This window comes from Pseudomonas oligotrophica, from assembly GCF_021726475.1.
Classification (GTDB): Bacteria; Pseudomonadota; Gammaproteobacteria; order Pseudomonadales; family Pseudomonadaceae; genus Stutzerimonas; species Stutzerimonas oligotrophica.
This window is the reverse complement of record NZ_JAKJRU010000006.1, coordinates 165885-272816: the sequence shown is the minus strand read 5'-3', so window position 1 is coordinate 272816 and position 106932 is coordinate 165885. Positions and strand designations below refer to the sequence as shown.

The following is a 106932-nucleotide window of genomic DNA, read 5'->3' as shown; positions in this document are numbered from 1 at the left end:
CGGCTGGGTCAGGCGGCGTGACCACTGGCCGTCGTTGGTCAGCAGCACCAGACCGGTGGTGTTGAAGTCGAGGCGGCCGGCGATGTGCAGGTCGTCCTTGTCCGGTTCGTCGATCAGGTCGAGCACCGTGCGATGCGCGGCGTCACGGGTGGCGCTGACGCAGCCGGCCGGCTTGTGCAGCATCAGGTAGCGGGCGGCCTTGCCTGCTTGCAGGACCTGCCCATCGAGTTCCACGCAGTCGAACAGGCGCACCTCCCGGTCCATGGTCCGGGTGACTTCGCCGTTCACCCGCGCGCGACCGTCGACGAGCAGGCGGCGGACATCCTGGCGGCTGAGTTGCGCACGGCTAGCGAGATAACGATCGAGGCGCATCAGCTTTTGGCTGCGGGCTCGCTGCGGGCGCAGCGGGAGCAGATGCAGGCCTGGTTCCTGAGGGCGGCGGGGATGCCGTCGAGTGCGTCCCGGGGAAGGGTGGCGGTAAAGCACCAGCATGGCTGGTCCGCAGCCGGATCGCACTCGGCGCATTGGTTGGGCTGGCCGCAGAGCGGGCAGCGGGACGGATCTACAGTCTCGCTCATGGCATTTACCGTTGAGACGTCGAGCTTCGCGTGCCGGTCGAGGAGCCGGCACGCGAAGCCGGCTCACATGACGCGCTGGCCGGGCTTGGCACCGTTATCCGGGCTGAGCAGGTAGATCTCGCTGCCGCCGGGGCCTGCGGCCAGCACCATGCCCTCGGACATGCCGAACTTCATCTTGCGCGGCGCCAGGTTGGCGACGTACAGGGTCAGCCGGCCTTCCAGCTTGCTCGGCTCCGGGTAGGCGCTCTTGATGCCGGAGAATACGTTGCGCTTGGCGTCGCCGATGTCCAGGGTCAGACGCAGCAGCTTGTCGGCGCCCTCGACGAACTCGGCCTTCTCGATCAGCGCGATGCGCAGGTCCACCGCGGCGAAGGCGTCGAAGTTGATCTCGGCGGCCAGCGGTTCCTTGACCAGTTCGCCGTTACCGGCAGGCGCGGGCTGGCTGGACTGTGCGGCCAGGTCTTCCTTGGAGGCCTCGATCATCGCCTCGATCTTCGCCGGCTCGATACGCGTCAGCAGCGGGGTGAAGGCGTTGAGCGGGTGGTTGGTTAGCAGCGTGGTGTGGTCGTCCCAGCTCAGCGGCGCGACGTTGAGGAACTGCTCGGCGGCGGCGGCGAGATTCGGCAGCACCGGCTTGAGGAAGATCACCAGCTGGCGGAACAGGTTGATGCCCAGTGCGCAGATCTCCTGTACCTCGGCCTGCTTGCCCTCGACCTTGTTCAGTGCCCAGGGCGCCTTGTCGGCGATCCAGGCGTTGGCGCGGTCGGCCAGGTGCATGATCTCGCGCATGGCGCGGGCGAAGTCGCGCGCCTCGTAGGCGTCGACGATGCCCGGCGCGGCGGCCTGGAAGGCGGCCCAGAGTTCCGGCTCGGGGTTGGCCTCGACCAGCACGCCGTCGTTGCCCTTGTGGATAAAGCCGGCGCAGCGGCTGGCGATGTTGACCACCTTGCCGACCAGGTCGGAATTGACCTTCTGCACGAAGTCCTCGAGGTTCAGATCGAGGTCATCGACGCCGCGGCCGAGCTTGGACGCATAGTAGTAGCGCAGGTACTCGGGGTTGAGGTGCTCGAGGTAGGTGCGCGCCTTGATGAAGGTGCCGCGCGACTTGGACATCTTCTGCCCGTTCACCGTCAGGTAGCCATGCACGTTCACCGCGGTCGGCTTGCGGTAGCCGGCGCCTTCGAGCATCGCGGGCCAGAACAGGGTGTGGAAGTTGATGATGTCCTTGCCGATGAAGTGATACAGCTCGGCGCTCGACTCCTTGCTCCAGAAAGCGTCGAAGGAGAGTTCGGGGCGGCGCTTGCAGAGGTTCTGGAAGCTCGCCATGTATCCGATCGGCGCGTCCAGCCAGACATAGAAGTACTTGCCCGGCTCGCCGGGGATCTCGAAGCCGAAGTAGGGCGCATCGCGGGAGATGTCCCATTCCTGCAGGCCGCCGTCGAGCCATTCGGCGATCTTGTTCGCTACCGATTCCTGCAGGCTGCCGCTGCGCGTCCATTCCTTGAGCATCGCCTCGAAGTCGGGCAACTTGAAGAAGAAATGCTTGGAATCCTTGAGCACCGGGGTGGCGCCGGAAATCGCCGAGCGCGGGTCCTTCAGTTCGGTGGGCTCGTAGGTAGCGCCGCACTTCTCGCAGTTGTCGCCGTACTGGTCCTCGGCGCCGCACTTCGGGCAGGTGCCCTTGATGAAGCGGTCGGCTAGGAACATGCCCTTCTCGGGGTCGAAGTACTGGGTCACCGAGCGGGTGGCGATGTGCCCGGCGTCGCGCAGGCGGGTGTAGATCAGCTCGGCCAGCTCGCGGTTTTCCTCGGCATGGGTCGAGTGAAAGTTGTCGAAATCGACCAGGAAGTCGGCGAAGTCGGCGCTGTGCTCGGCCTGCACGTTGGCAATCAGCTGCTCGGGAGTGATGCCTTCCTTCTCGGCGCGCAGCATGATCGCCGAGCCATGGGCGTCGTCGGCGCAGACATAGATGCACTGGTTGCCGCGCAGTTTCTGGAAGCGCACCCACATGTCGGTCTGGATGTACTCGAGCATGTGGCCGAGGTGGATCGAACCGTTGGCGTAGGGCAGGGCGCTGGTGACGAGGATCTTGCGGGCTTCGGACATGGGCTTCTGCAGTCGGAATTGCGGGGAAAGCTCGGCACTATAAAGCTGCGGCGGCTTTTTTTCATCCGCACGCCTTGCCTGGCGGGAAGTCGAAGCAGGAGCATCTCCCCGGTGGGCCGATCCCGGCCCAGGGAGTAAGATGCCTGTCTGTTTTGCTCGGTCTTTCCTGGAGAAACCATGCCTGTCACCCGCGAAGCTGTGGAATCCGTACTGCGCCAGTACACCGACCCCCATCTGAATCAGGACCCTGTGAGCGCCGGTTGCGTGCGCTCCATCGAGATTCAGGGCGATCGCGTCAGCGTCCAGCTCGAGCTGGGCTACGCGGCCGGACTGTTCCGCGGTGGCTGGGCGCAGATGCTGGCCATGGCCATCGAAGGGCTGGGCGGTGTCAGCCGTGCCGATGTGCAGGTCGACTGCGTGATCAAGCCACACAAGGCGCTGGACCAGGTGCCGGCGCTGGCCAGCGTGAAGAACATCATCGCGGTGGCCTCCGGCAAGGGCGGGGTCGGCAAGTCCACCACGGCGGCCAACCTGGCCCTGGCGCTGGCCCGCGAGGGCGCGCGGGTCGGGGTGCTGGATGCCGATATCTACGGGCCCAGCGTGGGCATCATGTTCGGGATTGCCGAGGGCACGCGCCCTCAGGTGCGCGACGAGAAGTTCTTCGTGCCGCTCGAGGCCCATGGCGTGCAGCTGATGTCCATGGCCTTCCTCTCCGACGACCGTACACCGGTGGTCTGGCGCGGGCCGATGGTCTCCGGTGCGCTGCTGCAGCTGATCACCCAGACCGCCTGGAGCGACTTGGACTACCTGGTGATCGACATGCCGCCGGGAACCGGTGATATCCAGCTGACCCTCGCGCAGAAGGTGCCGGTGACCGGGGCGGTGATCGTCACCACGCCGCAGGACCTGGCGCTGCTGGACGCGAAGAAGGGCGTGGAGATGTTCCGCAAGGTGAACATCCCGGTGCTCGGCGTGGTGGAAAACATGGCCATCCACATCTGCTCGAACTGCGGGCATGCCGAGCACCTGTTCGGCGAGGGCGGCGGTGAGAAGCTGGCGGCGCAGTACAACGTCGACCTGCTGGCCTCGCTGCCGCTGTCGATGGCCATCCGCAGCCAGGCGGACGCCGGCCGCCCGACGGTGATCGCCGATCCGGAAAGCCAGATCGCCATGCTCTACCAGGAGGTCGCACGCACGGTCGGCGCGCGTATCAGCCAGGGCAACCAGATCGTCGCGCAGTCGATGCCCAACATTGTGGTCACCGACGATTGAGCCTGCCCGCGACCGCCGGGCATCTGCTCGGCGGTCCGCTGGAAACAGCAGCGGCAGAAACGAAAAAGCCCCGCATCAGCGGGGCTTTCTACTAGCCGAAGCGCAGGTTAGATAACCTGGACTTCCTCGGCCTGCATGCCTTTCTGGCCGCGGGTAGCAACGAAGGAAACCTGCTGGCCTTCCTTCAGGCTCTTGAAGCCGTCACCCTGGATAGCGCGGAAGTGAACGAACAGGTCGTCACCGCTCTGGGGGGTGATGAAGCCGTAGCCTTTCTCATCGTTGAACCACTTGACGGTACCGGTTTGGCGATTGGACATCTGATGTCTCCTTGGACAAGGTTGTGGGGAGAAGCACGGGCGAAGCCCGGACAACACTGTGTGCAAGGAGATGGAAGTCGTTCGAGCGATTCACGGTGACACATTGCAGCAACAGCGGGCTAACAATACCCGTTTTCTCCAGCAATGCGAGCTTTATTTTCCGAAATCCCGCGGGCGCCCGGGCGAGGCTGGAAAAGCTGGCCCGACGCCACGATTGGCGGGCTTGGAGAGCCTTGGCGGCGCCGGTAAGATGCGCCTTTGCTTTTTTTCCAATCCAGCCAGATCAGGACGCGCGATGAGCATCAAATCGGACAAGTGGATTCGCCGCATGGCCCAGGAACACGGCATGATCGAGCCGTTCGTCGAGCGGCAGGTGCGCACCGAGGGCAGCGAGCGGCTGATCTCCTACGGCGTTTCCAGCTATGGCTACGACGTGCGCTGCGCGGACGAATTCAAGGTCTTCACCAATATCCATTCGGCCACGGTCGACCCGAAGAACTTCGACGAGAAGAGCTTCGTCGACGTCAAGGGCCCGGTCTGCATCATCCCGCCGAACTCCTTTGCCCTGGCGCGCACGGTGGAATACTTCCGCATTCCGCGGGACGTGCTGACTATCTGCCTGGGCAAGAGTACCTATGCCCGTTGCGGCATCATCGTCAACGTCACGCCGCTGGAGCCCGAATGGGAAGGCCATGTGACGCTGGAGTTCTCCAACACCACCACGCTGCCGGCAAAGATCTACGCCAACGAGGGCGTGGCGCAGATGCTCTTCCTGCAGTCCGACGAGGCCTGCGAAGTGTCCTATCGCGATCGCGGCGGCAAATACCAGGGGCAGACCGGCGTCACCCTGCCAAAGGCCTGACGGCGCGCCGGTTCGCGTTTCAGCCGAGAGCCGATGCAACGAACCGCAGGCCGGGACGCGAAATCCCGGCCTGCGGCCGTTATGCCCCCAGGTAGGCTTCGCGCACCTTCGGGTCGATCAGCAGGTCGTGGCCGCTGCCCCGCATGACGATGCGCCCGTTCTCCAGCACATAGCCACGGTCAGCCAGCTTGAGGGCCTGGTTGGCGTTCTGCTCGACCAGGAACACCGTGACGCCGTCCTCGCGCAACTGCTCGATGATCTCGAAGATCTGCTGGATGACCAGCGGCGCCAGGCCCAGCGAAGGCTCGTCCAGTAGCAGCAGCTTGGGCTTGCTCATCAACGCGCGCCCGATGGCGAGCATCTGCTGCTCGCCGCCGGACATGGTGCCGCCGCGCTGGTTGTAGCGCTCCTTCAGCCGTGGAAACAGCTGCAGCACCTTGTCCAGCTGCTCCTGGTAGGCGTTCTTCTCGGTGAAGAAGCCGCCCATCGCCAGGTTTTCCTCCACCGTCAGCCGGGCGAAGATGCGCCGACCCTCGGGCACCACGGCGATGGCCTTGCGCATGATGTCGCAGCTCTGCTGCCCCACCAGTTCCTCGCCCTCGAAGCGGATGCTGCCGCTGGCTGCCTGCGGCGAGCCGCACAGCGTCATCAGCAGGGTCGACTTGCCGGCGCCGTTGGCGCCGATCAGGGTGACGATCTCGCCGCGCTCGACGTGCACGTTCACCCCGTGCAGGGCCTGGATCTTGCCGTAGAAGGTTGAGACGTTCTCGAATGTCAGCATCGCTTACGCCTCCCCCAGATAGGCCTTGATCACATCCGGATTGCTGCGGATCTGCTCCGGCGTGCCATCGGCCAGGGGCGTGCCCTGGTTGATCACGTAGATATGGTCGGAAATGCTCATCACCAGCTTCATGTCGTGCTCGATCAGCAGCACCGTGACGCCATGGTCCTGGCGCAGCATGCCGATCAGGGCCTTGAGGTCTTCGGTCTCGCGCGGGTTGAGGCCCGCCGCCGGCTCGTCGAGCATGAGGATGCGCGGGCGCGTCATCATGCAGCGGGCGATTTCCAGGCGGCGCTGCTGGCCATAGGCGAGCGTGCCGGCCGGCCGGTTGGCCACCTCGATCAGGTCCACCTGCTCGAGCCAGTGGCGGGCGAACTCCATGGCCTGGCGCTCGCTCTGGCGGAACGCCGGGGTCTTGAACAGGCCGGCGAGAAAGTTGGTGTTCAGGTGGCGGTGCTGGGCGACCAGCAGGTTCTCCACCGCGGTCATGTCCTTGAACAGCCGCACGTTCTGGAACGTGCGCACCACGCCCTTGCGGGCGATCTGGTGGCCGGGCAGGCCGTGGATGGCCTCGCCCTCGATGAGGATTTCCCCGCCGGTCGGCTGGTAGAAGCCGGTCAGGCAGTTGAACACGGTGGTCTTGCCGGCGCCGTTGGGGCCGATCATCGAGACCACCTGCTTTTCCTGCACGTTCAGGGCTACGTTGTTGACGGCCAGCAGGCCGCCGAAGCGCATGGTCAGGCCACGTACTTCCAGGATCGGGCGACTCATTGCTTCAGCTCCAGGTGCGGGCGTTGCATGGGCAGCAGGCCCTGCGGACGCCAGATCATCATCAGTACCATCAGGGCGCCGAACATCAGCATGCGGTACTCGCTGAATTCGCGCATCAGCTCGGGCAGCAGGATCATCACCACTGCGGCGAGGATCACGCCGAGCTGCGAGCCCATGCCGCCGAGCACCACGATGGCGAGGATGATCGCCGATTCGATGAAGGTGAAGGATTCCGGCGAGACCAGGCCCTGGCGCGCGGCGAAGAAGCTGCCGGCGAAACCGGCGAAGGTGGCGCCGAGGGTGAAGGCCGAGAGCTTGATCACCGTGGGGTTCATGCCCAGCGCACGGCAGGCGATCTCGTCCTCGCGCAGCGCTTCCCAGGCACGGCCGATCGGCATGCGCAGCAGGCGGTTGATCACGAACAGCGTCAGCAGCACCAGCAGCAGGGCGATCAGGTAGAGGAAGATCACCTTGTTCACCGAGTTGTAGGCTACCCCGAAGTACTCGTGGAAGGTCTGCATGCCCTCGGCCGCGCGGCGATCGAAGGACAGGCCGAACAGCGTCGGCTTGTCGATTCCGCTGATGCCGTTGGGGCCGCCGGTGAGTTCGGTCATGTTGCGCAGCAGGATGCGGATGATCTCGCCGAAGCCCAGGGTCACGATCGCCAGGTAGTCGCCGCGCAGGCGCAGCACCGGGAAGCCGAGCAGGAAGCCGAACAGCGCGGCCATCGCCCCGGCGATCGGCAGGGCGGTCCAGAAGCCGACGTCGTAGTAGTGCGAGAGCAGCGCGTAGGTATAGGCGCCGACGGCATAGAAGCCGACGTAGCCCAGGTCCAGCAGCCCGGCGAGGCCGACGACGATGTTCAGGCCGAGGCCGAGCATCACGTAGATCAGGATCAGCGTGGCGATGTCCACCGCGCCGCGCGAACCGTAGAACGGCCAGGCCAGGGCGACCACCACCAGGCCGAGGATGATCCAGCGCTGGGTCGAGGGCAGGGTGAGGAAGCTGCCGGCGCCGGCGGGGATGGTCGGCAGGCTCGGGCTGGCCGCCCAGCCGGCCGCCAGGCGCGTGCGCACCAGCTGCCAGGCGAACATGGCCACCGCGCAGGCGGCGATGATCCAGAAGGTGCCGGCTTCGGCGCCATGTACCTCGACGCGGATGCCGACGGTGGTGAGCTTCAGGCCGAACACCGGCACCGCCACGGCGAGTACCAGCAGGGCGCTGAAGAAGGCAGTACGCAGGTTGCGGGTCATACCTTTTCAACCTCCGGACGGCCGAGGATGCCGGTGGGGCGGAACAGCAGCACCAGCACCAGCAGGCTGAAGGCCACCACGTCCTTGTACTGGTCGCCGAAGATGTCGGCGCCGAAGGCCTCGGCCACGCCCAGTACCAGGCCGCCGAGCATGGCGCCGGGGATGCTGCCGATGCCGCCAAGCACCGCGGCGGTGAACGCCTTGATACCGGCGAGGAAGCCGATATGCGGGTTGATCACGCCGTACTGCATGCTGATCAGCACCGCGGCGATCGCCGCCAGCGCGGCGCCGATGACGAAGGTCAGGGCGATGATGCCGTTGGTGTTGATGCCCAGCAGGTTGGCCATCTTGATGTCCTCGGCGCAGGCGCGGCAGGCCCGGCCCAGGCGCGAGCGCGAGATGAACAGGGTCAGGCCGTACATGGCGACGAAGGTGACGATGAAGATCAGCACCTGCATATAGGAAACGGTCACGCCGTTCATGGTGCTCTCGCCGAACACCAGGTTGCCCGGGAACAGGTTGGGGATCGCCTTGTCCTTGGAGTCCTGGGTCAGCAGCACGACGTTCTGCAGGAAGATCGACATGCCGATCGCCGAGATCAGCGGAATCAGGCGATTGCTGCCGCGCAGCGGCCGGTAGGCCACCCGCTCGATGCTGTAGCCGTAGGCGCTGGTGACGATCATGCTGGCGGCGAAGGCGCCGATCATCAGGATCGGCAGGCTATCCAGGCCCATGGCGGTCAGGCCGATCAGGGCGATGAAGGCGATATAGGAACCGATCATGTACACCTCGCCGTGGGCGAAGTTGATCATCCCGATGATGCCGTAAACCATCGTGTAGCCGATGGCGATCAAGGCATAGGTGCTGCCGACGGTCAGGCCGTTGATCAGCTGTTGTAGGTAGTGGTAAAGCTCAGGCATCACTGCTCTCCGGAGTACCTGGGTACCCTCGCGGCGGCCGCGCTGCCCGCATCGAACACGCAGCGCCGGGCGCCGCGTCACTGCTGTACGATGCCCCGCGGATCACGCACGGCACCGGTTCGAGGCGGGCCCGGGTCAGGGCCGCTCGCATGGGTCGTAGGTCTGGCAGGGCGTTCCGGTGCTTTTGGCTGGCCCGCCCGTAAAACAAAGCCCATACCTGGGCATGGGCTTTGTCGACTGGTGAAGGTCCCTTACTTGGCTTCGGTCTTGGTGCCGTCCTGGTGCCATTCGTAAACGACGAAGTTGAAGTTCTTCAGGTCGCCCTTCTCGTCGAACTCCAGCGTGCCGGTCGGGGTGTCGAAGCTGTTGCTGCGCAGCGCCTCGGCGACCTTGTCGGTGTCGGTGCTGCCGGCTTTCTCGATGCCTTCGGCAATGACCTGGACGGCGGCATAGGCGGGGAACACGAACGGGCCGCTCGGATCCTGCTTCTTGGCCTTGAAGGCCTCGACCAGCTGCTGGTTCTTCGGATCCTGGTCGAAGGACTTGGGCAGGGTGACGTACATGCCTTCGGAAGCCGGGCCGGCGATGGCGGAAATTTCCGAGTTGCCGACGCCTTCCGGGCCCATGAAGCGTACGTTCAGGCCCTTCTCCTTGGACTGGCGCAGCAGCAGGCCCAGTTCGGGGTGGTAGCCGCCGTAGTAGATGAAATCCACGCCCTCGCGCTTGAGGCGCGCGATCAACGAGGAGAAGTCCTTGTCGCCGGCGTTGATGCCTTCGAACATCGAGACCTTGACGCCCTTGCCCTCGAGGGTCTGCTTGACCGCGGTGGCGATGCCCTCGCCGTACTGCTGCTTGTCGTGGATGACGGCGACATTCTTCGGCTTGACGTGGTCGGCGATGAAGTTGCCGGCGGTCGGGCCCTGCAGGCTGTCCAGGCCGATGGTGCGGAAGATCAGTTCGTAGCCGCGCGAGGTGATGTCCGGGCTGGTGGACGCCGCGGTGATCATCAGGATGCCTTCGTCCTCGTAGATGTCGGACGCCGGCTGGGTGGAGCTGGAGCAGAGATGGCCGACCACGAAGCTGACGCCGTCGTTGACGATCTTGTTGGCTACCGCCACGGCCTGCTTCGGATCGCAGGCGTCGTCATAGCGCACGCCCTGCAGTTGCGCGCCGTTCACCCCGCCGGCCTTGTTGATCTGCTCGATGGCCATCTCGGCGCCGATGAACTGCATGTCGCCGTACTGGGCGACGGCACCGGTCACCGGGCCGGCCAGGGCGATCTTGATGGGGTCTGCGGCGAGCGAGTAGCTGGCGGCACTGCTCAGGGCCATCGCCAGGAATAGCTTGGACAGACGCTGCTTGTTCTTCATATGCGCTCCACTTGCATCGTTTTAATTGTTTGATCCTGCGTGTCGCAGAGTCGTTAAGGGGCGAACGTCCCGAAACGGTGCGGCAACTGTACCGGTACAGTGTAGGAATGTCTTCTGCGTTTGCACAGCCGGTTTGCCCCCGCTTGCCGAGCCCTCGGGTGGCGCTATCATTGCCCACTTTTCGCGACGGGTAGGCCCCCATGAACGACGAAGCAAGCACTCTCTATGCCAAGCTTTTGGGCGAAACGGCAGCGATCACCTGGACCGAGCTCGAGCCCTTCTTCGCCCGCGGCGCGCTGTTGCGCGTGGCCGGTGATGTCGACCTGGTGGCCGTGGCAGCCGCCGTGGCACTGGACGATCGCAGCAAGGTCGAGGCCTGGCTGGTAGCCGGCGAGCTGGCGAACATGCCGGCCGAGCAGGCGCAGGACTGGGTCGAGCGCAAGCCCGACCTCTGGGCCGTGGTGGTCGCGCCCTGGGTGCTGGTGCAGGAGCGCGCCGCCCCCGCAGCGCTGCACTGAAAGAAGGCAAGGGCGCGCCGCACTGGCCGAAACGGCGCCAAATGTGTCGCGAGCGCCGTGCGGGTCGTGCCCTTGTGGCCTAGGCGCGGACCCAGCGCAGGCGCATCCAGCCGCTCAGGGCATCGACCGCCAGCACCATCAGCAACATGGCGAGGATGACGCTGGCCGCCTGGGCCTCCTGGAACAGGCTCAGGCTCAGGTAGAGCATCTGTCCCAGCCCGCCGGCGCCGACGAAGCCCAGCACGCTGGCCATGCGGATGTTGTTCTCCCAGCGATAGAGCGTGTAGGCCACCAGCTGCGGCCAGAGCACCGGCAGCGTGCCGTAGCAGAACGCGGCGAGGCGCCCGCTGCCGGCCAGGCGCAGGGCGTCGGCCGGCTCCGGCGGGGTATTCTCCAGCGCCTCGGCGAACAGCCGGCCGAGCACGCCGGCGGTGTGCAGCGCCAGGGCCAGGGTGCCGGCGTTGGGGCCGAGGCCCGCGGCGAGCACCATCAAGGCCGCCCAGACCAGCTCGGGGATCGCCCGCAGGGCATTGAGCAGCAGCCGCGCCGCGCCCTGGGCGAGCAGGCCGAAGCGCCCGGCGCCCGGCAGCGCCAGGCCCAGGCCCAGCAACGCGGCGAGCAGCGTGCCGATGGCCGACATCGCCAGGGTTTCCAGCGTGGCGAAGGCGATGGCACGCAAGTGCGGCGCGGAGAGATCCGGCTGCAGGAAGCGCGCGGCGTACCCGGCCATCGCCGCCAGCCCGTCGCGGCTGAGCAGCGCGGCGGCGTCCAGTTGCAGGAAGGCGAAGGCGGCGATGACCGCGGCGAGCAGGCCGAGCGGCAGCAGCAGGCGCGACAGGCCCTTCATGCGTAGCGCCCACGCAACAGGCGGCTGAGCAGGTCGGCCAGCAGTACCAAAGCCAGGAAGGTCAGCAGCATGCTCGCCACCTCGCCACCGGCGAACATGCGCATCGACAGGTCCATCTGCTGCCCCAGCCCGCCGGCGCCGACGAAGCCCATCACCACCGAGGCGCGGATCGCACACTCCCAGCGGTACACCGTGTAGGAGAGCATCTCGCCCGCCGCCTGCGGCAGCACCCCGTAGGCGAACGCCTGCAGCCGCGTGGCCCCGGCGCCGAGCAGGGCACGGGCGGGGCCGGGGTCGACCGACTCGAAGATTTCCGCGTAGACCTTGCCGAGCATGCCGGCATAGGTGATGGCGATGGCCAGCACCCCGGCGGTCGGGCCGAGCCCGGCGGCGCGGACGAAGAGCAGCGCCCAGACGATCTCCGGCACGCTGCGCAGCACGATCAGCAAGGCCCGCACCGGCCAGCGCACGGCATTGGCGAGCCAGTGCGGGCGGCCGCCGCGGCTGACCGCCGAGAGCGACAGCGCGCGGCTGGCCAGCAGCGCCGCCGGCAGCGCGACCAGCAAGGCCAGGCTGAGGCCCGCCGTGGCGATGGCCAGGGTTTCCAGCGTTGCCTGCAGCAGCAGGGCGAGGAAGTCCTCGGCGTGCGCCGGTGGCCAGAAGGCCGAGAGGAAGCTGCCCATGGGTTCGGCATTGCGCCCATCGAACAGCACGCCGAGGTCCAGCTCGCTCAGCGAGACTCCGGGCCAGAGCAGGGCGACCGCGACCATCGTCAGCAACAGGCGTGGCAGCGCGGCCGGGTCGCGCAGGGGCGCGGCGGGCGTCAGCATCGCGGGCTGTGCACGACCCGCATGGCGGGTGTGCTCGCCGGCGGCCGGGTGCCGAGCTGCTCGTTGGCGTACAGCGCCTGCAATTCGGCGGGACGCACCTGCCCGGCGGCCTTGTCGAACAACACGCGGCCGTCGCGCACGCCGACGATGCGCGGGAAATGCGCCAGCGCCAGCTCCACGGCGTGCAGGCTGGCCAGCAGCGTGGCGCCGCGGCGCCGGGCCTCGTCGGCCAGCACCTCGAGCGAATGCGCCGCCAGCACCGGGTCCATCGCCGAGACCGGCTCGTCGGCGAGGATCAGCTCCGGCGCCTGGTACAGCACCCGGGCGATGCCGACGCGCTGCAGCTGGCCGCCGGAAAGCTGGTCGCAGCGCTGGTAGAGCTTGTCCTGCAGGTCCAGCCGGGCCAGGACCTGCCGTGCGCCTGCGGCGTCCAGCGGGTAGACCAGGCTGAGCAGGCTGCGCGGCAGCGACCACTGGCCGAGGCGCCCGGCCAGCACCGCGGTGACCACCCGTTGGCGTGCTGGCAGCGGCGGCGCCTGGTGCACCAGGCCGACGCGTCCGCGCAGCTTCTGGCGCGCGGCGGCCGGCAGGCGCCAGGGCGCTTCGCCGAGTAGTTCGAGGTGCCCGTCGGCGGGGCGCAGGTGGCTGGCGAGCAGGCGCAGCAGGGTGGTCTTGCCGGCGCCGGACGGCCCGATGATGGCCACCCGCTCGCCCCGTGCGACCTGCAGGTCGATGTCGTGCAGCGCAGCCTGGCCGCCGGCGTGGCGATAGCTCACGCCGCGGAGCCGCAGGGTCACTTGAGCAGGCCGGCCGCGCGTGCGGCCTGCTCGATGCCTTCGTAGTTTTCCGGCCGGGTCTCGATGAAGCGCGAGGCGGCCTGCAGGTCGAGAATCGCCTTGTGCTCCGGGTTGGCCGGGTCGAGCGCGAGGAAGGCCGCCTTGATCTTTTCGGCCAGCGCCGGGTCGAGGCTGCCGCGCACCGTCCAGTTGTAGTCGTAGTAGGTCGGGGTGGTACCGATCACGCGGACCTTGCTGGTATCGACCTTGCCGGCGGCGACCAGCTTGTCCCACACCGAGGCGTTGAGCACGCCGCCGTCGGCCTTGCCGGCCTCGACCCAGGCGGCGGTGGCGTCGTGCGCGCCGGAATAGGCGATGCGCTTGAAGAATTTCTCCGGCTCGATGCCGTCCTCGAGCATGAAGTAGCGCGGCATCAGGCTGCCGGAGGTGGAGGAGACCGAGCCGAAGGCAAAGGTCTTGCCCTCCAGATCCTGGAGCGACTTCACCGCGGGGTCGGCGCTGATGAAGGTGCTGGTGAACTGCTGGTCCTGCTCGCGTTGTACCAGCGGGATGGCGTTGCCGGTCTTCAGGCGTGCCTGCACGAAGGTGAAGCCGCCGAGCCAGGCCATGTCCAGCCGGTCGGAAGCCAGCGCTTCGACGACCGCGGCATAGTCGGAGACCGGGGTGAACTGCACCGGCATGCCCAGTTGGTGTTCGAGGTATTCGCCCAGTGGCTTGAACTTGCGGATCAGTTCGGTCGGGGCTTCATCGGGAATCGCGGAAACCCGCAGGGTTTCGGCAGCCTGGATGGCGGTGACGGACAGGGACAGGGCAAGGCCGGCGACGGCTGCCAGGGAGCGCTTCAGCATTGGGTTCTCCGGTTCAATAGCGGAAAAAGCGGCGCGATTATAGGCCGCGCCATCGGCGCTGCCCAGCGGCGCTAGACTCGGGTTGTAGCGCTTCAAGGAGTCGGCCATGAAAGGATTGCCCTTCGCCCGGCGATTGGGCTTTGCCCTCCACGGCCTGCGGCATGCGCTGCGCCACGAGCGCAGCCTGCGCAGCCACCTGCTGGCCACGGCCGCGGTGCTGATGTTGCTGCTGGCGACGCGGCCGGCGGCGATCTGGTGGGCGCTGCTGTTGCTCGCCGTCGGCCTGGTGCTGGTCGCCGAGCTGCTCAACAGCGCGCTGGAGGGCCTGCTCGACCACCTGCACCCGGCGCGTCATCCGGCGGTCGGTGCGGTGAAGGATGTCGCCGCCGGTGCGGTGCTGGTCGCCAGCTTCGTCGCGCTGGCGGTCGGGCTGGCCTTTCTCTGCTCGCTCTGGTGAGCGCTCGCGCCCGGGCCCCGGGAGCCCATAGAATCGGCGATCCGTCGAATCTGAGGAGTCTGAGCATGTCCGAGCTGCCATCCCTGGGCTTTGCCGGCATCGGCCTGATGGGCCTGCCGATGTGTCGTCGCCTGCTGGCCGCGGGTTATCGGCTGAAGGTGTGGAACCGCACGCCGGACAAGTGCGCACCACTGGTCGAGCTGGGTGCCGAGCGGGTCGATACGCCGGCCGAACTCTGCGCCGGCAGCGACATCCTGCTGCTGTGCCTGGCCGACACCCGGGTGGTGCGCGAGGTGGTATTCGGCCCGCGGGGCATCGCCGAGGGCGCGCGCCAGGGCCAGCTGCTGGTCGACCATTCCAGCCTGGAGCCGGCCGCCACGCGCGAGATGGCCGCCGAACTGGCGTTTCGCTGCGGCACCCACTGGGTCGATGCGCCGGTGTCCGGCGGCACCGCCGGGGCCGAGGCCGGCAGCCTGGCGATCATGGCCGGCGGGCGCGCCGAGGACATCGAGCGCGTGCGCCCGGTGCTGATGCACCTGGGCCAGCGCCTGACGCACATGGGCGGCGTCGGCGCCGGGCAGGTGAGCAAGGTGTGCAACCAGATGATCGTCGCCTGCAACGCGCTGGTGATCGCCGAGGTGGTGGCGCTGGCCGAGCGCGCCGGGGTCGATGCCGGCCTGCTGGCGCCGGCGCTGGCCGGCGGCTTCGCCGATTCGAAGCCGCTGCAGATCCTCGCCCCGCAGATGGCGGCGAGCGCGTTCGAGCCGGTGAAGTGGCACGTGCGCACGCTGCTCAAGGACCTGGACACCGCCGTCAAGCTGTCGCGCGAGCAGGGCTCGTCGACGCCGATGAGCGGGCTGGCCGCGCAATTGATGCGCCTGCACGGCAGCCAGGGCAATCTTGAGCGCGACCCGGCTACGCTGGTCGAACTGTTCCGGGAGACTGATGCATGAAGATCGCAGCCAACCTGTCGCTGCTGTTCACCGAACTGCCGCTGGCCGAGCGCGTGCTGGCTGCGCGGGTCGCCGGCTTCGACGGCGTGGAGATCCAGTTCCCCTACGAGCTGCCGGCGGTGCTGCTCAAGGGCCTGCTCGACCGCGCCGACCTGCCGCTGATCCTGATCAACCTGCCGGCCGGCGACCTGATGAGCGGCGGCCCCGGCCTGGCCGCGGTGCCGGAGCGCCAGGAGTCGTTCGACCAGGCGCTGCAGGTGGCCGCCACCTATGCGGCGATGGTCCGCCCGGCATTCGTCAACGTGCTGCCGGGGCGGCTGGCCGAAGGGGTCGAGCGCGAGGCGGCGCTGGCGACGCTCGAGCGCAACCTGTGGAAGACCGCCGAGACCTTCGACATCCTCGGCATCGGCGTGCTCTGCGAAGCGATCAACCCGCTGGACATGCCGGGCTTCCTGATCAGCACCGCCGACGAGCTGGCCGAGCTGCTCGAGCGGGTCGATCACCCCAACTGCCAGGCCCAGCTCGACTTCTATCACATGGCGCGCCAGGGGCTCGATGTCTCGGCCTGCATCGCGCGCCTGGCCGGGCGCATCGGCCATGTGCAGTTCGCCGATTGCCCCGGGCGCGGCGCGCCGGGCAGCGGCACGCTGGACTTCGTCGCCGCGCGCGAAGCGCTGGTGAGCAGCGGCTACCAGGGCTGGCTGGGCGCCGAGTACCGGCCGGGCGAGGCGGGCACCGAGGCGAGCCTCGACTGGCTCGAACGCTGGCGCAGCCGCTGAGGCATTGCCGGGCATAAGCCCGGCTGATGGTGACAGACAACCCGAGGAGCAGACTCTAGAGTCAGGTCGAGTCCCGGCTGGCGTGTGGCCGGCACCTATAACAACAACGAGACCGACGACATGCAGCCTCCGACCCAAGCCGCGAACGCCTGGCGCGTCCTGTTCCTGCTGTTTCTCGCCAACCTGTTCAACTTCTTCGATCGCACCATCCCGGCGATCATCACCGAGCCGATCCGCCTGGAGTGGAACCTCAACGACCTCCAGCTCGGGCTGATCGGCACCGCGTTCACCATCGTCTACGCCATCGCCGGCGTGCCCCTGGGGCGCATGGCCGACAGCGGTTCGCGGCGCAGGATCATGGGCTGGGGCCTTACGGTGTGGAGCGGGCTGACGGCGGTCAACGGGCTGGCCTGGAATTTCTGGAGCTTTCTTCTAGTCCGCATGGGCATCGGCGTCGGCGAGGCCAGCTACGCGCCGGCGGCCAACTCGCTGATCGGCGACCTGTTCCCGGCGCACAAGCGCGCCCGCGCCATGGGCATCTTCATGCTCGGGCTGCCGCTGGGGCTGCTGCTGGCCTTCTTCACCATCGGCTCGATGGTCGAGGCGTTCGGCAGCTGGCGCGCGCCGTTCTTTATCGCCGCCGTGCCCGGGCTGGTACTGGCGCTGTTCCTGTTCTTCATCCGCGAGCCCGAGCGCGGCGCGGCGGAAAGCGTCAAGGTAGCGCAGACGCCGGTGGAGAACCCGCTGCGCAAGGTGCTGGCGATCCGCACCTTCTGGTGGCTGGTGCTCGCCGGGCTGGCGTTCAACTTCGCGACCTACGCCTGCAACGCCTTCATGGTGCCGCTTTTGATGCGCTACTTCGGCGCGCCGCTGGTGCAGGCCTCGGTGGCCACCGGGGTGATCGTCGGGCTCACCGGGCTGGTCGGGCTGACCTTCGGCGGCTGGATTGCCGATCGCATCCATAGCCGTTTCGCCCGCGGCGGCCGGTTGCTGTTCGCCGCGGCGAGCATGGTGGTCGCGACCCTGGCCACCGGCTATGCGCTGATGGCCGGGCGTGTCGAGCTCGGCGTCTTCGTCGCGGTGTTCAGCGTCGGTTGGCTGTTCTCCTACAACTTCTATACCTGCGTCTACACGGCGATCCAGGACGTGGTCGAGCCGCGCCTGCGGGCCACCGCCATGGCGCTGTTCTTCGCCGGGCTGTACCTGCTCGGCGGCGGCATGGGCACGGTGGTGGTGGGGCTGCTGTCCGATCACTTCGCCGAGGCGGCGATGCTGGCGGCCGGTGCTGGCCAGATGAGCGAGGCGTTCCGCGCCATCGGCCTGCACGATGCGATGTACCTGATCCCGGCCACGCTGCTGCTGACCATGGTCTTCCTGTTCATGGCTTCGCGCAGCTTCAGCCGCGATGCCGCCCGGATGACCGCCGGCATGGCGGAGCGAAACGCCGAAGCCACCGGCCAGGCCGTGCCCGCCTGAGAGGCGGGGCGGGCGGCCACCGCTGCCGTCCGCCGGGTGGGCATGCTTCGGCCTGCAACGGCGGCGGGCCTCGCGTACACTGCGCGGCCCTTTCGATCCGGACCCGTTCATGCAGCCAGCAGTACCCGCCCGCGCCTGCGGCATCGACTTCGGCACCTCCAATTCCACCGTCGGCTGGTGGCGCCCCGGCCAGGACCCGCTGATCGCCCTCGAAGGCGACGAACCGACCCTGCCTTCGGTGGTGTTCTTCAACCTCGAGGAACGCCGCCCGGTCTATGGCCGCCAGGCGCTGGCCGAATACCTCGAAGGCTACGAAGGCCGGCTGATGCGCTCGCTCAAGAGCCTGCTGGGCTCCAGGCTGCTCAAGAGCGAGACCACCGTGCTGGGCAGCGCCATGCCGTTCCGCGACATCCTCGGGCTGTTCCTCGGCACGCTGAAGACGCGCGCCGAGGCCGCCGCCGGGCGCTCGTTCGAGCAGGTGGTGCTGGGCCGCCCGGTGTTCTTCGTCGACGACGACCCGCAGGCCGACCGCGAGGCGACCGAGATGCTCGAGGCTGCCGCCCGCAAGCTCGGCTTTCGCGACATCTCCTTCCAGTACGAGCCCATCGCCGCGGCCTTCGACTACGAGTCGCGCATCGAGCGCGAGGAACGCGTGCTGATCGTCGACATCGGCGGCGGTACCTCCGACTTCTCGCTGGTGCGCCTGTCGCCCGCGCGCCGCGCGCTGGCCGAGCGCCAGGCCGACATCCTCGCCACCGGCGGCGTGCACATCGGCGGCACCGACTTCGACAAGCAGCTCAGCCTGGCCGGGGTGATGCCGCTGTTCGGCTACGGCAGCCGGATGAAGAGCGACGCGCCGATGCCCACCAGCACGCACCTCAACCTCGCCACCTGGCACACCATCAACGCGGTCTATGCCCCGGCTTCGCAGCGTGCGCTGCAGAGCATGCGCTACGACATCCTCGACCCCACCGGCATCGACCGGCTGTTCAGCCTGATCGAGCAGCGCGCCGGCCACTGGCTGGCGATGCAGGTCGAGCAGGGCAAGATCGCGCTGACCGAGGCCGAGCGGCATGTCATCGACTTTGCCCGCATCGAGCCGCAGCTCCAGGCCGAGCTCAGCCGCGGGGGCTTCGATACGGCGATCGAACCCTTGCTCGAGCGCATCGGTCGCAGTATCGACGAGTTGCTGCTGGCCGCCGGCCTTGGGCGGGACGAGGTCGACACGGTGTTTTTCACCGGCGGCTCGAGTGCGGTGCCGGCGCTGCGGCGTTGCGTCGCGAAACGCTTGCCCGAGGCCCGCCATGTCGAAGGCAACCGCTTCGGCAGCATCGGCGCGGGTTTGGCCATCGAGGCGCACAAGCGCTACGGTTAAGCGGCCGGGTCGCCCGGCTGTCTGATTCACCTTCACTCGGGAGGAGTTCAACGCCATGGCCTACCGCATCAACCCCAGACGCAAGGCGTCGCGCCAGGTCCGCAAGGCGGCGCTCGATCGCATCAGCGGTGCCCTGCAGGCGCTGGCGCTGCCGGCCGAGCGACGCGCCGAGGGCGTGCACCAGGCACGCAAGCGCTTCAAGGAGCTGCGTGCACTGCTGCGCCTGGTGCGCGAGCCGCTGGGCCGGCAGTTCGCCCGCGACAACATCGGCATCCGCGACCTGGCGCGGACCCTGGCCGAGTCACGCGACGCGGCGGCGATGCTGGAAAGCTGGGATGCGCTGGCCGAGGGCCACCGCGCAGTCTTCATCACCGAGCCGTTCCGCCAGGTGCGCCGCCGGCTCGAGGCCCGCGCGCAGCCTGCGCCGGGGCAGGCGGACGCCTGGGAGCAGCACCTGGAGCAGGTGCGCACGCAGCTGCAGGCGCTGGCCGGCGAGGTCGAGCGCTGGCCGCTGGAGGGCAAGGGCTTCGCCTTGCTCCAGGCCGGCCTTGAGCGCACCTATCGCGACGGCCGCCGCGACCTGGCGCTGGCGCGGCGCGAGCCGAGCGACGAGCGCCTGCACGAGTGGCGCAAGCGGGTGAAGGACCAGTGGTATCACAGCCAGCTGCTGACGCCCCTGTGGCCAGACGCCTTCGAATTTCGCAGCGATCAGCTCAAGCGCCTGTCCGATGCGCTGGGCGACGACCATGACCTGGCGATGATGTTGGCGCTGTTGCAGGCCGAGCCCGAGCTGTTCGGCTCGGCGGCGACCCGCGAGCGCCTGCAGCGGCTGATCGACAAGCGCCGCGCCACGCTGCAGGCCGAAGCCTTCGCCCTCGGTGCGCGGCTCTATGCGGAAAAGCCTGGCGCGCTGGTCGCGCGCTGGCGGTGCTACTGGCGGATCGCGCGGGCCGGGTAGGTCGGACTCAGCCGGCGACCAGCACGCGAATGGCCTCCAGGCGCAGGGCGGCCTTCTCCAGCATCGCCATGCCGTCCTCGCGCTGGCGGCGCAGGGCCTCGATCTCGCTGTCGCGCACGCTCGGGTTGACCGCCTGCAGGGCGACCAGGCGCGCCAGCTCCTCGTCCAGCTCGGCGGCCAGGCGCTGCTGGGCCTCGGCAACGCGGGCGGCGTGGCGCGGCGCAACCTTGGCCTCGGCGGCGGTGATCTGCGCCGCCAGCTGGTCGCGCTGGGCCTGGACGAACTTGTTGGCGCTCGAGCGCGGCACGCTTTCCAGCTGGTCATTGAGCGTGTCGAAGGCGACCTTGGCCGCCAGGTCGTTGCCGTTGGCATCGAGCAGGCAGCGCAGCGCCATCGGCGGCAGGAAGCGCGACAGCTGCAGCACGCGCGGCGCCACCACCTCGCTGACGTAGAGCAGTTCGAGCAGCACGGTGCCGGGCTTGAGCGCCTTGTTCTTGATCAGCGCCACGGCGGTATTGCCCATCGAGCCGGCCAGCACCAGGTCCATGCCGCCGCGCACCATCGGGTGCTCCCAGGTGAGGAACTGCATGTCCTCGCGCGCCAGCGCCTGCTGGCGGTCGTAGGTGATGGTCACCGCCTCGTCGTCGCCCAGCGGGAAGCTGGCGTCGAGCATCTTCTCGCTCGGGCGCAGCACCAGGGCGTTCTCGGAATGGTCCTCGCTGTCGATGCCAAAGGCGTCGAAGAGCTTTTCCATATAGATGGGCAGGGCGAACTGGTCGTCCTGCTCGGCGATGGCCTCGACCAGCGCGGCACCCTTGTCGCCACCGGCCGAGTTCAGCTCCAGCAGGCGGTCGCGGCCCTTGTGCAGCTCGCCCTCGAGGCGCTCGCGCTCGCGGCATGCGGCCTCGACCAGGGCGTCGAAGGCCTCGTCGTCGTTGGCTTCCAGCTGGTCGAGCAGCTGCGTGCCGAACTGGTGCTGCAGGGCGTTGCCGGTCGGGCAGGTGGCGAGGAAGGCGTTGAGCGCCTGGTGGTACCAGCGGAACAGGCGTTCCTGCGGGCTGGTTTCCAGGTAAGGCACGTGCAGCTGGATGGTGTGCTTCTGGCCGATCCGGTCGAGGCGGCCGATGCGCTGTTCGAGCAGGTCCGGGTGGGCCGGCAGGTCGAACAGCACCAGGTGATGGGCGAACTGGAAGTTGCGGCCCTCCGAGCCGATCTCCGAGCAGATCAGCACCTGCGCGCCGAACTCCTCGTCGGCGAAGTAGGCCGCCGCGCGATCGCGCTCGAGGATGCTCATGCCCTCGTGGAATACCGTCGCCGGGATGCCGGAGCGCACGCGCAGGGCGTCCTCCAGGTCCAGCGCGGTCTCGGCGTGGGCGCAGATCACCAGCACCTTGTACTTCTTCAGCATCTTCAGGGTGTCGATCAGCCATTCCACGCGCGGGTCGAACTGCCACCAGCGGCCCTGCTCGTCGGCCGGCTCCTGCTGGCTCTGGAAGGCGACCTCCGGGTACAGCTCGGCGTGCTCGCCGACCGGCAGCTCGAGGTATTCGACCGGACAGGGCAGCGGGTAGGGATGCAGCTGGCGCTCGGGGAAGCCCTTGACCGCGGCGCGGGTGTTGCGGAACAGCAGGCGGCCGGTGCCGTGGCGGTCGAGCAGCTCGCGCACCAGCCGGTTGCTGGCCTCGATGTCGCCGTCGGTGACCGCGGCGAGCAGCGCTTCGCCTTCGCTGCCGAGGAATTCGTGGATGGTCTGGTGCGAGGTCATCGACAGCCGGCCCTCGTCGAGCAGCTCCTGCACCGCCTCGGCCACCGGCTGGTACTTGCCGCTCTCGGCGCGGAATGCCTCCAGGTCGTGGAAGCGGTTGGGGTCGAGCAGGCGCAGGCGCGCGAAGTGGCTGTCCAGGCCCAGCTGTTCGGGAGTCGCGGTGAGCAGCAGCACACCGGGGATCACCTCGGCCAGCTGCTCGACCAGGCGGTACTCGGCGCTCGCGCCTTCCGGATGCCAGACCAGGTGATGCGCCTCGTCGACCACCAGCAGGTCCCAGCCGGCGGCGAAGGCGGCATCCTGGGCGCGCTCGTCGTCCTTCAGCCATTCCAGCGAGACCAGCGCCAGCTGGGCGTCCTCGAAGGGGTTGCTGGCATCGCTCTCGATGAAACGCTCGGCGTCGAACAGCGCGACGTCGAGGTTGAAACGTCGGCGCATCTCCACCAGCCACTGGTGCTGGAGGTTTTCCGGCACCAGGATCAGCACCCGGCTGGCGCGGCCGGAGAGCAGCTGGCGATGGATGATCAGGCCGGCCTCGATGGTCTTGCCCAGGCCCACTTCGTCGGCCAGCAGCACCCGCGGGGCGATGCGGTCGGCGACTTCGCGGGCGATGTGCAGCTGGTGGGCGATGGGTTGCGCGCGGGCGCCGCCCAGGCCCCACAGCGAGGACTGCAGCTGGGCGCTCTGGTGCTGCAGGGTGTGGTAGCGCAGGGAGAACCAGGCCAGCGGGTCGATCTGGCCGGCGAACAGGCGGTCGCTGGCCAGGCGGAACTGGATGAAGTTCGACAGCTGGGTTTCCGGCAGGGTGCGGGCTTCGTTGTGCGCGGTCAGGCCGTGGTAGACCAGCAGGCCGTCGACGTCGTCGACCTCGCGTACGGTCATCTTCCAGCCTTCGAAGTGGGTGATCTCGTCGCCGGGGGCGAAGCGCACGCGCGTCAGCGGGGCGCTGCGCACGGCGTACTGGCGGGTTTCGCCGGTGGCCGGGTAGAGCACGGTGAGCATGCGTCCATCCTGCGTGAGGATGGTGCCGAGACCCAGTTCCGCTTCGCTGTCGCTGATCCAGCGTTGTCCCGGTAGATACTGCTGCGCCATGCTGCCTCCCGCTGTCGAAAAAAGCCGGCTATGGTAGCGGAACACCGCGGCGAGAGCGACGCCGATGCCGCCGTTAGCGCTCAGTGTAGCGGGGCCTCAGGCGTCGCTGCGCCAGCGGCGACAGATACGAGGGATACCGACGATGCTGCCACCCATTCCGACCGGTGTGATTCCGGTGACCGCCCAGCAGGACGCGGTCAAGCCGCGCCCGGACGTGGCACCGGTGACGCCGGTGCAGGCTTCGGCGCAGGAAAGTGCGGTGAGCCTGGAGCGCCGCCATCCGCAGGATGCCCAGCTGCGCCTGCGCGAGGAGCAGCGCCAGCGCCAGCGCGACGGCAGGCCGCAGGCCGGGGCGGAGGATGCCGATGCCGCCGAGCCCGCGGCAGACGCCGACGAGCTGCCGCGCCAGGGCCGCTGGATCGACGTCGAAGTCTGATGCCGGCCGAACGGATCGAACTGGCCGACGCCGAGCTGCTCTACCTGCGCCACTGGTGCAGTGCCGAGCTTGCCGATCGCTGGCTGCGCGAGCTGATCGACACGCTGCCCTGGACGCAGCCGCAGATCCGCCTGTTCGGCCGCGCCGTCAGCGTGCCGCGGCAGGTCGCCTGGTTCGGCGATCCCGAGGCGCACTACCGCTATTCCGGGCTGGACAACCGGCCGCTGCCCTGGACGCCGTTGCTGGGCGCGATCCGCCAGCGCCTCGAGGCCGAGTTCGGCCGGCGGTTCAACGGCGTGCTGGTCAACCACTATCGCGACGGCCAGGATGCCATGGGCTGGCACAGCGACGACGAGCCCGAGCTGGGCGCCGATCCGCTGGTGGCCTCGCTGAGCCTCGGCGCGACGCGGCGCTTCGACCTGCGCCGCAAGGGGCAGACGCGCATGGCGCACTCGCTGGCGCTGGAGCACGGTTCGCTGCTGGTCATGGGCGGGCTGACCCAGCATCATTGGCAGCACCGGATCGCGCGGACCAGCCGGGTGCACGAGCCGCGGGTCAACCTGACCTTTCGCCAGATCATCACGAGCCGTACAGATGAATAAAGACGACGACAACCTGATCGACTTCGGTGCCGAGCGCAGCCGGCGCATTCACGATCTCAACGATCGCCGCCTGGACGATATGCGCAAGGCGTTCGAGCAGGCCCTGCCGCTGGGCAACGGCCGCAAGAAGGCGAAGAAAAAGCCGAAGAAGCGCTGAACCGCCATCGCCCGCCCCCCGGCGACCCTCGCCGCGCCTCGAACACCCCGCTTTTCTTGATCCAGATCAGCCGCCCGAGCAGCTTTCCGTCGGCCTTCCGCTGCCATTGACCGGGGTCAATTTTGCCCGGGCGTTGCAGGTTTAACTTGAGCCCATCGGACATCGCAACGGATTCGGAGGACGGTCTCATGTTCGTCGATAGCGTAGTACTCGCAGGGGTGGTAACGGTCGGCCTGATGGTCGCTTTCCTGGGCGGTGTCGCTTTGTTCATCTGGCGGGATTCGAAAAAGAAGCGCAGCTGATCCCGCTGTACCGAGCACGCAAGGCATTTGGGCGACCTCAGGTCGCCTTTTTTTTTGCCCGTCTTTTCTTGTCTTCGCCGGTTGGGCGCGGTGCCGGGGCTTCGCCGCGGACATTCCCGCGACGAGCGCGCCCCAGGTCGGCCTGTCAGCCGAAGCTGATCGGCGGCAGTTCCTTGAGCTCCACCGTCTCCTGCTTGCGCGGGGCCAGCACCTCGGCTTCGCCGTCCACCACGATCTCCTCGTTCTGGTTGTAGACCTGGGTGGCGACGCGCACGCGGTTCTTCGGCAGCTTCTCGAGAATCTCCAGGCGCACCACCAGGGTGTCGCCGAGCTTCACCGGGCGGGTGAACTTCATGGTCTGGCCCAGGTAGATGGTGCCCGGGCCGGGCAGGGTGCAGGCGACCGCCGCGCTGATCAGCGCACCGCTGAACATGCCGTGGGCGATGCGCTCGCGAAACAGCGTGCCGGCAGCGTAGTCGGCATCCAGGTGCACCGGGTTGCGATCGCCGGACATCGCGGCGAACAGCTGGATGTCGCGTTCGTCCACGGTCTTCTCGTAGCTGGCCTTCTGGCCGACTTCCAGCGCGGAATAGGGAGTGTTGCTGATGCTGGTCATGGGAGCTCCATGCAGGTGGGGTGAGCGGCGCTGCGTCAGCGTCGGGCGTTTCGCGGCCGTGCGGGGCGAAGCGCGCATTCTAGTGCCGAGCGGCCGAGTTGTCCTGACCGGGTGGTCACGCCTGGGTGACCGGGGATTCACGGGAGTGATGCGGGCCCGTCCCGGTTGCGCCGGCAAGCCGAACTGCTAAGTTCGAGCGATCCCCACGCGGGTCGGACCCACTCAGGTAAAGAGGCCAATAACAATGCAACCTGATTTCTGGAACGACAAACGCCCGGCGGGCGTGCCCAACGAGATCGACATGGGCGGCTACCGCTCGGTGGTCGAGGTGTTCGAGCGTGCCTGCCGGGCCCATGCCGATCGCCCGGCATTCAGCAACCTGGGGGTGACCCTCAGCTATGCCGACCTGGAGCGCCACTCGGCGGCCTTCGCGGCCTGGTTGCAGAGCCATACCGACCTGCGCCCCGGCGACCGCATCGCAGTGCAGATGCCCAACCTGCTGCAGTACCCGATCGCGGTGTTCGGCGCGCTGCGTGCGGGGCTGATCGTGGTCAACACCAATCCGCTGTACACCGCGCGGGAGATGCGTCACCAGTTCCGCGACGCCGGCGCCCGTGCGTTGGTGTACCTGAACACCTTCGGCAAGCAGGTGCAGGAGGTGCTCGCCGATACCGAGATCGAATACCTGATCGAGGCGCGCATCGGCGACCTGCTGCCCGCGCTCAAGGGGCTGCTGGCCGACACTGCGGTCAAGCACCTGAAGAAGATGGTGCCGGACTACCACCTGCCGCAGGCCGTCCCGTTCAAGCGCCTGCTGCGCGAGGGCAGCGGCGCCAGCCTGCGCCCGGTGCCGCTCGGGCTGGAGGACATCGCGGTGCTGCAGTACACCGGCGGCACCACCGGCGTGGCCAAGGGCGCGATGCTCAGCCATGGCAACCTCGTAGCCAACATGCAGCAGGTCAGGGCCAACATGCAGCAGCTCGACGAGCAGGGCCATCCGGTGATCCGCGAGGGCCAGGAGGTGATGATCGCGCCGCTGCCGCTGTACCACATCTATGCGTTCACGGTGAATTGCATGTGCATGATGGTCACCGGCAACCACAACGTGCTGATCACCAACCCGCGCGACATCGACGCCTTCGTCAAGGAACTGCAGCGCTGGCAGTTCTCCGGCTTCCTCGGGCTGAATACCCTGTTCGTCGCGCTGATGGGCCACCCCGAGTTCGACCGGATCGACTTCTCCCGACTCAAGGGCACCAATTCCGGCGGCACCGCCCTGATGTCGGCGGTGGCCGAGCGCTGGAAGAGCCTGACCGGCTGCACCGTGATGGAGGGCTACGGGCTGACCGAAACCTCGCCCGTGGTCTGCGCCAACCCGCACGGTGACAAGTCGCGGCTGGGCACGGTCGGCCTGCCGGTGCCGGGTACCCGGCTGAAGGTCGTCGACGAGGCCGGCAACGCGCTGCCACCGGGCGAGCGTGGCGAGCTCTGCGTCAAGGGCCCGCAGGTGATGGTCGGCTACTGGCAGCGCCCCGAGGCCACCGCCGAGGTGCTCGACGAAGAGGGCTGGCTGCGCACCGGCGACATCGCGGTGATCGACGAAGACGGCTTCGTGCGCATCGTCGATCGCAAGAAGGACCTGATCATCGTCTCCGGCTTCAACGTCTACCCCAACGAGATCGAGGACGTGGTCATGGCGCACCCGAAGATCGCCGCCTGCGCCGCGGTGGGCGTGCCCGACGAGAAGTCCGGCGAGGCGGTCAAGCTGTTCGTGGTGCCGCGCCAGCCCGACCTCAGCCAGGCCGAGCTGGAGGCCTACTGCCGCGAGAACTTCACCGGCTACAAGGTGCCGCGTCACTACGTGTTCCGCGACTCCCTGCCGATGACGCCGGTGGGCAAGATCCTGCGCCGCGAGCTGCGCGATCTCGCCTGACTTCCCGGAGCGTGGCAGGATCATGACCGTGAGCATGATAACGGTCATTTTATGCCTGCATGGGCTTTGAATGCTCTATTCGGGCTGTTTCAAAGCTGCTAACCTCGGGCGGCTTTGTGCTGCTATCTGCGGCACAAAAGTTTACAAATCACAACAAAACAGCTGCCATTGAGTGCAGTGACAAAGCTGTCGCTTAGGAGTGGGGTTCATGACCGATAACTTCTGGAAGGATAAGTACCCTGTCGGGGTCGCAAGCGAAATCGATCCTGACGCGTACCCGAACATCCAGGCGGTGCTCAAGCAGTCGTGCGAACGATTCGCCGACAAGCCGGCCTTCAGCAACCTCGGCAGGACCCTCACCTACGGCGAGCTGTACCGGCTCTCCGGCGAGTTCGCCGCCTACCTGCAGCAGCTCCCCGGCCTCGAGCCGGGCGATCGCATCGCCGTGCAGCTGCCCAATGTGCTGCAGTACCCGGTGGTGGTGTTCGCCGCCATGCGCGCCGGGCTCATCGTGGTCAACACCAACCCGCTGTACACCGCGCGGGAGATGGAACACCAGTTCAACGATTCGGGCGCCAAGGCGCTGGTGTGCCTGGCCAACATGGCGCACCTGGCCGAGGAGGTGCTGCCGCGCACCGGCATCCGCCACGTGATCGTCACCGAGGTCGGCGACATGCTGCCGCCGCTCAAGCGCCTGCTGGTCAACACCGTGGTCAGGCACGTCAAGAAGATGGTCCCGGCCTACAACCTGCCCAAGGCGATCAAGTTCACCGATGCCCTGGCCAGCGGCCGCGGCAAGGCGCTGCGCGAAGCCAATCCGCAGGGCAACGATGTCGCCGTGCTGCAGTACACCGGCGGTACCACCGGCGTGGCCAAGGGCGCCATGCTCACTCACCGCAACATCGTTGCCAACATGTTGCAGAACCGCGCGCTGATGGGTGACGAGCTGCAGGAAGGCTGCGAGGTGATGGTCGCGCCGCTGCCGCTCTACCACATCTATGCCTTCACCTTTCACTGCATGGCGATGATGCTGATCGGCGCGCACAACGTGCTGATCACCAACCCGCGCGACCTGCCGGCGATGATCAAGGACCTCGGCAAGTACCGCTTCAGCGGCTTCGTCGGCCTCAACACCCTGTTCGTCGCGCTGTGCAACAACGATGCGTTCCGCGCGCTGGACTTCTCCGCGCTGAAGTTCACGGTTTCCGGCGGCATGGCGCTGCAGCTGGCCACCGCCGAGCGCTGGAAGGCGGTGACCGGCTGCGACATCGCCGAGGGTTTCGGCATGACCGAGACCAGCCCGGTGGTGTCGGTCAACCCGATCAAGCACATCAAGCTCGGCACCATCGGCATCCCGCTGCCGTCCACCGAATGCAAGGTGATCGACGACGAGGGCAACGACCTGCCCATGGGCTCGATCGGCGAGCTCTGCGTGCGCGGCCCGCAGGTGATGAAGGGCTACTGGCAGCGCCCCGACGCCACCGCCGAGATCCTCAGCGCCGATGGCTGGCTGAAGACCGGCGACATCGGCGTGATCCAGGAAGACGGCTACATGCGCATCGTCGACCGCAAGAAGGACATGATCCTGGTCTCGGGCTTCAACGTGTACCCGAACGAACTCGAGGACGTGCTGGCGACCTTGCCGGGCGTGCTGCAGTGCGCCGCCATCGGCGTGCCGGACGAGAAATCCGGCGAGGCGATCAAGCTGTTCGTGGTGGTCAAGCCGGGCGATAGCCTGACCAGGGAGCAGGTCATGCAGCACATGCACGACAACCTGACCGGCTACAAGCGCCCGCGCTACGTCGAGTTCCGCGACAGCCTGCCGACCACCAACGTCGGCAAGATCCTGCGCCGCGAACTGCGCGACGAAGAGCTGAAGAAGCTCGGCGCGAAGTAAACCGCCCCCGGCAGCCAGAGCCCCGTCCCGTGCGGGGCTCTTTGCATCCGGCGTGGGGCATTCGGCTGGCCTCGGCTGTGGTGCAGCGGATTTTTCTGATCACGGTTAAGAAAACCGTGCCGTTGGTCGACAACTTCTAGCGACATTCCACGCCACGCCCGCTCCGGGCGGGCTGGCTGCCATGTGCCTCTAGGGATCGACGACATGCTCATGAAAATGCCCCTTCGCGTGAAACTCCTGCTGCTGGCCCTCGGGCCGATCCTCCTGCTCACCGTGCTGCTCAGCGGCATCGCGGTGCTGCGCCTGCAGCACCTGGCCGAAGAGCAGGAAGTGCAGACTCGCGACAGCCTGATCCGCGACCGCCAGGCCGAGCTCAAGCACTACGTGGACATCGGCTACAACGCGGTCAAGGCGCTCTACGAGGCGTCCGCCGCGCTGGACATGGACGCCCGCGCCGAGGCCGTCGCCGTGCTGCAGGAGTTGAACTACGGCAAGGAGGGCTACTTCTGGGGCTATGACAGCAAGGCGGTGCGGGTCTTCCAGGGCAACACCGGCGATCGCATCGGCCAGAGCTTCTACGACTACCAGGACCCCCAGGGCCGCTACGCGATCCGCGAGCTGGTCAAGGCCGGGATCGACGGCAGCCACTACGTGCACTACAGCTTCGTGCTCGGCGCCGACAAGGTGGTGGTGCCCAAGGTCGGCTACTCGCTGCACCTGCCCAAGTGGGACATGGTGATGGGCACGGCGCTCAATCTCGACGGCGTCGAGCGCGACGTGCAGGCCGCCCGTGCCGAATTCCAGGCGCGCATCGACGCGCTGGTGGCGATCATGCTCGGCTCGGCGGTCGCCCTCCTGGTGGTGATCGGCCTGCTGGCGCTGCTGATGAGCAACGCGCTGCTGCGTCCGCTGCTGCTGATCAAGCGCAACCTCGACGACATGGCCCAGGGCGATGGCGACCTGACCCAGCGCCTGCCGATCACCAGCGAGGACGAGCTCGGCGAACTGGCGCGCTCGTTCAACCGCTTCGTCGAGAAGATCCACCTGCTGGTGCAGCAGGTGGCCGGCACCAGTGCCCAGATCGGCGGGCTGGTCGGCGCGGTGGCCAGCCAGGCGCAGCGCTCGGAGCAGGCCATGTCCGGCCAGCGCAGCGAGACCGACCAGGTGGCGACGGCGATCAACGAGATGTCCGCCGCCGCCCAGGAAGTGGCGCAAAGTGCCCAGCGCGCCGCCGAGGCGGCCCGCGAGACCGATCACCAGGGCCAGGCGGCCAAGCAGGTGGTCGACCAGAGCATCCGCCAGATCCACGAGCTGGTCGGCGAGCTGCGCGGCAGCGGCGAGTCGCTCGAAGGGCTGCAGCAGGACGTCAAGGGCATTGTCGGCGTGCTCGACGTGATCCGCGCGATCGCCGAGCAAACCAACCTGCTGGCGCTCAATGCCGCCATCGAGGCGGCGCGTGCCGGCGAGGCCGGACGCGGTTTCGCCGTGGTCGCCGACGAGGTGCGGGCGCTGGCCAGCCGCACCCAGCAGAGCACCGGCGAGATTCAGGGCATGATCGACCGCCTGCAGAACGCCACCGCCAACACCGTGGCGACCATGCTGCGTGCCGGCGAGAAGGGCGAGAGCACCCAGCAGCAGGCCAACCAGGCCGGCGAATCGCTGGATGCCATCGCCGCGCTGATCGGTACCATCAACTCGATGAACGCGCAGATCGCCAGCGCCGCCGAGGAGCAGACCGCGGTGGCCGAGGAGATCAACCGCAGCGTGCACCACATCGCCGATGCGGTCGACGGCGTGGCCAGCGACGCGGCCCAGGGTGCACAGACCGCACGCGACCTGAACGGCCTCACCGAGCGCCTGCAGGGGCTGGTCGGCCAGTTCCGCGTGTGACGCGACGCGGCGGGCGCAAGGCCCGCCGCATTGCCTGGCCATCCGGTCAGGAAAAGCCAGGTTCCCCCGATCCGACCAACGGTAATACCGGCCGGCGCCTCGCCAGAACGCAACGGCGGGCGCCCCGGTCTAGCTCTCCATGGCCGCTCCCTGGCTGTCCGCGGGGAATGGTGGTGTATGCCTGTGCGGCCTACCCATCAACTTGTCTAGGACAGTTACCGATGCACAACAAAAACAATGTCGTTCGGATAGTTGTTTCCCTCGCCCTGGCGGTTTCGGCCGCCACCGCAATGGCCGCGCCGCCGGTGCAGGCCGAGCGCTTCCAGGATTACTGGAGCCCCGGCAAGCTGGACCGTGCGCTGTGCCGCTCGCCGGTGCTGGTCGGCACGCCGGTCGGCCTGCCGCGCTGCATGGAGGCCGATAACGTGCTCTCGCGCCTGGAGGCGCTGCAGAACATCGCCACGCTCAACGGCGGCAACCGTGCCTCCGGCCAGCCGGGCTACCAGGCTTCGGTGGACTACGTGCGCGCCGAACTGGAACGCGCCGGCTACCAGGTGCAGATCCAGCCGTTCCCCTTCCTCGCCTTCTACCCGTCCGGCCCCGGCACCCTGGCCCAGGTCGCGCCGCAGCAGGCGCAGTACGTCTGGGAGGAAGACTTCACCTACCTCGAGCAGACCGACGCCGGCAGCGTGAGCGCACCGGTGGTCGCGGTGGACGTCGCCCTCGGTGCAGGCAACACCTCCACCAGCGGCTGCGAGGCGGAGGACTTCACCGGCTTTCCCGCCGGCGCCATCGCACTCATCCAGCGCGGAACCTGTACCTTCGGCCAGAAGGCGACCAACGCCGCCAACGCCGGCGCCGCGGGGGTGATCATCTTCAACCAGGGCGACAGCGAGGATCGCACCGGGCTGATGAACGCCACCCTCGGCGAGGACTACGCCGGTGGCATCCCGGTGCTGTTCGCCACCTACGAGCTCGGCGCGACCTGGGCGCAGACCGCGGGGCTGGAGATGAGCATGAGCACCGACGTGGTGCGCGAGCGCACCGAGACCTACAACGTCATCGCCGAGACCGCGCGCGGTAACCCGGACAACGTGGTGATGGTCGGCGCGCACCTGGACTCGGTGTTCGAAGGCCCGGGCATCAACGACAACGGCTCGGGCAGCGCCGCGCTGCTGGAGATGGCCGTGCTGATGGGCAAGGCGCATCCGCAGAACAAGGTGCGCTTCGCCTGGTGGGGGGCGGAGGAGTCCGGCCTGGTCGGCTCGACCTACTACGTCGACCAGCTGTCCGACGACGAGCGCGGGCGGATCAAGGCCTATCTCAACGCCGACATGGTGGGCTCGCCGAACTACGTGAACTTCGTCTATGACGGCGACGGCTCGGAGTTCGGCCTGCAGGGCCCGCCCGGCTCGGCGGCCATCGAGCGCCTGCTGCGGGCCTACTTCGACCTGCGCAACCAGCCCTCGGAAGGTACCGAGATCGACTTCCGCTCGGACTACGCGCAGTTCTTCGAGGTCGGCATTCCGTTCGGCGGCCTGTTCACCGGCGCCGAGGACATCAAGACGCCGGAGCAGGCGCAGCTGTACGGCGGCGCGGCCGGGCAGCCGTATGACGCCTGCTACCACAGCGAATGCGATGACCTCGGCAACATCTCCCGCGAGGCGCTGGAGTTGCACGGCGATGCCCTGGCCTTCGCCACCAGCTGGCTGTCGCTGTCGACCAAGGCGATCGACGACGAGATCGCCGCGGCGGCCGAGCAGAGCATCGGCACGATGCGCATCCAGCAGGTGCAGGAGAAGTCGCGCTGGGGTCACTGGATCCGCTAGCGCATGACGCCGCGCCGGTTCGCCGGCGCGGCTTCGCCCATCCGCGAAACCTGCGGTCAGCCAGGCAATCTGCGACAATCGCGCCCTTCACAGATTGCCCATGGCTGTCCATGACCGACGCAACGCCCGCCTTCGACACCCTGCACAAGAACCTCGACCAGGCCTTCAGCGCCGACCGCCACCGCCTGCGCCGGCAACTGCACGAGCTGAGGAAAAGGCCGGACGAGGGCAAGCTCGCCGACTGGCTCGAGCGCTTCCAAGCCTCCGCCGCCAAGGTCGAGACGCGCCGGCAGAGCGTGCCGCGCATTCGCTACGACGACAGCCTGCCGATCGCGGCCAAGCGCGACGAGATCAAGGCCGCGCTGCAGAAGCACCAGGTGCTCGTGATCGCTGGCGAGACCGGCTCGGGCAAGACCACCCAGCTGCCGAAGATCTGTCTGGAGATCGGCCGGGGCGTACACGGGCTGATCGGCCATACCCAGCCGCGGCGCCTGGCCGCGCGCAGCGTCGCCAGCCGCGTCGCCGAGGAGCTCGGCGCGCCGCTGGGCGAGCTGGTGGGCTATCAGGTGCGCTTCGAGGACCAGAGTACCGAGCGCACGCTGATCAAGCTGATGACCGACGGCATCCTGCTGGCCGAAACCCAGCACGATCGCTTTCTGGAGAAGTACGACACGATCATCGTCGACGAGGCCCATGAGCGTTCGCTGAACATCGACTTCCTGCTCGGCTTTCTCAAGACGCTGTTGCCCCGCCGGCCCGAGCTGAAGCTGATCATCACCTCGGCGACCATCGATCTGGAGCGCTTTTCGAAGCACTTCAATGATGCACCGATCATCGAAGTGTCCGGGCGCACCTACCCGGTGGAAACCTGGTATCGCCCGTTGGCGGCCGAGACCGACGAGGACGGCAACCGCATCGAGGACGACCTCACCGTCGACCAGGGCATCCTCGCCGCGCTGGACGAGATTGCCGCCCACGAGCGCAGCGTTGGGCAGCGTCCCGGCGACGTGCTGGTGTTTCTCCCTGGCGAGCGGGAAATCCGCGACGCCGCCGAGGTGTTGCGCAAGGCCAATCTGAAGTTCACCGAGGTGCTGCCGCTGTATGCGCGGCTGACGCCGGCCGAGCAGCAGAAAATCTTCCAGCCGCGCCCGGGGCGCAAGATCGTGCTGGCCACCAACGTCGCCGAGACCTCGCTGACCGTGCCGGGCATCCGCTACGTGATCGATTCCGGCACCGCCCGCATCAGCCGCTACAGCTACCGCGCCAAGGTCCAGCGCCTGCCGATCGAGGCGGTGTCCCAGGCCAGCGCCAACCAGCGCAAGGGCCGCTGCGGGCGGGTCGAGCCGGGCATCTGCATCCGTCTGTACAGCGAGGAGGATTTCCTCGGTCGGCCGGCATTCACCGATCCGGAGATCCTGCGCACCAACCTCGCCGCGGTGATCCTGCAGATGCTGCATCTGCGCCTGGGCGACATCCAGGATTTCCCCTTTATCGAGCCGCCGGATGGCAAGGCCATCAGCGACGGTTTCAACCTCCTGCAGGAGCTTTCGGCGGTCAACCGCGAGAACCAGCTGACGCCGTTGGGCCGCCAGCTGGCGCGCCTGCCGATCGACCCGCGCCTGGGCCGCATGCTGCTCGAGGCCGCGCAACAGGGCAGCCTGGCCGAGGTGCTGATCGTGGCCAGCGCGCTGTCGGTGCAGGACGTGCGCGAGCGCCCGGCCGACCGCCAGCAGGCCGCCGACCAGGCCCATGCGCAATGGAAGGACCCGGACTCGGACTTCGCCGCGCTGATCAACCTCTGGCGCGGTTTCGAGGAACAACGCCAGGCGCTGGGCTCCAACGCGCTGCGCAGTTGGTGCCGGAAGAACTTCCTCAACTACCTGCGCCTGCGCGAGTGGCGCGACGCGCATCGCCAGCTGACGCTGATCGTGCGCGAACTCAAGCTCGGCGTCGCCGCGGACCCTCGCGGTCAAGACCGCTCCCACAAGGGCGGCGATAGCCGTGGGAGCGGTCTTGACCGCGAAAGGAACGCCACTCGTAGGGTGGAAGACGGCGCAGCCTCTTCCACGCGTTCGGCCGAGGCCGCCTCCCAACCCGCACCGACCAAGGACAACAAGGTCAACGCCATCCTCCGCCAGCAGGTCGAAGCCAGCGAGGCCGCGCAGAAGGCCAAGAGCTATGCCGCGGTGCACAAGGCCATCCTCGCCGGCCTGCTCAGCCAGATCGGCAACAAGACCGAGGAGGGCGACTTCCTCGGTGCCCGCCAGCGGCGCTTCTGGGTGCACCCGTCGAGCGTGATCGGGCGCAAGAAGCCCAACTGGCTGATGGCCGCGGAACTCGTGGAAACCACCAAGCTGTTCGCGCGCATGGTCGCCAAGATCGAACCGGACTGGATCGAGCCGCTGGCCGGCCACCTGGTCAAGAAGAACCACTTCGAGCCGCACTGGGAGAAGAAGCGCGGCCAGGTGGTGGCCTACGAGCAGGTGACGCTCTATGGCCTGATCGTGGTTGGACGCCGCCCGGTGCACTACGGGCCCATCGACCCGCCGGCGGCGCGCGAGCTGCTCATCCGCGAAGGGCTGGTGCGCGGCGAGATCAACAGCCGGGCCCGCGCGCTCAGCGCCAACCGCGAGCTGCTCGAGCGCATGGACGAGCTGGAGGCCAAGGCGCGGCGCCGCGACATCCTCGCCGACGAGGAAACCCTGTTCGGTTACTACGATGCGCGCCTGCCGGCGGACATCTACCAGACCGCCAGCTTCGAGAACTGGTACAAGCGCGAAAGTGCGAAGAACCCGCAGCTGCTGATCATGCGTGAGGAAGACGTGCTCGCCCGCGAGGCCAGCGAGGTCACCGCGGCGCAGTACCCGGATTACCTGCGCATCGGCGAGCTGCAGTTGCCGCTGGAATACCACTTCGAACCCAACCACCCGCGCGACGGCGTAACCCTGCGCGTGCCGGCGCCGCTGTTGCCGCAACTGCGGCGCGAACGGCTCGACTGGCTGGTGCCAGGGCTGATCGAGGCCAAGGCGATCGCGCTGGTGCGTGGCCTGCCGAAGGCGATCCGCAAGAACTTCGTGCCGGTGCCGGACTTCGTCGGCGCGGCGCTGGGCAAGATCAGCTTCGGCGAAGGCGCCTTGCCCGAGGCGCTGGGCCGCGAGCTCACCCGCATGACCGGCGCCCGTGTGCCGGACGAGGCCTGGGCCGAGGCCGCCGCCGGGCTGGAAAACCACCTGAAGATGAACATCGAGGTGGTCGATGCGCGCGGCAAGTTCCTCGGCGAAGGCCGCGACCTGGCGGAACTCACCGCGCGCTTCGCCGAGGCCAGCCAGGCCGCCCTGGCGCCGCCGCAGCAAAAGGCCGAACAGAAGCCGGTCGAGGCCAAGGGTTTTGCCCAGGTCGCGGAAAAGGCCCAGGCAAAGATGGCCGGCTTGTCGATGACCGTCTACCCGGCGCTGGTGGAAGAGGCTGGGGTGGTCAAGGAAGGGCGCTTCCCGACCCAGGCCGAGGCCGAGTGGCAGCACCGTCGCGCCCTGCAGCGCCTGTTGCTGCAGCAGCTGGCGGAGCCGGCCAAGTACCTGCGCAACAGGCTGCCGGGTCTTACCGAGCTCGGCCTGCTCTACCGTGACATGGGCAAGGTCGATGCGCTGGTCGAGGACATCCTGCTGGCGAGTCTCGACAGCTGCATTCTCGATGGCGAGGCCGCGCTGCCGCGTGACGGAGCGGCGCTGGCGTCACTGGCCGAGCGCAAGCGTGGCGACTGGGCCGCGCATGCCGAGCGCCTGGCGCGGCTGGTGCTGGAGATCCTCAAGCACTGGCACGGCCTGCAGAAGCGCTTCAAGGGCAAGATCGATCTGGCCCAGGCGGTGGCGCTCAACGACATCAAGGCGCAGCTCGCCAACCTGGTCTATCCGCGCTTCGTCCGCGAGACACCGGCCGAGTGGCTGAAGGAGTACCCGCGCTATCTGAAGGCCATCAAGCAGCGCTTCGAGAAGATCGGCGCGCAGCTGCAGCGTGATCGCGTCTGGTCCGGCGAGCTGGCCGGCTATTGGGAGCAGTACCAGGCGCGGCTGAACAAGCACCAGCAGGAAGGCAAGCGCGACCCCGAGCTGGCCCTGTATCGCTGGATGCTCGAGGAATATCGCGTCTCGCTCTGGGCACAGCAGCTGGGCACGAAGATGGCGGTATCCGACAAGCGCCTGAACAAGCAGTGGAGCCAGGTCGCGCCCTGAGCTGCCGGCGCGTGGCTAGCGTGCCTGGGCGCCGGTGGTCGCCAGGCTGTGCGGCGACCAGGCCAGGAAGTCCCAGCGCAGGCCCAGCGCTGCCGGGCGCCGGATCATCCGCTCGACCTGCAGATGCCAGAGCCGCTCGGCGCCCGGAAACGACGCGATCGCCTCGCCCTCGAGGGTCAGCTCGGTTCGGCCGCTGAGCTGCAGCAGGTCACCGCTGGCGAAGTCGACGAACAGCAGGCCGGCGCGCGGGTTGAGCAGCAGGTTGCCGAGGGTATTGAAGTGCAGGTTGCCGGCGAAATCGGGGATGCTCAGGCGGTCGCCCTCGACCCGGACGAAGCCGGCCGGCCCGCCGCGGTGAGACACATCCACCGCCGGAGGGCCTTCGGTCGGGCGCGCGTAGCTGGCGACGAACAAGCTGTCGGCCACCCGGATCGCCGCACGGGCCGCCTCGTCCAGCCCGTCGCGATGCTCGGCCGGCGTCGGGGCCGGTGTGCCCGGCTGGCGCCGGTACTGGCGCTGCTGGATATAGCGCGGGCAATTGCCGAACGCCTGCTCCACGGCGATGCTCAGCCCGCTGTCGTCGCGCTGAAGGATGCGGCCGTTGAGGCGGTTGCGCCGACGGCTGTGCAACTCGATGCCGAGCAGGCCCAGCGCGGTGCCTTGCTGCAATGCCGCGGCGGCCGGGTCGTCCGCTGCCGGCAGGGCGTCCAGCCGCAGCAGGTGCGGCTCGGGCGAGTGGGCGAAACCTTCCGGCCCTTCGAGCAGGCTGGCCCAGGGCCGCCCATCGGCAGCGACCGAGCCGAGCAGCACGAACGGCAGCTGCCGGTAGAACGCGCGGTGCTGTTCCGGCAGATGGTCGCGGATGACCCGGCGACCGATCTCCTGCATGCGCTCGGCGACGCCGGCACGCGTCTGTAGCTGGATTTCCCCGGCGTGCCAGGGGGCGGTTGTGCTCATGGTGCGCTCCGCAAATCGGCGGCGCAGCCTGGCTGCGCCGCGGGGGCTTCAGGCGCGCTGCAGGCCGGCGGCGCTGCGTGGCATGGCGACGAAGCCCGGCAGCGCCTCGATGCGTGCCAGCCAGGCGCGGATGGCCGGGTAGTCGGCCAGCGATACGTTGCCTTCCGGCGCATGGGCGATGTAGCTGTAGCAGGCGATGTCGGCCAGGGTCGCCTGGTCGCCGGCGAGGAACGGACGCTCGGCCAGCTCCTGTTCGATCACCTGCAACAGCGCATGGGCGCGGGCGATGGTCGGCTCGGGCTCGTAGGGCGCGCCGAACACGGTGATCAGCCGTGCGGTGGCCGGTCCGCTGGCCAGCGGACCGGCGGCGACCGACAGCCAGCGCTGTACCTGCGCGGCGGCCAGCGGCTCGTCCGGCAGCCAGCGACCGCTGCGGTCGTATTTCTTCGCCAGGTAGACGAGGATCGCGTTGGAATCGCTGAGCAGGGTGCCGTTGTCGTCGATCACCGGAACCTGGCCGAAGCGGTTCATGCGCAGGAACTCGGGCGCCTTGTGCTCGCCCTTGGCCAGGTCGACGGCGACCCGTTCGACGGGCAGGCCCAGCAGCGAAAGGAACAGCTCGACGCGGTGGGCGTGGCCGGACAGCGGATGGAGGAAGAGTCTGATGGGCTTGGACATGGGCGGGCTCCGCGGCAGTGGATGGCGGCGCGGCTGCAGAGAGGCAGCCGGGTCGTGAAGCCTCATGCTCGGTCAGCGCAAGCCGCTGCGGAATAGCCAGAAATCGCAATCCATCGTTGCAGGAATTGAAATGCTCAGCGCAGGGCAGTGTCCTGGCGCAGCCGTGCGGCGCAGAAATCGATGAATGCGCGGACCTTGCCGGCGACCCGGCGGCCGTCCGGGTAGACCACATGGATCGGCAGTGGTGGCGGCTCGAAGGCCTGCAGGACGATCTCCAGTTCGCCGCGTGCGACCCGGTCGGCCACCTGGTAGCTGAGTACCCGCGTCAGGCCCCAGCCGAGGCAGGCGGCGCGGATCGCCGCACCGTTGGCGTTGACCTCCAGCCGCGGCTGCAGGCGTACCGTGAACGCCGCCGTACCCTCGACGAATTGCCACTCGCTGAGCAGCTGGCTGCTCGCCGCGGCGATGATGCGTGCCTGTTCCAGCTGCCGCGGGTGCTCCGGGCGCCCATGCGTGGCCAGGTAGGCGGGCGCGGCGCAGACCACCTGGCGCACCGCGCCGACCCTCACCGCATGCAGCGAGCTGTCCGGCAGATGGCCGATGCGGATGGCCGCATCGACGCCTTCGTCGACCAGGTTGACCAGCCGGTCCAGCAGCAGCGCGCGGACCCGCAGCTCGGGGAAGGCGTCGAGGAAGTCGACCAGCAGCGGCGTGACGAACAGCTCGCCGAACAGCACCGGCGCGCTGACCGTCAGTTGCCCGCGCGGCCGGGCGTGGCTGCCGGCGGCCGATTCCTCGGCTTCCAACAGGTCGGCGAGGATGCGCCGGCAGTCCTCGGCGTAGCGCTGGCCCGCCTCGGTGAGGCGCACGCTGCGCGTGGTACGCGACAGCAGCTGGGTGCCGATGCGCTCTTCCAGCGCGGCCACCGCGCGGGTCACGCTGGCCGGCGAGAGGCTCAGGCGGCGCGCGGCCGCCGCGAAGCCCCTGTGCTCGGCGACGGCAAGGAAGACCTGCATTTCCTGGAATCTATCCATGTTCGCGTCCTTGACCTCGGGCAGGCAGCAAGGTCGCTGCCGCCGGAGGCGATACCATAGCCGCACCCCGGCGCTTCGGCAGCAATTGGCGCGGCGACGTCCGCGCCGGGCGGTGGTCCGATGGCGCACCAGCAGCCTGGAGGAGAGCACCATGGCGTCATTCACCGGCGGTTGCCTGTGCGGCGATATGCGCATCCGCGCGACGGGCCGGCCCTACCGGGTCGGGATCTGCCACTGCCTGGACTGCCGCAAGCACCACGGCGCGCTGTTCTACGCGGCGGCGGTGTTCCCCCGCGAGGCGGTGATCGTCGAAGGCCAGGCGCACGAATACGCCGGGCGGCATTTCTGCCCACGCTGCGGTTCGTCGGTGTTCGCCCAGAGCGGCGACGAGATCGAGGTGCACCTGGGGGCCCTGGATACGCCCGGCCAGTTGGTGCCGACCTACGAGTGCTGGACCGAACGCCGCGAGGCCTGGCTGCCGGCGTTCGCCCTCGATCGGCATTACCCGCGCGACCGCGCGGGCGGCGGCCGCGGCGAGCCTTAGCGGGTACGCCGGTCTCCGGCCAGGCGGGCGGTTTGACCGCCGTCCCGGGCCTTTCTAGAGTGGGCGGCACCCCGTCCACCGCCCGCCTTGCCGGAGTGCCCTGCGATGCTCGACCTGCCGTTGCTGTTCGCCTTTCTCGGCGCCGCCGCCCTGCTCACCGTTACCCCGGGTGTGGACACCGCCATGGTGCTGCGTGCCGCCGCGCTGGACGGGCGCCGCGCGGCGCTCATGGCCGCCGCCGGCATCGCGCTGGGTTGCCTGGGCTGGGGCGCGGCGGTGTCGCTCGGGCTCGGTGCGCTGCTGCAGGCCTCGGAACTGGCCTATACGCTGGTCCGCCTGGCCGGCGCGGGCTACCTGATCTGGCTGGGCGGGCGGATGCTGCTCAGGCCGCGGGCGGACTTCGCCGCCACGGCCGGGGAGGGCGCCGCGCTGCAGGCTGGCGAAGCCTTTCGCCGGGGCCTGCTGACCAACCTGCTCAACCCCAAGGTCGGCGTCTTCTACGTCACCTTCCTGCCGCAGTTCGTGCCCGCCGGCGCAAGCGTAGCCGGCTATTCCTTCGTCCTGGCCTGCCTGCACGTGCTGCTGACCCTCGCCTGGTTCGGCGTGCTGATTGCCGCCACCCTGCCGCTCGGCCGCCTGTTGCGCCGTCCCGCGCTGATCCGCGCGCTGGACCGGCTGACCGGCGGGGTGCTGCTCGCCTTTGGCGGCAAGCTCGCCGCGTCGGCGCCCTGAGCCGGCTCCGGCTACTGCAGGGCGCGGCCCTTGTCCAGGTAGCTGGCGAACTCGCTCTCCGGGACCATGCTGCCGCCGGTGGCCCAGACCAGGTGGGTGGCGTTGGCCAACTGGCCGGCCGAGACGCCGATGTGCTCAAGGTACGGCGGATTCGCCAGCACCCGCAGCAGGCCCGGCATGCCGGCCAGCGCGGAAGGTTCCAGGCGCAGATGCTCCAGTTCGTGGGCAAGGTAGAGCAGGCGCTGCAGTTGCTCGTCGCTGACCGTGTAGTAGCCATCGATCAGCCGCTGCATCGCCCGGCCGACGAAGCCGGAGGGGCGGCCCACCGCCAGGCCATCCGCGGCGGTGCGGTTGTCGATGCCGAAGTCCTGCACGCTGACCGCGTCGTGCAGGCCGGTGTAGACGCCGAGCAGCATGCACGGCGAATGGGTCGGCTCGGCGAACAGGCAGTGCACCGCATCGCCGAAGGTGAGCTTGAGGCCGAAGGCCACGCCGCCCGGGCCGCCGCCGACGCCACACGGCAGGTAGACGAACAGCGGATGCTCGGCATCGACGCGCACGCCGGCTGCGGCGAACTGGCGTGCCAGGCGCTCGGCGGCCACCGCGTAGCCGAGGAACAGCTGCGGCGAGTTCTCGTCGTCGATGAAATAGCAGCGCGGGTCGCCCGCCGCCTGCCGGCGCCCCTGCTCGACCGCCGCGCTGTAGTCGCTGGGATATTCCACGACGGTAACGCCGCAGGCACGCAGCCGGTCCTTCTTCCATTGGCGCGCATCGGCGGACATGTGCACGGTGGCCTGGAAGCCCAGCCGGGCGCTGATGATGCCGATGGACAGGCCGAGGTTGCCGGTCGAGCCGACCGCGATCCGGTACTGGCCGAAGAACTGTCGCGCAGCGTCGCTGGTCAGGCTCGCGTAGTCGTCGTCGAGGCGCAGCAAACCGGCCTCCAGGGCCAGGTCCTCGGCGTGCTTGAGCACCTCGTGGATACCGCCACGGGCCTTGATCGAGCCGGAGATGGGCAGTGCGTTGTCCTGCTTCAGCCAGAGTGCGCCGGCGTCGCTGCCGGCCAGCCCGGCCTCGTCAAGAAGATGCTGTTGCAGCCGTGGCAGCGGGACGATGCCGGACTCGATGATGCCGCCGGCGGCGGCCGTCTCCGGGAAGGCCCGGGCCAGATACGGCGCGAAACGGCGCAACCGCGCGCTGGCGGCCTGCACGTCCGCAGCGTCCAGGCCGACGTCGCCGAGCGCCGTGGCGGCCGGCGCGATCGCCGGGTTGAACCAGGCCGTCTCGCGCAGCGCGACCAGCTCGCGGAGCAGGGGATGGCTGGCGTACCAGGCGTCGAGGGTCTTGCCGTGGATGAGCATGATGGCCTTCTGTGCGGGGCGGGCGATCAGCCGCCGATCTGCGCGGCCTTCTCGGCGAGCCGCTGGTTGAAGCGCGCCAGGTCGATGATCGCGCGGCGATGGGTGCCTTCGCCGATCAGCCCGGCGTCGTCGCGGCATTGGACCCTGAACAGCAGCGCACGACCGTCGATGGCGACCAGTTCCACCGTGGCGGTCACCGTCATGCCGACGGGCGTGGCGGCGATGTGGCTCATGTCGACGTGGGTGCCGACGCTGCGCTGGCCCTCGCTCAGGTAGGGGCGCAGCCCGGCGATGCAGGTCTGCTCCATGAAGCCGATCATCATCGCGGTGGCCAGTACCGGCGGCATGTCGACGAAGCCGCTCCAGTCGGGTGCGACCTGCGGCACGGTGTGGCGCTCGGCCACCTGCAGGGTTTCGCTATGGCGCAGTCCGACGGACAGCGCCGGAAGGGTCTGGTCGTTCATGTTCGTCCGATTCTCATGTTGATGGGCCAGCTGATTGCGCGCTGCGCCGCGGGGTCGCCCCACAGCTCGGCGAGTTCGCCGGCGAAACGTTGCAGGATGGCCGCCTGCCCGGCCTCGCGCGCCTGGCGCACGGCCGACCAGGTGGCGATGTAGCCGAGCAACTGCGGCAGGTCCCAGTCCAGGCGGATCGCCATGGCCGGCGGCTCGATCGCCTCGAACGGGAAGTCGAGGGTGGCGTAGCCGCTGTCCACCAGCTGGCGCTCGGCCGGCCAGTAGCGGCCGATCTCCTCGTGGTAGAAGCGCTGGAAGCGCGCGTCGAGGTCGCGTTCGAGCTGCAGCACGCCGTAGCTGATCAGTGCCAGCACCGCGCCGGGCCGCGCAACGCGGCGCACTTCGGTGTAGAAGGCCGGCAGGTCGAACCAGTGGGCGGCTTGGGCGGCGCTGAGCAGGCTGGCGCTGCGCTCGGCCAGTGGCAGGCGCTCGGCCGCGGCGCAGCAATAGTCGATATTGGCGCGCGGCACGGCGTGCGCGATCTGGTCGGCGCTCGGGTCGAACCCGACGACCTGCTGGAAATGCCCGGCCAGCTGCGCGGTGAGCTGGCCGTTGCCGCAGCCGACGTCCACCGCCAGCCGGCGGTCGGGCGCGCAGCTGGCCAGGTAGGCGGCCAGTTCGGCCGGGTATTCGGGGCGGAAGCGGGCATAGGCCTGCCCGCCCTGGTCGAACCAGTTCCTGCCCGTGTTGCTGGTCATCGCTCGGCCCTCCGGCTCGGCTGAGTGTGCACCTTAGCACCGAAGTGCCGGCGAGCCTTCTAGGCGATGGTCGCGAGAAAGGTGGCGATGCGGGCCAGCACCTCGGCCGGCTGTTCGCGGTGCGGCACATGGCCGACGCCGGGTAGCAGCGCCTGCTCCACCGGCCCGCCGGCGTGCCGCTCGATCAGTTGCGGATGCCGTTCGGAGCCGAACTCGTCGTCGCAGCCGTGGAAGACCAGTGCCGGGCAGCGCACCGCCGGCAGCGCCGCTGCCACCGACCAGGCGGCGAAGCGCGGGTCGAGCCAGGTATCGATCCAGGCGCTCAGTACCCAGTCGCTGCGCTCGCCGTGGAAGCGCCGCAGGCGTTCGCGCTGGCTGGCATCGGCGAACCAGGCCTTGGCCTGGCGGATGCCTTCCAGGGTACGCGGCTCGACGAAGGTCACCGCCGAGAGGGTGATCAGCGCCCGGCAGGCACCGGCGAAGCGCGCCGCGCAGTGCACCGCCATGCTGCCGCCGACGCTGTGGCCGAGCACCACGAAGGCGTCGATGCCCAGCTGTTCGCGCACCGCGGCGAAGGCCTGGTCGGCCTCGTCCTCGATGAAACTCGCCGCCGGCGCGGCGCTCAGCTGCTCGGAGCGGCCGAAGCCCGGCCGGTCGTAGGCCACCACCGTGCGCCCGGTGGCCTGGCAGAGCCGGGCGGGGAAGTCGCGCCACTGCTCGATGCAGCCGAGCGACTCGTGGAGCAGGATGATCGGCGCCCGCTCCGTGTTCGCGGCCGGCCCGGGAAGCCAGCGGCGTACCCCGATCCGTCCGCCGGCGCTGCGGACCCAGAGATCGCTGGGCGCGTGGTCGAGCGTTGCGATACGGGTCATGGCGCGGTCCTGAGCGGTTCGGGAGGCGTCTAGCAGTACTGTTCTTTTACGTTAACGTCAACAGGCCGCTGCGGCGGGCTCGACGGGCGCCAGGCCGTCCTTGCGCAGGTGCAGACGCAGGAAGTCCTCGGCGAGAAACAGCTGCCCCGCATAGTGCGCGGCGGCTTCGGCCCGCAGCTCGTCGATGCAGTGTCCGCGCCCGGTGTTCTTCTGGTAGCGCGCGCTGAAGTGGGTCAGCACCAGGTTCGGTACGCCGGCCTGCTGGGCGAAGGCCGCCACCTGGGCGGCGCTGCTGTGGCCGAACGGCTCGCCGGCGGTGTCGGCCACCGGCTGGGTGTAGGTGGCCTCGTGGACCAGCACCTGGGCGCCGCGGCAGGCCTCGGCGAGCAGTTCGGGGCGATCGTTGTCGCCGCCGATGACGATACGCCGGGCCACGCGGCCGAAGTCGAGGTAGTCCTCGCTGCGCAGGCGGCGGCCCTGGTAGTCGACATCCTGACCATGCATGAGCTGGCCCCACAGCGGGCCGCGTGGGATGCCGTCGCGCTCCAGGCGCTCGATGGCGAGCCTCGGATCGGGGCGCGCCTCGCTGAAGGTGTAGCCGTAGCTGGGTACGCGGTGGGAGAGGGCGGTGGCCTCCACGCGGACCTGCCGACTGCGCCACTGGCCGAGGCTCTCCACGGCATGGAAGCGCAGCTCGAAGGGCAGCCGGGTACGGCTCATCTCGAAGGTGGCGTGTAGCCAATGCTCGATGCCGGCGGGCGCGACGATGTCCAGCGGCTCCTCGCGGCGCGCCAGGCCGGCACTGGCCAGCAGCCCCGGCAGGCCGTAGCAGTGGTCGCCGTGCACATGGGTGATGAAGATCGCGCGCAGCCCGTGCAGCGTCAGCGGCGTGCGCAGCAGCTGGTGCTGGGTGGCCTCGCCGCAATCGACCAGGTACCAGCCCTTGCCGCTGTCTTCCAGGAGGGCGGTGGCGCTGACGTTGCGGGCGCGGGTCGGCGTGGCCGACGAGGTGCCGAGAAAAAGCAGTTCCACGGGCAGGCTCCAGGGTCGAGTTGGCCCAGTATGTCCGAGACCTTTTGCCGCAGCGAAATCCGTGGGCCGGGCGGTGCTGCTGGCTTATATCTTTTCGCTTATAAGAAAGCACGAATTTATATTAAACATCGCTATCGCAGCTGGTTATGCTGCCGCCCCATCGACACGCCCCGTTGGGCTCTTCCGGGAAATAGCGATGGATTTCGGTGTTCTGGGTTTCGTCATTGCAGGGCTGGTGGTCGGCTTCATCGTCGGCATGACCGGCGTCGGCGGCGGCTCGCTGATGACGCCGATCCTGCTCTGGTTCGGCGTCAACCCGGCCGCGGCCGTCGGCACCGACCTGCTGTATGCCGCGGTCACCAAGGCCGGCGGCGTGTGGGTCCACCAGAAGAACCGCAACATCGACTGGAGCATCACCGGCTGGCTCGCGCTGGGCAGCCTGCCGGCCGCGGCGCTGACGCTGTGGTTCCTGCAATGGCTGCAGGGCGACCAGGACGCGCTCAACGCGGTGATCAAGCAATCGCTCGGCCTGGTGCTGGTGCTGACCGCGCTGGCGGTGCTGTTCAAGCGGCGCCTGCTGGCCGTCGCCTCGCGACTGTCCGGGTCGCGGCCGCCGATGAGCCAGCGCAGCCTGAACGCGCTGACGGTGATTGTCGGCGTCGTGCTCGGCGCGATGGTCACGCTCACCTCCATCGGCGCCGGCGCGCTGGGCACCGTGGCGCTGTTCTTCCTCTACCCGCTGCTGGTCACCCGCCGCCTGGTGGGCACCGAGATCGCCCACGCGGTGCCGCTGACGCTGGTCGCCGGCCTCGGCCACGCCGGCATGGGCAACATGGACTGGACCATCCTGGCCTACCTGCTGGTGGGTTCGCTGCCGGGTATCTACTTCGGCAGCCACCTCTCCGGGCGGGTCTCCGACGAGGTGCTGCGGCCCTGCCTGGCGATCATGCTCGCGGCCATCGGCTACAAGCTGATCTGAGCCAGACCTTTTTCCCTGAGGGGCCGGCGGAGCGATCCGACGGCCCCTTTTTTTTGGTTCTACCCGGGCAGGCGTGATGCCCGTCTCGTCAGGCCGTTTCGCAGTTGACCATCCAGCTCACACCGAAGCGGTCGGTGAGCATGCCGAAGCGCTCGGCCCAGAAGGTCTTCTGGAAGGGCATCGTCACCTGGCCGCCTTCGGCCAGCGCATCGAACAGGCGCTGGCCCTCGGCGACGCTGTCCGGGCTCAGGGTGATCGAGCAGCCCTTGATGCCCTGGTAGGGCTCGCCGCCGCAGGTCTGGCCGGGAATGGTGTCGGACGCCATCAGCGCATGGCTGCCGACGTTGAGGCAGGCGTGCATGATGCGCTCGCCGTGCGGGCCGGGGTCGAAGCCCTCGCTGGCCGGTGCCTCGGCGAAGGTCATCATCTGCAGCGTGCCGCCGAGCACGTCCTGGTAGCGGGTGAAGGCCTCGCGGGCCTGGCCGTCGAAGGTGAGATAGGTGCAGAGCTTCATCTGTCGTTCCCTCTGGTCGCATGGGTCGGGCGCGGGCGATCCTGCGGCCCGCGCGGTTCAGGCTGGAAAGCCTAGTCCCATGCCGGCCACCGGCAGCGCCAGCCGACCAGCGGCCGGGTGCGATCAGAGCAGGCGATAGCGGCGCAGGTCCTGGCGGCTGAGCAGGCGGATCCGCCCGGGCTCGACGCGCTGGATATCCGCGGCCAGCTCCGGCGCCACGCCCATCTGGCGAAAGTAGGACTGCGGGCTCTGGCGCAGGCGCGGGCGGCCGGGCAGCAGTCGCTCGCCGTCCGGCGCGTAGGGCCGGTGCAGGGCGACATGCCCGTGCACGCTGCGTCGCTTGCCGGCGGCCAGCAGGTAGAGGCAGCTGCCCTGGCACACGGCGTCGGCCGGCACCAGCGCGTCGAAGCCGGTCTCGCGCAGCAGGTGGCCCATGCGCATGGCCTCGCCGCCGCTGCCGCCGACGTTGTCCAGCACCAGCAGCTTGCGCACGTAGCGGCCCGGGTTGGCGGTGATGCCCTTGAGCAGCGCCTCGTAGTCACCCGGGGCGATCTGCTCGGTGACCCGCGCGAGCAGCACCGGACCGCGCTTGTACTGCACGGGGACGACCTCGACATCGGCCCGCAGCGGCGAGCAGGACAGCGCCAGGGCGCAGAGCAGGGCGGGGCGGAGCATGGCGGACGGAGGCCTGGCTGGACGGGGTGCAGAAGATACCTGTCGCGCGCGCGTTCGCCTATCGGCGCGAGGGGTCGCCGCCCGCGATGCCGTACAGCCGGTGGCTCCAGTCCTCCACCTGGCGGCTGCCCAGGCGCCGCTCCACCAGCCTGCGCCAGGCGGGCACCAGCGGCAGCTCGCCGAGGCGAGCCAACGCGTCGAAGTCCTGGGTGCGCTGGTAGAGCAGCTCGATGATGCGTGCCAGCGGCCAGTCCGGATGCGGCCGGTCGGCCAGGCGCAGCACCTGGCCGGCCTGCAGCTCGCCGGGCTCGAGCACGCGGTAGTACCAGCCGGTCATGCCGCTGTGCTGGACCTGCACGGCCATGTCGCGCACGCCGAAGCGCTCGTTGAGCTTCCAGCACGGCTGGCGGCTCTGGGTCACCTGCAGCACCGCGTCGCCGCAGCGCAGCACGTCGCCCAGGCACAGGCTCGTTTCATCGAGGCCCTGGGTGCTGATGTTCTCGCCGAAGGCGCCGGGCGCTTCGAGCAGCGCCAGCGGGCCAAGCCGTTCCTGCCAGCGCCGGTAGTGCTCGAAGGGGTAGTGATGGATGGCCTTGTCGAGCCCGCCGTGCACCCGCAGGTCGCCCTGTTCGTCGCCGGCCAGGCCGAAGGCGCCGGCGCGCAGCGGCCCGGCCACCGGCGCCTTGGCGATGGCGCTGCTGCTGCCGGGGCGATGGAAGGGCACGGCCCTGCCGGTCAGCAGCTGGTCGATCCTGGCGAGTTGCATCGGCGTCTCCTCCATGCGTTGGAAGGCGTGATTGTGCCGCATCCGTGCCCCGCTGGCTGCCGTCGCGCTGCCGCACGAGCGCCGGCGCCTCTCCCGGCGTTTCCCCGCGTGCGCTATCGTGCGGCCTTTGTCCGCCATCCGAGGAGCCGCCCATGAGCCTGACCGCCACCTACGACGCGCAGAACATCTTCGCCCAGATCATTCGCGGCGATGCGCCCTGCTACAAGCTCTACGAGGACGACGACGTGCTGGCCTTCCTCGACCTGTTCCCGCAGTCCTTCGGCCATACCCTGGTGATCCCCAAGCGCTCGGCGGCCTGCAACATCCTCGATGTCGACAGCGAGGCACTGTGCAAGGTGATCGGCGTGGTCCAGCAACTGACCCGGGCGATCGTCGCTGAACTCGAGCCGGACGGCGTGCAGGTTGCCCAGTTCAACGGCGCGCCGGCCGGGCAGACGGTGTTCCACCTCCACATGCACATCGTGCCGCGCTACACCGGCCAGGGGCTGGGCGTGCATGCCGCGCAGAAGGCCGACCCGGCCGAGCTGGAGCAGCTGCAGGCGCGCCTGCTCCGACGCATCGCCGCCAGCCGGGGCTGAGCGGCTGCGACCAACGCAGCAGCCAGCAGGCACCAAAGTACTATTCGTGGCCGCCGGCCGGCTTCGTAGGCTCAGGCCATGAAGCGAATCCGGCTCCACCTTCGGCACACCCTCGTCCGCCACTGCCTGCTGGTGCTGTGGCTGCTGGCCGGCAGTTGGCAGGCCGTCGCCGCCGAACGGCCGGTGCTGCGCCTGGGCGTATTGCAGTTCGGCACCGCGCACTGGGAGCTCGACCACCTCAAGCGCCGCGGGCTTGACCAGGCCAACGGCTTCGACCTCGAGGTGCGCCTGCTGGCCGACCTGCCGGCCTCGCGCCTGGCGCTGGTCAGCGGCAGCGTCGACGGCATCGTCGGTGACCTGCTCTGGGCGCAATCGCGCTTCGCCGCCGGCGCGCCGCTGCTGTTCGTGCCGTTCTCCAGCCGGCTGGGCGAGGTGGTAGTGCCCGAGCACAGCGATATCGCCACGCTCGCCGATCTTCCCGGCAAGCGCCTCGGCGTGGCCGGTGGCCCGGACGGCTATGCCTGGCAACTGCTGCAGCGCGCCGCGCGCCGGCAGGGCGTGGACCTGGCCAGCGCGCACGTGCAGTTCGCCGCACCGCCTTTGCTCGACCAGGCGTTGCGCCGCGGCCAGCTCGACGCGGTGCTGACCTTCTGGCACTTCGCCGCACGGCTGCGCGGTGAGGGCGGCGTGCGCAGTGCCTTCGGCATGCGCGAGCTGCTGCTGGCCAACGGCGCCGAGGCCGACCTGCCGATGCTCGGCTACCTGTTCGCCCAGCCCTGGGCCGAACGCCACGGCGAGCTGCTGCAGCGCTTCGAACGGGCCGTGCGCCAGGCCAAACGGCAGCTGGCCGACGATCCCCAGGCCTGGCAGGCCGTGCGCCCGCTGATGCGCGCCGGGGACGAGGCGGTCTTCGCCGCCCTGCGCGAGGCCTTCGTCGCCGGCACGCCAGCGCCGCTCGATGCCCCGCGCATCGCCGCCCTGCAGGCCTTGCTGCGCGCTGGCGCCGACCGGCAGCAGGCCGTGATGCCCGCCGCGCTGTTCTTCCAGGCCGGGCCATGAACGGCACGCGCTGGGCCGCCTGGCTGGCGCTGCCGCTGGCGGCGGCGCTGTGGGCGGCGATCGCCGGGTGGCTCGCCACGCCGCTGCTGCCCGGTCCGGCCAAGGTGCTCGAGGTCGCCTGGCAGTTGCTGGCCAGCGGCGCGTTGGGCGAGCACCTGGGCGCGACGCTGCGCCGGGTGGCGATTGCCTTCGCCCTGGCCATGGCGCTGGGCACCGCGCTGGGCATCGGCATGGGCCGCTCGCGGCTGCTCGATGCCTTCTGCGATCCGCTGCTGGTGCTGTTTCTCAACCTGCCGGCGCTGGTCACCATCATCCTGCTCTACGTCTGGTTCGGCCTGGTGGAGACCGCCGCGGTGCTGGCGGTGGTGATCAACAAGGTGCCCAACGTCGCGGTGACCCTGCGCGAAGGCGCGCGCAGCCTCGACCCGCGGCTGGAGCAGATGGCCGCGGTCTATCGCTTCAGCCACTGGCGGCGGCTGCGCCACGTGTGGCTGCCGCAGCTGTTCCCGTTCTGGATGGCGGCGACCCGCGGCGGGCTGGCGCTGATCTGGAAGATCGTCCTGGTAGTCGAGCTGCTGGGCCGTTCGGACGGCGTCGGCTTCCAGCTGCACATGGCCTTCCAGGTGTTCGATGTCGCCGCCATCCTGGCCTGGAGCCTGGCCTTCATCGCCGTGGTCCAGGCCATCGAGCTGCTGCTGCTGCAGCCGCTGGAGCGGCGCGCCTCGCGCTGGCGCACGGCCGGGGTGGCGCATGCTTGAGCTGGCCATCGACGGGCAGGCCGCCGGCCATCCGGTGCTCGGCACGCTGCACGCGCGCATCGCGCCGGGCGACCGCATCTGCCTGCTCGGCAGCTCCGGCATCGGCAAGACCACCCTGCTCAACGCCATCGCCGGGCTGGACCACGGCCTGCCGGCGACGATGATCCGCCGGCGTCCGGGGCTGCGCATCGGCTACCTGTTCCAGGAGCATCGCCTGCTGCCCTGGCGCACGCTGCGGCAGAACCTGGCACTGGTCGGCGCGACGCCCGGGCGCATCGAGACGCTGCTCGCCCAGGTCGGCCTGCAGGGCTGCGCCGAGCGGCTGCCCGACCAGCTGTCGCTGGGCATGGCGCGGCGCGCGGCGCTGGCGCGCTGCCTGGCGGTGGAGCCGGAGCTGTTGCTGCTCGACGAACCCTTCGCCTCGCTGGACGCCCCGCGGGTGGCGGAGCTGCGCGTGCTGCTGGCCGGGCTGCTGGACGCGCGGCCGGAGATGGCCATGCTCTGCGTCACCCACGACCCGCGCGATGCCGAGGCGCTGGCCAACCGCCGCTGGCAACTGCTCGGCACGCCGGCGACGCTGGTGGAGGTGGCGACTGGCGGCACCGGCGCCGAGCGCGCCGCCGGCTGATCAGGCGCCGGCCAGGCGGGTCAGTGCGTGCAGCACCAGGCCGACCAGGCCGCCGACCAGCGTGCCGTTGATGCGGATGTACTGCAGGTCCTTGCCGACGCTGCGCTCCATCTGCTCGACCAGCTCGGCGCTTTCCCAGTTCTCCACCCGTTCGGCGATGTAGCCGCCGATCTGCCCGCGGTAGCGCTCGAGCAGCTCCGGCACGGCGCGGGCCAGTTGCTCGTCGATCCAGCCGCGCATGGCTGCATCGCCGGCCAGGGCATCGCCCAGGCCACGGGTCAGGCCGACGATGCGCGCGCCGATGCGCGAGCGCTCGCTGGACAGGTCGGCCTCGAGCCAGGCGACCAGGTCCTGCCAGAGGCTGCGGAAGTAGTCGCCGGTGGCCGGGTGCTCGAGCAGCAGGGCGAGGATGCGCTCGACCTTGAGGGCGTACTCCGGGTCCTGGCGCAGGCGTTCGACGTACTCGCCGACATGCTCGTCGAAGCGCTGGCGCACCAGGTGCCCGGGGTCGGCGGCGATCTCGGCAATCAGCGCCGAGATGCCGTCGACCAGCTTGTTCGCCGACCAGCCGCCCACCGAGCGGCCCAGCCCCAGGTAGCGCAGGGTACGCACCTCGCGGGTGATGGTGTCGGCGATCAGCGCGCGGGTGTCGTCGTCGCGCAGGATGCCGTCCAGGCGTAGCAGCATCTCGTCGAGCATCGCCTGGTGGCGCCCCTGGGCGGTGAGGATCTCCAGCGCCTGTGCCAGCATCGGCGCCACGTCGGTACGACGGATGCGGGCGATCAGCCGCTCGCGGGCGAAGGCCTGCACGCGTTCGTCGTGCAGCGCCTGCACGCCGAAGCGGGCGATGCCGATGAGCTGGCGGCCGACCGCCTCGGCGTTGGCCGGGTGCCGCAGCCAGGCCGCCAGGCGCGAGGCCAGGTCCAGTTCGGCCAGCTTGGCCAGCACCAGCGGCGTGGCGAGGAAGTGGGTGGTGATGAACTCGGCCAGGTTGCGGCCGATGCGCGCCTTGTTGTGCGGGATGATCGCCGTGTGCGGGATCGGCAGGCCGAACGGGCGGCGGAACAGTGCGGTGACGGCGAACCAGTCGGCGATGGCGCCGACCATCGCCGCTTCGGCGAAGGCGCCCAGGTAGCCCCAGGCCGGGTGGCTGGCCTGCATCAGCGTGGCCAGCACGTAGAGCAGCGCGGCGAGCAACAACAGGCCAGCGGCCACGAGCTTCATCCGGCTGACCGGGGATTGCCAGGGGCTGGGCATGCACTTCTTCCTTCGAGCCGACGGCGGGACTGTCTGCACAGACTGCCTGCCGCCGGTTCCGTTCGCGGCCGGGTCAGTCGGCCAGGTCGGACTCTTCGTCGCGGATCAGCACATAGCGCCCGGCGGCGTGGTCCAGGCAGTCGTAGACGAAGAACATCGCCACCTGCGAGGGCGATTCCATCACCGCGGCGTAGTCGCCAGGCTCGGGGCGAAAGGCGCGCCCGGAATCGTTGCTCGCCACGCAGGCGATCTCGGCGACGACGAAGGCCTCCTCGGCGCTGCCATCGAAGTACTCCTCGCGGTCGCGTGCATCCCACTCCGCCGGTGCCTGGAACGGCCCGGCAATGCGCACCCGGGCGTCGCCCAGGTCGAGTTCCTCGTCGGGGTTGCGCTCGTCGGGGCGATAGAGCGTGCAATCCAGTGCCTGCGGATCTTGAACGATTGTTGCTTGGACCTTCGGATCGAGGGCGGCCATGGTGACTCCACGTGGCAGGGATTTGCCGCAGTGTGGTGGACGCCGCGGCGCTGTGCAAACCCGGCGTGCGATCGGACTGCCGGCCGTCGTGACGGCCGAACGCCCGCCATGCTGGCCTTTCCAATGCAGGAATCCATCCGCAAGCGGAGGCTCGCATGAACCAGGAAAAGACCCACGAACCGCAGCCCGAGGAAGGCGTGCGCGACGACGAGGTGCGGGGCACGCCGAATGCCGAACGGCTGTACGACGAGAACGAACCCGAGGTGCTGCCCAGCGACCCGGATATCACCGCCGACGACTACACCAACCTGCCAGGCTGAGTCATGGCGCCGACAGCCCGGCGCCTGCCCTGCTATCGTGCTCCTTCACCGGGCCGGCGCCGAGCTGGCCGCTGCCGATGGAGCCTGCATGCGCCTGATCCTTGCGCTTTCCACCCTGCTGGCGACGAGTGCCTGCTCGTCGTGGGCGCCCAACCCCGAAGACATCACGCCGGTGCCCGGCGATCGCCTGCTGGCCTACCAGCAGCCGCGCGAAGGCGCCGGCGAGATCGTCGTGACCCGTGACTTCGGCATCCGCGGTGGCGGCTGCTACATCGCCGTGCGGATCGACCGCGAGCTGGCGGCGCGCATCCATGTCGGCGAGCGTGCGCGGTTCAAGGTGCCGTCCGGCCGCCACGTCGTCGGCATCGGCACCGACCCGCTGGACGTCACCCTCTGTTCCAAGGGCCGCCTGCGTCGCGAACAGCTGGCCGAGGTCGCCCCTGGCCAGCGGCTGCACTACCGCATCACCAGCGAGAACGACATCGGCTTCGACATCCGTCCCGATGCGCCCTGAGGCGGCGCGCGATGCGGCTTAGGGAACGACGCTGCGTGCGCCGCCGAGGTAGCTGGCGCCGTACTCCCTGACCGCCGCGGCATTGGCCGCTTCGGATTCGATGTACAGCTCCTCCAGGGTGTCGGCCAGCTCGTCCATCTGCATGTTGATGGTGGTCAGCGACTCCTGCAGGCGGTAGCTGAGCTCGTGGATTTCCTTCAGCCGCTCGGCGGTGAGTTCCTGGCCGAGGGCCGCTTCCAGGCGCTTGTTGTCGGCCGAGAAGCTGGCCACGGCAGCGGCCAGCTCGGCATCGGCGAAGGCCTGCGGCGCGCAGGCCAGGCCGAGGGTCAGGGCGATGATCTTGCAGGATTTCACGGCGGTTCCCTTGCTGGAAATGGGCGCGCGAACTTACCACCGCCGTCCGATTGCATCGCGTACTGGCGCACAAAGCGCGAACGCCGGTGACCTGCCGGTCATGGCTCGGCCGGAATCTGCAGGCCGCGCTGCACCGCCGGCCGGGCGAGGAAGGCATCGAGCACCCGGGCGACATTGGCGAAGCGGTCGAAGCCGACCAGTTCGCGCGCCTCGTAGAAGCCGATCAGGTTGCGCACCCAGGGGAAGATGGCGATGTCGGCGATGCCGTAGTCCTCGCCCAGCATCCAGGCGCGGCCTTGCAGATGCCCCTCGAGCACGCCGAGCAGGCGCTGCGACTCGGCCACGTAGCGATCCCGCGGGCGCTTGTCCTCGTAGTCCTTGCCGGCGAACTTGTTGAAGAAACCGAGCTGGCCGAACATCGGGCCGATCCCGCCCATCTGGAACATCAGCCACTGCAGCGCGTGATAGCGCCCGGCCGGGTCGGCGGGCAGCAGCCGGCCGCATTTCTCCGCCAGGTAGACGAGGATCGCGCCGGACTCGAACAGCGCCAGCGGCCGACCGCCCGGGCCGTCGGGGTCGATGATCGCCGGGATCTTGTTGTTCGGGTTGAGCGAGAGGAATTCCACGCTGCGCTGCTCGTCGCGGGAGAACTCCACGCGATGCGCCTCGTAGGGCAGGCCGAGCTCCTCCAGCATGATCGAGACCTTCACCCCATTGGGCGTCGGCAGCGAATACAGCTGCAGGCGCCCGGGATGTTGCGCAGGCCAGCGGCGGGTGATGGGAAAGACGGACAGATCGGTCATCGCAGGGCGCTCCTCGCACGGCAAAGCGCGAAGTGTAGCCCTTGCCCAGGCGACGTTCCGGGCCCCACCTCAGTCGCGACACACCAGGGGTGTTGCCGGGGCTTGCCCGGGGCGGCGTGCCTGCCAGGCCAGGGCGAAGACCAGCAGGCCGCCGATGGCGGTGGCGGCGCCGACGTAGCCGGTGGCGGTCCAGCCGAAGCCGGCGCTGATCGCCAGCCCGCCAAGCCAGGGGCCGAGCGCGTTGGCGATGTTGAAGGCGGCATGGTTGGAGGCCGCGGCGAGGGTCTGCGCCTCGGCGGCGACGTCCATCAGGTGGGTCTGCAGCGCCGGCGACAGCGAGACCATGGTGCCCACCGCGAACACCGCCGGGAAGACCGTCCACGGCGACTCGGCGGCGAGCGGGAAGGCCAGCAGCACCAGGGTGCTCCACAGCAGCAGCCAGGCCACCGCCAGGAAGCCGAGGCGGTCGAACAGCTGGCCACCGAGCAGGTTGCCGAGGATGCCGCCCAGGCCGAACGCGGCGAGGGCGAAGGGAATCCAGCCGGGCGTGACCCCGGTGACGTGCAGCAGCGTCGGCGCCATGTAGCTGAACACGCAGAACATGCCGGCAAAGCCGACCGAGCTGATCGCCAGGGCCAGCCAGACGTCGCGGCGGTTGAAGGCGCGCAGTTCGCGCAGCGGGCTGCTGCGCGGCTCGTCGCGCTGGGCCGGGAGAAACAGCGCCACCAGCGTCACCGTCAGCATGGCGATGGCGCCGACCAGCACGAAGGCCAGGCGCCAGCTACCCCACTGGCCGAGCCAGGTGGCCAGCGGATTGCCGACCAGGATGGCCACGGTCAGGCCCATCAGCACCCGGGCGACGGCCTGGGCGCGCTTTTGCGGCGCGACCATGGCGGCGGCCACCAGCATCGCCACGCCGAAGTAGGCGCCATGCGGCAGGCCGGTGACGAAGCGCAGCGCCATCAGCGTGGGATAGTCCGGTGCCAGCGCGCTGGCGAAGTTGCCGAGGGCGAAGAAGCCCATCAGCAGCAGGAGCAACTGGCGGCGCGCCAGGCGCGCACCGAAGATCGCCAGCAGCGGCGCGCCGACCACCACGCCCAGCGCGTAGCTGCTGATCACGTGGCCGACCTGCGGCTCGCTGATGCCCAGGCCGCGGGCGACCTCCGGCATCAGGCCCATGATGGCGAACTCGCCGGTGCCGATGGAGAAGCCGCCCATGGCCAGGGCCAGTTCGATGAGAAGGACGGCACGCGGCGAAAGCGCCGGCGCCGTGCGGGAGGCTTGCGCCTGCATGGTCACCTCGTGGTCGGTGTTGCGAAGACGGCCGGCGCTGCAGGTGCAGCTGCACGAAGCCATGGGAGCGTCATGTCGACGGGGAGGTTCCTCGGCGACGGTGTTCGGGTGTGCCGGGGCTCTGCCCCGGGGCCGGCGCCCGGGGAGGGCGGCGGCCGCCATGGAGCCGCAAAGTGTGACGCCGTGCAAGCTTGATTTGCGTCAGGGAAGGCGCCGGAGCCGGTTGCGTAATGTCCGGCGACAAGCTGGTCGGTCGATGCAGTTGCCGGTTTTCAGGCATTCCGGGGCGCGGCGTTTTCGGCGCAGGAGTCGGCGGTTGGGGACGGACGCAGCAGCCACCACGGAGATCGCCATGAACCTGCTGTTTCGTCCTGCCGAAGCGCTGATGAACCGCTTCAACTACCCGATCAAGTTCGGCCTGCTGGGCCTGCTTGTCCTCATCGCCTTCGCCAGCCTGATGCTGACGGTGGTCGACCAGCTGGAACACACCATCGAACGCTCCGAGCAGGAACTGGAGGCCACCGCCCTGGCGCGGCCGATGTTCCGCCTGGTCGAGCTCACCCAGCAGCATCGCGGGCTGTCCTCCATGGTGCTCGGCGGCAACGCGGCGATGGGCGCCCGGCGCGGCGAACGCGAGGCCGCGGTCGAGGCGGCCCTGGCCGAGCTGAACCGGGCGCTGCCCGGCGAACGCCGGCAGCTGCCGGCCTGGCAGGCGATCCAGCAGGACTGGGCGACCATCCGCCACGACGGGCTCGGCTGGACGCAGGCCAGGAACATGCGCGCGCATACCGAGCTGGTCGAGGCCATGCTGCGGCTGAACACCCAGCTGGCCGACGCCTACGGCCTGACCTTCGATCCCGAGGCGCAGAGCTACTACCTGATGGCGGCGGCGCTGGAGGACATGCCGTTCCTGATCGAGCGCATCGCGCGCCTGCGCGGCAGCGCCTCGGCGGCCCTGGCGCGCGGCAGCCTGGACGACGCGCAGCGCATCGGCCTGATCCTGCTCGGCGAGGAGATCCGCACGGCGCTGGACAGCATGCAGCTCAGCCTGGACAAGGTGATCGGCCAGCGTCCGCAGCTGGGCGACACCCTCACCGCGGCCATGGCCCAGCTGCGCCAGCAGGCGGCGCGGCTCGACGAGGTGGTGCAGGCGCTGGTGCAGCGCGGCGATTTCCAGGCCAGCACGGCGGAGGCCTTCTTCAGCCTGGCCACCGAGACCATCGCCATCGGCTACCGGCAGATGCACGAGAACCTGTTGCCCGGCCTCGACGGGCTGCTGCAGCAGCGCATCGAGCATGCCTACCAGGTGCTGCTGCTCAACGTCGGCGTGGCGCTGGTGGTGCTGGCGCTGATCGGCTACCTGTCGGTCGGCGCCTATCTGTCGGTAATGACCAGCGTGCGGCGCCTGCGCGAGGGCAGCGAAAAGCTCGCCGCCGGCGACCTCACCACGCATATCCGGCTGACCACCCGTGACGAGCTGCGGCATGTGGCGGGCAGCTTCAATGCCATGGCCGATGCGATGCGCGGGCTGATCGGCAGCATCCGCGACAATTCCGATCAGGTCGCCGACTCGGCGCGCAGCCTGGCCAGCGCCTCGGGGCAGATCCATGTCGCCTCGCAGTGCCAGAGCGATGCCGCCTCGAGCATGGCCGCCGCGGTGGAGCAGATGACCGTCGGCATCGAGCACATCGCGCGGCATGCCGGCGAGGCCGACTCGCTGGCGCATCACTCCGGCGAGCTGTCGCGCCAGGGTGGCGAGATCGTCAGCGCGGTGGTCGAGGAGATCCGCCTGATCGCCGCCTCGGTGGCCGACTCGGCGCGCACCGTGGCCGAGCTCGGCGAGCGTTCCGGGCAGATCTCGGCGATCGTCGAGGTGATCGGCGACATCGCCGCGCAAACCAACCTGCTGGCGCTCAACGCGGCCATCGAGGCGGCGCGCGCCGGCGAACAGGGCCGCGGCTTCGCGGTGGTCGCCGACGAGGTGCGCAAGCTGGCCGAGCGTACCGCGCAGTCGACCCGCGAGATCGGCGAGATGGTCGCCAGCATCCAGCAGGGCACCGCCGGTGCGGTGCAGGGCATGGAGCAGGGCGTGCAGCGGGTCAACGAGGGCGTGCAGCGCGCGCAGCGGGCCGGCGAGGCGATGCACGGCATCCGCGAGGCGGCCAACCAGGTGCAGGGCACGGTCGCCGAAATCTCCAGTGCCCTGCGCGAGCAGAGCGCGGCGTCGGTCGAGATCGCGCAGAAGGTCTCGATGATCGCGCAGATGGCCGAGGAGAACGGCAGCGCGGTGGGCAGCAACCACCAGACCGCCAGCCGCCTGAGCGACCTGGCCGGGCAGTTGCTGGGCAACGTCAGCCGCTTCCGCGCGGGCTGAGTCGCAGGGCTGGCGCACCGGCGACGGCTGCGCCGGTGCGGTGCCTCAGAACACCTGTTCGATGGTGATGTACTCGCCCTCGGTGCGCAGGGTGAGTTTCACCGTCTCGTTGGTGCGGTTCCGCCAGAACCAGCCGTGCTTGCCGTCGAACGCGGCGACCAGCTCGCCCTGCAGTTCCGGCGTGTCCTTGCCCTTGCCATAGCCATGGTAGAAGCCCTTCGGCGCCTGGACGGGGTCGCCGTGGGTGTCGTAGTTCAGGCGCCCACCGTTGGCCGTCCAGTGGAAGTTCGCCTTGGCGCCTTCCTTCATCTCAAGCTTGATCTCGGTGGCCTGGTTGGGCTTCAGGGTCAGATTGACCTCGTGCTGCTGGGTGGCCACCTTTGGCTGCTGCGGTTCGGCAGGCACCGGTGCCGCGGCGGGAGCCGGCTCGGCCTGCGCCACGGCCGGTGGCTGCGCATCGGCGGCGGCTTCCTCGGCCAGGGTGCGTTTCAGCTCGCCCATCTGGGTAAGCCCCAGCAGGCGGCCGGCACCGGTCGGGTCGATGGCGTACTCGGCGGGCATCACCACGGTGACCAGCAGCACGCCGGCGGCGATCAGAGCGATGGCGGTGGAGCGCAGCAGCTGGGCGCTGCTGGGCAGTCCGGTCAGGTCGGGTCGTTGGTTGTTGTACATGCGAAAAATTCCTTACTGGGACACGATCAGGCCGGTGAGCTGGTAACCCATCAAGAGGAAACCGGCGCCCATCATGGCGACGTTGGCGGTGTAGGCATGGCGCCAGAAGCCGGCGCTGCGTCGCCAGTAACCCATGGCAATGAGGATGGCGCCGAGCGCCAGCAACTGGCCGAGCTCGACCCCGACGTTAAAGGCGATCAGGTTGGCGATCAGGCCATCGGCAGCGATCTCGTACTCGAGAATCTTGGTCGCCAGGCCGAAGCCGTGGATCAGGCCGAAGACCAGCGTGGCCGCGCGGGTATCGGGCTGATAGCCGAACCAGCGCTCGAAGGCGCCGAGGTTGTCCAGGGCCTTGTAGACGACCGAAAAGCCGATGATCGCGTCGATCAGGTAGGCACTGACGCTGATCTCGGTCAGCACGCCGAACAGCAGGGTCACCGAGTGGCCGACGGCGAACAGCGTGACATAGAGCCCGACGTCCTTGAGCCGGTAGAGGAAGAAGATCACTCCGAAGAGGAACAGCAGGTGATCGTAGCCGGTGATCATGTGCTTGGCGCCCATGTAGATGAACGGCAACAGCAGCACGCCGGAGCTTTCCTGGATGAAGCCCTTGTCGCCCTCGGCCACGCCATGGGCGATTGCGTCGGGTGCGAGCAGGAACAGCAGCAAGCCGGATACCGGTAGCAGCGAGTGGCGCAGGCGTGCGTAGAACGCAGCGAGCCCGCGCAGGGATTGCGAATGCATGGAAATGGTCCTGAGCGAATGGGAAGAGGTCACCGGAGGCGACCGTCAGCAGCGCAAGGCTAGGCGCGGGGAGGGCGCTCGATGCGCGATACCGGGCTCTGCGGTAGCGCCGGGTGCGGCCAGGCCGGGACGTCGGCACGCTCGGGTTGCACGGCCAGGCTCAGCCGCACGGGATGAGGGGTTTCGTGGATGTGATCACCGAGCACGTGCACGTGCTGCAGCTCGCAGAGGGCGCAGCGCTCGACCGAGTGAGCATGCTGGTGATGGTGGTCGCGCCACCGGGCATCGGTTGAGTGCTGCGCCGGACTGACCAGCCAGGAGGTCGCATGGCTGCCCCAGCCCGCCAGCAGGGCGATGAGCAAGGCGAACACCAGCGAGGTCTTGGGGCGATGGTCGGTCATCGGCGATCTCTGGTTCCGGCGGCGGGCCTGTTGATCCAGCCGGGAGAGGGCGGCAGCCTATCGGGCCATTTTCCGGATCGCAACCGGTCCGGGCGCAGCCCATGGGGTACGGCGATCCTGCCGGCCATCCTCCAGCCTGCGCGTATGCAGCGCCATTGACCCATCGGCGGATTTGTCTTCCGCCTTGGTAGTAGACACCGTTGGCGAGGCCGCGCGCCTGCCGTTCACAGCGGCCAGATCCAGAGGATCGCCGGCACCGCGCAGAGCACCACCAGGATCGACAGCGGCAGGCCCAGGCGCCAGTAGTCGCCGAAGCGGTAGCCGCCGGGCGCCATCACCAAGGTGTTGGACTGGTGGCCGATGGGCGTGAGGAAGGCGCAGGACGCGCCGATCGCCACCGCCATCAGGAAGGGATCGACAGAGGCGTCCATGCCCCGCGCCAGGCTGATCGCCACCGGTGCGGCGAGCACCGCGGCGGCGGCGTTGTTGACCACGTTGGACACCAGCATCACGGCGACCATCAGCAGCGCCAGGGTTGCCGCCGGCGGCAGCGCCTGGCCGAGCGTGAGCAGGGCATCGGCGATCCGCTGCGAGCCGCCGGTGGTCTCCAACGCCTGGCCCACCGGCAGCATGGCCGCCACCAGCACGATCACCGGCATGTCGATGCTCTCGTAGATGCCGCCCAGCGGGATCAGCCCTGCCAGGATCATCACCAGTGCCCCGGCGACCAGCGCGGTGGCGGCCGGCAGCAGGCCGAGGGCGATGCTCGCCAGGGTCAGGGCGAAGATCGTGCTGGCCAGCAGCACCTGGCGCGGCGCGGTGATGCGCAGGCCGCGCGAGGCCAGCGGCAGGCAGCCGAGGTTGCCGAGGGTCGACTGCAGGCTTTCCTCGCGGGCCTGCAGCAGCAGGATGTCGCCGGCGGCGAAGCGGATCCGGCCCAGGCGCTGGCGCAGCCGCTGGCCCTGGCGGGCGACGGCCAGCACGTTGACGCCGTGGCGCTCGCGCAGGTCGAGGCCGCTGGCGGTGGTGCCCACCAGCATCGAGCCGGGGCTGACGATGGCTTCGGCCAGGGTCAGCTCGCCATGCCGGTCGCGGTGCTTCCTGCTCTTGTCGTCCTTGCCGGCGTGCGCGGCGGCCGGCTCGGCGTGGTCGCGCTCGGGCGGCTCCTCCAGGTTGGCCGCCAGCTCGACACCGGTGACGTCGAGCAGCGCCTTGAGGCTGTCCGAATCGGCCTCGACCAGCAGGATGTCCTCCTCGCGCAGCACTTCGTAGGTCGACGGCATGCGCTGGCGCTGCTCGCCGCGAATCAGCGCGATGACCTGCACGTCGGCCTCGTCCTGTACCGCGCCGATCAGTGCGTGCAGGGTGCGCCCGGCGTACTTGCAGCCCTCCGGCACGCGCACTTCGGTGAGGTAGGCGCTGATCTCGAACAGGTCGCCGTTGCCTTCCTGTTCCTGCCGGCGCGGCACCAGCCGCCAGCCGAGCAGGGCGATGAAGGCGACCCCGGCGAGGGTCACCGCGGCGCCCACCGGGAGAAAGGCGAACATGCCGAAGGGGGCCTCGCCGGCTTCGGCGCGGTAGCCGGCGATGATCAGGTTGGGCGGCGTGCCGATCAGCGTCAGGGTGCCGCCGAGCAGCGAGCCGAAGGCCAGCGGCATCAGCAGGTAGGACGGCGAGCGGCCGCTCTGGCGCGACATCCAGATCGCCACCGGCATGAACAGCGCCAGCGCGCCGACGTTGTTCATGAAGCCCGAGCTCAGCGCGACGATGCCGGTCAGTGCGGCGACCTGCGCCCAGGGCCGTTCGCCGACCTGCATCAGCCGGCGTGCCACGGAGTCCACCACGCCGGCGTTGAGCAGGCCGCGGCTGAGCACCAGCACCGCGGCCACCGAGATCACCGCCGGATGGGCGAGGCCGGCGAACACCTCGTCGGCCGGCACCACGCCGCTCAGGGCGCAGGCGAGCAGGGCGCCGAGCGCCACCAGGTCGTAGCGCCAGCGGTTCCAGATGAACAGCGCCAGGGTTGCCGCGAGCACGCCAAAGACGATCAGCTGGTCGCCGGTCATGTGGTTCTCTCCGATCCGCCGGGGCCGTGGCGCCGGGCGGCAATACCGTGGAACAGGGGGGGGCGCGGCGCACCTGCCGGGCGCGACCGCGAGGCGCTCGTGACTACAGACTGCCAGCATCGCGCAAAGGTGCCGGCAGGTTATGGCAAAAGTCCGCGCCGCGGGGCAAGGTGGCCGCACAACAATTCGAAAGGCCCTTGTCATGCCCGAGTCCGTTTCCCTGCCGTGCCGCGATGGCTTCAGCCTGGCCGCGCAGCTGTGGCGGCCCGCCGGCGCCGAGCGCGGCGCGGTGATCGTCAGCAGTGCGACCGGCGTGCTGTCGCGCTACTACGCGCGCTACGCCGGCTTTCTCGCCGAGCATGGCTTCGCCGTGCTGACCTACGACTTCCGCGGCATCGGCGGCTCGCGGCCGCCGCGGCTGCGCGAGCTGCGCATGCGCTGGCGCGACTGGGGCGACTACGATTTCGACGCCGCCGTGCGCTTCATGCGCCAGCGCGACCCGCACGGGCTGCTGGTGGCGGTGGGGCACAGCGCCGGTGGTTTCATGCCCGGTTTCGCCGAGGCCGCCAGCCAGGTGGATCGCTACCTCAACGTGGCCGGGCAGTACGCCTACTGGCGCGACTACGCCGCCGACCGGCGCCTGCGCATGTTCGCCAAGTGGCACCTGCTGATGCCGGCGCTGACCCGGCTGCTCGGCTATTTCCCCGGGCGGCGCCTGGGCTGGCTGGAAGACCTGCCGGCCGGCGTCGCGCTGGAATGGGCCGGGCGCGGTGCACGGCTGGAGCACAGCTATCCGGCCAATGAGCATGACGAGCTGTTCCGCCGCTTCGCGGCGATCCGCGCGCCGATCCTGGCGGTGAGCACCAGCGACGACGAATTCGCCACGCCGGCGGCCATGCGCCGGGGCCTGGCGTATTTCTGCAACAGCCCGCGCCAGCGCGTGCAGCTCGAGCCCGGTGCGCTGGGCTTCGAGCGCATCGGCCACTTCGGCCTGTTCCATGACCGCCACCGCCAGGGCTTCTGGCGCGCGAGCCTGGAGTGGATCGCCGAGGGCCGCAATCCCTGGCTGGCCGACGAAGTCATCGAGGCCGGCGCGCCGCCGGTCCGCGACGATGGCATTCCCTTCGCCGCCGCGCCGGGCTATAAGCCAGGCCCATGAACAAGCGCACCCTCCAAGAGCAGATCATCGCCACCCTCGAAGCCGACCGCGAGGTGGCCCGCACCGTGCTGGCCGCGACCCACGAGGCTGCCACCCACGCCGAGAGCAAGGCCGAGAACAAGTACGACACCCGTGGCCTGGAAGCGGCCTACCTGGCCGACGGCCAGCGCCGCCGCCTGCACGAGATCGAGACGGCGCTCGCCGCCTATCGCAACCTGCAGCCGGTCGCCGCCGACGAAGGCCGGGTGCGGGTCGGCGCGCTGCTCTGCCTGGAGCACGACGCCGAGGAACGCTGGTTCTTCCTCGGTCCCGACGGCGCCGGCTTGAAGCTGCGGCACGAGGGCCGCGAGGTGCTGGTGATCTCGCCGCGCTCGCCGCTGGGCCAGGGCCTGCTCGGCCGCCAGGAGGGCGACGAGGTGGAGCTGCGCGTCAACGGCCGGCTGCAGCGCTACGAGGTGCTGGAAGTTCGCTAGGGCGGGCGCCGCTCAGGCGCGCTCGGCGATCCGCTGCACCACCACGCTGCCGGTGATATCGCCCTGCACGTTCACCGCCGTGCGGATGGTGTCGAGCAGGCGGTCGATCGGCAGCAGGATGGCGATCGCCTCGGCCGGCAACCCGACCGCCTGCAGGACCATGACCATGGTCACCATGCCGGCGCTGGGAATGCCCGGTGCGCCGGTCGAGGCGATCATCGCGGTGAAGAACACCACCGCCTGCTGGCCCAGGCTCAGCTCGACCCCTACCAGGTTGGCGACGAACAGCGCGGCGGCGGCCTCGTAGAGCGCGGTGCCGTCCATGTTCATGGTCGCGCCCAGCGGCAGCACGAAGCCGGCGTAGCGCTTGTCGACCTTGAGGTTCTCCTCGGCGCAGCGGATCGAGACCGGCAGCGTCGCCGAACTCGAGCTGGTGGCGAAGGCGGTGATCACCGCATCGCGCGCGCCGCGCCAGAACCACAGCGGCGAGCGGCCGGTGGTCAGGTAGAGGATCAGCGGCAGCACCACCGCGCCGTGGAACAGCGTGGTGCCGAACACCAGCACGATGAAGCCGCCCACCGCCGAGAGCAGCGCGACATCCTGTTCGGCGACCAGGCGGACCAACAGCGCGAGGATGCCCAGCGGCGCCAGGCGCATGATCCAGCCGACGATGTGCAGCAGCATCTCGAGGATTTCCTGCAGCAGCGCGAGGATGGTGCGGTAGCGCTGGCCGCCGGCGACCAGGGCGATGCCGACGAACAGGGCGAACACCACGACCGCCAGCACGCTGCTCTGGGCGAAGGCGGCGAAGGGGTTCTGGAAGAGGTTGGCGAAGAAGTGCTGGAAGAACTCCGGCAGGGTCAGCTGGCGCGCCTCGAAGGCATCCATCTGCTCGGCGAACAGGTCCAGCGACAGCCCGGCGCCGGGCTTGACCAGGTTGGCCGCGGTCAGCGAGACGAGCATCGCCACGCCGGTGGTCAGGGTGAAGTAGAGCAGCGCGGTGATCCACACCCGGTGCACCTGGTGGTGCTGCTGCAGGCTGGCCACGCCGACGGCGATGGAGGTGAACACCAGCGGCACCAGCACCATCTTCAGCATGCCGATGAACACGCTGGAGACCAGCCCGGCGGTATACAGGGTGCCTTCGCGCAGCGCGGCGTCCTCGGGCAGCGCGCCGGTCAGCCAGCCGATCAGCAGGCCGAGACAGGCAGCGACGAGGATTTGCACGTTGAGGCTGGGCATGATGGGTGTCCTTGTTGTTGTTCAGGGGCTGCTCGGCAGACCGGCCGCGCCGCTGCCGGGTTCGCCACAGCGCCATGATAGCGGGCCACGCGGATGCCGTGCCGGCCCGGCCGCGTCAGCGCAGGATGGGTTAGCGGGATTTTCAGCCCGGCGGCGCCACCTTCCCGGCGCGGCTCGGATAGCCTTGGCTGCAGGTCAGCGAGGAGGGCGGGATGAGCGGCATCGACGACGACATCGAACGGCGGATCGCCAGGCAGGTCGCCGAGTGGCAGCGGGGCGTCAGCGGCCGCGGTACGCCGCTGCAGATCGACAGCGCCTGGCTGCAGACGCCACCGGGGCTGCGCCTGCCGTTCCAGGTGCTGAAGAACGCCGGCATCGCGCCGCGCGAGGTGGAGCTGCTGCACGAACGCACGCGGCTGCGCGAGTGCGTGCAGCAGTGTGCCGATGCCGCCGAGCGCGAGCGCCTGCAGCAACGGCTGGTCGATCTCGAGCAGAACCTGGCGTTTCGCCTGGAGGCGCTGGCCCGCCTCGGCAAGGGCTGATGGCCCGAGCCGGGCGCTCGCCACTTAGCGGGCTGTGGCAGTATGCGTCGCTCGCAGCAAGGGGATGCACATGCAAGCCGAAGACCTCCAGCGCCTGGTGACCCAGACCATGCCCTACGGCAAGTACAAGGGACGGCTGATCGCCGACCTGCCGGGGCACTACCTCAACTGGTTCGCCCGGGTGGGCTTTCCGCCGGGCGAGATCGGCCGGCTGATCGCGCTGATGCAGGAGATCGACCACAACGGGCTCAAGCCCCTGCTCGAGCCACTGCGCCGTCGCTGATCAGTCCTGCGACTGCGCCTTGAGCGCCTCGAGCGCGGGCGCGGCGTAGATGCCGACCTCCACGGCGAGCTGCATGACCCGCGGCAGGTCGCTGGTGTAGACCAGCACCGCCTGCAGTTCGTCATCCAGCGGCTCGCTGAAGTCCACCAGCACATAGCCACCCTTTTCCGGGTAGAGGCTGCCGAGCTGCACCTGGATGCGGTTGAGCGCCTTGAGCGGCTCGGTCTTGGCCAGCTGCTTGGGCTTGAGCACGAAGCCCACCTGCGGGCCGAACGAGGCGACGATCTGGGTGAACAGCTGTTCGTAGTCGTCGGCCTGGAACAGCACGGTGTCGGGCAGGCTGCCGACCACCACCCACTCGCCGAGGGGAATGGGGAAGCTGTCGTCGTAGTTGATGTCCGGGTTGGCCGCGAGGAACGCCGCGGGGTCGGCGTAGGCCTGGGCGGCTTCCTCGGCGATACGCTCGATCTCCGTTTCGGCCATGCAGCCGGAGCTGATCAGGCCGATCAGTTCTGCCAGTTGATCCTGCATCTGCGGACTCCTGTGGTCGGGGCGCGCAGCATAGCCGAAGGCCGCCGCGGGTGCCCGGTCGGGCGATGCCCCCTGGGGTATATTGCGAAAACTTATAGAACCGAAAGTTCTAGCGTTATTCGATTTCTTTCTTGTCCGGGAAGCGCATGCTACCTTCGCGCTGACTGCGACAACCGGCCGCACCTCGAGGGAGGCGCCGGTTGCCTCGCGGCGATCATTACAACTCGAAATACCGTGAGGTCCCGTATGAGAACGACCGATCGCCTGCTGGCCGGGGCCTGTGCCTTGCTGCTGGCCATGCAGGCCCAGGCTGCCGACGGACAGAAACTCTTTACCCAGGGGGGCGCGAATCCGGCGGCGATGGCCTGCGTCACCTGCCATGGCGCCAACGGCGAGGGCATGGCCGCCGGTGGCTTTCCGCGACTGGCCGGACTGTCTGCCGGCTACCTGAACAAGCAGCTGGAGGACTTCCGTAGCGGAGCCCGGGCCAATCCGATCATGCAACCGATCGCCGCGGCGCTCGGTGACGACGAGATGCAGGCACTGAGCGCGTTCCTCGCGGCCAAGCCCGCGCCGGCAGCGGCGCAGGCCAACCGTGCCGATGCAGCCGAAGGTGTCGGTGCCCGGCTGGCGCTGCGCGGTGCCTGGGAGCGCAACATTCCCGAATGCGTGTCCTGCCATGGCCCCGGCGGCAGCGGTGTGGGCGATGCCTTCCCGGCGCTGGGCGGCCAGTCGGCGGCCTACCTGAGCGCACAGCTGAACGCTTGGCGCCAGGGCACGCGCAAGAACGACCCGAACGATCTGATGGGGCATGTCGCCCGTTCGCTGACCGACGCGGAAGTCACTGCCGTGGCGGAGTACTTCGCCAGCCTGGGCCAATAGGAGTCGCGCGCATGAAACTGTTTCCCTTCGCCGTGCTGGCGCTGGCGGTCTGCGGACCGGTAGCGGCCGCCGAGATCAAGATGGACGACCAGTCCCAGCTCAACCCGAAGGCCACCGGCAAGCCAGCCTTCGAGCCGCCGCAGGAAAGCGACCTGCCGGACAATGCCTACGGCAAGCTGGTGCAGGAAGGCCGGGCGATCTTCGTCAACACGCAGAAATACGCCGGCGAGTACGTCGGCAACGGCATGAACTGCACCAACTGCCACCTCGACCAGGGACGCAAGGCCGACTCCGCGCCGCTGTGGGGCGCCTATCCGATGTACCCGGCCTACCGGAAGAAGAACGACAAGGTCAACAGCTATGCCGAGCGGGTCCAGGGCTGCTTCCAGTTCAGCATGAACGGCAAGCCACCGGCGGCCGACAGCCACGTGATCAATGCGTTGAGCGCCTACTCCTACTGGCTCTCCACTGGTGCGCCGACCGGCCAGGAGCTGCCCGGCCGCGCCTACCCGGAAGTGCCGCAGCCCAAGGGCGGCTACGACATCGCCAAGGGCCGCGAGGTCTACGCCGCGCAATGCGCGGTCTGCCACGGCGACGACGGCCAGGGCCAGAAGGCGGCCGAGGGCTACGTGTTCCCGCCGCTGTGGGGACGCGATTCGTTCAACTGGGGCGCCGGCATGCACCGGATCAACACCGCCGCGGCGTTCATCAAGGAAAACATGCCGCTCGGCAAGGGCCGCACCCTCAGCGACGAGGAGGCCTGGAACGTTGCCGCCTACATGAACAGCCACGAGCGCCCGCAGGATCCGCGGCTGATCGACGGCTCGATCGCCAAGACACGGGACAAGTACCACGCCAACGACGGCGTCAACCTGTACGGCGTGGAGGTGAACGGCGTGCTGCTCGGCCAGGGGATCAAGTGACCCTGGCCCGGCAACCTGCCAATCCGGGAGCGTCGTTCGACGCTCCTTTCACGATCCGACCGACGGGTCACGAAAGATCCTCATAATTTCCTCAACAAAGCGCGCAAGGTTGCGGTTTCTTTACGCTTTTCGTGCACAATAGCCGCCACAACAGGCGCATGCGTGAACCCCGTCGGCCGCGTGGCCGCGTCGTTCCGGCGTCACTACGACAAGCCAACTCCAGAGGAGCGACCGTGTACGACGTCGTGATCAGCGGTACCGGCCTTTACACCCCCGCCAGCAGCATCTCCAACGAAGAGCTGGTGGCCTCCTTCAACACCTTCGTCCAGCGTCACAATGCCGAGCATGCCGCGGCCATCGAGGCCGGCGAGATGCAGCCGCTGGCCGAGTCCAGCGCCGCCTTCATCGAGAAGGCCTCGGGCATCAAGAGCCGCTTCGTCACCGACAAGAACGGCATCCTCGACCCGGCGCGCATGGTTCCGCGCATTCCCGAGCGCAACAACGAGCAGTGGTCGATCCTCTGCGAAATGTCGGTCAAGGCCGCCGAGCAGGCGCTGACCCGTGCCGGCAAGTGCGCGGCGGACATCGACGGGGTGATCGTCGCTTGCTCGAACCTGCAGCGTGCCTACCCGGCGATCGCCATCGAGGTGCAGGCGGCGCTGGGCATCAAGGGTTTCGGCTTCGACATGAACGTGGCCTGCTCGTCGGCGACCTTCGGCATCCAGAACGCCGCCAACAGCATCCGCCTGGGGCAGGCGCGTGCGGTGCTGATGGTCAACCCGGAGATCTGCACCGGGCACATGAACTTCCGCGACCGCGACAGTCATTTCATCTTCGGCGACGCCTGCACCGCGGTGCTGCTCGAGCGCGCCGACCTGGCGACCTCGGCGTACCAGTGGGAGGTGCTCAGCACCAAGCTGGCGACCGAGTTCTCCAACAACATCCGCAACAACTTCGGCTTCCTCAACCGAGCGGCCGAGGAGCACAAGGACGATCCGGACAAGCTGTTCATCCAGGAAGGCCGCAAGGTGTTCAAGGAAGTCTGTCCGATGGTCGCCGAGCTGATCGGCGCTCACCTGGCCGAGAGCGGCCTGCCGGTCGAGTCGGTCAAGCGCTTCTGGCTGCACCAGGCCAACCTGAACATGAACCAGCTGATCGTGCGACGCCTGCTCGGCCGCGATGCCACCGCCGAAGAAGCGCCGGTGATCCTCGACACCTACGCCAACACCAGTTCGGCTGGCTCGGTGATCGCCTTCCACAAGCACCAGGACGACCTGCCCGCCGGCAGCGTCGGCGTGTTGAGCTCGTTCGGCGCCGGCTACTCGATCGGCAGCGTGATCCTGCGCAAGCGCTGAAATGCCAGCGGACGGCGGCTCAGCCCGCCGTCAGTTCACGCATGCGCGCCAGCACGGCGTTCATGCCGTTGCTGCGCGACGGTGACAGCTGGCGGCCGAGGCCGAGCTGGGCGAACCAGTCGGCCACGTCCACTGCCGCCAGCGCCTCGGCATCCAGCCCGTTGACTCGCGCCAGCAGCACGGCCAGCAGGCCGCGCAGCAGGCGCGCCTCGCTGCTCGCGCGAAACTGCCAGCGGCCGTCGCGCTGCTCGCCCAACAGCCAGACCTGGCTCTCGCAACCGGCCACCCGGTTGGCCTCGTTGCGCTCGTCCTCGGCCAGCGCGGGCAGGCGCGCGCCCCACTGCATCAGCAGGCGGGCGCGCTGCTCCCAGCCGCCTGCCTGGGCGAAGGCTGCGAGGGTTTCCCGGGCGGAGGCGGGCAGGTCGCTCATCGGAGCAGCTCCAGGGCGGCGTCCAGTGCCGAGAACAGGCGCTGCAGGTCGCTTTCGTCGTTGTACAGGCCGAGGGAGACACGGATCGCACCGTCCAGCCCCAGGCGCTTCATCAGCGGCATGGCGCAGTGATTGCCGCTGCGCACGGCGATGCCCTGTTCGATGAGCAGCTGCGACAGGTCGGCATGGTGCACGCCGTCGACCACGAAGCTGGCCAGCGCGGCCTGCGGCGAGCCGAGCAGGCGCACCCCGGCGCGCGCACGCAGTCCGTCGAGCAGCTTGCCGTGCAGCGCCTGCTCGTGTGCCAGCACGGCATTGGCGTCCAGCCCGGCGAGGTAGTCGAGGCTGGCGCCGAGGGCGATGACCCCGGCGATCGGCGGCGTACCGGCCTCGAAGCCCAGCGGCGCGGCATGGAACTCGGCGTGCTCGAACTCGGCGATGCGCACCATCTCGCCGCCGAACTGCCAGTGGTGCAGCTGCAGCAGCGCCTCGCCGCGGCCGAACAGCGCGCCGACCCCGTCCGGGCCGTACAGCTTGTGGCTGGACAGCACGTAGAAGTCGCAGGCCAGCGCCTGCAGGTCATGCCGGCCATGGGCCACGCCCTGCGCGCCATCGACCACGCTCAGCGCGCCGTGCCGGCGCGCCAGCTCGAGCAGCGGTTGCAGCGGCTGCCAGCTGCCGAGCACGTTGGACAGCTGGCTGACCGCCAGCAAGCGCGTGCGCGGACCGATCAGCCGTTGCGCGGCGTCAAGGTCGATGCGGCCGTCGGCATCGAGCGGCAGCACCATGAGCCTGGCTCCGCGGCGCAGCGCCAGCTGTTGCCAGGGCAGCAGGTTGGCATGGTGCTCCAGCGCGCTGATGACGAGTTCGTCGCCGGCGCCGATCAGGTGCTCCAGACCGTAGGCCAGGAGGTTCAGCGCCTCGGTGGCGCCCCGGGTGAAGACGATCTCGGTCGGGCTGCTGGCATTCAGCCATCTGGCGATCTTGATGCGGCTGTCTTCGAAGGCGCGGGTGGCGCGCTCGGCAGGCTGGTGCTGGGCGCGGTGCACGTTGGCTGCGCCGCTGGTGTAGTAGCCGCACAGGGCATCGATGAGCGCCTGCGGCTTCTGCGCCGTGGCGGCGCTGTCGAGGTAGACCTGGCCCTGCGACTCCAGGACGGAGAGGGCGGGAAAATCGGCACGCCAGGGGGATACGAGCATTGCGTCAGGGCCTTGGGCGGACGCTGGAAGCCAGGCCGGCTTGCGGTTGCTTCCAGCGCTGACCGCCTGGCTTCCTGCGTCGGGTCAGTTGTGCGCGTGCAGCGCCTCGTTCAGTTCGATGGCCGACTTGTGGGTCTTGCACTCTACCGCGCCGGTCTGCGAATTGCGGCGGAACAGCAGGTCGCTCTGCCCGGCCAGCTCGCGTGCCTTGACCACCTTGACCAGCTGGCCGTTTTCGTCGAGCAGGCTGACCTTGGTGCCGGCAGTGATGTACAGGCCGGACTCGACGGTGTTGCGGTCGCCCAGCGGGATGCCGATGCCGGCGTTGGCGCCGATCAGGCAGTTCTCGCCCACCGAGATGACGATGTTGCCGCCTCCGGACAGGGTGCCCATGGTCGAGCAACCGCCGCCCAGGTCCGAACCCTTGCCGACGAACACGCCGGCCGAGACGCGGCCTTCGATCATGCCGGGGCCGGCGGTGCCGGCGTTGAAGTTGACGAAGCCCTCGTGCATTACCGTGGTGCCTTCACCGACGTAGGCGCCGAGGCGGATGCGCGCGCTGTCGGCGATGCGCACACCGGCCGGGACCACGTAGTCGGTCATCTTCGGGAACTTGTCCACCGAGAAGACTTCCAGCAGCTCGCCCTTCAGGCGCGCTTCGAGCTGGCGCTCCGGCAGCTCGGCCAGGTCGACGGCGCCCTGGCTGGTCCAGGCGACGTTCGGCAGCAGCGGGAAGATACCGGTCAGGTTCAGCCCGTGCGGCTTGACCAGGCGGTGCGACAGCAGGTGCAGCTTGAGGTAGGCCTCCGGCGTGGAGGTCAGCGGCGCATCCTCCTCCAGCAGGGTGACCACCAGCGGCCGCTGGGCCTCGGCCAGGCGGGTCAGCAGGGCATGCTGGACCGGGCAGACCGGCTTCAGCGCGGCGGCCAGGTCGGCAGCCTGGTTGATGGTGATGGCGATGGCCCGGTTGCCGCCCTGGTAGTCGAGCAGCGGGGCGATGGCCTGCACCAGCTCGGCCTGCGGGTTGAGCAGCGGCTGGGCGTAGAAGACTTCCAGCCAGGCGCCGTCGCGGTTCTGCGTGCCGACACCGAAGGCCAGGCTGAAGAGGGAAGTGGTCATGGCATTGTCCTTGTCATGGCGCGCCGCCCGGCGCGCGTGGTCAGTTCGAGGCTGTCAGTGCAGCCGCATAGAGGTCCGGCTTGAAGCCCACCAGGGTCCGGTCGCCGAGTTCGAGCACCGGACGCTTGATCATCGAGGGCTGGGCCAGCATCAGTTCGATGGCGCGGGCCTGGTCGAGGTCGGCCTTCTGCGCATCGTCCAGCTTGCGAAACGTGGTGCCCGCGCGGTTCAGGACCGTCTGCCAGCCGTGCTCGTCGCACCAGGCCTGCAGGTGCGCGCGGTCGATGCCGGCGCTCTTGTAGTCATGGAAGACGTAGTCGATGCCCTGCTCGTCGAGCCAGCTGCGCGCCTTCTTCATGGTGTCGCACGCCTTGATACCGAACAGCTTGACGGGTTCTGACATGGCCGGGGGCTCCAACTCCTGAAAACCGGGTCGGGATTATGCCATGCCTGTGCCCGGGTGTCGGCGCGCCGTCGCGGTGCTCAGCGCCCGGCCTCGCCGAGGATCTGCTCGATCGCTTCGGCCTCGGTCGGCCGCACCACCCGCGCCAGCTCCACGCCGTGCTCGAGCAGGATGAAGGTCGGCCAGAGCTTGACGCGGAACGAGCGGCCCAGCGGCCGGCCGGGGCCGTCCTCGATCTTCAGGTGGCGCAGGCTGTCGCGCCCGCCCATGGCCTGCTCCAGCAGCGGCTGGGCAGCCCGGCAATGGCCGCACCAGGGTGCGCCGAATTCCAGCAGGGTGGGGCCGTCGAGCAGGTCCACTTCGCTGCGGCTCGGCTCGGTCAGGGCGTAGTTCTCGGTCAGGGCCATGGGCTTGTCTCCGGCGGGTTCATGCAATCTCAGAGCGCCTGGCGGCGCCGCGGTTCGGCGGTGCGGGCGAGCGTTTGCCTGCGTCGCGTTGTCCACCCAACACCTGTGTTGACGACGAGGCAGACCATGGCACGTAAACATTTCGAGCACTACGAGGCAATCTCTTCGGCGGTTCCGGCTGGGACTGCGTTCGAGGCGGTGATCGCCATCAAGCGGCGCGACCGCGATGAGCAGGCGACGGTCTTTCGCCTGGGCGAGGGGCGCACCTACGACCTCGCCTCTGAGGCGGACGCGGTGGCCGAGGCGGCGCTGACCAAGGTGCGCGAGGTCAGCGCGGAGGGTGAGCTAATCTGGGAAGAGAACGCCATCTGAAGAAGGAGGCGCGCGATGAGCCAGCATGATGAAACGTCGACCGATATCCTGTACCCGCAACGGCCCCAGCAGGAGGAGGCGCCGCGCTCCGATGTGCCCGAGCACATGAAGCCGGAAAACGTCGAGCGTCTGCGCAACTACAACAAGGACGGCATCCCGCCGGGCGTCGCCTGACGCCCGCGAGAGCGGGTTGGTTCAGAGCCGTTCGACAAAGGCGCGGATGCGCTCGGCGCCCTCGATGCACTCGGCCAGCGGCGCGACTAGCGCCATGCGCACGCGGTCGGCGCCCGGGTTGAGGCCATCGACCTCGCGCGAGAGGTAGGAGCCCGGGACCACGGTGACGTGCTCCTGGGCGAACAGCTCGCGGGTGAAGTGCTGGTCGTCGACTGGCGTCTTCGGCCAGAGGTAGAAGCCGCCGTCGGGGCGCTGCACATCCAGCACCGGCTCGAGGATCTGCAGCACCGCGTCGAACTTGGCGCGGTACAGCTCGCGGTTGGCGCGCACGTGGATCTCGTCGTTCCATGCCGCCACGCTGGCCAGCTGCACGTGCACCGGCATGGCGCAGCCATGGTAGGTGCGGTAGAGCAGGAACGACTTGAGGATGTCGGCGTCGCCGGCGACGAAGCCCGAGCGCAGCCCGGGCAGGTTGGAGCGCTTGGACAGGCTGTGGAGCACCACGCAGCGCCTGAAGTCGTGACGCCCGAGCGCGGCGCAGGCGCTGAGCAGGCCCGCCGGCGGCCGGGCCTCGTCGAAGTACAGCTCGCTGTAGCATTCGTCGGCGGCAATGACGAAATCATGCTCGTCGGCCAGGGCGATCAGCCGCTTCAGGGTTTCCAGCGGCACCAGCGCGCCGGTGGGGTTGCCCGGCGAGCAGAGGAAGAGGATCTGGCAACGCTGCCAGACTTCCGCCGGCACGGCGTCGAAGTCCGGGTTGAAGCCATTCTCGGCCAGGCACGGCAGGTAGTGCGGCTCGGCGCCGGCGAGCAGGGCCGCGCCTTCGTAGATCTGGTAGAACGGATTGGGGCTGATCACCAGGCCCTGCCCGGCGCGGCTGACCACCGTCTGGGTAAAGGAGAACAGCGCCTCGCGGGTGCCGTTGACCGGCAGCACCTGGCGTGCCGGGTCGATGCTGCCGGCGGCCAGGCCGAAGCGCCGCTCGGCCCAGCCGGCGATGGCTTCGCGCAGTGCCGGGATGCCCAGCGTGGTCGGGTACACCGCCAGTTGCTCGAGGTTGTCGGCCAGGGCGTGGGCGACGAATTCCGGCGAGCGGTGCTTGGGCTCGCCGATCGACAGGGCGATCGGGCGCTTGTCCGCCGGCGGCTGGGCGCCGGCGAGCAGGCCGCGCAGTTTCTCGAAGGGATAGGGCTGCAGCAGGGTCAGGGCGTCGTTCATGGTTGTTCTTGGCGGCTGGCGAAGCGCGGCGCTTCGAAGGTGAGTCAATGGTCGCGCGCGGCGCCGAAATAGGCACAGCCGCGCAGGGGCTTGTCTTGGTTCAGGCGCAGCTCGGCGGTCAGATGGCTGATGCTGCCGCTGGCGCTGTCCACGCAGCGCTGCGGCGCGATCCACAGCTCGAGGCGCTGGCCGTCGGCCTCGCTGCTGTAGCTGGCCTGGCCGCCGGGCAGTTGCTCCTCGAGATAGGGCAGGGCCAGCTGCGGCTGCCCGGGGCGTTGCAGCAGCAGGCCCTGGGCGGTCAGGCTGAGGTTCCACTCGGGTTCGTGGCCACTGGCACGGACCATCAGCGGGCGGAAGCTCTGCTCGTCGCAGCCTGGCCCTTCGGCTTGCAGGCGGTAGACCCGACTCGCGATGAAGCGTGCCCGTGCGGTATCCAGCTCGCCACGCAGATCGGCGAACAGCAGGCGGCCGGCGCCCAGAGCGCGGGCATCCTCGCCGAGTCCCAGCTCCGGTTGCTCGGCCAGCTCGAAGCGGCCGGTACCGGTGCACGGGCTGAGCAGCAGTCGCCCGTCACGCTGCTCGACGGTGCCTTGCAGGCGCTCGCCGGGGTGCGATGGTGGCGGGCCGGCGAAGAAGCTCTGGCAGCTGGCCAGCAGCGGCGCAAGCAGAAGCGGCAGGACGCGATTGCGGTTCATCGAAACTCTCGGAATGCGCAGGCGGCGGAGGCGCCGCCGACGTCAGTTGCCCTTGACCGGCTGGCCGTCGACGCTGCCGTCCTGCAGCATGATCTGGTATTCCTTGCCGTCCTTCTCCACCTGGTGCAGGCGCACCAGCAGGTAGTCCCAGTCCTTGGCGAACCAGAGGATGGTCTGGCGCTTGCTCTGGGTCGGGTCGCGCACGCGCTCGACCTTGATGGCGTCGACCTGGCCGACGCGGGTGCTGACCTGCTCCTCGCCGAGCACGCGGAAGTCGTAGGTCTCGATCTCGTCGCCGTCGACCACCTGGTAGCTCATGCTCTGCTTGCCCTCGGCGACCTCGTGCTGCAGGGCGAGCTGGTAGGTGGACTTGTCCAGCAGGCCGCGGTTGAGGGCCAACTGGATCGGCTTGCCGCGATCGCTGCCGAGCACCTGCTTGGCATCCCAGTCGAAGCGCTGTTCGACCTTCTTGCCCTTGCCCAGGCCGCTGCGGTTGAGGCGGTAGCTGTCGGGCAGGAAGGTTTCGCCTTCGACATGGAAGTCGCTGCGCTCGCTGAAGCTGGCGACCAGCATCGAGGCCTCGAAATCCAGGCGCCAGCGGTCGCCGTCGCGCTTTTCCAGGCTGCGCTCGGCAGTCCCGCTGATGGGCACCTGCTTCCAGTCGGCGGTGTAGCTGGCCGAGAAGGGCTTGAGTTCCAGCGCCTGGACGGGCAGGGCGAGAACGGCAAGGGCGAGCAGCAGGGCGCGACGCATGATATCTCCTAGTTCGTGAAGCAATAGCCGGAGGCCGGCAGCAAATGGCCGTCCAGCATGGCTCCTTGCTCGGCCAGGCGCAAGCGCCCCTCGGCGAACCAGCGCACCGCCAGCGGGTAGATCCGGTGTTCCTGCTCGTGCACGCGATTGGCCAGGGAATCGAGGTCGTCGCCGGCACCGATGAGGATGCTCGCCTGGATCGCCACCGGACCGCCGTCGAGTTCCTCGGTGACGAAGTGCACGCTGCAGCCGTGCTCGCGGTCACCCGCTTCCAGCGCCCGGCGGTGGGTATCCAGGCCCTTGTGGCGCGGCAGCAGCGACGGGTGGATGTTGAGCAGGCGACCCTGGTAGTGGCGGACGAAGCCGGGCGTGAGGATGCGCATGAAGCCGGCGAGCACCACCAGGTCGGGCTGGCAGGCGTCGATGGCCTCGACCAGCGCGCCGTCGAACGCCTCGCGGTCGCTGTAGTCGCGGTGCGACAGCACCCGGGTGGCGATGCCTGCCGTCTTGGCCCGCTCCAGGCCGTAGGCATCGGCACGGTTGGAGATCACCGCGACGATGCGCATCGGGTTGTCCGGCTGCTGGCTGTCGATCAGCGCCTGCAGGTTGCTCCCCGACCCTGAGATCAGGACGACGACGTTGCAGGTCATCAGTGGGCTTTCAGGTTGTTCAGCTGAACCTGTGGCGCGCCTTCTGCCGCCTCGGCGATCTGGCCGATGACCCAGGGTGCTTCACCGCTGGCGCGCAGGCTGGCCAGGGCGGCCTCGACCTGCTCCTGGGCGACGCAGATGACCATGCCGACGCCGCAGTTGAGCACGCGGTGCATCTCGTGTTCGTCGACGTTGCCCTGCTCTTGCAGCCAGTCGAACACCGCCGGGCGGGTCCAGCTGGCCACGTCGATCACCGCCTGGGCGCCTTCGGGCAGCACGCGCGGGATGTTGTCGAGCAGGCCGCCGCCGGTGATGTGGGCCATGGCCTTGACCGCACCGGTGTCCTTGATCAGCTTGAGCAGCGGCTTGACGTAGATGCGCGTCGGCGCCATCAGCAGGTCGGCCAGCGGCTGGCCGTCGAGCTGCACGCTCGCGATGTCGGCGCCGGCGACCTCGATGATCTTGCGGATCAGCGAGTAGCCGTTGGAGTGCGGGCCGGAGGAGGGCAGGGCGATCAGCGTGTCGCCGGTGACCACCTTGGAGCCGTCGATGATCTCGCTCTTCTCCACCACGCCGACGCAGAAGCCGGCCAGGTCGTAATCCTCGCCCTCGTACATGCCGGGCATCTCGGCGGTCTCGCCGCCGACCAGCGAGCAGCCGGCCAGCTCGCAACCGGCGCCGATGCCGGTGACCACGGTGGCGGCCACGTCGACGTTGAGCTTGCCGGTGGCGTAGTAGTCGAGGAAGAACAGCGGCTCGGCGCCGCACACCACCAGGTCGTTGACGCACATGGCGACCAGGTCCTGGCCGATGCTGTCGTGCTTGTTCAGGTTCAGCGCCAGGCGCAGCTTGGTGCCGACACCGTCGGTACCGGACACCAGCACCGGCTGCTTGTAGCCGGCCGGGATCTCGCACAGGGCGCCGAAGCCGCCCAGGCCACCCATCACTTCGGGACGGGCGGTGCGCTTGGCGACGCCCTTGATGCGCTCGACCAGCGCTTCACCTGCATCGATATCGACGCCTGCGTCCTTGTAGCTGAGGGAGGGTTGCTTGCTCATAGAGTCCGGGCCTGTGCGGGAGGTACGGTGGGCGACCGGTCGGGCTGGGCGCTGACGCCGGAGCGCGCGCCTGCAGGTGCCTGCGGCCGGTCTGCGGAAAGCGCGCGATTTTAGCAGGCTTGCCCGGCAGCGACCATGCCCTGCACGGCCCGCTGCGCGCTGTTCGGCGCGGCCGCGGCCGCAGTGGCGCGTTCGGTTGCCGGGCCCGGGGTGGCTGTTTAAGGTATAGGCCTTCTTTTCATGCCGGATGCGTCTGGCCCCGCCGCGAGAACCCTCCATGCGCCTTCTTTCACGCGTCCTAGCGATCTGCCTCGTCCTGGCTGCCGTTCCGGCAGGTGCCGAACCGCTGCAGCGGTTGTACCAAGTCCGCGAGCCGGTGGCCGGCCAGCAGGCGGCCGAGCGCGAGCAGGCGCTGCAGCGCGCCTTCGACACCTTGCTGCTGCGCCTGACCGGCAGCGCGCAGACCTTGGAGCAGGCCGAGGTCGCCGCGCTGCGCAAGGACCCGCAGCAACTGGTCAGCAAGTACGCCTACGAGGACGACCGCCTGGTGGTCGAGTTCGATCCGGCCACCACCCAGCGCCAGTTGCGCCAGGCCGGGGTCGCGCTGTGGGGGGCGGACCGCCCGGCCGTGCTGACCTGGTGGCTGGACGAGACGCCCGAGGGCGCGCAGCTGGCCGCCGATGGGCAGGATGGCGTCCGCGCGCTGCATGAGGCCGCCCAGCACCGCGGCCTGCCGTTGCTGCTGCCGATCGCCGACCTCGACGAGCAGCTGTTGGCGACGCCTGAGGCCTTTGCTTCGAATGTGCTGCAGCGCCTGCGTGAACCCGCCGAGCGCTACGATGCCGACGTGCTGCTTGCCGTACATGCGCGGCAGGCCGATGGCGGCTGGACGGCGAACTGGGCGCTGGCGCGCGGCGAGACGACCAGCAAGGGCCAGGCCAAGGGCGAAGACCGTGCCGCGCTGGCCGATGCGGTGATGCTTGCGGTGGCCGGCGATCTGGCGCCGCACTACGTGGTGGCGGCCGGGGCCGCGCAGGAGCTCACCGTCGAGGTGCTGGGCGCGGATGTCTCGCGCTTCGCCGAGCTGGAGCGCCTGCTGCAGCCGTTCGCTGCGCGCCTGGTGCGGGTAGCCGATGACCGGCTGGTCTATCGCGTCACCGCCAGCCCCGAACAGTTGCGCGCGCAGATGGAGCTGGCCCGCTTGCAGGAAGTGCCGGCAGACGAGCCGGCGGCCGAGGCGCCCGTCGACGCGCCGGCTGCCGAGGCTGATTCTGCGGCTGAGGTCGAGACCGAGACCGAGGAGACCGGCACCACGCAGACGCCGCCAGCGCAGGTCGAGCCGACCGAAGGCACGCTGCTGCGCTTTCGCTGAGCGCCTGCTCCCGCCGGCGCCGCGGCGAGCGGGCTGATATAAGGTGCCGGGCACCGGCGTGCCTTTTCATCGAATCGACCAGGGACCAGGATGACCAACTCTTCATCGAACCGCTGGCTGTGGCTGGCGGCGCTTCTGCTGTGCGGCTGGCTGGTCTATCAGCTTTCGCCGATCCTCTCGCCGTTCCTGGTGGGCATGTTGCTGGCCTACCTCGGCGACCCGCTGGTCGACCGCCTGGAGCGCTGGGGGCTGTCGCGTACCTGGGGCGTGATCGCGGTGTTCACGCTGTTCAGCCTGGCTTTGCTGCTGCTCCTGCTGGTACTGCTGCCGATGCTGGGCAAGCAGCTGGTGCGCCTCTATCAGCTGGCGCCGCAGGCCCTCGACTGGCTGCAGCACCAGGCGCTGCCCTGGGTGCAGGTGCAGCTCGGCCTGGAGCCCGGCTTCTGGCGCTTCGACCAGCTCAAGGCGTCGCTGTCCGGGCAGCTGGGCAATACCACCGATATCGTCGGCGGCCTGCTCAGCCGGGCCACCGCCTCGGGCCTGGCACTGCTGGCCTGGGTCGGCAACCTGCTGCTGATCCCGGTGGTGTGCTTCTACCTGCTGCGCGACTGGGACCACATCATGGCCAGGCTGCGCACCCTGCTGCCGCGACGGCAGGAGCCGGTGGTCGTCGGGTTGCTCGGCGAGTGCCACGAGGTGATCGGCGCCTTCCTGCGCGGCCAGCTGCTGGTGATGCTGGCGCTGGCCTTCGTCTACGCCGTGGGCCTGATGCTGGTGGGGCTCGAGCTCGGCCTGCTGATCGGCGTGCTGGCCGGGCTGGCGAGCATCGTGCCGTACATGGGCTTCGTCGTCGGCATCGGTGCGGCGATGGTTGCCGCACTGTTCCAGTTCGGCCTGGAGCCCTATCCGCTGCTGGCGGTGGCCGCGGTGTTCACCGTCGGCCAGATGCTCGAAGGCATGCTGCTGACGCCCTTGCTGGTCGGCGACCGCATCGGGCTGCATCCGGTGGCGGTGATCTTCGCGGTGCTGGCCGGCGGCCAGCTGTTCGGCTTCGTCGGCGTGCTGCTGGCCCTGCCGATCGCCGCGGTGATCATGGTCGTGCTGCGCCATGTACACGATATCTATAAACTGTCCGACCTTTATGCAGAGCGGGCCGAACTGCCGGCCGACCCTCCTCCCCGATGAATCCCATCCAGCTGCCACTGGGCGTGCGCCTTCGCGACGACGCCACCTTCGCCAACTTCTATCCGGGGGCCAACGCGGCCGCGCTGGGGTACGCAGAGCGGCTGTGCTCGCCTGCGGCCGGCTGGTCCGACGAACTCATCTACCTGTGGGGGCGCTCGGACACCGGCCGTAGCCATCTGCTGCAGGCTGCCTGCCTGCGCGTCGAGGAGCGCGGCGAGCTGGCGGTGTACCTGCCGTTGGCGGAGGTCGCCGGCTACGGGCCGGCGCTGCTGGACAACCTCGAACAGAGCGAGCTGGTATGCCTGGACGACCTGCAGGCGGTGGCCGGCGACGCGGTGTGGGAGGAGGCGCTGTTCCACCTGTTCAACCGCCTGCGTGACAGCGGTCGGCGCCTGCTGCTGGCCGCCGATGCGCCGCCGCGCGAGCTGGCGATCGCGCTGCCGGACCTGAAGTCGCGCCTGAGCCTGGCGCTGGTGTTCCAATTGCAGCCGCTGTCCGACGAGGACAAGCTGCGCGCCCTGCAGCTGCGTGCTTCGCGTCGCGGGCTCAACCTCCCGGACGATGTCGGCCGCTTCATCCTCACCCGCGGCGCACGCAGCATGAGCGCGCTGTTCGAACTGCTCGACCAGCTCGACCAGGCCTCGTTGCAGGCCCAGCGCAAGCTGACCATTCCATTCCTCAAGCAGACCCTCGGCTGGTAGGCGTTCAGCTCTCTCCGGCCTGCCTGCGGTCCAGCTGCGATTTCCAGCGCGTATAGAGCAGGGCGCTGCAGAACAGCATCAGGCTGATACTCGCCTCGGTCCAGCCGTAGAGGCTGCGTGCCGGGTCGAAGGCAGCCAGCACGCCACGGATGAAGTAGAGGTTGACCACGAAGCACAGCCAGGCGTGGGCGCGCGCCTGGCCGAGCAGCACCCCGGGCGCGACGATCAGCAGCGGCACCAGCAGGATGCTCAGCACCACCCAGGTGCGGGCGCCATGCAGGTCGGCGAACAGGCCGTTCCAGATGCCGACCAGCAGCAACAGCGCGACATAGCTGGCCAGGCTGATCGCCCGGACCAGGCGCACCCTCGGCTGGAGCCATTCCAGCGCGGGCAGCGGCTTGTTCTTTCTAGCCACGGTTACCTCCCAGGCGCGCTGCGGTGCGCGCCAGGCGTTCGCCGAGGGCGCGGCACAGGGCGGTCTCGTGTTCGTCCAGCGGGCGCTTGCCGTCCGCCCCGGCGAAATGACTGGCTCCGTAGGGCGTGCCGCCGCCGCGGGTCTCCAGCAGCGCACTCTCGCTGTAGGGCAGGCCCATCAGCAGCATGCCGTGGTGCAGCAGCGGCAGCTGCATGGACAGCAGCGTGCTCTCCTGGCCGCCGTGCAGGCTGGAGGTGGAGGTGAACACCGCGGCCGGCTTGTCCACCAGTTCCCCGGTCAGCCAGAGGTTGCTGGTGCCGTCGAGAAAATACTTGAGCGGCGCGGCCATGTTGCCGAAGCGCGTCGGGCTGCCCAGCGCCAGGGCGGCGCAATGGCGCAGGTCGTCCTGGCTGGCATAGATCGCCCCGCTGTCGGGAATCGCCGGTGCCACCGCCTCGCATTCGGTGGAGACCGCCGGCACGGTGCGCAGGCGCGCCTCCAGCCCGCCGCGTTCGACGCCGCGGGCGATCTGCCGGGCCATCTCGGCGGTCGCGCCGTGGCGGCTGTAATACAGCACCAGCACGTAGGGTGCGCTCATGGCAGCAGCTCCAGCACGCGCTCCGGCGGGCGGCCTACCACGGCCCGGTCGCCGACTACCAGGATCGGCCGTTCGATCAGTCGCGGATGCGCGCTCATCGCCTCGATCAGCCGGCTCTCGTCGAGCTGGTTGTCGTCCAGGCCCAGGCTGCGGTATTCCTCCTCGCCGGTGCGCAGCAACTGGCGGGCGGAGAGTCCCAGCTTGGCCAGCAGCTCGCGCAGCTCGCTGGCACTCGGCGGCGTCTCCAGGTAACGCACCAGGGTGGGCTCGAACCCGCGTGCCTGGAGCAGTTCGAGCGCGCCGCGCGACTTGGAGCAGCGCGGGTTGTGATAGAGGATCAGTTCGGTCATGTGGGTTGCGTCCGGCCGGTGAGGGCGGCCATTCTAACCTTCACGGGGCAGGCTGCCGAAACCCGGATCGACCGGGATGTGGCGCTTGCCGGACCGGCCACGCGGCAGCCAGGCGAGAGGACAGGGTTTGCGCATCGACAATCTGCTGGAGTTCGGTCGTTTCCTGCTGCGGCGCTTTCTCGCCGACCGCGGCCCGCAGAGCGCCGCCGCGCTGACCTATACCACGCTGTTCGCGGTGGTGCCGATGATGACCGTGACCTTCGCCATGCTCTCGGTGGTGCCGGCGTTCCAGGGCGTCGGCGAGCAGATCCAGCTGTTCATCTTCCGCAATTTCATCCCCTCGACCGGCGCCACCATCCAGGAGTATCTGGTGGCCTTTTCCGTGCAGGCGCGCCAGCTGACCTGGTTCGGCGTCGGCCTGCTGATGGCCACCGCGCTGATGATGCTGCTGACCATCGAGAAGGCCTTCAACACCATCTGGCGCGTCCGCCAGCCGCGACGCGGCATCTCGAGCTTCATGCTGTACTGGGCGATCCTCAGCCTCGGCCCGTTGCTGCTGGGCGCCGCGTTCGCCACCAGTACCTACCTGGCCTCGCTGACGCTGCTGTCCGGTCCCTACGCGATCATCGGCGCCAGTACCCTGCTGAAGGTGATGCCGCTGCTGTTGAGCGTGGCCGCCTTCACGCTGATCTACGCGGCGGTACCCAACACCCGCGTCCCGCTCAAGCATGCGCTGGCCGGCGGACTGTTCGCCGCGGCGCTGCTGGAGGCGGCCAAGGAGCTGTTCGGCCTGTACGTCAGCTATTTCCCCAGCTACCAGCTGATCTACGGCGCCTTTGCCACGGTGCCGTTCTTCCTGCTGTGGATCTACCTGTCATGGATCATCGTGCTGTTCGGCGCCGAGCTGGTCTGCGGCCTGTCGTCGTCGACGCAATGGCGGCGCCGATCGCTGCCGCGCCTGGTGCTGCTGCTGGTGCTGCTGCGCATCCTCCACCAGCGCCAGCAGCACGGGCGCGAACTGGACCTGCGCGGGCTGCGGCGCGCCGGATGGCCGCTGCCCAGCGACGAATGGGACGAGCTGATCGGGTTTCTCGAGGCCGAGCAGCTGGTGACGCGCACGGGCGGCGGCGGCTGGGTGCTCTGTCGCGACCTGGCGCATTACCCGATGCAGCAGCTGATGCAGAGCAATCCCTGGCCGATCCGGCATCCCGCCGCCCTTGCCGGCGGCCTCGACGAGCCCTGGTACCTGCCCCTGTGCGAAGCCCTGCAACAGTTGCAGGCCGAGCAGGCGCGACTGTTCGACGGCAGCCTGGCGGACTGGCTGCAGGGTGATGTGACAAAAAACGTCAGTAGCTGAGTGGGTGTGCCAGTTGCTCGCGGTCGTTGCCGTACGCGGCAGACGCAACCCGCGGGTGACAGGCGTCGACCAGGCGCGGCGGCAAGGGCCTGGCGCCAGCCGCCCTTGGCAAGTCAGGGCCTTCGCCGGCGTGGCACGCTTCTCGCTTTGCACGGGAGGGGCAGGGAGGACAGAGATGAACAACGAGCGTGGCAAGGTGATCCACTTACATCGTCGCATGCCGGCTGCAGCGCTCGATGCGCTCAACCGGCTGACCGGATTGCGTTTCAGCCACTGGCCCGAGTCGCTGGTCGAGCGCGCCGCCGAGCCGGTGCCGGAGTCGGCTGGGGCCCGCGTGGAGCAGGCTGTCGGCTGATCAGGCCGGCACGCGCTGGCGGTCGGCCTCGGCCGGGGCGGCGGGCTGGACGAAGAGTTCGTCGACGATCATCACTTCGATTGCAATCTCCGAGCGCAGCACGATCTGCAGGTCCTCGGCTGCCTGGCGGATCGGCAGCCGGGCGATGCCGGAGAGCAGGATTCTGCCGCTGGTGTCGATGCGCCCGTGGTCGATGGGCGCTTCGCGCAGGGCATTGCCGTCGCGATAGCGTGCCAGCAGCGACATGCCTCGTCCGGCCTGGCCAGGCAGCTGCAGCCAGGCTGCGACGTTGTATTCGGCGACCTTGCCGTCATGGCTGGTCAGCACGAGGGTGGCTTGCTGAACAATGCGAGCGGGTACCGACCCGACGAGTTTCTCGTATTGCTTGGACATGGCTCAGGCACCGTTGCGATGGGGAGGCCGAATTATAGGCAGCGCCGGCACGGCAAAACTGTGAGCGCTGCAGTGGCCGCCCGTGACCGGACTCGCAGATCGCGAACCCCGCCACCGCCCGGTCGCGGCTCGCCAAGCGCGGGCAGCGGCGGCACAATCGCGATTCCGTTGGCCAGGCATGCGAGGCGACCGATGACGCGGATTCTCACCATTACCCTGCTGGCGCTGTCGGCACTGCTTGGCGGTTGCGAGGCGGACTGGGGGGCTGACCAGCATGGCCGGCCGGTTGCGGCCGATGACCTCGCGGGGCGCTGGGTGGTGATCAACTACTGGGCCGAATGGTGCGCGCCCTGTCGTACGGAAATTCCCGAGCTGAACCGCCTGGCCGAGACCCGGCAGGATCTCGTGGTGCTGGGCGTCAACTTCGACGAGCTGCGTGGTGCTGAGCTGGCCCAGGCTGCCGAGGCGCTGGGCATCCGCTTTCGTGTGCTGGCTGACGACCCGGCCGAGCGGCTGGCCCTGGAGCGCAGCCCGGTACTGCCGGTCACCTACCTGGTCGATGCCGAGCGCCGGGTGCGCGAGCGGCTGGTCGGCGAGCAGACGGCGGCAGGCCTGGCGGCGCGGATCGAGCAGCTCGGCGCCCGGTAGCAGGCGTCAGGGGCGCACGTACCAGTAGTCGTGCCAGAAGCCGATCACCTTGTTCGGATAGCGATCGCGGCCCAGGCTGCCGTTGTAGCGGGCCAGCGCGCGGCGAACGTCGCCGTTCTCCCGCTTCAGGTAGTAGCTGAGGATGGTGCAGCCGTAGCGCAGGTTGGTGGCGTTGTCCGTCAGGTTATCCTGCGGGCGGCCCAGTTCGGCTTTCCAGAATGGCATCACCTGCATCATGCCCTGGGCGCCGACACTGGAGATGGCGAAGCGGTCGAAGCGGCTTTCGGCATGGATGAGCGCCACCACCAGGTCGGGGCGCAGGCCGGCGCGGGTCGCTTCGCGATGCACCAGGCGCAGCAGCTCCAGGCGCTCGTGTGGGTCGGCGACGTAACCTTGCAGGCGGGTGGACATGTCAAGCAGCCAGACCTCGGCGTCGAAGCGATCCTGGAAGCTGTCCGCCTCGGCGACGGTGCGCTGCAGCAGTTGGCGCAACTCGGGCTCGGGCGCCTGGCGCAGGTTCGCCGCAACGGGCAGTGCCAGCGCCGACAACAGGAGCACCAGGCAGGCATGCCGCTGCATCGTCGTGCTCAGTCGCCGGCGGCCGGGCTGGCCTGCCGCCCGGCATCGTGCAGCAGGCTCTGCAGGAACTGCTGCTGCAGCTCGGGATCGTGGCGGGTCAGCTCCACCAGGCTCTGCTCCAGTTCGCTGGCTTCCTCTTCCAGGCCGAGTTCGGAGAGCCGCTTGACGCGGTAGACCCACTGGGACACGTCGTCGCCTTCGAGGTCGTCGAAGATCAGCGCATGTGCCTCCTGCAGCTTGCTGCGCAGGGTGTGGCTGACCAGCAACAGCGCGTCGGCGCGGGTGCCGTCGTCGTCCTCGACGCTCAGCTGCAGCTTGCCGACCTGGGCGATGTCCTGCTCGGCGAAAGGTCCGTCGAGCAGGTTGAGCCGCAGGATGCCGTTGCGATCGGTATTGAGCGAATGGCTCTGCTCGCCGGCGGTGACGGTCACCGGGCGTTCGGCCCAGGGCAGGCTGGAATACTCCAGGCGTGCATCGCGCCGCTGTTCCTCGACACTGGCCAGGTTCTGCTGCGAGCGGCCATTGGTCTCGGCGTTCATGAACGGGTTGAGGCCGGCGAAACCGTAGCTGATCCAGTCCCGGGTGGCGCTGGTCGGCACGTTGCCGAGCAGCACGACGTTCGCCAGGTTCGCGCCGATGCCGGCGACCACCGCCACCGCGCCCAGCGGGATCTCGTAGAGTTCGCGCCAAGGTTGGTAGGGGGTGTAGCGGTCGTAGCGGCGGGTCACCTCGAAGTCGGTGACTTCGAAGGTCTTCTGCTCCTGCACACGCACCCGGCGTTGCGGCAGCTCGAGCACCATGGGCTCGCCTACCTCGATGCGCAGGCTGTGGTCGAGCAGCTTGCGCTCGGTACGTGCTTCATGTTCGCTGCGCTGCGGCAGCTGGTTGGCGCAGCCTGCAAGCAGCAGCGCCGCGCAGAGCGCGGCGCCTGTTTGAGTGGCAACTCGTTGGTTGAGCATGGTTCGGTGGTCAGCGGGATGCCCGGGCGTTGATGAAGGGCAGGATGTCGGCGATGGCGACGGCCTGGGCTTCGCTGTCGCGGCGATGCTTGTATTCCAGGGCGCCGTCGGCCAGGCCGCGGTCGCTCACCACGATGCGGTGCGGGATGCCGATCAGTTCCATGTCGGCGAACTTGACGCCGGGGCTGGTCTTCTTGTCGCGATCGTCGAGCAGCACCTCGTACCCGGCGGCAACCAGGTCGGCGTAGAGCTTGTCGGTCGCCTCGCGCACTGCCGGGCTCTCGTACTTCATCGGTACGATGGCGATCTGGAAGGGCGCCAGGGCGTCCGGCCAGAGAATGCCGCGCTCGTCGTAGTTCTGTTCGATGGCCGCGGCCACGACACGAGAAACGCCAATGCCGTAGCAGCCCATGATCAGGGTGACCGGCTTGCCGTTCTCGCCCATGACCTGGCAGTTCATCGCTTCGCTGTACTTGGTGCCGAGCTGGAAGATGTGGCCGACCTCGATGCCGCGCTTGATCATCAGGCTGCCCTGGCCATCCGGGCTCGGGTCGCCTTCGACCACGTTGCGCAGGTCCGCCACTTCCGGCAGCGCCAGGTCGCGCTCCCAGTTGATGCCGAAGTAGTGCTTGTCCTCGACGTTGGCGCCGGCGGCGAAGTCGCCCATCAGGGCCACCGAGCGGTCCACCACGCAGGGAATCGGCAGGTTCAGCGGGCCCAGCGAGCCGGGGCCGGCGCCGATGGCCGCGCGGATCTCGGCTTCGGAGGCCATCACCAGCGGGTTGGCGACCTGGGCCAGGTTGGCGGCCTTGATCTCGTTGAGCTCGTGGTCCCCACGCACCACCAGGGCGATCAGCTTGCCCTTCTCGGCGGCGTGCACCACCAGGGTCTTGACTGTCTTCTCGATGGCCAGGTCGAACTGCGCGACCAGTTGCTCGATGGTCTTGGCATCGGGGGTGTCGACCAGGCGCAGTTCCTCGGTGGCGGCAGCACGTTCGCGCTCGCGCGGGATGGCTTCGGCCTTCTCGATATTGGCGGCGTAGTCGGAGCTGTCGCTGAAGGCGATATCGTCTTCGCCGGACTCGGCCAGCACGTGGAACTCGTGCGAGCCGGTGCCGCCGATCGAGCCGGTGTCGGCCTGCACCGGACGGAAATCCAGCCCCAGGCGGGTGAACACGTTGCAGTACGCCTGGTGCATGCGGTCGTAGGTTTCCTGCAGCGACTCCTGGGACAGGTGGAAGGAGTAGGCGTCCTTCATCAGGAATTCGCGGCCGCGCATCAGGCCGAAGCGCGGGCGGATCTCGTCACGGAACTTGGTCTGGATCTGGTAGAAGTTGATCGGCAGCTGCTTGTAGCTGTTCAGCTCGTTGCGCGCCAGATCGGTGATCACTTCCTCGTGGGTCGGGCCGACGCAGAAATCACGCTCGTGGCGGTCCTTGATGCGCAGCAGCTCGGGGCCGTACTGCTCCCAGCGACCGGACTCCTGCCACAGCTCGGCCGGCTGGATCGCCGGCATCAGCACTTCCAGGGCGCCCGCCTTGTTCATCTCGTCGCGCACGATCGCCTCGGCCTTGCGCAGCGCCCGCAACCCCATCGGCATCCAGGTGTAGAGGCCGGAAGCCAGCTTGCGGATCATGCCGGCGCGCAGCATCAGCTGGTGGCTGATCACCACGGCATCGGAAGGGGTTTCTTTGAGGGTCGAGAGCAGGAACTGACTGGTGCGCATCTGGCCGTTGTGTCCTTGCAGGGAGGCGATAAATGTGGCTCGGCATTGTACGGCCCGGCGTGGGGCACGTACAGAATGAGCTGGCGGATGGTGCGGCGGGCAGAAACGAAAGAGCCCGGCTTGCGCCGGGCTCCTTGGGTCGAACAGCGTCGAGCGGTGTTACAGGATGCTCAGCGGGTATTCGACGAAGGCGCGGATCTCGTTGAGGTCCGGGCTGCCGGCGTCGCGCAGGGCGCCGTTGGAGCGGTAGATGGAGTTGCGCAGCTTGACCTTGAGATCCTTGGCCGGGCCGCTCTGCACCACGTACTGGACCTGGTTGAAGAACTCGCGTTCCTTGCCTTCGCCAGCGCCGGTATCGATGTTGTCGCCGTAGACGTAGGCGGTCTTCCAGAACAGTCCCGGCATGCCGAAGCTGCTGAAGTCCAGCTCGTAGCTGGCCTGCCAGGAGCGCTCGTCCTTCCAGTTGAAGTCGGAGTAGTAGGAGTTGGCGACCCAGATGGAGCTGCCGCCGTCGCCGATGTCGTAGAAGTAGTTGCTGTCGCCGCTCACGCGCTGGTGCGCCAGGATGAAGGCATGCGCGCCGACCGAATAGGTAGCCGCCAGGCTCCAGATGGTGGTATCCAGAGTCTCGCCAAAGGTCTCTTTGTCGAACTTGTTGTCGTAGATGTTGAAGTCGAAGCCCAGCGACTGGCTGTCGGACAGCGGCATCACGTAATTGACGTTGGCGTACTTCTTCTTGGCCACGTCTTCGTTGTCCGCGTAATAAAGCGAAGTGCTGAGATTGTCGGTAAAGGCATAGGTGCCGCCGATCACGTCGATGCTCTTCAGGCCCACGTCGTCGTGGCTGGAAGAGGGCATGGAGCTGTCGGCGGTGAAGCGGCCGACATTCAGCTCGAGGCCGTCGATCTCCTTGCTGGTGATCAGGGTGCCGGTGAACGACTCGGGCAGCAGGCGCGAATCGTCAGAGGCCAGTACCGGCATCATCGGCATCTGGTCGCCATACTTGACCACGGTGTTGGAGAACTGCAGCTTGACGGCAGCGCCAGCCTGGCCGACGTCGTGTACCGGGTCGCCCTCGGAGTCGAGTTCGAACATGGCGCCGTAGTTGTAGCCGCTACCGCCATCCAGGCGCACGCCGAGCAGGCCGAACGCATCGACGCCGACGCCGATGGTGCCCTGGGTGAAGCCCGATTCGAAGGTGGTAATGAAGCCCTGGCCCAGGCTGCGTACATCACCCACGCCGTCCTTGAAGTCGCGGTTGAAATAAGTGGTACGCAGCAGCAGGTCCAGGCCGGCGTCTTCGACGAAGCCCTTGGCTTCGGACTGCTGGCTGGCAACCGCCATCTGCGAAGTGCCCGCTGCAACGGCGAGGGCAATTACACTCCACTTCATCACTTTCATCGTGATTTGCTCCTTTGGTTTAAACGACTGCCTTCATGCCCGTGCATTCCGGCAAAATTATTATTCGATTTGCGTTAGCGGGCCGCTTCTATGTGTCGGCAGCCGCGCTGTGCGCTGACTGTACTGTCTAGTTGGGGTTGCGCGCTAGGGCAAGCTGGCTACCTGGTCAGGCCATTCGCGCCAATCAACAGGGTTCCAGCAAGAAGCGTGCACAAGTTGCGATTCGCCGATTGCGCGGCGTTCGGCGGGCTGGTCCCGCTGCTGGCGCACCAGGACGGTGCGTCTGGCGCGGGCGCTTGCGCCGGGCTGGGGCGCGCAGTGGAGGGCGCTGTCGCGGGGCGTCGGCTGGCGTATCCTGATGGCCTGTCGTGGGGCGCCCTTGCCCCGTCATCGAACTGAGGAGCGAGCCTGATGTTTACCCTCGATGCGCGCTTGGCGCAGGACACCCTGCCGATCGGCGACTTCCCGTTGTGCCGCCTGCTGCTGATGAACGATGCGAACTACCCCTGGTTCATCCTGGTGCCCAGGTGCGAAGAGGTCAGCGAGTTGTTCCAGCTCGACCCGCAGGACCAGGCGCAGCTCTGGCGAGAGGCGACCGACCTGGCCGAGTTGCTCAAGGACACGTTCGGCGCGGACAAGATGAACGTGGCCACCCTCGGCAACGTGGTGAGCCAGCTGCACGTGCATGTGATCGCCCGTCGGCGTGGCGATGCGAGCTGGCCGGCGCCGGTCTGGGGGCAGGTGCCGGCGCGGCCCTACACGCCCGAGCAGGTCGCCACGATCCGCCACAAGCTCAAGCTTGTGCTGGACCAAGAGTTTCGTTTTGGAGAATGACCATGGATAGCGAAGCGCGAATTGCCGATCTGGAAACCCGCCTGGCGTTTCAGGACGACGCCCTGCAGACGCTGAGCGACGTGCTGGTCGAACAGCAGCGGACGCTCGATCGCCTGCAGCTGCAGCTCGAGGTGCTGGCTCGCCGGCAGGAGGAGATGCAGAGTCGCATCGGTGATGAGGGTGAGGAGCCCCCGCCGCCGCATTACTGAGCGACGGCGGGGGCAGGGGCTCAGCGGGCGTGAAGGATCACCACGTCCTCGGCCTGCGGGCCCTTGTCGCGCACGACGATGGCGAAATCCACCTGCTGTCCTTCCACCAGCACGCGATGGCCTTCGCCGCGGATGGCGCGAAAGTGCACGAAGACGTCCTCGCCGGTCTCGCGCGAGATGAAGCCGAACCCTTTCGAGGTGTTGAACCACTTCACCGTGCCGGTCTCGCGCGGGCCCTGGCCGGAGGGGCTGGCGACCGTGTCGCTCGCACGTTCGCGCGGGCGTTCGCGGCGCGGCGCGGCGCTCGAGCCGGGTTGGCTCTGCAGGGTCGCCAGGTGCAGCAGGACGGCGACCAGCGCCAGCAGTAGTGCGGCCAGTGTGGCCGGCTGGCCGGCGAGGTGGTCGATCGGGATCAGGGTGACGAGCGCCTGGATGGCAGCGGCCAGCAGCATCAGCGCCGAGGCGGCGACGAATACCGGCCGGGTACTCTGGACCTGGAGCCTGCAGAAGGGGATGAACTGGATATTCAGCAGGCCGATCAGAAACAGGCCGATGGCCGGGGCGTGCTCCAGCAACGGAGCCTGGCCACGCAGGCTGGGAACGAACGAAAGCAGCAGGGCAGCGATGCCCGTGAACAGATGCACAATCTTCAACATGCTTGAACTCGCGACTGGAAAAATAACGAAAGCGTGCGGCGGCAAGGTCTTGCGACGGTTTCGGCCGGATAGCCGGCCAAGGCGGGTCGCCGAAACGCGGCGGTATTTAACAGGAGCGCGCGGGCGGCAGCAAACGAGGGGTATGTGAGCAGCGGTTGCGGCGATGGGCGTGGACGGCTGCCCGTCCACGCCGGCCGCATCAGGCGGCGAGCAGGCTGCGCAGCATCCAGGCGGTCTTTTCGTGGGTCTGCATGCGCTGGGTCAGCAGGTCGGCGGTCGGCTCGTCGCTGACCTTGTCCAGCAGCGGGAAGATGCCACGGGCCGTGCGGACCACCGCTTCCTGGCCTTCGACCAGCAGTTTGATCATCTCTTCGGCGCTGGGCACGCCTTCCTCTTCCTTGATCGAGGACAGTCGCGCGTAGGCGGCATAGGTGCCCGGCGCAGGGAAGCCCAGGGCACGGATGCGCTCGGCGATCTCGTCCACTGCCAGGGCCAGTTCGGTGTACTGCGTCTCGAACATGGTGTGCAGCGTGTTGAACATCGGCCCGGTCACGTTCCAGTGGAAGTTGTGGGTCTTGAGATAGAGGGTGTAGGTGTCGGCCAGGAGTCGGGAGAGTCCTTCGGCGATGGCGGCACGATCCTGTTCGGCGATGCCGATGTTGATTTCCATGTTTCGTTCTCCGGTTTTGGTTGAGCCAGGCACGGATAGTAAGCCACAAAGGTCTCCTCCGTTGCAGGCGGTAAAAGCTGCCCAGGCCGTTTGAAACGGCACTTGGCGCCGGGTTCCCGCCGGTGGCCGGGCGACGGCTGCGTCATGCCGATTAAGTGGATATAATCCCGCGCTTGTGCCCGGCGGCTCGATGTGTTGCACGAAGCCGATACCGCGATCAACGAATTCACCGATACGAGAAGCGAAGCCACCATGATGCGCAGCCACTATTGCGGCCAACTGAACGAAAGCCTGGATGGTCAGGAAATCACCCTCTGCGGTTGGGTACATCGCCGTCGCGACCATGGCGGGGTGATCTTCCTCGATATCCGGGACCGTGAAGGCCTGGCCCAGGTGGTGTTCGATCCGGATCGCGCGGAAACCTTCGCCAAGGCCGATCGCGTGCGCAGCGAGTACGTGGTGAAGGTCACCGGCAAGGTGCGCCTGCGCCCGGCCGGCGCGGTGAATCCGAACATGGCCTCCGGTGCCATCGAGGTGCTGGGCTACGAGCTCGAGGTGCTCAACGAGGCCGAGACGCCGCCGTTCCCGCTCAACGAGTACAGCGATGTCGGTGAGGAAACCCGCCTGCGCTATCGCTTCGTCGACCTGCGTCGCCCGGAGATGGCCGAGAAGCTCAAGCTGCGCTCGCGCATCACCGCCAGCATCCGCCGCTACCTGGACGAGAACGGCTTCCTCGACGTCGAGACGCCGATCCTCGGCCGCCCGACTCCCGAGGGCGCGCGCGACTACCTGGTGCCCAGCCGTACCCATGCCGGCAACTTCTTCGCCCTGCCGCAATCGCCGCAGCTGTTCAAGCAGCTTTTGATGGTGGCCGGCTTCGACCGCTACTACCAGATCGCCAAGTGCTTCCGCGACGAGGACCTGCGCGCCGACCGCCAGCCTGAATTCACCCAAATCGACATCGAGACCAGCTTCCTCGACGAGGCGGACATCATCGGCATCACCGAAGGCATGATTCGCAAGCTGTTCAAGGAAGTGCTGGACCTGGAATTCGGCGAGTTCCCGCACATGCCGTTCGAGGAAGCCATGCGCCGCTACGGCTCCGACAAGCCGGACCTGCGCATCCCGCTGGAGCTGGTGGACGTCGCCGACCAGCTCAATGCCGTCGAATTCAAGGTGTTCAGCGGTCCGGCCAACGATCCGAAGGGTCGCGTCGCCGCGCTGCGCGTCCCCGGTGCGGCGAGCATGCCGCGCAGCCAGATCGACGACTACACCAAGTTCGTCGGCATCTACGGCGCCAAGGGCCTGGCCTACATCAAGGTCAACGAGCGCGCCAAGGGTGTCGAGGGCCTGCAGTCGCCGATCGTCAAGTTCATCCCGGAAGACAACCTCAACGTCATCCTCGACCGCGTCGGCGCCCAGGACGGCGACATCGTGTTCTTCGGCGCCGACAAGGCCAAGATCGTCTCCGAGGCCCTGGGCGCGCTGCGCATCCGCCTCGGTCACGACCTCAAGCTGCTGACCTGCGACTGGGCGCCGCTGTGGGTGGTCGACTTCCCGATGTTCGAGGAGAACGACGACGGTTCGCTGTCCGCGCTGCACCATCCGTTCACCGCGCCCAAGTGCAGCCCCGAGGAACTGGAGGCCAATCCGGCCGCCGCGCTGTCGCGTGCCTACGACATGGTGCTCAACGGCACCGAGCTGGGCGGCGGTTCGATCCGTATCCATCGCAAGGACATGCAGCAGGCGGTGTTCCGCACTCTCGGCATCGACGAGGCCGAGCAGGAGGAGAAGTTCGGCTTCCTGCTCGATGCACTGAAGTTCGGCGCCCCGCCGCATGGCGGCCTGGCCTTCGGCCTGGATCGCCTGGTGATGCTGATGACCGGCGCGCAGTCGATCCGCGAAGTCATCGCCTTCCCGAAGACCCAGAGCGCCGCGGACGTGATGACCCAGGCGCCGGGTGCCGTCGATGGCAAGGCGCTTCGCGAACTGCACATCCGCCTGCGCGAGCAGCCGAAGGCAGAGTGAAGGGCGTGCCGGGACCGGGTCCCGGCACCAACAGCGTTAAGAGAGGGAGAGATTCATGGCGGGTCATTCCAAATGGGCCAATATCAAACACCGCAAGGGGCGCCAGGACGCCAAGCGGGGCAAGATCTTCACCAAGCTCATCCGTGAGCTGACCGTGGCGGCCAAGAGCGGTGCGATCCCGGCGGACAATCCGCGTCTGCGCCTGGCCGTGGACAAGGCGCTGACCGCCAACATGTCGCGCGACGTGATCGACCGGGCGATCGCCCGCGGGGCCGGCAACAATGACGCCGACAACGTTGTCGAGCTGAGCTACGAGGGCTATGCGCCGAGCGGCGTGGCCATCATCGTCGAGGCCATGACCGACAATCGCAACCGCACCGCCGCCGAAGTCCGCCATGCGTTCAGCAAGAATGGCGGCAACCTGGGTACCGATGGTTCGGTGGCCTACATGTTCGACCGCAAGGGGCTGATCAGCTATGCGCCGGGCGTGGACGAGGATGCCCTGATGGAGGCGGCCCTCGAGGCCGGCGCCGACGACGTGGTGGTAGAGGAAGACGGCTCGGCGCAGGTCTACACCAGCTTCACCGAGTTCCATGCCGTCAACGAGGCACTGGCCGCGGCGGGCTTCAAGGCCGACGAAGCCGAGGTTGCGATGATCCCGTCGATTTCCGCGCCGGTGGCCGATCTGGAGACCGCGCAGAAGGTGCTGCGCCTGATCGATGCACTGGAGGACCTGGACGACGTGCAGAACGTCTACCACAACGCCGACATCCCCGGCGAGATCATGGAACAGCTGGACTGAGTGCTGCCGGGCCGCTGCGAAGCCGGAAGCCATCCACGGATGCTTCCGGCTTCGCTGTTTCTGAGGCAGCCGGCCTCGAGTGGCGTGCCGGTAGCCGTCGCCCTGGCTGGCCCCTATACTCTGGCGCTGGATATATAGACAGTATGGCGGCTGCATGACGCTGATCCTTGGTATCGACCCCGGCTCGCGCATTACCGGCTACGGTGTGGTGCGCGACACCGGACGCGGTTGCGAGTACGTGGCCTCCGGCTGCATTCGCACCGGGGGGGGCGAGCTGCACGAGCGGCTGCAGGCGGTGTATCGCGGCATCAGCGAGGTCATCCGCCTGTACGGGCCGGTGACCATGGGTATCGAGCAGGTGTTCATGGCGCGCAATGCCGACTCGGCGCTCAAGCTCGGCCAGGCACGGGGCGCGGCCATCGTCGCCGGGGCCGAGGCGGGCCTGCAGATCGCCGAGTACACCGCGACCCAGGTCAAGCAGGCCATCGCTGGCACCGGCGGGGCGGACAAGCAGCAGGTGCAAATGATGGTCATGCACTTGCTCAAATTGGTGCAGAAGCCGCAGATCGATGCGTCGGACGCCCTGGCCATCGCCTTGTGCCACGCCCATCATCGGCAGAGCCTGATTCCCCATGGGCTGGCCGGCGCCCGCCGGCGCGGTGGCCGGCTGCGGTTGTAGAGCGGATAATTTTTCATGCCCCTGGCGGGCGCATCGGAGAGCTGCAGGCAGTGATAGGTTGTTTGCGTGGTCAACTGGCGGAAAAGCAGCCGCCGCACCTGGTCGTGGATGTCAACGGCGTCGGCTACGAGGTCGAAGTGCCGATGACCACCCTCTATCGCCTGCCGTCCGTGGGCGAAGCGCTGACGCTGCATACCCATCTGGTGGTGCGCGAGGATGCGCAGTTGCTGTACGGCTTCTACGAAAAGCGCGAGCGCGAACTGTTCCGCGAGCTGATCCGCCTCAATGGCGTCGGCCCGAAGCTGGCGCTGGCGCTGATGTCGGGGTTGGAGATAGACGAGCTGGTGCGCTGTGTGCAGGCGCAGGATACCTCCACCCTGGTGAAGATCCCCGGCGTCGGCAAGAAGACCGCCGAGCGCCTGCTGGTCGAGCTGAAAGACCGCTTCAAGGCCTGGGAGACCATGCCGGCGATCGCCACGCTGGTGGTTGAACCTCGCGCTGCGGCGGCAGTCACAAGCGCCGAGAATGATGCGGTCAGCGCGCTGATCTCCCTGGGCTTCAAGCCGCAGGAAGCCAGCCGGGCGGTGGCTGCGGTACGGGAGGACGGTCTGAGCAGTGAAGAGATGATCCGCCGCGCGCTCAAGGGCATGGTGTAAGCGCATGATCGAAGCCGATCGTCTTGTCACCGCCAGCAGTCGCGACCGCGACGAGCAACTCGACCGCGCCATCCGTCCGCTCAGGCTGGCCGAGTACATCGGCCAGCCGAGCGTGCGCGAGCAGATGGACCTGTTCATCCGGGCCGCCCGGCTGCGCGGCGAGGCGCTGGACCACACCCTGATCTTCGGCCCGCCGGGCCTGGGCAAGACCACGCTGGCCAACATCATCGCCCAGGAGATGGGCGTGTCCATCAAGAGCACCTCGGGGCCGGTGCTGGAACGCCCCGGTGATCTGGCCGCGCTGCTGACCAACCTCGAAGCCGGCGACGTGCTGTTCGTCGACGAGATCCACCGCCTCTCGCCGATCGTCGAGGAAGTGCTCTATCCGGCGATGGAGGACTTCCAGCTCGACATCATGATCGGCGAAGGCCCTGCGGCGCGCTCGATCAAGCTCGACCTGCCGCCGTTCACCCTGGTCGGCGCGACCACCCGGGCCGGCATGCTGACCAATCCGCTGCGCGACCGCTTCGGTATCGTCCAGCGCCTGGAGTTCTACTCCACCGAGGACCTGGCCACCATCGTCAGCCGCTCGGCGGGGATTCTCGGCCTGCCGATCGAGGCCGAGGGGGCCTTCGAGATCGCCCGCCGGGCGCGCGGCACGCCGCGTATCGCCAACCGCCTGCTGCGCCGCGTGCGTGATTTCGCCGAGGTGCGCGGCAAGGGCGAGATCACCCGCCAGATCGCCGACCTGGCGCTGAACATGCTCGATGTCGACGAGCGTGGCTTCGACCACCAGGACCGCCGCCTGCTGCTGACGCTGATCGAGAAGTTCGATGGCGGGCCGGTGGGCATCGACAGCCTGGCCGCGGCCATCAGCGAGGAGCGCCACACCATCGAGGATGTGCTCGAACCCTATCTGATCCAGCAGGGCTACATCATGCGCACGCCGAGGGGGCGGGTGGTGACCCGGCACGCCTACCTGCACTTCGGGCTGAACCTGCCCAGGCGCCTGGCCGAGGCGCCGACGCCGGACCTGTTCGGTCCTGAAACCGATGGTTGAAAAAATTGTTCCGCCACCCGATTGGCAATCGATCGACTGAGCTCTAGTATGCGCGCGCTATCCCAAGCAAGGCCTTTCACGCATCGCTGCCGTGTCTATTACGAGGACACCGATGCTGGCGGTATCGTCTACTACGTCAACTACCTCAAGTTCATGGAACGGGCTCGTACCGAGCGGCTGCGTGAGCTGGGCTTCGCCCAGTCCCAGCTCGTCGACGATGACCTGTTGTTCGTCGTGCATTCGGTCGAGGCGCGCTACCTGTCGCCGGCCCGGCTCGACGACGAGCTGCTGGTCAGTGCCGAGGTGGTGGAGCTGAAGCGGGCCAGCCTGCGTTTTCGCCAGCAGGTCCGGCGTGCCGGCGACGATACGCTGCTGTGTGAAGGGCATGTCTGGGTGGCATGCGTGCGTGCCGAGAATCTGAAACCCCGAGCCATTCCCGAGGCGCTGCGTGGCGCCTTGGGCGGCTCGGGACTATCCCCTGCAGGAGAGTGAGCGTGGAAGCCAACGTCGACCATATGTCCATGTGGAGCCTGATCAGCAATGCCAGCTTCGTGGTGCAGCTGGTCATGCTGATCCTCGTGGCCGCTTCGGTGACTTCGTGGATCCTGATATTCCAGCGTGGCAACCTGTTGCGCGCGGCCAAGCGCTCGCTGGAGGCCTTCGAAGAGCGCTTCTGGTCGGGCATCGATCTGTCCAAGCTCTATCGCCAGGCTGGCAGCAACCCCGATCCGGACTGCGGCGTCGAGCAGATCTTCCGCGCCGGCTTCAAGGAATTCTCCCGCCTGCGCCAGCAGCCGGGCGTCGACCCCGACGCGGTGATGGACGGCGTCAACCGCGCGATGCGCGTGGCCATCTCGCGGGAAGAGGAAAAGCTCGAGCAGAGCCTGCCGTTCCTCGCGACCGTGGGGTCGACCAGCCCCTACATCGGCCTGTTCGGCACCGTGTGGGGCATCATGAACTCCTTCCGCGGCCTGGCGCAGGTACAGCAGGCCACGCTGGCGACCGTCGCCCCGGGTATCGCCGAGGCGCTGATCGCCACGGCGATCGGCCTGTTCGCCGCGATTCCGGCGGTGATCGCCTACAACCGATTCTCGGCCCGTGGCGAGACGCTGATCGCGCGCTACTACACCTTCGCCGATGAGTTCCAGGCGATCCTGCACCGCAAAGTCCACACCTCCGAAGAGTGAGGCCGCCGGCCATGGCCAGAATTCGCAACAGACGCAAGCCCGTCGCCGAGATGAACGTGGTTCCGTACATCGACGTGATGCTGGTGCTGCTGGTCATCTTCATGGTGACGGCGCCGATGCTCAACCAGGGCGTCAAGGTCGACCTGCCGAAGGTCAGCAGCGAGGCGCTGCCGCAGGACAACAACGCCCAGGTGCTGACCATCTCGATCAAGGCCGACAAGACCTACTACTGGAACATGGGTAGCGAGGTGGATACCGACACCGTTCAGGATCGCGCGCTGACGCTCGAGGAAATGACCCGTGCGGTCACCGCGATCATGAATCAGAACCGTAGCCAGGGTAAGCAGGTGCAGGTCTTCGTGCGCGGCGACAAGGCCGTCGACTACGGCTCGGTGATGGCGGCCATGGGCGGCCTCCAGGAAGCGGGCGTCGGCAACGTCGGCCTGATCACCGAGGCGCCGTGATGCAGCAGGATCGCTCGCCCTCGGAGAGCTATTTCTGGCCGACCATCCTGGCAGTCGGCCTGCACCTGGTCATCTTCGCGATGCTCTTCGTCAGCTTCGCCATGACGCCCGAGCTGCCCCCGTCCAAGCCCATCGTGCAGGCGACGCTCTACCAGCTGAAGTCACAGAGCCAGGCGACTACCCAGACCAACCAGAAGATCGCCGGCGAGGCGAAGAAGACCGCCGCCAAGCAGTTCGAAACCGAGCAGCTGGAGCAGCGCAAGGTCGAGCAGCAGAAGATCGCCGAGGCCAAGGCCGCGGAACAAAAGAAGGCCGAAGCGGCTCGAAAGGCCGAGGCGCAGAAGGCGGCCGAGCAGAAAGCAGCAGAAGCCAAGAAGGCCGAGGAGGCCAAGAAGGCCGAGCAGCGCAAGCAGGCCGACATCGCCAAGAAGAAGGCCGAGGAGGCTGCCAAGCAGAAGGCCGCCGAAGAGGCGAAGAAGAAAGCCGCCGAAGAGGCCGCCAGGAAAAAGGCCGCCGAAGAGGCTAAAAAGAAGGCTGCTGCCGAAGCGGCCAAGAAGAAGGCTGCCGAGGACGCGAAGAAGAAGGCTGCTGCCGAAGCCGCGCGCAAGGCTGCCGAGGACAAGAAGGCTCAGGCCCTGGCCGAGTTGCTTTCCGATACAACGGAAAGACAGCAGGCGCTGGCCGACACCCAGGGTGACCAGGTTGCCGGCAGTCTGGACGACCTGATCATCAGCCTGGTCAGCCAGCAGTGGCGGCGTCCGCCGTCGGCACGCAATGGCATGAGCGTCGAGGTGACCATCCAGATGCTGCCGGACGGCACCATCACCAATGCCAGCGTTACGCGCTCGAGCGGTGACAGTGCCTTCGACAGTTCGGCGGTCGCGGCCGTGCGCAACGTCGGACGCATCCCGGAGATGCAGGAACTGGACCGCGCCACCTTCGACCGGATGTACCGGCAGCGGCGCATGATTTTCAAACCAGAGGATTTGGATCTGTGAAAACCCTGATTCGTCTCGCGCTGGTCGGCCTGACCCTGCTGGTCGGTACCGTCCAGGCCGCCGATCCGCTTGTCGTCACCAGCGGTACCGATCGTGCCACGCCGATCGCCGTGGTGCCCTTCGGCTGGCAGGGGGGCACCGTGTTGCCCGAGGACATGGCCGACATCGTCGGCAACGACCTGCGTAACTCCGGCACCTTCCAGCCGATCCCGCGGCAGAACATGATCAGCCTGCCGACCCGGGCCAGCGAGATCATCTACCGCGACTGGAAGGCGCTGGGCGCGCAGTACGTGATCGTCGGCAACATCCAGCCTGCCGGCGGTCGACTGCAGGTCCAGTTCGGCGTGTTCAACGTGACCACCGAGCAGCAGGTCATGTCCGGCAGCGTCGGCGGCACGCCCGACCAGTTGCGCGACATGGCGCACTATGTCGCCGACCAGGCCTTCGAGAAGCTGACCGGCATTCGCGGCGCGTTCTCCACGCGCCTGCTCTACGTCACCGCCGAACGGCTGGGTGCCGGGACCCGCTATACCTTGCAGCGCTCGGACTACGACGGTGCACGTGCCGTGACCCTGCTGCAATCGCGCGAGCCGATCCTGTCGCCGCGCTATTCGCCGGACGGCCGGCGCATCGCCTATGTGTCGTTCGAGCAGAAGCGGCCGCGGATCTTCGTCCAGCACATCGACACCGGCCGTCGCGAGCAGATCACCAACTTCGAGGGGCTCAACGGTGCGCCGGCATTCTCGCCGGATGGCAATCGGCTGGCTTTCGTGCTGTCCAAGGACGGCAACCCGGAGATCTACGTGATGAGCCTCGGCACGCGCCAGCTTCAGCGTCTGACCAACCATTACGCCATCGATACCGAACCCTTCTGGGGCGCCGACGGTCAGACCCTCTACTTCACCTCCGATCGTGCCGGCAAGCCGCAGATCTACAAGCAGCGCCTGGGTGGCGGTGCCGCCGAGCGGGTGACCTTCGTTGGCAACTACAACGCCAACCCCAAGCTTTCGGCGGATGAAAAGACCCTCGTGATGATCCATCGCCAGGACGGTTACACCAACTTCAAGGTTGCCGCGCAGGACCTGCAGCGCGGCAACCTGCGCATCCTCTCGGACACCAGCCTGGACGAGTCGCCCACTGTCGCGCCTAATGGCACCATGCTAATCTACGCCACCCGCCAGCAGGGCCGGGGAGTCTTGATGCTCGTGTCCATCAATGGTCGAGTTAGGCTCCCGCTTCCTACTGCTCAGGGCGAAGTCCGTGAGCCATCCTGGTCCCCTTACCTGAACTGATGCGGTACCAACGCTTTTTAACCAAAACACCAAAACCACACCTGGGGTTGTTACAGATGGAAATGCTGAAATTCGGTAAGTTCACCGCGCTGGCTCTGGCCATGGCTGTTGCTGTCGGTTGTTCGTCCAAGGGCGGCGACGATTCGGGCGAGGGCTCGGGCACTGGCATGGATCCCAACGCAGGCTACGGCGCCGATGCCGGCTCGCTGGACGGCAGCCTGAGCGACGAAGCCGCTCTGCGCGCCATCACCACCTTCTACTTCGAGTACGACAGCTCCGACCTGAAGCCCGAGGCCATGCGCGCCCTGGACGTTCATGCCAAGGACCTGAAGGGCAACGGCGCTCGCGTCGTGCTGGAAGGCCACACTGACGAGCGTGGTACCCGCGAGTACAACATGGCTCTGGGTGAGCGCCGTTCCAAGGCCGTCCAGCGTTACCTGGTGCTGCAGGGCGTTTCCCCGGCTCAGCTGGAACTGGTTTCCTACGGTGAAGAGCGTCCGGTCGCCATGGGCAACGACGAGCAGTCCTGGGCCCAGAACCGTCGCGTCGAGCTGCGCAAGTAACTCGTCATGCGCCAGTACCGTCGCTTTCTAGGTATTGCGGTCCTCGGGCTGCCGCTCATGGCGGCCGCCCAGGTGCCGGTGATCGAACCCGACGCCGGCTACGGCGGCGGCTATTCGGCCGGCAGTCCTGAAAGTGGCGGTGCCTACGCCGGAGGCGGGGCGAATGCCCCGGCTTCGGCGCAGGGCATGCTCTTCCAGCAGTTGCAGCAGATGCAGGAAGAAATCGCGCAATTGCGCGGCATGCTCGAAGAACAGCAGAACCAGATCCAGCGCCTGGAGCAGCAAGGCCTGGAGCGCTACAAGGATCTGGACAGTCGCCTATCCAGCGGTGCGCTGGGTGGCAGTTCCGGGCAGGGGGCATCATCGTCTGCGGGCGAGACGGCCAGTGCCGGCCAGGTGGCTGCTTCGCAGCAGGCACAGGGCGGTGCGTCCGGCGATCCGGCCCAGGAAAAGCTGTATTACGACGCAGCCTTCGATCTGATCAAGGCAAAGGATTTCGACAAGGCCAGCCAGGCCTTCGGCGCGTTTCTGCGCAAGTATCCAAACAGCCAGTACGCCGGCAATGCCCAGTACTGGCTCGGCGAGGTGAACCTCGCCAAGGGCGACCTGCAGGCTGCCGGCCAGGCCTTCGCCAAGGTGAGCCAGGCCTATCCGCAGCATCCCAAGGTGCCCGATTCGCTCTACAAGCTGGCCGATGTCGAGATACGCCTCGGCAATCGGGACAAGGCGCAGGGGATACTCAGGCAGGTCATCGCCCAGTACCCCAACAGCTCCGCCGCGCAATTGGCACAGCGGCAGCTCAATCGCTGATCCGGTCGAGCATTGATCACGGAACCCGCCAGGTGGCGGGTTCTTGCTTTACAATGCCCGGCTTTCTTTGACCAACGGAGGCGGATGGCCTGTTTAGCCGTCACGCCCGTGGCTGATATGCAACAGACCCTGCGAATTACCGAGATTTTCTACTCGTTGCAGGGGGAGACGCGTACCAGTGGCCTGCCCACGGTATTCGTCCGCCTGACCGGCTGTCCCCTGCGCTGTCATTACTGCGACACCGCCTACGCGTTCAGCGGTGGCGAGCTCATGAGCCTGGATGCCATCGTCGAGCAGGTGGCGCGTTTCAAGCCGCGCTACGTCTGTGTCACCGGTGGCGAGCCGCTGGCGCAGCCCAACTGCCTGCCATTGTTGCAGCGGTTGTGCGACGCCGGCTTCGAGGTGTCGCTGGAGACCAGCGGTGCGCTCGACATCAGTGGCACCGATCGACGCGTCAGCCGGGTGCTGGACCTCAAGACGCCAGGCTCCGGCGAGGTCGCGCGCAATCGCTACGAGAACATCGCCGAGCTGACGCGCCATGACCAGGTCAAGTTCGTCATCTGCTCGCGCGAGGATTATGACTGGGCCGTTTCCAAGGTGATCGAGTTCGGTCTGGAGCGTCGCGCCGGCGAGGTGCTGTTCTCGCCCAGTCATGGTCAGGTGGATGTGCGCGCGCTCGCCGACTGGATCGTGACGGACAACCTGCCGGTGCGCCTGCAGTTGCAACTGCACAAGATCATCTGGAACGACGAGCCCGGTCACTGAGCGGGCCTCGCGCTTCTTCTGGAGAACTTCGATGAGTGACAAGAAAGCAGTCATCCTGCTGTCGGGCGGCCTGGATTCCGCGACGGTGGTGGCAATCGCCCGTGCCCAGGGTTTCGCCTGCTACAGCATGAGCTTCGACTATGGCCAGCGCCACCGTGCCGAGCTGCAGGCGGCCGAGCGGGTGGCGCGCCAGCTGGGCGTCGTCGAGCACAAGGTGGTAGGGATCGACCTGAATGGTATCGGTGGCTCGGCGTTGACCGATTCGAGCATCGCGGTGCCCGAGCAGCCTGGCGAAGGGGTCCCGATCACCTACGTGCCTGCGCGCAACACGGTGTTCCTCGCCCTGGCGCTGGGCTGGGCCGAGGTGCTCGGCGCGCAGGACATCTTCATCGGCGTCAACGCGGTGGACTATTCCGGCTACCCCGACTGCCGGCCGGAGTTCATCGAAGCCTTCGAGCGCATGGCCAACCTGGCGACCCGGGCCGGCGTCGAAGGGCCGGGATTCCACATCCAGGCCCCGCTGCAGCACCTGAGCAAGGCCGAGATCATTCGCCAGGGGACTGCGCTGGGCGTCGACTATGCGATGACCGTGTCCTGCTACCAGGCTGACGAGGACGGTCGCGCCTGTGGCCTGTGCGACAGTTGCCGACTGCGCGCAGAGGGCTTCCGCCAGGCCGGGCTGGCGGACGCGACGCGCTATCGCTGATTCAAAAAAGTGCTTGATTTGACTGATTAAATCCGTATCATGCGCCCGCATTGGGTCGTTAGCTCAGTCGGTAGAGCAGTTGGCTTTTAACCAATTGGTCGTAGGTTCGAATCCTACACGACCCACCATATCCCGCTCAGGGACAGAACCGGAACCTCGCAAGGGTTCCGGTTTTTTTATGGCTGCAGTTCTTGCCGGCCGTCCGCCGTGCGAGTTCGCCGGGTGCCGGTTTTCTACGACCTTCGTATGTGACCGGAGCGCTGGCAATCGTAATAGACTGCGGCGCTTTCCGAATGTCCCGTTGTTCGAGGCTCATCATGTATTCCGATCGTATCCGCCTGTCCTCCCTGCAGAACAAGGTCATGAGCGCCCAAGAGGCTGCTTCCCTCATTCGCGACGGGATGACCGTCGGCATGAGCGGTTTCACCCGTGCCGGTGAGGCCAAGGCGGTACCGCTGGCGCTGATCGATCGCGCGCAGCAGGAACAGCTGAAGATCAGCCTGGTGACCGGCGCCAGCCTGGGCAACGATCTGGACGGCAAGATGGCGGCCGCCGGCCTGCTGGCCCGTCGCATGCCGTTCCAGGCCGATCCCGTCCTGCGCAAGGCGATCAACAACGGCGAGGTCATGTTCATCGACCAGCACCTGTCCCACACCGTGGAGCAGATGCGCAACCACCAGATCAAGCGCCCCGACGTCGCCATCATCGAGGCGGTCAGCATCACCGAGCAGGGCCACATCGTGCCGACCACCTCGGTGGGCAACTCGGCCAACCTGGCGATGTTCGCCGACCAGGTGATCGTCGAGCTGAACCTGGCGCACAACCTCAACCTGGAAGGCCTGCACGACATCTACTTCCCGGAAGAGCGCCCGACCCGCGGTCCGATCCCGCTGACCCAGGTCGACGACCGCATCGGCAGCGCGGCCATCCCGGTCGATCCGGCCAAGATCGCCGCGATCGTCATCACCGAGCAGCCGGATTCCTACTCCACCGTCACCCCACCGGACGAAGAAACCCAGGCCATCGCCAACCACCTGGTCGAGTTCTTCAAGCGCGAAGTGGCGGCCGGTCGCATGGCCAAGAACCTCGGCCCGATGCAGGTCGGCATCGGCAATATCGCCAACGCGGTCATGTGCGGCCTGATCGATTCGCCGTTCGAGGACTTGGTGATGTACTCCGAAGTGCTGCAGGACTGCACCTTCGAGCTGATCGACGCCGGCAAGATGAAGTTCGCCTCCGGCTGCTCCATCACCCTGTCCGAGCGCTGCAACGACCGCGTCTTCGGCAACCTAGAGCAGTACAAGGACAAGCTGGTGCTGCGTCCGCAGGAAATCTCCAACCACCCGGAGCTGGTGCGCCGCCTCGGCATCATCGGCATCAACACCGCGCTGGAGTTCGATATCTACGGCAACGTCAACTCCACCCATGTCGGCGGCACCAAGATGATGAACGGCATTGGCGGCTCGGGTGACTTCGCCCGCAACGCCCACCTGGCGATCTTCGTCACCAAGTCCATTGCCAAGGGCGGCAACATTTCCAGCGTGGTACCGATGGTCGCTCATGTCGACCATACCGAGCACGACGTGGAGATCCTGGTCACCGAGCAGGGGCTGGCCGACCTGCGTGGCCTGGCGCCGCGCGAGCGCGCCCGCGTGATCATCGACAACTGCGTGCATCCGTCCTACCGCGAGGCGCTGAACCAGTACTTCGAGGGCGCCTGCGACAAGGGCGGCCAGACGCCGCACCTGCTGCGCGAGGCGATGAACTGGCACATCAACCTGGAAGAGCGCGGTCACATGCTCAAGGGCGAGTGATCCGAGCGTGAGAAGAGCCCGCCGAGCGATCGGCGGGCTTTTTGTTTTCCGGTCCGCGGACTTCCCCTCGCTTCGCGGCTTCGGCTAGTATTTCTGCCCCTCCGAGCGGCAGGTGCCAGCGGTGCCGCCTTTGTCGGCCGAGCGGTCTGGCTCGGCCCATACTCCGTAGACGTTTCCAGCAGGGCCCGCACGCATGACGCAGATCCCCGAACGCATCCTTGTCCAGGCGCATCTGGCGGCCAAGCAGCCTGAACCACTGACGCCGGAGCAGGAGGCGCGCCTGCGCGACGAGATCGCCGAGGAGCTGCAGCGGCAGAACGCGGTGCTGGTGGCGCATTACTA

At 68.2% G+C, this 106932-nt stretch carries 118 protein-coding genes, 1 tRNA gene and 1 pseudogene (2 of these 120 running past the window's edge); 63 read left to right on the top strand and 57 right to left on the bottom strand.

The genetic code is table 11. The features are described 5' to 3' along the window. The 3 genes from L3N39_RS14570 to metG form a co-directional block, all read right to left on the bottom strand. Positions 1 to 372, bottom strand: the 5' portion of a protein-coding gene (locus L3N39_RS14570) for a pseudouridine synthase (protein ID WP_237258173.1). It extends 321 nt beyond the left edge of the window; the window shows 372 of its 693 coding nt (coding positions 1-372); its start codon is at positions 370 to 372; the stop codon falls past the left edge of the window. Further along, complete coding sequence (locus tag L3N39_RS14565; protein ID WP_237258172.1) at positions 372 to 578, bottom strand: cysteine-rich CWC family protein; 207 nt, start codon at positions 576 to 578, stop codon at positions 372 to 374. Before L3N39_RS14565 ends, L3N39_RS14570 begins: the two co-directional genes overlap by 1 nt. Before the next feature lie 63 nt (positions 579 to 641). After that, a complete protein-coding gene (metG, locus tag L3N39_RS14560) occupies positions 642 to 2684 on the bottom strand; it encodes a methionine--tRNA ligase (protein WP_237258171.1) in 2043 nt (680 codons plus the stop codon). Positions 2685 to 2861: 177 nt separating this feature from the next. On the opposite strand from metG, the gene apbC reads away from it, so the two are divergent. After that, a complete protein-coding gene (gene apbC, locus L3N39_RS14555; RefSeq protein WP_237258170.1) occupies positions 2862 to 3956 on the top strand; it encodes an iron-sulfur cluster carrier protein ApbC in 1095 nt (364 codons plus the stop codon). A gap of 107 nt (positions 3957 to 4063) precedes the next feature. Here apbC and L3N39_RS14550 read toward each other — a convergent pair whose 3' ends face one another. Then, entirely contained in the window at positions 4064 to 4273 is a 210-nt protein-coding gene (locus tag L3N39_RS14550) for a cold-shock protein (RefSeq protein ID WP_041106806.1), read from the bottom strand. Between the two features lie 295 nt (positions 4274 to 4568). Here L3N39_RS14550 and dcd point away from each other — a divergent pair, with 295 nt between their 5' ends. Then, a complete protein-coding gene (gene dcd / locus L3N39_RS14545; protein WP_237258169.1) occupies positions 4569 to 5135 on the top strand; it encodes a dCTP deaminase in 567 nt (188 codons plus the stop codon). A gap of 79 nt (positions 5136 to 5214) precedes the next feature. On the opposite strand, the gene L3N39_RS14540 is transcribed toward dcd, so the two are convergent. The 5 genes from L3N39_RS14540 to L3N39_RS14520 form a co-directional block, all read right to left on the bottom strand. Next, on the bottom strand, positions 5215 to 5916 hold the full coding sequence (locus tag L3N39_RS14540) for an ABC transporter ATP-binding protein (protein WP_237258168.1): 702 nt from the start codon (positions 5914 to 5916) through the stop codon (positions 5215 to 5217). 3 nt (positions 5917 to 5919) lie between these two features. Beyond that, positions 5920 to 6687 (bottom strand): high-affinity branched-chain amino acid ABC transporter ATP-binding protein LivG, encoded by a 768-nt coding sequence (gene livG / locus L3N39_RS14535; protein ID WP_237258167.1) that lies wholly within the window; start codon positions 6685 to 6687, stop codon positions 5920 to 5922. After that, positions 6684 to 7940, bottom strand: a complete 1257-nt coding sequence (locus tag L3N39_RS14530) for a high-affinity branched-chain amino acid ABC transporter permease LivM (protein WP_237258166.1) — start codon at positions 7938 to 7940, stop codon at positions 6684 to 6686. Before L3N39_RS14530 ends, livG begins: the two co-directional genes overlap by 4 nt. Continuing rightward, the gene (gene livH, locus L3N39_RS14525; RefSeq protein ID WP_237258165.1) at positions 7937 to 8860 is read right to left on the bottom strand and encodes a high-affinity branched-chain amino acid ABC transporter permease LivH; all 924 of its coding nucleotides are present in this window, start codon (positions 8858 to 8860) and stop codon (positions 7937 to 7939) included. Before livH ends, L3N39_RS14530 begins: the two co-directional genes overlap by 4 nt. A 251-nt stretch (positions 8861 to 9111) precedes the next feature. Beyond that, entirely contained in the window at positions 9112 to 10230 is a 1119-nt protein-coding gene (locus L3N39_RS14520; RefSeq protein ID WP_237258164.1) for a branched-chain amino acid ABC transporter substrate-binding protein, read from the bottom strand. Positions 10231 to 10430: 200 nt separating this feature from the next. Here L3N39_RS14520 and L3N39_RS14515 point away from each other — a divergent pair, with 200 nt between their 5' ends. Then, positions 10431 to 10748, top strand: a complete 318-nt coding sequence (locus tag L3N39_RS14515) for a DUF2288 family protein (protein WP_237258163.1) — start codon at positions 10431 to 10433, stop codon at positions 10746 to 10748. A gap of 79 nt (positions 10749 to 10827) precedes the next feature. Here the strand turns inward: L3N39_RS14515 and phnE are convergent, their stop codons facing one another. Genes phnE through L3N39_RS14495 form a run of 4 tightly spaced genes read right to left on the bottom strand, consistent with a single transcriptional unit; the run spans position 10828 to position 14070 of the window. Beyond that, complete coding sequence (gene phnE, locus L3N39_RS14510) at positions 10828 to 11595, bottom strand: phosphonate ABC transporter, permease protein PhnE (RefSeq protein WP_237258162.1); 768 nt, start codon at positions 11593 to 11595, stop codon at positions 10828 to 10830. Beyond that, entirely contained in the window at positions 11592 to 12425 is an 834-nt protein-coding gene (locus tag L3N39_RS14505; protein ID WP_237258161.1) for a PhnE/PtxC family ABC transporter permease, read from the bottom strand. The genes phnE and L3N39_RS14505 overlap by 4 nt, the downstream gene beginning before the upstream one ends. Then, positions 12419 to 13222, bottom strand: coding sequence for a phosphonate ABC transporter ATP-binding protein (locus tag L3N39_RS14500; RefSeq protein ID WP_237258160.1), 804 nt, complete (start codon positions 13220 to 13222; stop codon positions 12419 to 12421). The genes L3N39_RS14505 and L3N39_RS14500 overlap by 7 nt, the downstream gene beginning before the upstream one ends. After that, positions 13219 to 14070 (bottom strand): putative selenate ABC transporter substrate-binding protein, encoded by an 852-nt coding sequence (locus L3N39_RS14495; protein WP_237258159.1) that lies wholly within the window; start codon positions 14068 to 14070, stop codon positions 13219 to 13221. Before L3N39_RS14495 ends, L3N39_RS14500 begins: the two co-directional genes overlap by 4 nt. Positions 14071 to 14176: 106 nt before the next feature. Between L3N39_RS14495 and L3N39_RS14490 the strand changes: the two genes are divergently transcribed. From L3N39_RS14490 to L3N39_RS14465, 6 genes are all read left to right on the top strand, one after another. Further along, the gene (locus L3N39_RS14490; protein WP_237258158.1) at positions 14177 to 14527 is read left to right on the top strand and encodes a diacylglycerol kinase; all 351 of its coding nucleotides are present in this window, start codon (positions 14177 to 14179) and stop codon (positions 14525 to 14527) included. Positions 14528 to 14592: 65 nt separating this feature from the next. Beyond that, positions 14593 to 15480: an NAD(P)-dependent oxidoreductase gene (locus L3N39_RS14485; RefSeq protein ID WP_237258157.1), complete on the top strand. Its 888-nt coding sequence runs from the start codon at positions 14593 to 14595 to the stop codon at positions 15478 to 15480. Then, the gene (locus L3N39_RS14480) at positions 15477 to 16259 is read left to right on the top strand and encodes a hydroxypyruvate isomerase family protein (RefSeq protein WP_237258156.1); all 783 of its coding nucleotides are present in this window, start codon (positions 15477 to 15479) and stop codon (positions 16257 to 16259) included. Before L3N39_RS14485 ends, L3N39_RS14480 begins: the two co-directional genes overlap by 4 nt. Before the next feature lie 120 nt (positions 16260 to 16379). After that, positions 16380 to 17735, top strand: a complete 1356-nt coding sequence (locus tag L3N39_RS14475) for a spinster family MFS transporter (RefSeq protein WP_237258155.1) — start codon at positions 16380 to 16382, stop codon at positions 17733 to 17735. Between the two features lie 109 nt (positions 17736 to 17844). Then, positions 17845 to 19110 carry an Hsp70 family protein gene (locus tag L3N39_RS14470; protein WP_237258154.1) on the top strand — a complete coding sequence of 422 codons (1266 nt, stop codon included), beginning with the start codon at positions 17845 to 17847 and terminating at the stop codon, positions 19108 to 19110. A 55-nt stretch (positions 19111 to 19165) separates the two neighbouring features. After that, positions 19166 to 20068 (top strand): CHAD domain-containing protein, encoded by a 903-nt coding sequence (locus L3N39_RS14465; RefSeq protein ID WP_237258153.1) that lies wholly within the window; start codon positions 19166 to 19168, stop codon positions 20066 to 20068. A gap of 7 nt (positions 20069 to 20075) precedes the next feature. Here the strand turns inward: L3N39_RS14465 and rapA are convergent, their stop codons facing one another. Then, positions 20076 to 22925, bottom strand: a complete 2850-nt coding sequence (gene rapA / locus L3N39_RS14460) for an RNA polymerase-associated protein RapA (protein ID WP_237258152.1) — start codon at positions 22923 to 22925, stop codon at positions 20076 to 20078. A gap of 142 nt (positions 22926 to 23067) precedes the next feature. Here rapA and L3N39_RS14455 point away from each other — a divergent pair, with 142 nt between their 5' ends. The 4 genes from L3N39_RS14455 to ccoM all read left to right on the top strand — a co-directional run bounded on the left by L3N39_RS14455 (position 23068) and on the right by ccoM (position 24422). Next, the gene (locus L3N39_RS14455) at positions 23068 to 23361 is read left to right on the top strand and encodes an aspartate-semialdehyde dehydrogenase (protein WP_237258151.1); all 294 of its coding nucleotides are present in this window, start codon (positions 23068 to 23070) and stop codon (positions 23359 to 23361) included. Then, entirely contained in the window at positions 23361 to 23963 is a 603-nt protein-coding gene (locus L3N39_RS14450; protein ID WP_237258150.1) for an alpha-ketoglutarate-dependent dioxygenase AlkB family protein, read from the top strand. Before L3N39_RS14455 ends, L3N39_RS14450 begins: the two co-directional genes overlap by 1 nt. After that, a complete protein-coding gene (locus L3N39_RS14445; protein WP_237258149.1) occupies positions 23956 to 24120 on the top strand; it encodes a hypothetical protein in 165 nt (54 codons plus the stop codon). Before L3N39_RS14450 ends, L3N39_RS14445 begins: the two co-directional genes overlap by 8 nt. Before the next feature lie 188 nt (positions 24121 to 24308). Further along, the gene (ccoM, locus tag L3N39_RS18915) at positions 24309 to 24422 is read left to right on the top strand and encodes a cytochrome c oxidase subunit CcoM (protein ID WP_284691949.1); all 114 of its coding nucleotides are present in this window, start codon (positions 24309 to 24311) and stop codon (positions 24420 to 24422) included. Positions 24423 to 24567: 145 nt separating this feature from the next. Here the strand turns inward: ccoM and L3N39_RS14440 are convergent, their stop codons facing one another. Then, a complete protein-coding gene (locus L3N39_RS14440) occupies positions 24568 to 25038 on the bottom strand; it encodes a MaoC family dehydratase (RefSeq protein WP_237258148.1) in 471 nt (156 codons plus the stop codon). A gap of 244 nt (positions 25039 to 25282) precedes the next feature. Here L3N39_RS14440 and fadD2 point away from each other — a divergent pair, with 244 nt between their 5' ends. The 6 genes and pseudogenes from fadD2 (at position 25283) to hrpA (ending at position 36816) form a co-directional block, all read left to right on the top strand. After that, positions 25283 to 26971 (top strand): long-chain-fatty-acid--CoA ligase FadD2, encoded by a 1689-nt coding sequence (gene fadD2, locus L3N39_RS14435; protein ID WP_237258147.1) that lies wholly within the window; start codon positions 25283 to 25285, stop codon positions 26969 to 26971. Between the two features lie 208 nt (positions 26972 to 27179). Then, positions 27180 to 28868: a long-chain-fatty-acid--CoA ligase FadD1 gene (gene fadD1, locus L3N39_RS14430; protein WP_237258146.1), complete on the top strand. Its 1689-nt coding sequence runs from the start codon at positions 27180 to 27182 to the stop codon at positions 28866 to 28868. 204 nt (positions 28869 to 29072) lie between these two features. Then, positions 29073 to 29900, top strand: a pseudogene (locus L3N39_RS19040) (cache domain-containing protein); the annotation flags it as partial. 102 nt (positions 29901 to 30002) lie between these two features. Beyond that, the gene (locus L3N39_RS19035; RefSeq protein WP_431978033.1) at positions 30003 to 30758 is read left to right on the top strand and encodes a methyl-accepting chemotaxis protein; all 756 of its coding nucleotides are present in this window, start codon (positions 30003 to 30005) and stop codon (positions 30756 to 30758) included. 221 nt (positions 30759 to 30979) lie between these two features. Next, entirely contained in the window at positions 30980 to 32587 is a 1608-nt protein-coding gene (locus tag L3N39_RS14420) for a M28 family metallopeptidase (RefSeq protein WP_237258144.1), read from the top strand. Positions 32588 to 32697: 110 nt separating this feature from the next. Beyond that, a complete protein-coding gene (hrpA, locus tag L3N39_RS14415) occupies positions 32698 to 36816 on the top strand; it encodes an ATP-dependent RNA helicase HrpA (protein ID WP_237258143.1) in 4119 nt (1372 codons plus the stop codon). A 15-nt stretch (positions 36817 to 36831) separates the two neighbouring features. On the opposite strand, the gene L3N39_RS14410 is transcribed toward hrpA, so the two are convergent. The 3 genes from L3N39_RS14410 to L3N39_RS14400 form a co-directional block, all read right to left on the bottom strand. After that, entirely contained in the window at positions 36832 to 37773 is a 942-nt protein-coding gene (locus L3N39_RS14410) for a pyridoxamine 5'-phosphate oxidase family protein (RefSeq protein WP_237258142.1), read from the bottom strand. A gap of 48 nt (positions 37774 to 37821) precedes the next feature. Further along, positions 37822 to 38451: a glutathione S-transferase family protein gene (locus L3N39_RS14405; protein ID WP_237258141.1), complete on the bottom strand. Its 630-nt coding sequence runs from the start codon at positions 38449 to 38451 to the stop codon at positions 37822 to 37824. A 134-nt stretch (positions 38452 to 38585) separates the two neighbouring features. Continuing rightward, entirely contained in the window at positions 38586 to 39485 is a 900-nt protein-coding gene (locus L3N39_RS14400) for a LysR family transcriptional regulator (protein ID WP_237258140.1), read from the bottom strand. Positions 39486 to 39636: 151 nt separating this feature from the next. Between L3N39_RS14400 and L3N39_RS14395 the strand changes: the two genes are divergently transcribed. Together L3N39_RS14395 and L3N39_RS14390 are read left to right on the top strand one after the other, a co-directional pair. Beyond that, positions 39637 to 40029, top strand: a complete 393-nt coding sequence (locus L3N39_RS14395) for a GFA family protein (protein WP_237258139.1) — start codon at positions 39637 to 39639, stop codon at positions 40027 to 40029. A 105-nt stretch (positions 40030 to 40134) separates the two neighbouring features. Continuing rightward, positions 40135 to 40761, top strand: a complete 627-nt coding sequence (locus L3N39_RS14390) for a LysE family translocator (protein WP_237258138.1) — start codon at positions 40135 to 40137, stop codon at positions 40759 to 40761. Positions 40762 to 40772: 11 nt separating this feature from the next. Here L3N39_RS14390 and L3N39_RS14385 read toward each other — a convergent pair whose 3' ends face one another. From L3N39_RS14385 to L3N39_RS14365, 5 genes are read right to left on the bottom strand one after another with little or no spacing between them, the layout of a single operon-like run. Beyond that, the gene (locus tag L3N39_RS14385) at positions 40773 to 42122 is read right to left on the bottom strand and encodes a D-serine ammonia-lyase (protein ID WP_237258137.1); all 1350 of its coding nucleotides are present in this window, start codon (positions 42120 to 42122) and stop codon (positions 40773 to 40775) included. A 26-nt stretch (positions 42123 to 42148) separates the two neighbouring features. Next, positions 42149 to 42586 (bottom strand): thioesterase family protein, encoded by a 438-nt coding sequence (locus L3N39_RS14380; RefSeq protein ID WP_237258136.1) that lies wholly within the window; start codon positions 42584 to 42586, stop codon positions 42149 to 42151. Continuing rightward, complete coding sequence (locus L3N39_RS14375) at positions 42583 to 43335, bottom strand: class I SAM-dependent methyltransferase (RefSeq protein ID WP_237258135.1); 753 nt, start codon at positions 43333 to 43335, stop codon at positions 42583 to 42585. The genes L3N39_RS14380 and L3N39_RS14375 overlap by 4 nt, the downstream gene beginning before the upstream one ends. Positions 43336 to 43394: 59 nt before the next feature. Further along, positions 43395 to 44207 carry an alpha/beta fold hydrolase gene (locus tag L3N39_RS14370; RefSeq protein WP_237258134.1) on the bottom strand — a complete coding sequence of 271 codons (813 nt, stop codon included), beginning with the start codon at positions 44205 to 44207 and terminating at the stop codon, positions 43395 to 43397. A gap of 57 nt (positions 44208 to 44264) precedes the next feature. Then, complete coding sequence (locus tag L3N39_RS14365) at positions 44265 to 45239, bottom strand: ribonuclease Z (protein WP_237258133.1); 975 nt, start codon at positions 45237 to 45239, stop codon at positions 44265 to 44267. Between the two features lie 196 nt (positions 45240 to 45435). Between L3N39_RS14365 and L3N39_RS14360 the strand changes: the two genes are divergently transcribed. Beyond that, complete coding sequence (locus tag L3N39_RS14360) at positions 45436 to 46218, top strand: sulfite exporter TauE/SafE family protein (protein WP_237258132.1); 783 nt, start codon at positions 45436 to 45438, stop codon at positions 46216 to 46218. A gap of 88 nt (positions 46219 to 46306) precedes the next feature. Here L3N39_RS14360 and L3N39_RS14355 read toward each other — a convergent pair whose 3' ends face one another. From L3N39_RS14355 to L3N39_RS14345, 3 genes are all read right to left on the bottom strand, one after another. Then, positions 46307 to 46732, bottom strand: coding sequence for a VOC family protein (locus tag L3N39_RS14355; protein WP_237258131.1), 426 nt, complete (start codon positions 46730 to 46732; stop codon positions 46307 to 46309). Between the two features lie 123 nt (positions 46733 to 46855). Next, entirely contained in the window at positions 46856 to 47407 is a 552-nt protein-coding gene (locus L3N39_RS14350; protein ID WP_237258130.1) for a COG3904 family protein, read from the bottom strand. 58 nt (positions 47408 to 47465) lie between these two features. Next, positions 47466 to 48173, bottom strand: a complete 708-nt coding sequence (locus tag L3N39_RS14345; RefSeq protein WP_237258129.1) for an MOSC domain-containing protein — start codon at positions 48171 to 48173, stop codon at positions 47466 to 47468. 152 nt (positions 48174 to 48325) lie between these two features. On the opposite strand from L3N39_RS14345, the gene L3N39_RS14340 reads away from it, so the two are divergent. From L3N39_RS14340 to L3N39_RS14325, 4 genes are all read left to right on the top strand, one after another. Then, on the top strand, positions 48326 to 48772 hold the full coding sequence (locus L3N39_RS14340) for an HIT family protein (RefSeq protein ID WP_237258128.1): 447 nt from the start codon (positions 48326 to 48328) through the stop codon (positions 48770 to 48772). A gap of 78 nt (positions 48773 to 48850) precedes the next feature. Further along, the gene (locus L3N39_RS14335) at positions 48851 to 49831 is read left to right on the top strand and encodes an ABC transporter substrate-binding protein (RefSeq protein ID WP_237258127.1); all 981 of its coding nucleotides are present in this window, start codon (positions 48851 to 48853) and stop codon (positions 49829 to 49831) included. Next, positions 49828 to 50589, top strand: coding sequence for an ABC transporter permease (locus L3N39_RS14330; RefSeq protein ID WP_237258126.1), 762 nt, complete (start codon positions 49828 to 49830; stop codon positions 50587 to 50589). The genes L3N39_RS14335 and L3N39_RS14330 overlap by 4 nt, the downstream gene beginning before the upstream one ends. After that, positions 50582 to 51217 carry an ATP-binding cassette domain-containing protein gene (locus L3N39_RS14325; protein ID WP_237258125.1) on the top strand — a complete coding sequence of 212 codons (636 nt, stop codon included), beginning with the start codon at positions 50582 to 50584 and terminating at the stop codon, positions 51215 to 51217. The genes L3N39_RS14330 and L3N39_RS14325 overlap by 8 nt, the downstream gene beginning before the upstream one ends. Here L3N39_RS14325 and L3N39_RS14320 read toward each other — a convergent pair whose 3' ends face one another. Together L3N39_RS14320 and L3N39_RS14315 are read right to left on the bottom strand one after the other, a co-directional pair. Further along, entirely contained in the window at positions 51218 to 52474 is a 1257-nt protein-coding gene (locus tag L3N39_RS14320) for a DUF445 domain-containing protein (RefSeq protein ID WP_237258124.1), read from the bottom strand. It abuts the gene before it with no gap. Positions 52475 to 52547: 73 nt separating this feature from the next. Next, entirely contained in the window at positions 52548 to 52949 is a 402-nt protein-coding gene (locus L3N39_RS14315; protein ID WP_237258123.1) for a hypothetical protein, read from the bottom strand. 155 nt (positions 52950 to 53104) lie between these two features. Here L3N39_RS14315 and L3N39_RS14310 point away from each other — a divergent pair, with 155 nt between their 5' ends. Continuing rightward, on the top strand, positions 53105 to 53269 hold the full coding sequence (locus L3N39_RS14310; protein WP_237258122.1) for a hypothetical protein: 165 nt from the start codon (positions 53105 to 53107) through the stop codon (positions 53267 to 53269). 88 nt (positions 53270 to 53357) lie between these two features. Then, positions 53358 to 53783: a protein-tyrosine phosphatase family protein gene (locus tag L3N39_RS14305; protein ID WP_237258121.1), complete on the top strand. Its 426-nt coding sequence runs from the start codon at positions 53358 to 53360 to the stop codon at positions 53781 to 53783. Between the two features lie 18 nt (positions 53784 to 53801). Here L3N39_RS14305 and L3N39_RS14300 read toward each other — a convergent pair whose 3' ends face one another. The 3 genes from L3N39_RS14300 to L3N39_RS14290 form a co-directional block, all read right to left on the bottom strand. Beyond that, entirely contained in the window at positions 53802 to 54137 is a 336-nt protein-coding gene (locus L3N39_RS14300; RefSeq protein ID WP_237258120.1) for a DUF6746 family protein, read from the bottom strand. Between the two features lie 98 nt (positions 54138 to 54235). Next, positions 54236 to 54940: a glutathione S-transferase N-terminal domain-containing protein gene (locus tag L3N39_RS14295; protein WP_237258119.1), complete on the bottom strand. Its 705-nt coding sequence runs from the start codon at positions 54938 to 54940 to the stop codon at positions 54236 to 54238. 69 nt (positions 54941 to 55009) lie between these two features. Beyond that, a complete protein-coding gene (locus tag L3N39_RS14290) occupies positions 55010 to 56233 on the bottom strand; it encodes an MFS transporter (protein WP_237258118.1) in 1224 nt (407 codons plus the stop codon). A gap of 352 nt (positions 56234 to 56585) precedes the next feature. Between L3N39_RS14290 and L3N39_RS14285 the strand changes: the two genes are divergently transcribed. Beyond that, positions 56586 to 58607: a methyl-accepting chemotaxis protein gene (locus tag L3N39_RS14285; RefSeq protein WP_237258117.1), complete on the top strand. Its 2022-nt coding sequence runs from the start codon at positions 56586 to 56588 to the stop codon at positions 58605 to 58607. Between the two features lie 45 nt (positions 58608 to 58652). Here L3N39_RS14285 and L3N39_RS14280 read toward each other — a convergent pair whose 3' ends face one another. From L3N39_RS14280 to L3N39_RS14265, 4 genes are all read right to left on the bottom strand, one after another. Then, on the bottom strand, positions 58653 to 59279 hold the full coding sequence (locus L3N39_RS14280; RefSeq protein ID WP_237258116.1) for a transmembrane anchor protein: 627 nt from the start codon (positions 59277 to 59279) through the stop codon (positions 58653 to 58655). Positions 59280 to 59291: 12 nt separating this feature from the next. After that, positions 59292 to 60023 carry a HupE/UreJ family protein gene (locus L3N39_RS14275; RefSeq protein WP_237258115.1) on the bottom strand — a complete coding sequence of 244 codons (732 nt, stop codon included), beginning with the start codon at positions 60021 to 60023 and terminating at the stop codon, positions 59292 to 59294. A gap of 59 nt (positions 60024 to 60082) precedes the next feature. Further along, on the bottom strand, positions 60083 to 60424 hold the full coding sequence (locus L3N39_RS14270; RefSeq protein WP_237258114.1) for a hypothetical protein: 342 nt from the start codon (positions 60422 to 60424) through the stop codon (positions 60083 to 60085). Positions 60425 to 60648: 224 nt separating this feature from the next. Continuing rightward, positions 60649 to 62490: an SLC13 family permease gene (locus L3N39_RS14265; protein WP_237258113.1), complete on the bottom strand. Its 1842-nt coding sequence runs from the start codon at positions 62488 to 62490 to the stop codon at positions 60649 to 60651. A 202-nt stretch (positions 62491 to 62692) separates the two neighbouring features. Between L3N39_RS14265 and L3N39_RS14260 the strand changes: the two genes are divergently transcribed. After that, positions 62693 to 63649, top strand: a complete 957-nt coding sequence (locus tag L3N39_RS14260) for an alpha/beta hydrolase family protein (protein ID WP_237258112.1) — start codon at positions 62693 to 62695, stop codon at positions 63647 to 63649. After that, the gene (locus L3N39_RS14255) at positions 63646 to 64122 is read left to right on the top strand and encodes a GreA/GreB family elongation factor (protein WP_237258111.1); all 477 of its coding nucleotides are present in this window, start codon (positions 63646 to 63648) and stop codon (positions 64120 to 64122) included. Before L3N39_RS14260 ends, L3N39_RS14255 begins: the two co-directional genes overlap by 4 nt. 12 nt (positions 64123 to 64134) lie before the next feature. Here the strand turns inward: L3N39_RS14255 and L3N39_RS14250 are convergent, their stop codons facing one another. Then, entirely contained in the window at positions 64135 to 65364 is a 1230-nt protein-coding gene (locus L3N39_RS14250; RefSeq protein ID WP_237258110.1) for a dicarboxylate/amino acid:cation symporter, read from the bottom strand. Positions 65365 to 65576: 212 nt separating this feature from the next. Between L3N39_RS14250 and L3N39_RS14245 the strand changes: the two genes are divergently transcribed. Further along, the gene (locus L3N39_RS14245) at positions 65577 to 65906 is read left to right on the top strand and encodes a DnaJ family domain-containing protein (protein ID WP_237258109.1); all 330 of its coding nucleotides are present in this window, start codon (positions 65577 to 65579) and stop codon (positions 65904 to 65906) included. Between the two features lie 70 nt (positions 65907 to 65976). Next, positions 65977 to 66189, top strand: a complete 213-nt coding sequence (locus L3N39_RS14240; protein ID WP_237258108.1) for a DUF3820 family protein — start codon at positions 65977 to 65979, stop codon at positions 66187 to 66189. On the opposite strand, the gene L3N39_RS14235 is transcribed toward L3N39_RS14240, so the two are convergent. Continuing rightward, positions 66190 to 66720 (bottom strand): hypothetical protein, encoded by a 531-nt coding sequence (locus L3N39_RS14235; RefSeq protein WP_237258107.1) that lies wholly within the window; start codon positions 66718 to 66720, stop codon positions 66190 to 66192. A 246-nt stretch (positions 66721 to 66966) separates the two neighbouring features. Here L3N39_RS14235 and L3N39_RS14230 point away from each other — a divergent pair, with 246 nt between their 5' ends. The 3 genes from L3N39_RS14230 (at position 66967) to L3N39_RS14220 (ending at position 69880) form a co-directional block, all read left to right on the top strand. Beyond that, a complete protein-coding gene (locus L3N39_RS14230; RefSeq protein ID WP_237258106.1) occupies positions 66967 to 67602 on the top strand; it encodes a c-type cytochrome in 636 nt (211 codons plus the stop codon). An 11-nt stretch (positions 67603 to 67613) separates the two neighbouring features. Next, complete coding sequence (locus L3N39_RS14225; protein ID WP_237258105.1) at positions 67614 to 68525, top strand: c-type cytochrome; 912 nt, start codon at positions 67614 to 67616, stop codon at positions 68523 to 68525. Between the two features lie 233 nt (positions 68526 to 68758). Continuing rightward, complete coding sequence (locus tag L3N39_RS14220) at positions 68759 to 69880, top strand: beta-ketoacyl-ACP synthase III (protein ID WP_237258104.1); 1122 nt, start codon at positions 68759 to 68761, stop codon at positions 69878 to 69880. 19 nt (positions 69881 to 69899) lie between these two features. Here the strand turns inward: L3N39_RS14220 and L3N39_RS14215 are convergent, their stop codons facing one another. The 5 genes from L3N39_RS14215 to L3N39_RS14195 form a co-directional block, all read right to left on the bottom strand. Next, the gene (locus L3N39_RS14215) at positions 69900 to 70310 is read right to left on the bottom strand and encodes a SufE family protein (RefSeq protein WP_237258103.1); all 411 of its coding nucleotides are present in this window, start codon (positions 70308 to 70310) and stop codon (positions 69900 to 69902) included. Further along, positions 70307 to 71509, bottom strand: coding sequence for an aminotransferase class V-fold PLP-dependent enzyme (locus L3N39_RS14210; RefSeq protein ID WP_237258102.1), 1203 nt, complete (start codon positions 71507 to 71509; stop codon positions 70307 to 70309). Before L3N39_RS14210 ends, L3N39_RS14215 begins: the two co-directional genes overlap by 4 nt. Positions 71510 to 71593: 84 nt before the next feature. Next, on the bottom strand, positions 71594 to 72628 hold the full coding sequence (gene dapD, locus L3N39_RS14205; RefSeq protein WP_237258101.1) for a 2,3,4,5-tetrahydropyridine-2,6-dicarboxylate N-succinyltransferase: 1035 nt from the start codon (positions 72626 to 72628) through the stop codon (positions 71594 to 71596). Between the two features lie 40 nt (positions 72629 to 72668). Then, positions 72669 to 73031, bottom strand: coding sequence for an ArsC family reductase (locus L3N39_RS14200; RefSeq protein ID WP_237258100.1), 363 nt, complete (start codon positions 73029 to 73031; stop codon positions 72669 to 72671). Between the two features lie 80 nt (positions 73032 to 73111). Further along, entirely contained in the window at positions 73112 to 73438 is a 327-nt protein-coding gene (locus L3N39_RS14195; RefSeq protein WP_237258099.1) for a thioredoxin family protein, read from the bottom strand. Positions 73439 to 73564: 126 nt separating this feature from the next. Between L3N39_RS14195 and L3N39_RS14190 the strand changes: the two genes are divergently transcribed. Both L3N39_RS14190 and L3N39_RS14185 read left to right on the top strand, forming a co-directional pair. Next, positions 73565 to 73810, top strand: coding sequence for a hypothetical protein (locus L3N39_RS14190; RefSeq protein ID WP_237258098.1), 246 nt, complete (start codon positions 73565 to 73567; stop codon positions 73808 to 73810). 15 nt (positions 73811 to 73825) lie between these two features. Then, a complete protein-coding gene (locus tag L3N39_RS14185) occupies positions 73826 to 73984 on the top strand; it encodes a hypothetical protein (RefSeq protein ID WP_237258097.1) in 159 nt (52 codons plus the stop codon). Positions 73985 to 74005: 21 nt separating this feature from the next. Here L3N39_RS14185 and dapC read toward each other — a convergent pair whose 3' ends face one another. From dapC to purM, 5 genes are read right to left on the bottom strand one after another with little or no spacing between them, the layout of a single operon-like run. Beyond that, the gene (gene dapC / locus L3N39_RS14180; RefSeq protein ID WP_237258096.1) at positions 74006 to 75202 is read right to left on the bottom strand and encodes a succinyldiaminopimelate transaminase; all 1197 of its coding nucleotides are present in this window, start codon (positions 75200 to 75202) and stop codon (positions 74006 to 74008) included. Positions 75203 to 75246: 44 nt separating this feature from the next. Further along, positions 75247 to 75897 carry a COG3650 family protein gene (locus tag L3N39_RS14175; protein ID WP_237258095.1) on the bottom strand — a complete coding sequence of 217 codons (651 nt, stop codon included), beginning with the start codon at positions 75895 to 75897 and terminating at the stop codon, positions 75247 to 75249. 42 nt (positions 75898 to 75939) lie between these two features. Then, positions 75940 to 76650 (bottom strand): DUF3108 domain-containing protein, encoded by a 711-nt coding sequence (locus L3N39_RS14170; protein ID WP_237258094.1) that lies wholly within the window; start codon positions 76648 to 76650, stop codon positions 75940 to 75942. Positions 76651 to 76658: 8 nt separating this feature from the next. Next, a complete protein-coding gene (gene purN, locus L3N39_RS14165) occupies positions 76659 to 77300 on the bottom strand; it encodes a phosphoribosylglycinamide formyltransferase (RefSeq protein WP_237258093.1) in 642 nt (213 codons plus the stop codon). Then, positions 77300 to 78358 (bottom strand): phosphoribosylformylglycinamidine cyclo-ligase, encoded by a 1059-nt coding sequence (gene purM / locus L3N39_RS14160; RefSeq protein WP_237258092.1) that lies wholly within the window; start codon positions 78356 to 78358, stop codon positions 77300 to 77302. Before purM ends, purN begins: the two co-directional genes overlap by 1 nt. A gap of 277 nt (positions 78359 to 78635) precedes the next feature. Here purM and L3N39_RS14155 point away from each other — a divergent pair, with 277 nt between their 5' ends. The 3 genes from L3N39_RS14155 (at position 78636) to hda (ending at position 81616) form a co-directional block, all read left to right on the top strand. After that, the gene (locus L3N39_RS14155) at positions 78636 to 79730 is read left to right on the top strand and encodes a DUF2066 domain-containing protein (RefSeq protein WP_237258091.1); all 1095 of its coding nucleotides are present in this window, start codon (positions 78636 to 78638) and stop codon (positions 79728 to 79730) included. Between the two features lie 90 nt (positions 79731 to 79820). Continuing rightward, a complete protein-coding gene (locus L3N39_RS14150) occupies positions 79821 to 80915 on the top strand; it encodes an AI-2E family transporter (protein WP_237258090.1) in 1095 nt (364 codons plus the stop codon). Continuing rightward, positions 80912 to 81616: a DnaA regulatory inactivator Hda gene (gene hda, locus L3N39_RS14145; RefSeq protein WP_237258089.1), complete on the top strand. Its 705-nt coding sequence runs from the start codon at positions 80912 to 80914 to the stop codon at positions 81614 to 81616. Before L3N39_RS14150 ends, hda begins: the two co-directional genes overlap by 4 nt. A 4-nt stretch (positions 81617 to 81620) precedes the next feature. Here the strand turns inward: hda and L3N39_RS14140 are convergent, their stop codons facing one another. The 3 genes from L3N39_RS14140 to arsC are packed head-to-tail and all read right to left on the bottom strand — an operon-like array spanning position 81621 to position 82979. Further along, positions 81621 to 82031 carry a DUF2069 domain-containing protein gene (locus L3N39_RS14140; RefSeq protein ID WP_237258088.1) on the bottom strand — a complete coding sequence of 137 codons (411 nt, stop codon included), beginning with the start codon at positions 82029 to 82031 and terminating at the stop codon, positions 81621 to 81623. Beyond that, complete coding sequence (wrbA, locus tag L3N39_RS14135; RefSeq protein ID WP_237258087.1) at positions 82024 to 82629, bottom strand: NAD(P)H:quinone oxidoreductase; 606 nt, start codon at positions 82627 to 82629, stop codon at positions 82024 to 82026. Before wrbA ends, L3N39_RS14140 begins: the two co-directional genes overlap by 8 nt. Next, positions 82626 to 82979: an arsenate reductase (glutaredoxin) gene (gene arsC / locus L3N39_RS14130; RefSeq protein ID WP_237258086.1), complete on the bottom strand. Its 354-nt coding sequence runs from the start codon at positions 82977 to 82979 to the stop codon at positions 82626 to 82628. Before arsC ends, wrbA begins: the two co-directional genes overlap by 4 nt. A 127-nt stretch (positions 82980 to 83106) precedes the next feature. Between arsC and L3N39_RS14125 the strand changes: the two genes are divergently transcribed. Then, positions 83107 to 84336 (top strand): YihY family inner membrane protein, encoded by a 1230-nt coding sequence (locus L3N39_RS14125; RefSeq protein WP_237258085.1) that lies wholly within the window; start codon positions 83107 to 83109, stop codon positions 84334 to 84336. A 175-nt stretch (positions 84337 to 84511) separates the two neighbouring features. Then, positions 84512 to 84691 carry a hypothetical protein gene (locus L3N39_RS14120; RefSeq protein ID WP_237258084.1) on the top strand — a complete coding sequence of 60 codons (180 nt, stop codon included), beginning with the start codon at positions 84512 to 84514 and terminating at the stop codon, positions 84689 to 84691. Here the strand turns inward: L3N39_RS14120 and L3N39_RS14115 are convergent, their stop codons facing one another. Continuing rightward, positions 84692 to 85084 carry a hypothetical protein gene (locus L3N39_RS14115; protein ID WP_237258083.1) on the bottom strand — a complete coding sequence of 131 codons (393 nt, stop codon included), beginning with the start codon at positions 85082 to 85084 and terminating at the stop codon, positions 84692 to 84694. Positions 85085 to 85276: 192 nt separating this feature from the next. Between L3N39_RS14115 and L3N39_RS14110 the strand changes: the two genes are divergently transcribed. After that, the gene (locus L3N39_RS14110; protein WP_237258082.1) at positions 85277 to 85732 is read left to right on the top strand and encodes a TlpA family protein disulfide reductase; all 456 of its coding nucleotides are present in this window, start codon (positions 85277 to 85279) and stop codon (positions 85730 to 85732) included. Between the two features lie 6 nt (positions 85733 to 85738). On the opposite strand, the gene L3N39_RS14105 is transcribed toward L3N39_RS14110, so the two are convergent. The 4 genes from L3N39_RS14105 to L3N39_RS14090 form a co-directional block, all read right to left on the bottom strand. Next, complete coding sequence (locus tag L3N39_RS14105) at positions 85739 to 86311, bottom strand: lytic transglycosylase domain-containing protein (protein ID WP_237258081.1); 573 nt, start codon at positions 86309 to 86311, stop codon at positions 85739 to 85741. 8 nt (positions 86312 to 86319) lie between these two features. Next, positions 86320 to 87270 (bottom strand): hypothetical protein, encoded by a 951-nt coding sequence (locus tag L3N39_RS14100; protein ID WP_237258080.1) that lies wholly within the window; start codon positions 87268 to 87270, stop codon positions 86320 to 86322. Positions 87271 to 87280: 10 nt separating this feature from the next. After that, complete coding sequence (locus L3N39_RS14095; protein ID WP_237258079.1) at positions 87281 to 88996, bottom strand: proline--tRNA ligase; 1716 nt, start codon at positions 88994 to 88996, stop codon at positions 87281 to 87283. A 159-nt stretch (positions 88997 to 89155) separates the two neighbouring features. Continuing rightward, on the bottom strand, positions 89156 to 90397 hold the full coding sequence (locus L3N39_RS14090; protein WP_237258078.1) for an OprD family porin: 1242 nt from the start codon (positions 90395 to 90397) through the stop codon (positions 89156 to 89158). Between the two features lie 411 nt (positions 90398 to 90808). Between L3N39_RS14090 and L3N39_RS14085 the strand changes: the two genes are divergently transcribed. After that, positions 90809 to 91231, top strand: coding sequence for an HIT family protein (locus tag L3N39_RS14085; RefSeq protein ID WP_237258077.1), 423 nt, complete (start codon positions 90809 to 90811; stop codon positions 91229 to 91231). 2 nt (positions 91232 to 91233) lie between these two features. Further along, on the top strand, positions 91234 to 91440 hold the full coding sequence (locus L3N39_RS14080; protein ID WP_237258076.1) for a SlyX family protein: 207 nt from the start codon (positions 91234 to 91236) through the stop codon (positions 91438 to 91440). A gap of 20 nt (positions 91441 to 91460) precedes the next feature. On the opposite strand, the gene L3N39_RS18910 is transcribed toward L3N39_RS14080, so the two are convergent. Both L3N39_RS18910 and L3N39_RS14070 read right to left on the bottom strand, forming a co-directional pair. Then, on the bottom strand, positions 91461 to 92096 hold the full coding sequence (locus L3N39_RS18910) for a cold-shock protein (RefSeq protein WP_284691948.1): 636 nt from the start codon (positions 92094 to 92096) through the stop codon (positions 91461 to 91463). A 199-nt stretch (positions 92097 to 92295) separates the two neighbouring features. Then, positions 92296 to 92766, bottom strand: coding sequence for a Dps family protein (locus L3N39_RS14070; protein WP_237258075.1), 471 nt, complete (start codon positions 92764 to 92766; stop codon positions 92296 to 92298). A gap of 252 nt (positions 92767 to 93018) precedes the next feature. Between L3N39_RS14070 and aspS the strand changes: the two genes are divergently transcribed. The 17 genes from aspS to nadA all read left to right on the top strand — a co-directional run. Further along, entirely contained in the window at positions 93019 to 94794 is a 1776-nt protein-coding gene (aspS, locus tag L3N39_RS14065; RefSeq protein WP_237258271.1) for an aspartate--tRNA ligase, read from the top strand. A 55-nt stretch (positions 94795 to 94849) separates the two neighbouring features. Then, positions 94850 to 95596, top strand: a complete 747-nt coding sequence (locus tag L3N39_RS14060) for a YebC/PmpR family DNA-binding transcriptional regulator (protein ID WP_237258074.1) — start codon at positions 94850 to 94852, stop codon at positions 95594 to 95596. Positions 95597 to 95750: 154 nt separating this feature from the next. Next, entirely contained in the window at positions 95751 to 96275 is a 525-nt protein-coding gene (gene ruvC / locus L3N39_RS14055) for a crossover junction endodeoxyribonuclease RuvC (protein ID WP_237258073.1), read from the top strand. Between the two features lie 50 nt (positions 96276 to 96325). After that, positions 96326 to 96931 carry a Holliday junction branch migration protein RuvA gene (gene ruvA / locus L3N39_RS14050; protein WP_237258072.1) on the top strand — a complete coding sequence of 202 codons (606 nt, stop codon included), beginning with the start codon at positions 96326 to 96328 and terminating at the stop codon, positions 96929 to 96931. 4 nt (positions 96932 to 96935) lie between these two features. Further along, positions 96936 to 97991, top strand: coding sequence for a Holliday junction branch migration DNA helicase RuvB (gene ruvB, locus L3N39_RS14045; RefSeq protein WP_237258071.1), 1056 nt, complete (start codon positions 96936 to 96938; stop codon positions 97989 to 97991). Between the two features lie 48 nt (positions 97992 to 98039). Then, the gene (gene ybgC, locus L3N39_RS14040) at positions 98040 to 98483 is read left to right on the top strand and encodes a tol-pal system-associated acyl-CoA thioesterase (RefSeq protein WP_237258070.1); all 444 of its coding nucleotides are present in this window, start codon (positions 98040 to 98042) and stop codon (positions 98481 to 98483) included. 2 nt (positions 98484 to 98485) lie between these two features. After that, a complete protein-coding gene (gene tolQ, locus L3N39_RS14035) occupies positions 98486 to 99178 on the top strand; it encodes a protein TolQ (protein WP_237258069.1) in 693 nt (230 codons plus the stop codon). Between the two features lie 11 nt (positions 99179 to 99189). Next, positions 99190 to 99642, top strand: coding sequence for a protein TolR (tolR, locus tag L3N39_RS14030; protein ID WP_237258068.1), 453 nt, complete (start codon positions 99190 to 99192; stop codon positions 99640 to 99642). Beyond that, positions 99642 to 100640 (top strand): cell envelope integrity protein TolA, encoded by a 999-nt coding sequence (tolA, locus tag L3N39_RS14025; protein WP_237258067.1) that lies wholly within the window; start codon positions 99642 to 99644, stop codon positions 100638 to 100640. Before tolR ends, tolA begins: the two co-directional genes overlap by 1 nt. Continuing rightward, entirely contained in the window at positions 100637 to 101932 is a 1296-nt protein-coding gene (gene tolB, locus L3N39_RS14020; protein WP_237258066.1) for a Tol-Pal system beta propeller repeat protein TolB, read from the top strand. The genes tolA and tolB overlap by 4 nt, the downstream gene beginning before the upstream one ends. Before the next feature lie 56 nt (positions 101933 to 101988). Then, positions 101989 to 102495, top strand: coding sequence for a peptidoglycan-associated lipoprotein Pal (pal, locus tag L3N39_RS14015; protein ID WP_237258065.1), 507 nt, complete (start codon positions 101989 to 101991; stop codon positions 102493 to 102495). 6 nt (positions 102496 to 102501) lie between these two features. Next, a complete protein-coding gene (ybgF, locus tag L3N39_RS14010) occupies positions 102502 to 103305 on the top strand; it encodes a tol-pal system protein YbgF (RefSeq protein WP_237258064.1) in 804 nt (267 codons plus the stop codon). A 117-nt stretch (positions 103306 to 103422) separates the two neighbouring features. Beyond that, positions 103423 to 104070: a 7-carboxy-7-deazaguanine synthase QueE gene (queE, locus tag L3N39_RS14005; RefSeq protein ID WP_237258063.1), complete on the top strand. Its 648-nt coding sequence runs from the start codon at positions 103423 to 103425 to the stop codon at positions 104068 to 104070. Positions 104071 to 104101: 31 nt separating this feature from the next. Then, positions 104102 to 104776, top strand: a complete 675-nt coding sequence (gene queC / locus L3N39_RS14000; protein WP_237258062.1) for a 7-cyano-7-deazaguanine synthase QueC — start codon at positions 104102 to 104104, stop codon at positions 104774 to 104776. A 52-nt stretch (positions 104777 to 104828) separates the two neighbouring features. Continuing rightward, positions 104829 to 104904, top strand: a tRNA-Lys gene (locus L3N39_RS13995). A 189-nt stretch (positions 104905 to 105093) separates the two neighbouring features. Beyond that, complete coding sequence (locus tag L3N39_RS13990) at positions 105094 to 106590, top strand: succinyl-CoA:acetate CoA-transferase ScpC (RefSeq protein ID WP_237258061.1); 1497 nt, start codon at positions 105094 to 105096, stop codon at positions 106588 to 106590. A 193-nt stretch (positions 106591 to 106783) separates the two neighbouring features. Further along, a protein-coding gene (gene nadA / locus L3N39_RS13985) for a quinolinate synthase NadA (RefSeq protein ID WP_237258060.1) crosses the window boundary here: on the top strand, positions 106784 to 106932 show its start. It continues 910 nt past the right edge of the window; 149 of the gene's 1059 nt are visible here — the first part of the coding sequence; the start codon lies at positions 106784 to 106786; its stop codon lies beyond the right edge, outside the window.

What these genes read in the sequence shown, in the direction of transcription:
- L3N39_RS14295 (WP_237258119.1), bottom strand. Translation starts at nt 54,940, where the DNA reads ATGACCGATCTGTCCGTCTTTCCCATCACCCGCCGCTGGCCTGCGCAA.
- L3N39_RS14200 (WP_237258100.1), bottom strand. Translation starts at nt 73,031, where the DNA reads ATGTCAGAACCCGTCAAGCTGTTCGGTATCAAGGCGTGCGACACCATG.
- L3N39_RS14350 (WP_237258130.1), bottom strand. Translation starts at nt 47,407, where the DNA reads ATGCTCCGCCCCGCCCTGCTCTGCGCCCTGGCGCTGTCCTGCTCGCCG.
- L3N39_RS14470 (WP_237258154.1), top strand. Translation starts at nt 17,845, where the DNA reads ATGCAGCCAGCAGTACCCGCCCGCGCCTGCGGCATCGACTTCGGCACC.
- L3N39_RS14090 (WP_237258078.1), bottom strand. Translation starts at nt 90,397, where the DNA reads ATGAAAGTGATGAAGTGGAGTGTAATTGCCCTCGCCGTTGCAGCGGGC.
- tolR (WP_237258068.1), top strand. Translation starts at nt 99,190, where the DNA reads ATGGCCAGAATTCGCAACAGACGCAAGCCCGTCGCCGAGATGAACGTG.
- livH (WP_237258165.1), bottom strand. Translation starts at nt 8,860, where the DNA reads ATGCCTGAGCTTTACCACTACCTACAACAGCTGATCAACGGCCTGACC.
- L3N39_RS14405 (WP_237258141.1), bottom strand. Translation starts at nt 38,451, where the DNA reads ATGTCCAAGCCCATCAGACTCTTCCTCCATCCGCTGTCCGGCCACGCC.
- L3N39_RS14550 (WP_041106806.1), bottom strand. Translation starts at nt 4,273, where the DNA reads ATGTCCAATCGCCAAACCGGTACCGTCAAGTGGTTCAACGATGAGAAA.
- L3N39_RS14175 (WP_237258095.1), bottom strand. Translation starts at nt 75,897, where the DNA reads ATGAACCGCAATCGCGTCCTGCCGCTTCTGCTTGCGCCGCTGCTGGCC.
- L3N39_RS14120 (WP_237258084.1), top strand. Translation starts at nt 84,512, where the DNA reads ATGAACAACGAGCGTGGCAAGGTGATCCACTTACATCGTCGCATGCCG.
- L3N39_RS14115 (WP_237258083.1), bottom strand. Translation starts at nt 85,084, where the DNA reads ATGTCCAAGCAATACGAGAAACTCGTCGGGTCGGTACCCGCTCGCATT.
- L3N39_RS14260 (WP_237258112.1), top strand. Translation starts at nt 62,693, where the DNA reads ATGCCCGAGTCCGTTTCCCTGCCGTGCCGCGATGGCTTCAGCCTGGCC.
- L3N39_RS14085 (WP_237258077.1), top strand. Translation starts at nt 90,809, where the DNA reads ATGTTTACCCTCGATGCGCGCTTGGCGCAGGACACCCTGCCGATCGGC.
- L3N39_RS14195 (WP_237258099.1), bottom strand. Translation starts at nt 73,438, where the DNA reads ATGGCCCTGACCGAGAACTACGCCCTGACCGAGCCGAGCCGCAGCGAA.
- L3N39_RS14325 (WP_237258125.1), top strand. Translation starts at nt 50,582, where the DNA reads ATGCTTGAGCTGGCCATCGACGGGCAGGCCGCCGGCCATCCGGTGCTC.
- fadD1 (WP_237258146.1), top strand. Translation starts at nt 27,180, where the DNA reads ATGACCGATAACTTCTGGAAGGATAAGTACCCTGTCGGGGTCGCAAGC.
- L3N39_RS14515 (WP_237258163.1), top strand. Translation starts at nt 10,431, where the DNA reads ATGAACGACGAAGCAAGCACTCTCTATGCCAAGCTTTTGGGCGAAACG.
- arsC (WP_237258086.1), bottom strand. Translation starts at nt 82,979, where the DNA reads ATGACCGAACTGATCCTCTATCACAACCCGCGCTGCTCCAAGTCGCGC.
- L3N39_RS14465 (WP_237258153.1), top strand. Translation starts at nt 19,166, where the DNA reads ATGGCCTACCGCATCAACCCCAGACGCAAGGCGTCGCGCCAGGTCCGC.
- L3N39_RS14275 (WP_237258115.1), bottom strand. Translation starts at nt 60,023, where the DNA reads ATGCATTCGCAATCCCTGCGCGGGCTCGCTGCGTTCTACGCACGCCTG.
- L3N39_RS14455 (WP_237258151.1), top strand. Translation starts at nt 23,068, where the DNA reads ATGCTGCCACCCATTCCGACCGGTGTGATTCCGGTGACCGCCCAGCAG.
- apbC (WP_237258170.1), top strand. Translation starts at nt 2,862, where the DNA reads ATGCCTGTCACCCGCGAAGCTGTGGAATCCGTACTGCGCCAGTACACC.
- L3N39_RS14225 (WP_237258105.1), top strand. Translation starts at nt 67,614, where the DNA reads ATGAAACTGTTTCCCTTCGCCGTGCTGGCGCTGGCGGTCTGCGGACCG.
- L3N39_RS14290 (WP_237258118.1), bottom strand. Translation starts at nt 56,233, where the DNA reads ATGCAGGCGCAAGCCTCCCGCACGGCGCCGGCGCTTTCGCCGCGTGCC.
- L3N39_RS14215 (WP_237258103.1), bottom strand. Translation starts at nt 70,310, where the DNA reads ATGAGCGACCTGCCCGCCTCCGCCCGGGAAACCCTCGCAGCCTTCGCC.
- L3N39_RS14250 (WP_237258110.1), bottom strand. Translation starts at nt 65,364, where the DNA reads ATGCCCAGCCTCAACGTGCAAATCCTCGTCGCTGCCTGTCTCGGCCTG.
- ruvB (WP_237258071.1), top strand. Translation starts at nt 96,936, where the DNA reads ATGATCGAAGCCGATCGTCTTGTCACCGCCAGCAGTCGCGACCGCGAC.
- L3N39_RS14150 (WP_237258090.1), top strand. Translation starts at nt 79,821, where the DNA reads ATGACCAACTCTTCATCGAACCGCTGGCTGTGGCTGGCGGCGCTTCTG.
- L3N39_RS14410 (WP_237258142.1), bottom strand. Translation starts at nt 37,773, where the DNA reads ATGAGCACAACCGCCCCCTGGCACGCCGGGGAAATCCAGCTACAGACG.
- L3N39_RS14445 (WP_237258149.1), top strand. Translation starts at nt 23,956, where the DNA reads ATGAATAAAGACGACGACAACCTGATCGACTTCGGTGCCGAGCGCAGC.
- L3N39_RS14485 (WP_237258157.1), top strand. Translation starts at nt 14,593, where the DNA reads ATGTCCGAGCTGCCATCCCTGGGCTTTGCCGGCATCGGCCTGATGGGC.
- aspS (WP_237258271.1), top strand. Translation starts at nt 93,019, where the DNA reads ATGATGCGCAGCCACTATTGCGGCCAACTGAACGAAAGCCTGGATGGT.
- L3N39_RS14315 (WP_237258123.1), bottom strand. Translation starts at nt 52,949, where the DNA reads ATGGCCGCCCTCGATCCGAAGGTCCAAGCAACAATCGTTCAAGATCCG.
- L3N39_RS14530 (WP_237258166.1), bottom strand. Translation starts at nt 7,940, where the DNA reads ATGACCCGCAACCTGCGTACTGCCTTCTTCAGCGCCCTGCTGGTACTC.
- L3N39_RS14565 (WP_237258172.1), bottom strand. Translation starts at nt 578, where the DNA reads ATGAGCGAGACTGTAGATCCGTCCCGCTGCCCGCTCTGCGGCCAGCCC.
- L3N39_RS14505 (WP_237258161.1), bottom strand. Translation starts at nt 12,425, where the DNA reads ATGCTGACGCCCGCCGCGCCCCTGCGCGACCCGGCCGCGCTGCCACGC.
- dcd (WP_237258169.1), top strand. Translation starts at nt 4,569, where the DNA reads ATGAGCATCAAATCGGACAAGTGGATTCGCCGCATGGCCCAGGAACAC.
- dapC (WP_237258096.1), bottom strand. Translation starts at nt 75,202, where the DNA reads ATGAACGACGCCCTGACCCTGCTGCAGCCCTATCCCTTCGAGAAACTG.
- L3N39_RS14285 (WP_237258117.1), top strand. Translation starts at nt 56,586, where the DNA reads ATGAACCTGCTGTTTCGTCCTGCCGAAGCGCTGATGAACCGCTTCAAC.
- rapA (WP_237258152.1), bottom strand. Translation starts at nt 22,925, where the DNA reads ATGGCGCAGCAGTATCTACCGGGACAACGCTGGATCAGCGACAGCGAA.
- L3N39_RS14475 (WP_237258155.1), top strand. Translation starts at nt 16,380, where the DNA reads ATGCAGCCTCCGACCCAAGCCGCGAACGCCTGGCGCGTCCTGTTCCTG.
- L3N39_RS14390 (WP_237258138.1), top strand. Translation starts at nt 40,135, where the DNA reads ATGCTCGACCTGCCGTTGCTGTTCGCCTTTCTCGGCGCCGCCGCCCTG.
- L3N39_RS14520 (WP_237258164.1), bottom strand. Translation starts at nt 10,230, where the DNA reads ATGAAGAACAAGCAGCGTCTGTCCAAGCTATTCCTGGCGATGGCCCTG.
- L3N39_RS14210 (WP_237258102.1), bottom strand. Translation starts at nt 71,509, where the DNA reads ATGCTCGTATCCCCCTGGCGTGCCGATTTTCCCGCCCTCTCCGTCCTG.
- L3N39_RS14420 (WP_237258144.1), top strand. Translation starts at nt 30,980, where the DNA reads ATGCACAACAAAAACAATGTCGTTCGGATAGTTGTTTCCCTCGCCCTG.
- wrbA (WP_237258087.1), bottom strand. Translation starts at nt 82,629, where the DNA reads ATGAGCGCACCCTACGTGCTGGTGCTGTATTACAGCCGCCACGGCGCG.
- L3N39_RS14540 (WP_237258168.1), bottom strand. Translation starts at nt 5,916, where the DNA reads ATGCTGACATTCGAGAACGTCTCAACCTTCTACGGCAAGATCCAGGCC.
- L3N39_RS14400 (WP_237258140.1), bottom strand. Translation starts at nt 39,485, where the DNA reads ATGGATAGATTCCAGGAAATGCAGGTCTTCCTTGCCGTCGCCGAGCAC.
- ccoM (WP_284691949.1), top strand. Translation starts at nt 24,309, where the DNA reads ATGTTCGTCGATAGCGTAGTACTCGCAGGGGTGGTAACGGTCGGCCTG.
- L3N39_RS14170 (WP_237258094.1), bottom strand. Translation starts at nt 76,650, where the DNA reads ATGCGTCGCGCCCTGCTGCTCGCCCTTGCCGTTCTCGCCCTGCCCGTC.
- L3N39_RS14440 (WP_237258148.1), bottom strand. Translation starts at nt 25,038, where the DNA reads ATGACCAGCATCAGCAACACTCCCTATTCCGCGCTGGAAGTCGGCCAG.
- L3N39_RS14155 (WP_237258091.1), top strand. Translation starts at nt 78,636, where the DNA reads ATGCGCCTTCTTTCACGCGTCCTAGCGATCTGCCTCGTCCTGGCTGCC.
- purN (WP_237258093.1), bottom strand. Translation starts at nt 77,300, where the DNA reads ATGACCTGCAACGTCGTCGTCCTGATCTCAGGGTCGGGGAGCAACCTG.
- L3N39_RS19035 (WP_431978033.1), top strand. Translation starts at nt 30,003, where the DNA reads ATGTCCGGCCAGCGCAGCGAGACCGACCAGGTGGCGACGGCGATCAAC.
- L3N39_RS14380 (WP_237258136.1), bottom strand. Translation starts at nt 42,586, where the DNA reads ATGAACGACCAGACCCTTCCGGCGCTGTCCGTCGGACTGCGCCATAGC.
- tolA (WP_237258067.1), top strand. Translation starts at nt 99,642, where the DNA reads ATGCAGCAGGATCGCTCGCCCTCGGAGAGCTATTTCTGGCCGACCATC.
- L3N39_RS14395 (WP_237258139.1), top strand. Translation starts at nt 39,637, where the DNA reads ATGGCGTCATTCACCGGCGGTTGCCTGTGCGGCGATATGCGCATCCGC.
- L3N39_RS14495 (WP_237258159.1), bottom strand. Translation starts at nt 14,070, where the DNA reads ATGCTGAAGCGCTCCCTGGCAGCCGTCGCCGGCCTTGCCCTGTCCCTG.
- fadD2 (WP_237258147.1), top strand. Translation starts at nt 25,283, where the DNA reads ATGCAACCTGATTTCTGGAACGACAAACGCCCGGCGGGCGTGCCCAAC.
- L3N39_RS14100 (WP_237258080.1), bottom strand. Translation starts at nt 87,270, where the DNA reads ATGCTCAACCAACGAGTTGCCACTCAAACAGGCGCCGCGCTCTGCGCG.
- L3N39_RS14245 (WP_237258109.1), top strand. Translation starts at nt 65,577, where the DNA reads ATGAGCGGCATCGACGACGACATCGAACGGCGGATCGCCAGGCAGGTC.
- purM (WP_237258092.1), bottom strand. Translation starts at nt 78,358, where the DNA reads ATGAGCAAGCAACCCTCCCTCAGCTACAAGGACGCAGGCGTCGATATC.
- L3N39_RS14060 (WP_237258074.1), top strand. Translation starts at nt 94,850, where the DNA reads ATGGCGGGTCATTCCAAATGGGCCAATATCAAACACCGCAAGGGGCGC.
- L3N39_RS14375 (WP_237258135.1), bottom strand. Translation starts at nt 43,335, where the DNA reads ATGACCAGCAACACGGGCAGGAACTGGTTCGACCAGGGCGGGCAGGCC.
- dapD (WP_237258101.1), bottom strand. Translation starts at nt 72,628, where the DNA reads ATGACCACTTCCCTCTTCAGCCTGGCCTTCGGTGTCGGCACGCAGAAC.
- ruvC (WP_237258073.1), top strand. Translation starts at nt 95,751, where the DNA reads ATGACGCTGATCCTTGGTATCGACCCCGGCTCGCGCATTACCGGCTAC.
- L3N39_RS14355 (WP_237258131.1), bottom strand. Translation starts at nt 46,732, where the DNA reads ATGAAGCTCTGCACCTATCTCACCTTCGACGGCCAGGCCCGCGAGGCC.
- L3N39_RS14310 (WP_237258122.1), top strand. Translation starts at nt 53,105, where the DNA reads ATGAACCAGGAAAAGACCCACGAACCGCAGCCCGAGGAAGGCGTGCGC.
- L3N39_RS14110 (WP_237258082.1), top strand. Translation starts at nt 85,277, where the DNA reads ATGACGCGGATTCTCACCATTACCCTGCTGGCGCTGTCGGCACTGCTT.
- L3N39_RS14340 (WP_237258128.1), top strand. Translation starts at nt 48,326, where the DNA reads ATGAGCCTGACCGCCACCTACGACGCGCAGAACATCTTCGCCCAGATC.
- L3N39_RS14190 (WP_237258098.1), top strand. Translation starts at nt 73,565, where the DNA reads ATGGCACGTAAACATTTCGAGCACTACGAGGCAATCTCTTCGGCGGTT.
- pal (WP_237258065.1), top strand. Translation starts at nt 101,989, where the DNA reads ATGGAAATGCTGAAATTCGGTAAGTTCACCGCGCTGGCTCTGGCCATG.
- L3N39_RS14345 (WP_237258129.1), bottom strand. Translation starts at nt 48,173, where the DNA reads ATGCAACTCGCCAGGATCGACCAGCTGCTGACCGGCAGGGCCGTGCCC.
- L3N39_RS14305 (WP_237258121.1), top strand. Translation starts at nt 53,358, where the DNA reads ATGCGCCTGATCCTTGCGCTTTCCACCCTGCTGGCGACGAGTGCCTGC.
- L3N39_RS14370 (WP_237258134.1), bottom strand. Translation starts at nt 44,207, where the DNA reads ATGACCCGTATCGCAACGCTCGACCACGCGCCCAGCGATCTCTGGGTC.
- L3N39_RS14230 (WP_237258106.1), top strand. Translation starts at nt 66,967, where the DNA reads ATGAGAACGACCGATCGCCTGCTGGCCGGGGCCTGTGCCTTGCTGCTG.
- L3N39_RS14080 (WP_237258076.1), top strand. Translation starts at nt 91,234, where the DNA reads ATGGATAGCGAAGCGCGAATTGCCGATCTGGAAACCCGCCTGGCGTTT.
- L3N39_RS18910 (WP_284691948.1), bottom strand. Translation starts at nt 92,096, where the DNA reads ATGTTGAAGATTGTGCATCTGTTCACGGGCATCGCTGCCCTGCTGCTT.
- L3N39_RS14270 (WP_237258114.1), bottom strand. Translation starts at nt 60,424, where the DNA reads ATGACCGACCATCGCCCCAAGACCTCGCTGGTGTTCGCCTTGCTCATC.
- L3N39_RS14095 (WP_237258079.1), bottom strand. Translation starts at nt 88,996, where the DNA reads ATGCGCACCAGTCAGTTCCTGCTCTCGACCCTCAAAGAAACCCCTTCC.
- queE (WP_237258063.1), top strand. Translation starts at nt 103,423, where the DNA reads ATGCAACAGACCCTGCGAATTACCGAGATTTTCTACTCGTTGCAGGGG.
- ybgC (WP_237258070.1), top strand. Translation starts at nt 98,040, where the DNA reads ATGCGCGCGCTATCCCAAGCAAGGCCTTTCACGCATCGCTGCCGTGTC.
- L3N39_RS14235 (WP_237258107.1), bottom strand. Translation starts at nt 66,720, where the DNA reads ATGCAGGATCAACTGGCAGAACTGATCGGCCTGATCAGCTCCGGCTGC.
- L3N39_RS14490 (WP_237258158.1), top strand. Translation starts at nt 14,177, where the DNA reads ATGAAAGGATTGCCCTTCGCCCGGCGATTGGGCTTTGCCCTCCACGGC.
- L3N39_RS14185 (WP_237258097.1), top strand. Translation starts at nt 73,826, where the DNA reads ATGAGCCAGCATGATGAAACGTCGACCGATATCCTGTACCCGCAACGG.
- queC (WP_237258062.1), top strand. Translation starts at nt 104,102, where the DNA reads ATGAGTGACAAGAAAGCAGTCATCCTGCTGTCGGGCGGCCTGGATTCC.
- L3N39_RS14385 (WP_237258137.1), bottom strand. Translation starts at nt 42,122, where the DNA reads ATGCTCATCCACGGCAAGACCCTCGACGCCTGGTACGCCAGCCATCCC.
- L3N39_RS14105 (WP_237258081.1), bottom strand. Translation starts at nt 86,311, where the DNA reads ATGCAGCGGCATGCCTGCCTGGTGCTCCTGTTGTCGGCGCTGGCACTG.
- L3N39_RS14360 (WP_237258132.1), top strand. Translation starts at nt 45,436, where the DNA reads ATGGATTTCGGTGTTCTGGGTTTCGTCATTGCAGGGCTGGTGGTCGGC.
- phnE (WP_237258162.1), bottom strand. Translation starts at nt 11,595, where the DNA reads ATGAAGGGCCTGTCGCGCCTGCTGCTGCCGCTCGGCCTGCTCGCCGCG.
- L3N39_RS14070 (WP_237258075.1), bottom strand. Translation starts at nt 92,766, where the DNA reads ATGGAAATCAACATCGGCATCGCCGAACAGGATCGTGCCGCCATCGCC.
- hda (WP_237258089.1), top strand. Translation starts at nt 80,912, where the DNA reads ATGAATCCCATCCAGCTGCCACTGGGCGTGCGCCTTCGCGACGACGCC.
- L3N39_RS14240 (WP_237258108.1), top strand. Translation starts at nt 65,977, where the DNA reads ATGCAAGCCGAAGACCTCCAGCGCCTGGTGACCCAGACCATGCCCTAC.
- L3N39_RS14265 (WP_237258113.1), bottom strand. Translation starts at nt 62,490, where the DNA reads ATGACCGGCGACCAGCTGATCGTCTTTGGCGTGCTCGCGGCAACCCTG.
- metG (WP_237258171.1), bottom strand. Translation starts at nt 2,684, where the DNA reads ATGTCCGAAGCCCGCAAGATCCTCGTCACCAGCGCCCTGCCCTACGCC.
- L3N39_RS13990 (WP_237258061.1), top strand. Translation starts at nt 105,094, where the DNA reads ATGTATTCCGATCGTATCCGCCTGTCCTCCCTGCAGAACAAGGTCATG.
- L3N39_RS14320 (WP_237258124.1), bottom strand. Translation starts at nt 52,474, where the DNA reads ATGCCCAGCCCCTGGCAATCCCCGGTCAGCCGGATGAAGCTCGTGGCC.
- ybgF (WP_237258064.1), top strand. Translation starts at nt 102,502, where the DNA reads ATGCGCCAGTACCGTCGCTTTCTAGGTATTGCGGTCCTCGGGCTGCCG.
- L3N39_RS14330 (WP_237258126.1), top strand. Translation starts at nt 49,828, where the DNA reads ATGAACGGCACGCGCTGGGCCGCCTGGCTGGCGCTGCCGCTGGCGGCG.
- L3N39_RS14335 (WP_237258127.1), top strand. Translation starts at nt 48,851, where the DNA reads ATGAAGCGAATCCGGCTCCACCTTCGGCACACCCTCGTCCGCCACTGC.
- L3N39_RS14480 (WP_237258156.1), top strand. Translation starts at nt 15,477, where the DNA reads ATGAAGATCGCAGCCAACCTGTCGCTGCTGTTCACCGAACTGCCGCTG.
- L3N39_RS14255 (WP_237258111.1), top strand. Translation starts at nt 63,646, where the DNA reads ATGAACAAGCGCACCCTCCAAGAGCAGATCATCGCCACCCTCGAAGCC.
- L3N39_RS14280 (WP_237258116.1), bottom strand. Translation starts at nt 59,279, where the DNA reads ATGTACAACAACCAACGACCCGACCTGACCGGACTGCCCAGCAGCGCC.
- hrpA (WP_237258143.1), top strand. Translation starts at nt 32,698, where the DNA reads ATGACCGACGCAACGCCCGCCTTCGACACCCTGCACAAGAACCTCGAC.
- livG (WP_237258167.1), bottom strand. Translation starts at nt 6,687, where the DNA reads ATGAGTCGCCCGATCCTGGAAGTACGTGGCCTGACCATGCGCTTCGGC.
- L3N39_RS14450 (WP_237258150.1), top strand. Translation starts at nt 23,361, where the DNA reads ATGCCGGCCGAACGGATCGAACTGGCCGACGCCGAGCTGCTCTACCTG.